Below are 115343 nucleotides of genomic sequence, written 5' to 3' on the forward strand. Positions count from 1 at the left end.
TTGGCATGAACAATCAAGCGATGTGTAGGATCTACTAATGGGTCACACGTAATTAAAGTAAGAATTTTATCCTTGTTATTCCCGTCAAGAACAGACACATCACTAGGAAGTACAACGGAAATATCATAAACCTCGTAATTATAAGTCTGATCGCTAGTCTTTACCGTAATCGTATCCCCAATCACAACCTCATTCAACCTGTTAAACAATCTCCCCGTAGTTCTAGCCCTATGTGCTGCTATTGCGGCGTTTCCTATTTCTCCAATTGGCGTCGTTTCTTTCATATGGGCCGCGGCATGCTTCATATTCGCTTTAGTAGCCCCTTCTAATACAGGCAGCTTTAGATCGATCTTATCGATCTCAATTAATGCGATAACTTTGCCACCCACTTCAATTTCCGGTTCCGGCTTTTCTGTTTCTTGCGGCTGTGCTTGTGCATCTAGAGCTGATTCCTCCGCTAGTAGCTGAGTGACCTCGGCATATCTGCTCTTCAGATCAGGTGGTGGAGTATTTTCACTGGTGCTCAGTTCAGCTGATTCTAATAGCTTATCCTGCTGCCAGTCGTTATACCATTCGTTAGCTTTTGGATAGAGCATGATAAGGATCCCAGCCAGTATAAGCACATACGAGAATTTACGTATGATTTTCACCTCCGTAGATTGTTCTACTGAACTTTAGAATACCCATTTACGACTTCCGAAGAAGTTAATGATCACCGTCACAAACGTTACTAATACCTTAGAGATCAACACTTGAATGCCTAGTTTGTCCGTCAACAGATGCATTAGCAACAGCGATATTCCGAGTACTACCAGATTCAGTACGATAAACTTCAGCAACTGCGTCTTATCAAAACCCTCTTTATTGCCACGATCACGATCCTTGAAGGTTACTTTTTTATTCAAAATAAAGCTGTTCGCTGTCCCTGCACTATAAGAAATCACCTGTGCCAACGCATATACCATCCCAAGTGAGTTCAGTAATGTGAAGATTACGAAATCAATGAGGGTATTTACCAGACCTACAGCATTAAATTTGAGAAACTGTATGAAAGCAGTCCGAAAGTTCTTATCTGACATCTTTGTAATCCTTCCGGCGATCCACTTCTTCTTCGTTACGATATCCTATGGTCTCACTGACAATATACAACGGTCTATCCTTAGACTCGTCATAAATCCGTCCAATATACTCACCGATTACACCTAGCAGCATCAGAACGATACCGTTAAAGAGCAAATTGACCCCTACAATGGAAGCCCAACCTGGAACCGTCCATGAGGTGAAAAAGATTCTTTGAAACAATACGAAGAATAAATAGAGAAAGCTGGTGAAGGAAAGAAAGAATCCGACATACGTAGCAATCTTAAGTGGCTTATGCGAAAAGGAAGTGATCCCATCCAGCGCAAAACGAATCATTTTCTTAAGAGGATACTTAGTTTCTCCTGCAAATCGTTCTTCCCGCTCATATTCCACCATTGTCTGCTTGAAGCCGACCCAGCTCACTAAACCTCTGACATACCGATTTTTTTCCTTGAGACCTCGCAAGACATCACATACCTTACGATCAATAAGACGAAAATCACCTGTGTCCGTGGGAATGTCTACACTTGTCATGCTGCTGAGTAATCGATAAAAGATCTTAGCCGTTACCTTCTTGAACATCGTTTCTCCACGGCGCTTCAGCCGCTTCGCATACACAACGTCATAGCCCTCTTTCCACTTCTCGATCATTTGCAAAATGACCTCCGGTGGATCTTGAAGGTCAGCGTCAATAACAACAACCGCTTGACCTTCGGCATAGTCCATACCAGCTGTAATCGCTACCTGATGTCCGAAATTACGCGAGAAGTCAATTAGCTTGACGCATTCATCCCGATCACTGATCTCCCGAATCATCTGGGCCGAACGATCACGACTTCCGTCATTAACGAAGACTAGCTCATAAGTATCGCCGCATTCGTCCATTACTTTTTTCAAACGTTCGTAAGTAACGCTAATTACTTGCTCCTCATTGAACATGGGTACAATTACACTATATCTGGCTTTCACCTTTATTCCTCCTAAAAGCTTTATGGAGCGTTACATCTTTCTGTACTTCATAATAACGCTGTAAGCATAAACTTATTGTTATAAATATTTTTAAAAAATCTTAGAAAACCCAAGATGGGAACCAACGCAACATATTCTTCACATAATCTCCGCTTACCTGCATCCCTGACAGGACAGGGTAGAACGCGACAAAGAGTAGTAAAGCAACAGCCACATAGACATAACTAACATAACGAGCCTCAGGATATTTGCTATCTAGCAACTTCATTATATATACAATACCAAGAATCATAAAAGGCACCATAGCAAAATAATGGTAGATAAAGGTTTCCCTTGGGACAAGCATCCACGGAACATATTGTGAGAAAAAGGCGATCCAGATCATATAAAGGGTCTTATCTTTGCGTTTCAGTGTAATCCACAGCGTTGCCAGCATTGCGAAAATACCCGTCCACCAGATAAGCGGATTCCCCATAGTCACTATACTGCTGACCTGACCTTGCGGCAAACCCTCACTGCCACTGAAGAACCAGACGGGTCTCTTCATAAACGGCCATTGCCACCAGGAGGACGCAAAAGGATGTGTAGCTACAAGCTGACTGTGATAGTTGTACATGTTCTTTTGGGAATCAATCAAGCCTTTTATAGTAAAGCCCTCTGCGGATGCAGATAAACCCGGAACAAAAGATAAACTATAAATAATGACCGGTATGATTACGAAGAATGCAACACAACTAGCTAGCGTAATAATGGTATTCTTCCAGAACGAATTTACGGCTTCGCGACAGGTACCCAGCAGTCCCTTATCTTTGATCTTCCCTTCCGCGAGCAACCGTCCCGATGCTTGGTATTCTCTGTAGCGCTCGAAGAGCGAGATCGCTAGCATAATGGCCAGCCCAGCTCCTCCGTACAATACAATCCACTTGGAGGCGACACCAATCCCGAAGAATAGCCCGGACCAGAACAACGGAATTAGCGTTTTTCTTAAGGGCTGCCTGAAGAAATTCATAGTGTAATATCGCTGCATGAAATAAAACATTAACATGATGAAGAATACTCCGTATACATCGATCGTAGAGATTCTTGTTTGTGTGAAATGCATGAAATCCAGCGCGAACAATCCAGCTGCAAGTGCTGCGTATTTGCTCTTTTTAAAGAGACGTAGTGCCATTACATAAATGAGAGGCAGCATGGCAATCCCGAACAATGTTCCGATAATACGCCAGCCGAAAGGATTGACTCCGAACAGTTCCATCCCTACTGCGATCAATAGCTTCCCTAGTGGTGGATGGGTGTTCTCATAAGGCACAATCCCGTGTGTATATTCATAAGCTGTCCGTGCATGGTAGATCTCGTCAAAATAAGTGCTATTCATAAAGTTAGAATATTCAGGGATGAGTGACTGCTCGTCAAAAAGATTGGCAGGTTCTCCTCTTTTAGCGACTGCAGTAGCATCCGGTGTAACACCGGCAATAGGAAGAGGTACTCTTTCGCCTCCCTGCTCATAGAAGGCCATTTCATTTAAAGTGAACCCTGGAGATGTAACTGTAAACTTCACGTATCTTGCTGCAACGTTCAGAGGTTGGCTTTTCCAGATGAAGACATTCCCAACATCCTCGCTTACATCCAGCGGACTACTCCACACATCAGGGGATTCACTGAATTCGAGTTTAAACTTCCCGGTACCTACGCCACCGAAGATATTCACGCGTTCCAATTGTTTACTCTGTCCTAGATCTACATAGAAGCTTTCACCGCTGGCAGCTGGCTCCCACAAGGTCTCTGGAGATTTAGTAGAACCTAAATTATATAAAGCAATTGCCGCGTATACGGCAGTAATGGCAAGAATACATATCCAATCTATACGCTTAAACTTCATCGCTTAAGTCTCCCTCCCTTCTGGTGCGGTCTTATTTGCTCGACGACTTTAAGGTCTTCTTCATATTTTTCTTCAGGTGTTGGTGGTGCTGGAAGAGGTTTTACTCCCCCACGAACATACACGTCGTAACCAATGTAGAGCATGTATAGCAATAATGACAGGTTAGCAATAGAAGTGACCAAAACAATTCCATCTGCACCTGGATTTACACCTGCATTTAGATGAGTTAACGTATAAGCCACATTGATATACTGCGTTAAGCTGAATCCAAGGAATAGGGATAAAAACCTACGATCCCGACTTGCTATATAAGTGAACATACAGAGAATCACAGCAGGGAACATATAGCGTTCATGCATTTTGGTTCCAAGCACAAAGACTACTACAATGAGCGCCATACCGATAAAGTAGGATTTGGATAGATCCAAGCGATCTTTTTTGAAAGAATAAAAGGTTGCTATGGCTACTGCCACTAAAATAAATATGAAGCCCCATACACGGTAAGTAATACCTAACCAAGTTAGGTCAAGAGATGACCACATCGGGTCAGTCAGTGCATATAGATTAAATGCATTCACAGAAGAATAGGGATAGGAAGATAACGTACTCTTATACAGATTAATAAGACCAACTAAACCACCATTATTCCAGAAAAATGGTGCTGCTAGCAATCCGAATATCCCTAATCCATACAAAGCTCCAAATCCAAGCTGCTTCCAAGCACGGTGATGATAGAAAGCAAACAATAATACCGGTGTGAATATTAACGCTTGTGGTTTAATTAATGTTGCTAATGCAAACAATATCGCGGATTGAACAAACTTTTTGTTCGCAGCACCCTGAATACTGAGCAACAGGAAAATCAAAAAGAACGAATCCGCTTGTCCCCAAGCCGCTGAATTAACAAGCACCGCCGGATTAAACAGAAATAATAGCGTTAAGCCAAAAGCGATCCCTGAGCCGAGTTTTTTGCGGGACATTTGATATATGAAGTAACCCAATACCAAATCAGAAATAATCGCTGGCAGTTTGAATAGCAGATTCTCTCCACCCGAACCATGCGCAAAGCCAAATACACCGCGAATAAGACTAAGCATGTACAAAATGTACAAATAACCAGGAGGATAATCGGCAAAATACCCTTCTTCATAAAACTTGCCTGGACCTAAATCAACCATACGCTGGCCCCAAGCTATAAAGGTATTCATATCGTTCTGATAGCCTTGAGCAGTCAGACCAATCCAGACCCTTAGGATAAAAGCAACCCCGATGGCAATGCTCAGCCATTTGGAATAGACATTCTCAGGTTGCTTCATAAGCTTCTCACTGCGGAATGCCTTTGTATAAAGCACTGCAAAAAATACACTGAAAAGCGCTGAGATCAGCAGCATCTTGGTTGGAGATACCTTATGTGGGGTATCCGCTTTTTTGCCACCAGCATCCTGACTAACTGCAGCACTATCCAGCGAAATGACGTTGGCCCCTTCGGGAGCAGCGTCTAATTTTTCTACAGACAAATCATCAAAATAAGCTTTACCTTGAATCAAGCTGGAGTAACCTCCCAAACTTGCACCTATGCCGAATTCTTTCTGCTTAGGTCCTGTCTGGCCTATGTATTCAAGATACTGCCACTCTCCTGCTGTATCGGTTACACTGGGATAACCCCCGCCTACTCCAACGGCAAGTATATTGGCGCCCATTCCCTCGCCTGCGGTACTTACTACTTTGATCCATCCAGAGATTTTATAATAGCTGTCCGGCGTTGCCTTAATCGTCTGCACCCATTTCAAATGATTGGGCTCGAAATTCTCAATGACTGCTGCTTTACTACCGGAGTGAACCTCGTCCGATTGGATTGAAAGTATGCCCGAGTTGTCTCCAGAAATCCACATATCCTTAGTCCAGTTAGAAGGAGCATCTTCTCCTCCCTCCTCAAATCCAGGGTTCTGCAATAGATTTCCGTCTGCATAAATGCTTGTTACAGGAAGCAAAAACAATAACAGCATCAATACAGTCATTGCGGCCGTACGTGTACTCTTGATCATCGTTCCAACCTCACCTCGTCTATATTAATCCAGCCTTTACCGCCTTTAATAAAAATTTCAGTTTGCTCATTCTCACCGATAGATACCATTGGAAGTGTAAGCTCTTGATAAACCTCACTAGCAGGTATTTCAGCCTCCGCCCGCACTACGCCATTAACTCGGATGCCAACCCTTCCTTCTTCTCCACCGGCACTAACCATTATACCAAGCTTATATTCTCCAGGTTCTGCTATTCTGATAGATTGTGTAATCGTTTTGTCAAATCCCGGATCAAGATAGGCCAGATAACTTCCATTATAGGGATTATTGGTCGCCACACCCGCACCGGATGAGAAGCTCCAGCCTGATATCCCCTCTTCAAATCCTCCATTTATAAATTCCGGGATTCCCTCTACTACCCCAGTCTTAGCGGTCACAACAGTATAGTTGGCAAAGCGTTTAACCGAATAATTATCGCTTTCAGCAGGAATGGGATCACCATTCCACAAGATATATGCCGCTGTCTCTCCCGGAGCTATGCTTGAATGTCCAAATCTATATCTCCCAAAGGAAGACACCTGCTGAAATGCACCTCCAGGATTAGAGTAATTAACGGTTGCTAAGAAATCATGGGGATTGATCTGCTCATAAAAAAGCATATAAATATAAGGCATATTAACTTTATCAGTCACGTAGATGTTCCCAGCACTCTCTTCAGAAGCATATTGTATAGCCTCACCGAAAGATTCATAGAAAGCTGGTCCTATCTCTTTAGGATAATCACGGAAATAAACTGTAGTGAATAGTACAAAAAATAAGCTAAAGGTTACAGCCGACAAAATTCCTAATACTTTTACTTTCTTGCTTAACCACATAAACCCTGCAACAATCAGCAAAATGATTGGATAGAAAATCACATTCATCCGATTAATGTTTACGTTCGTAACAAAGGTCATCAGAACGGACACAAACAGCCAAAGTAAAATAACGAGCAGTCCCGTCCGTTCACGACCACGGTTCCGTATTGTCGTTAACATAAATATAAGTCCTATAAGTACAAAGGGTAACGCAACAGGATACGCGTATCCATATGGTGAAATCGAATTCCAAGGCAAACCATCAGATCCGCTAATGAATATCTTCAAAAATTCCCGGAAATTGCTTAATGCTGTATGTAATAGTTGCCCTCCGAATAAAGAAGTTACCTGTTCCACACGCGGCGTTGTCAATCTCGGAATTGAGAACAATGGGGTCGAAATCCCCTCTAGCGACAATCGATTGATCATAATAAATAGGAAGATTGGGAGTGCCATTAATATAAACAGAGCACAGTTCCATAGAATGGTCCGAAGCTTTAGCGCTCTTGTATAGAATAGAAGAATTCCAGCACCTAAAGCAAATATCGGCACAAAAAAATAGGATGTTCCATAAGCATAAAGTGAAAGGGCAAGCATAATTGTAAAGCCATAAGACCACTTCGGAATTTGAAATGATTTAAGTAACATATAAACGGAGAACAGAATCAGGGTGGGGAATAAATTAGATTCCAGTGCCCATCTTGACATCATAATATGCCAAGGATTAATTGCGATAAAAAACATCGCCACAATACCAGCAGTTCTGGAAGTAAATAGCTCTTTGGAAAGAAGATAGAACACGAGCATACCCAGTAGACCCATGATTAAGCTAACCGCACGTACAGACATTGGTGTGAGTCCGAACAATAATATGAAAGGCATTGATAAGTAAGCATAAAGTGCATTCTGTCCGCTTCCCCATGCAATGAGGTGAATAGGTAAATGAATACCATTGCGGTCTATTCCATAATGAAGAATAGCGTAAGCATCATAACCTATAGATGCCTCATCCTGATTCAAGCCACCTGGAATCGAACCAAAGTATAAAATGCGAATCACAGCCCCCAGCAAAAACAATAAGAGAGGCCAAGGATTACTTTTAAAATAAGAAGACCAATTGCTAAATCTTGTGGACAACATTCATCACCTCTTCAACAATATAATCTAAATATTGGATGATGGAAAGGAAGAACATCCAACAAGTTAAATAGGAGAATACATAATCGAAAATAAAAAAAACGGCCCCTTCATTAATGAAGGAGCCCGAGATGAATTTCAGAAATACTGTATATATGTTAGCCCTCGCTACCAAGGAATACATAACGGAGAACGATCAGAATCGCAAGTACCCACATCATCCAGTGAATATCGTATTTCTTCTTACCCGCAAGGTTAGCAACAGAAGCAAGGATTACATAAGTTACGATACCAAAGGAAATACCGTTAGCGATATTATAAGTGAAAGGCATGATTACAAGTGTTAGGAACGCTGGAATCGCAACAACCATATCTTGAAAATCGATTTGACGGATTGATTGTGCCATCAGCACACCTACGACGATCAATGCTGCGGCTGTAGCAGATCCAGGAATAAGAGCAACCACTGGAGCAAGGAACAATGCAAGCAAGAAACATACACCAGTTGTTACAGCTGTAAGACCTGTACGTCCACCTTCAGCAACACCTGCCGCGCTTTCTACAAAAGCAGTAGTAGTCGAAGTACCCAGTGCCGCACCACCTGCTACAGCAACTGCATCGACAAACATTGCATTACCTACACGTCTATTACCTTCTTCAGGGTTATCCATAATACCTGCGCGTTGAGCCGTACCTACAAGTGTACCAAATGTATCAAACAACTCTACAAATGTGAAAGTTGCAATCGCTGAAACAATACCTGTGTGCAGGATACCATCCCAGTCAAATTGGAAGAAGTTCAATTGTGTGAAATCAGGAACCCAAGGCGTTGCCGGACTGGACAATGCACTGAAATCAACTACGCCCATCAGCATACCAGCGACAGTTGTTCCCAAGATACCGAATAAAATCGCACCTTTAACGTTCAATACCATCAGGATAGAGATTAGAAGAAGTCCGATAATTACCAATTGGACATTGGAATTCTCTAGGCTACCCATGTGAATGATCGTTTCAAAGGAAAGGACATCTGTGAAAGTGTTAGCAGGAATGTCTTTACCGGCTTCAACACCAATCGTCATGAGTCCACTGTTCTTAAGACCAAGGATCGTAATGAACATCCCGATACCTACTGTAATCGCATGTTTCAAGCTGTCAGGAATTGCAGTTAGTAAGATCTGTCGCACTCGAGTTACAGTCAGCAAGATAAAGATCAAACCGGAAATAAATACGGCTGTCAGACCCATTTGCCAAGTGAATGGATGCTCTGATGTGGCGGAAGATAGAATTACAGAAGCAAAATATGCGTTAAGTCCCATACCAGGTGCCAATGCCACTGGAAAGTTTATGAACACGCCCATTGCGATGGTGAAAATACCTGCTGCCAGCGCAGTCGCTAGAAATACAGAATACCAGCCCATATCAATACGGCCAAATGCTGTTAAAGTACTCGGATTAACCGACAAGATGTAAGCCATTGCCATGAACGTGGTCAAGCCCGCCATGATCTCTGTACGAACTGTGGTGCCGTTCTCTTTCAACTTGAAAAACCGATTCAAATTGTTCTCCCCCTAAGGTATGTTGTGTGTCTGACAGCAACAAAAAGCCGGTATCTGTTAGACACCGGCTCGAAAAAAAGAGTAGTCCCCCATGACCATAGTCCTAATTAAGGACAATGCGAGGTTGCTCTGCTCTTCTTAATCGTAGCCAGGTCATTACGGTGACCTCGTAGAAACTTCCAGGCCAATTCCCGGAAATATACGAAAGAATTATGTTGTTGTGCTCTATCATTTTAGGTGGACATCATATAAGTTGTCAATGATAAAAAGCGAACATTTTCGACTTTATTTTTTCCAATGTTCGTAAATCATGCATTTTCATGCTTTTATCTATCTTCAAACTCGTTCTATCAATGCAGCTTATTAACTATCCAACCACTTTTTAAATGGGTATATTTTACTATGCTTCTAATTATTTATTTCTGGTGTACTGATAACTATGCCAAGAGTTGGCTAAATGTCCTATCGCTAAACAAACTACTGCAATACTCAGCCAAATGGATTTGCCCCAAATCGCTGCCAATCCGAATGCACATACTGGGAGAACTGCCATCGGGATCGGAATAATTCCTAAAGGGTCCCATAACAATTTAAATTGCCTCCCCTTAACGATATATCGAATCCAAAGACCATAATAAATAGCAATAAACAAGACAATAAAGACAGTCATTACACCAAACTTTACCTGTTGAAAGTTATCTCGTGAGATCGCAAGAATACCTATACAACCCAACTGGCCTACTCTCTCCAAAATTGTAAAGACCGGTCCTGCATCTCGAACACCGGCAGGTGCATTCTCAGGTGGAAACTTAATCATTAACAAACTAGGTGCAAGGATAATTAAGGCCATTAGTGTGCCGAGAAGAGAAAACCCCATGTTAATTTCTCCCTATGATAGATTTTTCCCATTTTATCACATTCATATAGAGCAGCTATATAGCGTCTATCACATTTTTTTGAATACAAAACACCTGCAACCCCTTGTTCAATAAGGAGTTGCAGGTGTTTGATTAGACTCTATTGCAAAAAAATCCTATGGGATCAACTTAGCGATGACCTCTAGAGGGTGGTGATGAATTCTGTTGCATAAGGGAATCTTGACTTTTTTATCATGATTATTTTCTTATCCTGAGACCAGACCTGCTGATCTCCAGAAAAGAAGCAAAGAATAAGGATAAAGCAGATAAATTTCCTATATTTTTCACTATCCTTCTTTTATTATAATGGGGCTATCTGATGTAAGGAGGATTTCCATGATGACAGCAAAAAATTTCGTATGTTCCTCAGCAGAACCCATTGTACAGACTAAAGCCGGAAAAATGAGAGGCTTTCAGGTCAACGGTACTTATACCTTTCACGGGATAAAGTACGCAGATGCCAAGCGTTTCCAGATGCCCACAGAGGTAGCGCCTTGGGAGGGAATTAAGGATGCACTCGCTTACGGTTATGTGTCTCCCATGTTAACCCAGGATCAGCCCGTCATGGAAGTGCTGGTTCCTCACCGTTACTGGCCTATGGATGAGAATTGTCAGTATCTGAACATCTGGAGCCAGAGCCTTGAACCGCAGGCCAAAAAACCTGTTATGGTATGGCTGCACGGGGGCGGTTTCGCAGCTGGCTCTTCTATTGAACAGGTAGCTTATGAAGGAGACAAGCTTAGTGAGTTCGGCGATGTGGTCGTAGTAACCTTAAATCACCGATTGAATATTCTGGGATACATGAACCTGTCTGCTTTTGGAGATAAGTACGTCAATTCCGCTAATGCCGGAAATGCCGATATGGTAGCAGCTTTAAAATGGATCCAGGAAAACATTACAGCTTTCGGCGGCGACCCGGACAATGTGACCATCTTCGGACAGTCTGGTGGCGGTATGAAGGTATGGACACTAATGAATACTCCGGCAGCAGACGGCCTGTTCCATAAGGGCGTTATCCAGAGCGGATTAATTGATGGTTTTTTGGACACCCGCAAGACCGATAGCACCGCCATTGTAAAGTCACTGTTGGCAGAGCTTAATTTTAGCGAGGACGAAGTAGAAAAAATGGAGGCGGTTCCTTATCCTCAGTTAGCTGCAGCTTATAATAAAGTTGCACCGGCGCTCGCAATGCAAGGGGAATACATTGGCGGCAATCCTATGCCTAATGAATTCTATGTAGGCGACCCTAGAGAGGTGGGCTTTACCGAGCATGCGAAGACCATTTCGGTATTGATTGGTAGCGTATTTGGTGAGTTCGCTTTTGGTCCCGGTGTTCCTAACAAGCAGGACGTGTCTGAGGATGCCACCATGGAGATGCTGACTCAAAAGTATGGCAATCATACGGAGAAGCTGGTCACACAATTTAGGGAAGCGTATCCTGATAAACACTTGTCCGACCTGCTATTCTTAGATACCTTCTTCCGTGTTCCAACCCAGGACTTTATTGAGAAGAAATCCGTACACAAGGAAGCTCCTACCTACTCCTACTTGTTTACTTATGAATTTCCTTTTGAGGGCGGCAAGACAGCATGGCACTGCGCTGAGATCCCTTTCGTATTCCATAATACGGAACGTGTTCCCGTGTGCCTCATTCCGGGAGTTTCCGATCGGATGGAGGAACGCATCTGTGGTGCCTGGGTCAGCTTTGCACGCTATGGCAATCCTAACATCCCTTCCCTCCCCCAGTGGCCGGCATGTAAACCGGGAGATGAGGCAACCATGATTTTTGACCGCAACTGTGCAGTAAAACATAATTTTGATCATGCTTTGATGGATACTTTATTAAAAACGAACCCGAAGCTGCCTTTCCTGCCAAGCAATGAAGCCGAAGAAGAAGGATTTATTTTGCATTAAGCAATCCCCCCTCGAGAAACTCTTTGATTCGGGTCAAAAAAACTCCCTTCTGTCTGCTAAATATCACAGATAAAAGGGAGTTTTTCTAATCTATTATTATTGGTTAGCCTTTAGACAAAATTAATTTTAAATTTGAGAACTGCTGTGGAATATAAAATTTATTATACATTAACGGATAATCTGGCTCTGTTTTGTCGTAAAGGGTTTCTAATAGTAAAAAGCACTCGTTCCGTCCCATTAATTTATCCTTCCGATCAGCTAAGTTAACGGTATGCGTATATTTTATTTCAATATTCCCATGGTTAGCATCTACATAAGCCTGATTCTCTAGAAAATCCAGCATTTTCTCTCTATTATCAAGATCCAAAGATAACCTCTCTACTGTTTGCATAGACATAAAAGTAAAAGCGTAAGCATGTAGCTCTCCTCCTGCTCTATACAAACGTTCCAAAGCTACAACTGTAGCTGAATCTCTTCTTAATACTTGTTTGGTATGTTCCGTTTGCGGGTCCAGCCGATAATGTAGATCTACTTGGTCAAATGCGCTTATATGACATTTATGCATGGGGTTGCTCAGTTTCTCTAATTGAGTATCCTCTTGTTTAAAAGAAGATTCAAGTACAAAGTTCCCCTTACCACGAACATTTCTTACTAATCCATCATCTTGCAAAAGAACTAAAGCTTGCCGTAAAGTAGCGCGACTAACCCCTAGTTTTTTGGCTAAATCCGGTTCTGAAGGAAGCTGGCTACCTACGAGGTATTCTCCTTTGTTAATCTGAAGAAGAAGCTCATCATATACATTGATATAAAGCGGCCGTTTCAATTTATCTAGTTTATGCGTGTTCATTCATCTGATGTCCTTTTCTCCCCATTATGACACATCATTTTTCAAGCGACAAGGAATGTCATCCTCTGCTTCAACCGCAACGTGAAAACCTCCAAAAAGAAACTTTGGAGGTTTTTATGCGATATCAATTATTTAAGAAATGGCAGGAAAGACTCACCGTTGTCTGGCATATCAACATCAAAGTTATCTGCTATAGTCGCACCGATATCAGCAAAGGTATCATGCTCAGGTAATGCGCCACTGTCCTTTAATTGCTTGGAATAGACTAGGACAGGAATAAACTCACGCGTATGGTCTGTACCAGGGAAGGTTGGGTCATTTCCATGGTCAGCCGTAATGATTAACAAATCATCTTCTCGGATGGAATCGAATACCTCATCTAATCGTTTATCGAATTCCTCTAATGCTCTTCCATATCCTTCTGGATCACGACGATGACCGTATAAAGCATCGAAATCGACTAAATTCAAAAAGCTCATTCCAGTGAAATCTTTCTTAATTACATCAAGCAGTTTATCCATACCATCCATATTGTCTTTTGTACGAATGGATTCTGTAACGCCTTCACCATCGAAAATATCATTGATTTTACCAATGGCGATGACATCATAACCTCCGTCTTGCAAGCTATTCATAACGGTTTTATGAAATGGTTTTAAGGCATAATCATGACGATTGGAGGTTCTCGTAAATTTCCCGGGTTGGCCTACATAAGGTCTGGCAATAATACGACCAATTAAATAGGCAGGGTCTTTTGTGATTTCCCGAACCTTTTCACAAATATCATATAACTCTTCTAATGGGATGATTTCTTCATGAGCTGCAATTTGCAGAACCGGGTCAGCAGAGGTATAAACGATTAGATCCCCTGTTTTCATTTGATGCTCGCCATATTCATCAAGGATAGCTGTTCCACTCGCAGGCTTATTCGCTACTACCTTTCGGCCAGTTATGTCCTCGATCTGTTTAATTAATTCACCCGGAAATCCATTTGGATACACATTAAAGGGTTGATCAATATTTAAACCCATGATCTCCCAATGACCTGTCATTGTATCTTTCCCGACTGATTTTTCCTGTAATTTAGTATAATAAGCAAGTGGTTTCTCTGCTTTTGGAACACCCAAAATTTCTTCAATATTGGACAGACCCAATTTGGCCAGGTTGGGCAGATTTAATCCGTTCATATGTTCTGCAATGTGTAAAAGAGTATGGGAGCCAACATCGTTAAATTGATCCGCGTCTTTTCCTTCTCCAATGCCTACTGAATCCATGACGATCAAATGTACACGTTTAAATTTCTTCATTCTACTCTCATCCCTTATCTAGTAATTAAAAGTAATATAACCGGAACGACTTTACTTAAGCTTACGATCGGTTTATTTCCAACGGTTTGATTCATAATAGGCTTCCATTATCTCATGCTGTATAAAATTTATATCGTTTACATTAGTTTCACACAGAAGGAAAGCATTTACGCTAGCTCTAATGCGATCTCCATCATTTTAGTAAATGCAGTTTGGCGTTCCTCCGAAGTGGTCTGTGCTCCTGTAATAAGATGATCACTCACTGTTAGAATGCACAGCGCATTTACACGTGCTTGGATAGCGTTCCAATAGAGGGCTACAGATTCCATTTCAACGCCCAAAATCCCTACATCCTGCCACTTTTTATTAGCTGCCCGATCCGCATTATAAAATATTTCACTGGATAAAATATTACCAATATGAACCTTTTGTCCTTTATCATCTGCTATTTTCTTAGCTTTCTCCAAAAGCTCAAAAGAAGCCGTTAGTGGATATTGTCCAGGTAAATTATATTGATGACCATAATTGGAATCCGTTGCAGCTCCCATACCGAAAATTACATCGTATAGCTCAATGTTTTCTTGCATTGCACCACAGGTACCAATTCTGATTAAATTCTTAACTCCAAATACATTGATTAATTCCCAAGAATAAATCCCCATGCTCGCTGGACCCATTCCCGTACCCATAACAGAGATTTTCTTCCCTTTGTAAGTACCGGTATATCCTAACATTCCTCTTACCTCGTTAAAGCACTGGTAATCTTCTAAAAAAGTTTCCGCAATGAACTTAGCTCTTAAAGGATCACCAGGCAACAGAATCGATTCAGCGATCTCTACCCCGTTCGGTTTAATATGAGGTGTCTCTTTGGTAATAGTCATCAATTTGATTGGCTCCTTTAGTAGAAAATGCACTCGTTTATCTTGTCTATTTTTTAGACAAGTACAATTTATCATAACTTTTCTAGGGTAGCAAGCCCTTTCAACAAATCGTATTCATGAAAGATTTGTGAAAAAAGGGATCACCAGCACAACCCTTTACTTGAGAAATAAAAAAACTCCCCTTTATTTGCTGTATAACGCAAATAAAAGAGAGTTTTTTTGAAATCTATAGTTACAACGGTCCTATTCCCACTCGATTGTTGCTGGTGGTTTCGAAGTGATGTCATACACTACGCGGTTTACGTTCTCAACTTCGTTGACGATACGTACCGAGATTTTCTCAAGAATATCCCATGGGATACGCGCCCAGTCAGCCGTCATGCCGTCGATGGAAGTTACTGCGCGCACACCTACTGTGTAGGAATAAGTACGAGCATCTCCCATAACACCAACACTCTTCATGTTAGGCAGGGCAGTGAAGTATTGCCAAATTTCACGGTCTAATCCCGCTTTAGCAATTTCCTCTTGCAGAATGTAGTCAGAGTCGCGAACGATAGTAAGCTTGTCCTCTGTTACTTCACCCAAGACACGGATAGCAAGACCTGGACCAGGGAAAGGTTGACGCCAAACGATAGCACGTGGCATTCCCAGTTCTTCACCAAGTTTACGAACCTCATCCTTAAACAAGGTGTTTAACGGCTCGATCAAGCTGAATTTCATATCTTCTGGCAGACCGCCCACGTTGTGGTGAGATTTAATTGTTTGAGCTGTAGCTGTTCCGCTCTCAACGATATCCGTATACAGTGTACCTTGTGCAAGGAATGCGAAATCTCCGAGCTTAGCCGACTCTTCGTCGAAGCAGTAGATAAACTCGTTACCGATGATTTTACGTTTTTGTTCAGGATCTTCAACACCTGCAAGCTTGCTCATGAAGCGCTCGCGTGCATCGATTTTCACGACATGAATATCGAATTTACCTACGAAGGTCTCCATAACACTTTCAGCTTCACCTTTACGCAAAAGACCGTGATCAATAAACATACAAGTCAATTGGTCACCGATTGCACGGTGAATAAGCATTGCAACTACGGAAGAATCTACGCCACCGCTAAGTGCGCAAAGTACTTTTTTGTCTCCAACTTGGTTACGAATATCTTGAATAGCTTCATCAATAAACGATTCCATTGTCCATTTGCCGTCGCAGCCGCAAATTTGATACAAGAAGTTCGAGATCATCTCATTACCATGTACAGAGTGACGTACTTCTGGGTGGAATTGAACCGCGAACAATTTACGCTCATCATTGCTCATTGCCGCGATTGGAGCACTTTCAGTTCCTGCCTCCAGCTTGAATCCTGTTGGAAGTTCAACTACATGGTCACCATGGCTCATCCATACCGTCTGACGGCTCTCTAGCCCAGCAACTAGTGCAGTACCTTCTTCAAAATCAATATCGGCTTTACCATATTCACGTTTAGCGGAGCGTTCCACTTTACCGTCAAGTTGGTGAGCCATTAGCTGCATACCATAGCAAATACCGAAGATCGGTACTCCTAAATCATAGATCGCTGGATCTACATGTGGAGCATCTTCAGCATATACACTGCTAGGGCCACCAGAGAAGACAATCCCTTTTGGTGCAAGTGCTTTGATCTTGTCTACTGGCGTATTGTACGGCAAAAGTTCGCTGTATACTCCCAGGTCCCGAATTCTGCGCGCGATAAGTTGGTTGTATTGTCCCCCAAAATCGAGAACGACGATAATTTCATTTGGCTTATTCATTACGAGCCTCCCTTGATTATTGGATTCATTATACTCATGGTTAATTCTCATCGTCAAGGAAAGGAGAACACACTTCTCATAATAGGAGAGAGTTAAACTTCATGAAGAACATTCCTTTCCATGGAAGGAATTGTATAGCAGCATCAGCTGTTCTGACCGATTAAGTTAACCGGAAGGTGATGATCAGGCATTCACGAATAAACGCGGACGCATCATGAGTAGTAAGCTCGCTGATCTCTGCGGGTGATGCTGGCGCCGCAGACATTACAGGGATTGCAGATATCATCGACCTTGCTGACATTCTAGACGATGCAGACATTGTAGGCATTTCGTTCACGGGATCGGCCGCGACGAAGGCTGAAGGCGCGGGCGCGTACGCCAGGGTCTCCCACTGGCGTACGAACTGCCGGACGGCTTCGCTTAGTCCGGCATCGTAAATCTGCAGGGAGTCCACATACTCCCTGCCAGTGACACCGGGCGGCGGCGGTCCATACCGCTCCGCCAGCCCGTGCCAAGCTAGAGAGGCCGCGCGCAGCTGCCTCTCGCGGCTCATGCTGCTGGCGCTGCACGCGGCCAGCAGCAGAGCCAGGCTACGCCGCCAGCGCCAAGCGGCGGCGGGAAGCAGCGCCGCGGCAGCGAGCGGCGCGGCAGAGGTCCCGCCCGCCAGCGGCAGGGCGGGCAGGCCCGCGCTTCGCGCAGCTTGCGGCGCGAGCGAGGCTGCCGCAGGCAGTGCCGGCGCGGCGAAGCCGGCGGCAAGGACGGGGCCAGGCGTTGGGTCGAATGGGACCCAACCCGCGCCGGCAAAATAGACCTCCACCCAAGCATGGGCATCGCCCTGGGTGACTAAATACTTCGCCGGCATAGTATCGTCCTGCAAGGTTCCAGGCCCAAAGCCTTGGACATAACGAGCAGGAATTCCTGCACTGCGCAGCAGTACGGTCATAGCTGTTGCAAAATGAACACAGTAGCCTTGTTTTGTCTCAAATAAAAAGTGATCCACAAAATCAGAGCCGGATGGTGGAACCGTTGTGTTCAACGTATAGGAATATCCATGTTGTAAGTATTCCTTAATGGCAGTTACGGAGTCATAGCGGTTACCTGAAGAAGCTGTAATCATCTCCCCCAGATCTCTCACTCGTACGGGTAACAAATCTGGCAATTGCAAATACTTACCCATAATTTCCTGGGGGTCGTTACTGCTTAAACCACGAAGCAGTACTGGATCGCTCTCAGGAAGTAAGGACTCCACTGAATATTCTGTAATCCGTGCAGAGCCTATTGAATCAGGCAGACGAAAACTCTCTCTGTCTATGTTAGACAGCACATATCCCAATTTACTTCCGCCCAAGAGTTCAACCGACTCAACATCAGTTATTATTCCCGCATTGAATAAAGGAATTCCTCCGGAAGAAGGGGTGGCAAATTGTATCCGCTGCTGAAGTGTTCGTTTCCTAGTTTCACCGCTTAGCATCAATGAAGGATTCTTTGGAATACCGGACAGATTAAGCGGCATAAACTCTTCGCCCCCCCTGATCCATCGGCGGCCATCATAGTAAGCAATGCTCTCACCTCGCCAGTAAGTACGCTCGCTAGTTATAGCTGTAAAGACTGGTTCAGTATTGCGGGATAACGGGGCACCGAGTTCACCGTCATTCGAACTATACCCTGTTGTTCCTGAAGCATTAGACGCCTTATCATCTGGCAAATGGCCTGAAGCCCAAGTCTGCAGCTTCTGAAATGTCGATTGCAACGTAAGCTCGCTCGTTGGTCTTGCCCCGAGCAGCTGCCCACCGAACCATGCTGTTGCCACCACGACAATGGCTGTCGCCAAAGTCAGCCCTCCCCAACGCGCATAAGGCAGTGTAGTAACTCCCTCACATTCTCGAAGACGCAGAAGGCCACTCATCGCGTGCATCCAAAAGATAAGACCCATTGATATCACAATATCCATTGTGGTATTAACATCAAACCCCATATCCAAGACCAGCAAGTAAATGATTGTAACTGCTGTGAATAGCACTGTACTCCCTCGGAAGAGTGCTAGCTGCTGTACTGAGGATACCAATAGCCCCCAACCAACAATCAAAATCAAAAGCCTGCTGATCTCGCTTAACTGAGAGACATGTCCAGAGAGAAGCAGAATGAGATCATTCGGAATTTCTTCCACATAAATCCCTAGCCACCCTATACCTTCGCCTCCACTGCATAAGTAAAACCACGCTGAAACAGTAATAAGAAATTGAATACTTAGCAGTAACCACCCCGGAATCTGAAATATCCCCCATAACAGCAACACTGCCGCCAATACCATTAGAACTTGTAGCATCTTGGAGGTATCTTCTAATAAAGCAGACCTATATAAAGGGAGTAACCATTCAATAAATAGCCCCATAATGGCCAAAGAGAACAGCAAACGATAGTACAGAGGCACTTTTCTCTGCTTACCCGCATGTCTGTTCTCTATTTGCCCCAAATTGAACTGAAAGCCGTTCATAGCCAGTTCTGTATCACCCGATTTCCCCTTACCGTAGTGTTGGTTTTCCGGATGATTCATGGAACTCTACCTCCCTGAATCTGAATGCTGGCAATGCATCATCCAGACAAAACATTCGTGCTCCAAGACGAGCCAAACTATCTCCGACAGTTCCCCTTCCAGGCTGACGGGCCTCCCCTGACTTCGGTGCTGATTGGTCCCAAGCATAATAAAGCTCCACCTTCACACCTTGCATCAAGAACTTGGCAATCACCTTGGCAGATTCCTCTTCTAGTCGTCCCGTGATAATGGCTACTGTCATCCCCGGAATCCAGCCTCGGGAAGCATCATCAAGCAGCAGCGACAGGTTTCTAGTGCCATCCAGAGAAATTTCAGTCAAAATATCCAGCACTCTCCCTGGGATTTTACCCAGACCTTCATGTCTTGCCATACCTTCTGGCCAACCGCCGCTAAACAACTGAATATAAGCCCCTGAACGCTCAGCGAAGAGCATCAGCCCCATCGCTGTCGACACCGCTTTCTCAAATGCCGGAGGTGAATCGTCACGGCTTCCACGAGGTTTAAGCGCAGCTGTAGGAACCTCGTAGCTGGGCGGGTCATTAGCCAATACGATACAGGTCATTCTTGCCTTTTCCCGTTCTGGAACTTTGCTCTGCAGCGCTCCCGTTCTTGCACTATTCTTCCAATGAATTCGGCTAAGTGGATCACCAGGCTCATAATCCCTGGATTCCAAAGCCTCATCACTGATGCTTCTTCCCCGTCGGGAATACAAGGTGTCACCCGTCATAAAACCGCTATCCGGTACAGCTCCCCCAAAATATAAAGGCGCTGGCAGTACTTTAAAACTCTGACCTCCATCCGGTTCAGATCTTCCCGTGAACCAACCCGGAAAATCTCCCCAAGTTACTCTACAGCCCAGCAGATGATGATTGCCGCGAGATAAATTTTCAATCGTGTATGTGTATGAAAAAGAACGTTTGAATCCAGGAAATAGCAGCTTCTGATGATGGCTATCGCCCCAATAATCGGCAATGGTCATCCAAGGGAGAGGCAACCGAGAAGAGAAGCTCAGCTGTACCTTCACATGAAGTGTATTTCCAGACATCGGTCTCGTAGGAGTAATTGTACGAACTAGCTTAATCGTCCGTGGACCAGAGAGCTGAACCATAAGTCCACCGAGCATAATAACTCCAACAACGATCAGGAGAAACAGCAAAGACGGACCTCCTCGCCAAACATATAAAGCACCTATAATTCCAGCCACAGTTAGCATCCTTAACCATTCCACCAGAGCACTTCGGCTACGCGGATAAGAGAAGCTTTTGACACTTCCGACATCTTTCTTCAATTGATCAATTAGTGATGAAGAGGACAATGGGACACCCATCCTTTGGTCATAGACTTGTTCCCAGCTCAGGAACTTATTACTATCTATTCTTCCCATGAAAAAGGGTGCCCAGACATTTGTTTTTTCTTTTTACTAGACAGCCTCAGCTCTTCTTTCAGAATGTTTTTACTCGGCGTTCTACTTCAGTAACGCTTATATTAAGCGGAGGATGACCTGTTGTCTCCAGCAGTTCTCGTAGCGATACCCAGATCGATCCACCAATCATTTCTACCCTCGCATCGATTGTCTTTTGACCGTTATCAGGATGGTTTAGAATCAATTGTTTATTCATTACATCGGCAATGATCGCTTTCCCGTTCCAATCTATTTCTCCACTTCGGCTATTCACATCCCAGCTAACTCGCCCTCCAAGCCGTTCAATTACAGCACGAAGCGGAACCATATACTGTCCATTTCGCACGGAATATTCCCCCGGATTCAGCTTCGTCTCCAGCTTTCCGACCTCCAGAATCAATGGCTTTCCAGGCGCAAAGAGCTCCGCATTCGGTGTGATATTTAAGGCGACCCAAGCTTCTGAAGGCTTTTTCCGCCCCAAATTAGTGGCTTTTGAAGAGACTCTAAATTGTACAGGTTCTACCGTTTCATCCAATAGGCCAAAGTCATATCCAGCCGCCTTATAGCGTGCAATAATGTCCGGCAGCGCTTTGACGCTCTCTTGATGACCGCCACCATCATGTAGCAGCAAAATAACCTGGGAAGACTTCATATCCATTGTGGATTCCTTCAAAATTTCTGAGGCTGGCACGCCTTTCCGTTTAGAATCGCCGCTATCCACCGTCCAATCCATCACCTTATAACCTGCTTGCTTCAATAAATTGAAATAGGTATTATCAAAATGATCATAGGTTCCACCTGGGGCGCGGATAAGCTGTGGCCGAACCCCTGTAATTCCCTGAACAATCTCTTCAGTCTGTTTAATTTGATTCCAAAATTCCGTGAATCCACTATATAAATCATGGTAATTATGATTATAGGTATGATTGCCAATCGCATGGCCCTGTTCCCATATGGAGTCGATGAGCTCAGGATGGCTTTTCGCTTGATTACCAAGAACAAAAAAGGTTGCCTTCACACCTTCCTGATGTAAAATTTCAAGTACATTGAAGGTGTTATCGCTAGGTCCGTCGTCAAATGTAATATAGACTGTTTTTTTAGATTTTTTGGCTGCTGTGATTGCAGAACTCGTTGTCGAAACCTTGGATATTTTCTCTACCCCATTAGCTTGAGGGAGTTGGGTCACAGTAAGGGCCGTACTTGAAGAGGAGTGAACTTCCGGAGATGCAGAAGCGATTGGTTCTACTGCGGATGGCAAATCTTGCATCGTCGCTGCGGTAAGCTTATTCTTAACAGATACAGACTCCGCGCTAGCGGGCTGCAAGGATTGGAGCTCCCATGAATTCAAGTTTTCCCCTATACTCCATCCGAGCATTACGATGAATATTACAATCATAACGAGCAATCCGCTTATCAACTTTCGGCGGCTGTGTGCGCTTTTATTACCCTTCATCTTCTCTACCTCCAGCATTCTATTGGCTTAAAAGCCATTTGGTAGATTGTATGAAGACAAGCTGTAAAATAGAATAAGGCAACTGCCTCTTGGAGAGTGACAATCTTATGGAAATGCTGAGTTTTATACAAGAATTATTCACCAAATATGGATATAGCGTATTATTCTTTGGATTACTTCTTGAGTTCGTTGCCTTGCCCTTTCCCGGAGAGACCACTATGGCGTTTGCCGGTTTCCTTTCCTATACTGGGAGGCTTGATTTCTTTACGCTAATTGTAGTTGCTTTTGCAGGCACCACAGCTGGGATGACCCTCACCTATTTTGTCGGATTAAAAGCCGGTATGCCCTTTATCCAGCGATATGGCAAATGGTTTCTATTCTCACCTGCTAAGCTAGAGAAAACACAGAAATGGTTTGAGAAATACGGAAGCTTTCTTATTTTTATCGGTTATTTCATTCCAGGGGTACGTCACTTTACTGGTTACTTCGCTGGTATTATCGCGCTTCCCTTCCGTAAATTCGCCCTATATGCTTATAGTGGCGCCGTATTCTGGGTAGTGCTGTTTCTTAGTATCGGAAAGGTGTTTGGTCCACAGTGGATGGGTATCTTCCATTTGTTCGAGTCATATGCGCTTTGGATTATTTCAGGTGGTGCAGTAATAGCAGCTCTTGTGATCATTTACCGTTATCGCAAAAACATCGGTGCCCGCCTCTTCCCTGGCAAAGCTGCCACTCGGATTCAGGCCCAGATTAAAAAACCTTCCAAGGAGCGGTGAATTCACCGCTCTTTTTACTACGTATCAACGCATACCCTGCCAACAGTATAGCAATTATAGAAAACCCTGCTCCCCCAGCAACACCCAGCGCCCGAGGCTCCATCCATTCTAATAACCACCCCGCGAGCAGCATGGATAACCCAAGCAGCGTATTTCCTACTGCCGACAAGAGTCCAAAAATAACAGGTTGCATAGCGGAAGGCGTCTCTCGCATAACCAGTGTATCCAGGCAAGCATTCCCCGTCCCTCCAGCAAAAAAGCTGAGACTAAGCCCGATTCCGAGCGCTGCATAAAAAGCCCCTACTCCTATATCTCCCGCTTCAAATTCCTGTACTGCATATACACTAATCAGAACATTATCCAGACCATTCAGCATCGGAACAAGCAGCTCATACCCGACAATAACCTGTAACGTGATACTCCCGCTGATTAAAATCCACAGCGCACGCATTTTACTTGTCTTTTGCTGACGGTCTACTTTAGTTTTGAGTTTATCCGGAGAATCTATCTTTCTCTTATCCTCATTTACCCTATTAGTATTTTGTGGAATATCGATACCGTAGATTAAGAGCGCTGCGACCAGAAAGGATATTGCATTCATCACGAATGCTGCCTCTGGGCCGAACCACATCGAAACTACACCCCCACTTAATGCACCCAATATAAGTACACAGCCATCCCTGCCCCCGTTAATTGCAGCACCAATGCCAGCACGGCAACACTAGTAAAACGATCACCGATTCCATTGATTAGTCCGGCTGTGAACAGACGTGAATATCCCTTTTGAGCTTTAAAAATTGCAATAGCTGGTTGGTTACTCATTATCGTAAACCTCGCTTCATCTATTTACATAAACATCTAATTAGATGTTAATCGAATTATTATTTTATGACAATGCTTTATTTTCAAGAATTTGCTAAGATGTAGTACATCATTACATAACGAATTTATCCAAAAAGGAGGGCTCTACCTTTTGAAAATTGATCGATTGCTCTCTATCGTCATTCTACTAATGAACCGGCGTCTCATTCAGGCGAAGGAGCTCGCCGACATGTTCGAAGTGTCCGTGCGTACCATTTACCGTGATATTGAAAGTATTAATGGGGCTGGAATTCCTATCGTCACCTATCAGGGATCGGGTGGTGGAATCGGCCTTATGGAAGGCTACCGGTTAGACCGCAATGTATTGACGGAGCGCGAGCTGGCAGATATTTTCTCTGCTCTGCAAAGCGTCTCCTCTTATGGCGGAACTGAACACACTCTGCTCATGGAGAAGATCAGTAGCGTAATCCCGCCCTCTCAGACCGCTGCTTTCCGAAGCAAAACGACCCAGCTTATCATCGATTTCTCTCCTTGGGGTCTTCAGCCTATCTTAGAAGAGAAGATTGCAACTCTAAAAGAGGCGCTGGAAGAAAACAGAACTGTGGCCTTTGATTATGTCAATGCGGAGGGGCAGTCCAGTCAGCGTTCTGTCGAGCCCTATACTTTAGTCTTAAAAGGACAAGCATGGTACTTGTATGGTTACTGTCTGCAACGCCAGGATTTCAGATTATTCAAGCTGCACCGTATGAAAGGACTCGTTAAAGAAAAACGGGAGTTCATTAGAGAAGATAGAGACATGCATGAGCTGCCCTGGAGCACTGATTATCAGCGAGTGACTTCTGCCTCAGTAGTGCCGCCAATCCTTCTGCACTTCACAGCTGAAGGCAGACATCTAGCGGAAGATCGCTTTGACTCCACTGAACTTCAACCGGACGGACATGGTGGATATAACGTGTCCATCCATTATCCCGAGGACGGATGGCTCTATGGTTTCTTGCTCAGCTTCGGAACGGCTTTAGAAGTGCTAGAGCCGGAACATATTCGTCAGAAGCTTGGAGAGTTGGCTCTTGGGGTTGTCAAAAAATATGCAACCTCGCTTTAAACCTGACGGTATGTCGTCAGATTCATAGTTCTATAATGTACTTAAAGCGAGTGCTCATAAGCTTCGCATACTTTTAAAAGGAGTGCTGTATATGAATCAAGAGCATGCAGGGCAAATGCAAGGCGAACCGAAATTTTGTCAAAGCTGTGGGATGCCTATGCCTACGGAAGATTTACTTGGAACGAACAAGGAAGGGCAAAAGATCGAGGATTATTGTGTATACTGCTACGAAGATGGAGCATTTAAACAGCCTGATATCACGCTGCAAGAAATGTCTGACATTTGTACAGGCTACTTGGTTCAAGAAGGAATGGATGAGGCTGTCGCCCGCAAATTACTCGCCGAACAGCTGCCTCATCTGAAACGGTGGAGAGGCGTAGCCAGCTCTCCTTCAACAAACTAATAATCAGCACAAAAAAGCGGATCAAGTGAATTCTTGGTCCGCTTTTTATAGGCACTTCGTCTAATGTTACCTTTTTAAGCTCAGGTCAAACTGTAGGAGCCTTCAAGTAAGGTCTGCTGCAGCGGTTTAAGTGATGGTTCTAAATCAGACACAGCATTCCCTTCCTGACTGCTAGCAATCGACATCATCAGCTTGATTCGATTCGCTTGGTTAACTACACTAACTCCAGCATCATAATCAATGGCGACGATATTCGCACCTGGATACAACTCCTTAAGGCCCTTAATCATCCCACGCCCGGTAATATGATTGGGCAAGCAGGCGAACGGTTGAATACAAGCAATATTATTCACACCATTATCCAGCAGATCCATCATTTCTGCAGTCAGGAACCATCCCTCACCCATCTGATTTCCTACGGATACCAGTCGGCTGGCCTTCTCAGCAAGACCATATATATTTTCCCGTCCTTTAGCCAGTCCAGCATCCTCAAGAGCTACCTTTATCGGCTTGCGATAAATCTCCAGATAGGAGATCAACATCGGATTAATATATCCTAGCCGTTTACTTTTGCCGAATTGCTCGGCTTTGTAGATCGGATTATACACGCAATAAAAGATGAAATCTAAGAAGTCTGGCATTACCGCTTCTCCGCCCTCCGCCTCGATCATCTCGATGATGCGGTTGTTGGCGTCCGGGTGAAATTTAATCAGGATCTCTCCAACAATGCCTACTCTTGGTTTAGTAGCACCTGTAACGGGCAGCTTACAGAAATCGGCTACAATTTCACGAATCAGACGTTTATATTCTCGGAACGAGAAGTTGACTAGGCTGACCTTACAGCGCTCCATCCCCTTACGGAATAAACGCTCAGCACTCCCTGGAACGAACTCATACGGCCTAAAATGATTTAGCAACCTCATCATTAGATCACCATAGCAAGCCGCAGCGATTAGCCGATTTGCCAGCTTAAGACTGATTCGGAAGCCTGGCTGGTTCTCCATTCCAGAAGCATTCAGCGAAATCACAGGAATCTGTTCGAGGTCTGAATCCTTTAAGGCTTTGCGGAGCAAAGAAATATAATTCGTCGCCCGGCAGCCACCGCCCGTCTGTGACATGATTACAGCGGTACGATTCGGATCATAGTCCCCACTCTTCAGTGCCGACAGAATCTGCCCTATCGTTACAATAGCGGGATAACATGCATCATTGTTAACGTATCTCAGGCCCTCCTCCGTCTCTTCAGGTCCAGTGGTTTCAAGGATCTTGAGACGGTATCCCGCATCGCGGAAGACCTGTTCAAACAATTCAAAATGAATGGGCGACATCTGTGGCGCAAGGATCGTGTACGTTTCTTTCATTTCCTTCGTGAATGCTACATTAGCCTGTATTTTAGGCGGCTTCTGTGGCAGCACCTTTCCTTTTTCCCGTTCGCGCATCGCTGCCAGCAGTGAACGCAGCCGAATTCGCGCAGCGCCAAGGTTGCTAATCTCATCGATTTTTATCAGCGTATATACTTTGTTATGCCTTTCCATAATGTCTTGTACGGCATCACAGGTGATCGCATCAATCCCACAACCGAAGGAAGTCAATTGAACAAGCTCCAGGTCGGTTCGGACTGCTGCAAGACGGGCTGCGCGGTACATTCGGGCATGATAAGTCCACTGATTAACTACCGCCACATCCCCTTCACTTCGGTCCAGATGGCAGACAGAATCTTCTGTCAGCACGGCGAGTCCCATACCGGTAATCATATCTGCAATGCCGTGATTAATTTCAGGATCCGCATGATAAGGGTGACCACAGAGAAGTATTCCCTTGTTCCCAGTACTGGCAAGATACGCAAGCGTCTCTTCACCTTTGGTGCGCACATCACTTTTGGCGCGATCAGCTTCAGCAAGTCCTGCCTGCACAGCATTCGCAATCTCTTCTCTCGGAATCCCTGTAAATGTCTTCACGAGTCCCTTAGTCAGCGCAGATCTATCGTCGAAGGTCAGAAACGGGCTGACCAGCGTGATTCCATTCTCCTTTAGGCCATCCATATTGTTGCGAATAACCTCAGGGTAAGAGGCGACCACCGGACAATTGAAATGATTATCCGCTGCTTCATCTTCCTTCTTCTCATACACTACGGCAGGATAAAAAATAAAATCGACGCCTTTACCGATCAAGCTCTGCACATGTCCGTGCGCCATCTTTGCAGGATAGCAGATCGATTCTGAAGGAATCGTATCCATCCCACTTTCATAGAGCTTCTTGCTTGATTTAGGAGAGAGAATTACCCGGTAGCCAAGTTTGGTGAAAAAAGTGTACCAGAACGGGTAATTCTCGAACATATTCATCGTACGTGGAATACCGACAGTGCCCCGTGCTGCACCTGCCTCCGGTAATGCTTCATAGTCAAAGAAACGTTCATACTTATACTGCATCAAATTTGGCAGTACATTCTTCTCTTTCCTGCCTCCTGCACCACGCTCACAGCGATTGCCTGTAACGTAGAAGCTCTTGTCCGGGAACCGACTGATCGTTAACGCACAGTTATTTCCACAGCGGCCACAGCGACCTGAAGATACCTCGTACTTAAAGCCTGCTATTTCCTCCGGTCCAAGCAGTGTACTTTTTCCGTCATCCCCTGCTTGCTCACGGGCAATCAGTGCACAACCGTACGCTCCCATAACGCCAGCAATATCCGGTCTGACTACCGTTCTCCCCGTTAGGCGCTCAAAGGCCCGCAATACGGCTTCGTTATAGAAGGTGCCGCCCTGAACAATAATATTCCGCCCTAAATCCTCAGGGTTGCGAATTTTAATTACTTTTTGCAGGGCATTCTTAATCACGGAATAGGCAAGACCTGCCGAAAGATCAGCCAGCGACGCACCTTCCTTCTGAACCTGCTTCACTTTAGAATTCATGAATACCGTACAGCGGGAACCCAAATTAACAGGTTTGACCGCTTCCAGCGCTGACTTGGCAAACTCCTCGATACCTAATCCGAGCGCAGAAGCAAAGCTCTCCAGAAAAGAGCCGCAGCCTGCCGAACAGGCTTCATTGAGCATTAGACTGTCGATAGCACCGCTGCGAATCTTGATGCATTTCATGTCCTGTCCGCCGATATCCAGAATAAAGTCTACCTCCGGCATGAACTTAGATGCGGCCTTGTAATGAGCAACCGTCTCCACTTCACCGCCGTCCGCCCATAAGGCGGCTTTTATTAACCCCTCTCCATAACCTGTTACATAAGAACCTGCAATATAACAGCCTTCCGGTAGAACCCGATACATTTCCTTCAGTGCCTTACTGACAGAATACAAGGGATTCCCCTTGTTGCTGCCATAAAAGGTATGTAGAATTTGGTCAGCAGAGCCGGTCAATACGAGTTTGGTTGTTGTTGACCCTGCATCGATCCCCAGATAACAAGGGCCACGATACACAGCCAGGTCTGATCTGGCAGCAGAAGCTTTACCATGACGCTGACGGAACGCAGCAAGCTCTTCGGGGTTCTCAAACAGCGGTGGTAATTCAGCATCCGCTGCCCGATCCGCTGTAAAATCCACAGCCGCTATTCGTGCGATCCAGCCTGAAAGCGGCAAAATAGTAGGATCCGCTTCAGAGAGTGCTGATCCAATCGCTACGAAATACTGCGACCGCTCGGGGAAAAGAATATCTGACTCCGCAAGTTCAAGCGTCTCCGCAAAACGCTGACGCAGGGCTGGCAGGAAGGTTAGCGGTCCGCCAAGGAAAGCCACCCGTCCGCGAATCGGACGTCCGCAAGCGAGACCACTGATCGTTTGATTAACAATACTCTGAAAGATTGAAGCCGCCACATCCTCCCGGCGGGCCCCCTCGTTTAATAGCGGCTGCACATCGCTTTTGGCGAATACACCGCAGCGTGAAGCGATAGGATAGATTCGCTCATGCTTCTCTGCCAATGCGTTTAAGCCCGCTGGGTCGGTCTGTAGCAGCGATGCCATTTGATCAATAAATGCTCCCGTTCCTCCCGCGCAAGCCGTATTCATACGCTGCTCAATGCCGCCTCGGAGATAGATGATCTTGGCGTCCTCACCCCCCAGTTCAATCGCCGTATCGCATTCTGGAATCAGCTCGCCAATCGCCTTTGTACAGGCGATCACCTCCTGAACGAACGGTACGCCTCCCAGTTTGGATAATGATAAGCCCGAGGAACCGCTTACAGTAAGGGCTGCGCCTCTCTCAGGAAATCTACTCTGTACATCAGATAGAAGAGAGAGGGCTGCTTTTTTTATATCGCTATAATGTCTTACATAGTCCTGATAAACAATAGTGTTACGCTCTATAACAACCACTTTCGCAGTAGTTGATCCGATATCAAGGCCAATACGCAGCATTATCACTACACCACCTCGTCTTGCTCCAAATTTGAAGCAATTATGAGGAAACTATATCATGACAACACCTTATGAAAGCTGTTAAAAATGTAACAGACTTTCACAAAAAGTTATTAACAAACTTTATGATTTGGAAATTCCTGCTATGGCAGATGCTACATGACCTTTCACTCGTACTTTCCGCCATTCTTCCACTAAGATCCCCTGCTCATTGATCAGAAAAGTAGAACGTACAATGCCCATGAATTCTCTACCATAGAGCTTCTTAAGCTGCCATACACCGAACATTTCACTGACCTTATGATCCTCATCAGACAATAGTGGAAAGGGTAGACTGTTCTTCTCCGTAAATCGGATATGAGAGGCCAAGGGATCTGGACTGATGCCTAAAACAACCGCACCAAGCGTAGTAATCTGATCATGGGCGTCCCGGAATTCGCAGGCCTCCTGCGTACAGGCTGGTGTCATATTTTTAGGATAAAAATATAAAATGACCTTTCGGCCCAGGTAATCACTTAAACTAACCTCTTGCCCGCTGGAAGACGGAAGGGTGAAATTCGGTACTTTTTGTCCAATTGCTACTACGTTCAAGTTATATCCACTCCTTCTTGATATTGGAGGATCGAGCATGAATTGCGCGTATCCCCAAAAGAAATTATAATGTAGAGAATGTGAATGCGAAAGGAAGAACGAGAAATGCCACCTAGAAAGAAAAGGCACGCAAAGACTAATAAGTCAAAAAAGAAACCGCTGCTTTGGATACTGGCCATTATACTCCTACTTATTATCGGTGGGGCCACTTACTACTTCACTTCCATTGTCAATGAGCTTGGCAGCATGTCGAACACCGAGAATTCACCATTCAAGAATGCTGAAACCGTTGATGTCGACACGCCAGAACCTCCAAAATGGGAAGGTACAGAGCCTGTTAATATACTGCTAATGGGCGTAGATGCCCGCGGTGTCAAGAAGGGAGAAATTCCTCGTTCTGATACAATGCTTGTCGCCTCACTTGATCCCGTGAAGAAGAAAATCAGCGTATTCTCGATTCTTAGAGACACTTACGTTCCGATTCCAGATCACGGCGAAAAACGTATTAATTCAGCTATCATTTATGGACCTAACACGGCGATGCAGACTGTAAGCGATCTGCTCGGCATCCCGATTCAATATTATGTCTACACGGACTTCCAAGGATTCATCAAGCTAGTAGATGCCGTTGGTGGTGTAGATTATGAAGTAGAGAAAGATATGGTGTACAAGACCATTGCAGATGGTCCCGAGTATGACATTGATCTTAAAAAAGGATATCAGCATCTCGACGGTAATAAAGCTCTGCAATATGTACGTTTTCGACATGACGCTACCTCCGACTTCACTCGGACCGAGCGCCAGCGTGCTTTTCTCAAGGTTGTGGCTGACAAGCTGATCAAGACCACATCCATAATCAAGCTACCGAATATCCTGTCTCAAGTTACGCCTTATATCGAAACCAATCTGACAGTAAATGATATGTGGAAGCTTGCAACCGTTGGGTACGATAGTACCATGGGCGGTAGTGAGCAAATTCCGCCCATGGATCTGCTCAAAGAGGAAACTACAAGTGACGGATCGCAGGTTATAGGCATTCGCAGTGAGAAAAAATTAAAGGAATTTGTTCAGGATACCTTAAATGGCCCTGAGCCAACGCCTACACCTTCAAGTTCACCAGAGACTACTTCAAATAGTAACACTAGCGGAACCCAATAAAGATCTGACAAGCAACGTTCACAAGTAGACACTACAGGCAATGGTATAATACGGGCGGACAGCGGAAACACCGTTGTTCGCCCGTTGCCATGAGCACCAACAATCGAAAGGATGATCACATTATGAATCGTTCCACATCTGAGCAACTTTATCACGAAGCCCTTCAACATATCGTTGGAGGTGTAAATAGCCCTTCCCGCTCTTTTAAAGCCGTTGGAGGCGGAGCACCTGTATTTATGAAACGTGCCAGCGGATCTCACTTCTGGGATGTAGATGGCAATGAATATATCGACTATCTCCAAGCCTATGGACCGATCATTACCGGCCATGCTCACCCACATATAACGAAGGCAATTACCACTGCAGCTGAGAATGGTGTTCTTTACGGAACCCCAACAGAGCTCGAAATTAAGCTTGCTAAAATGCTTAAAGAAGCTATTCCGTCTATGGATAAAGTCCGGTTTGTCAATTCCGGCACAGAAGCGGTTATGACTACCATTCGTGTCGCTCGTGCTTATACAAAGCGTAGCAAAATCGTAAAATTCGCTGGCTGTTATCACGGCCACTCTGATCTAGTGCTCGTAGCAGCAGGATCCGGGCCTTCTACGCTTGGCATTCCAGATAGCGCCGGCGTTCCTAGCAGTATTGCACAGGAAGTAATCACTGTTCCTTTTAATGATCTGGAAAGCCTGCAAGAGGCACTGGAAAAATGGGGCGAAGATGTCGCCGCTGTAATGGTTGAACCGATTGTCGGTAATTTCGGTATGGTGATGCCGAAGCCGGGATTCCTCGAAGGGCTTTGCAAGCTGGCTCATGATAACGGCTCACTCGTTATTTATGACGAAGTCATTACGGCCTTCCGCTTCCACTATGGTTCCACACAGACATATGCAGGACTGGATAATCATGAAGACATTACTCCTGACCTTACAGCACTCGGTAAAATCATTGGTGGCGGCTTACCGATCGGCGCGTACGGCGGACGTAAGCATGTGATGGAACAAGTAGCCCCACTAGGACCGGCATACCAAGCGGGAACAATGGCGGGAAATCCTGCTTCCATTTCCGCAGGTATCGCCTGTTTGGAAGTGCTGAGCGCAGAAGGCGTATACGATGAGATGGAACGTCTTGCGATCCGTCTAGTCGACGGACTGCAGGAATCTGCTGACCGTCATGGCATTCCACTGACGATTAACCGCATCCGTGGTTCATTCTCTACTCATTTCTGTAATCATCCAGTTACAAATTACGATGAAGCGCAGGATACCGACGGCGAAATGTTCGCCAGCTTCTTCCGTCACATGTTAAACCGCGGGATTAACCTTGCCCCTTCAAAATATGAAGCTTGGTTCCTAACGACAGCACATACCGTTACGGATATCGAAGCTACGCTAATTGCAGCAGAAGCGTCATTCCGTGCTATGGCGGCTGAGAAATAAGACGTTATTTACGGCCACTAAACATACTAAAACCTACCACCAAGCTTCTGAAGTGCACCCCTTAGAATAGACATTGGAAAAAACCCCTGGTTTATCCGATGAAATTCTAGGGGGTGCATTTTTATGGCGATTAAAGGACAGAAGTTTAAAAATTACTCAGATGAGATTAAAAAAGAGGCCATTCGTTTACATGTGGAGGAAAGATGGACTTATCGGAAAATTACGGAGCATTTTGAGATACAAGATCAAGGACGGGTAAAGAGATGGATGAAGAAATACCGAGAGCTAGGGGAATTTGGGCTACTAGATCAACGGGGGCGTCGTATTGAATATATCGATCAAGATAGGTATGTTCAAAAGCTCAAACGGGAAAATGAAATGCTAAAAAAGTGTTTGGAAATCTGGATGCAGGAGGTGAAACGCACAAATATAGAGTCATTGAGAACGCTGCAAAAGAGTATGCCGTTAGCAACCTGTGTAAACTCTTTAGGGTCTCTAGAAGTGGATACTACGCTTTCCTGAAGCGCAAAGGAACAGATCGGGATCAGGAAGCAAAGGCGCTCATTCAGAAGGTCTATGAAAGGTATGAAGGAGTCTACGGTTATCGCCAAATTCAATTGTTCTTGCTACAAGACCACGGGGTTTGGATGAATCATAAGAAGGTACTCAGAATTATGCAGGATTTAGGCATTCGTTCGAGGATCCGCCGAAAACATCGTTGTAATTATGCTACTTCTGAAGGAGACCGTGTGGCGAAAAATATTTTGAAACGGGATTTCAAAGCGGATGCTCCCAACCAAAAATGGGTGACAGACATTACGCAATATCGTGTAGGCGAAAAGTGGCTCTATCTTTCTGCGATTAAAGATTTATTCAATAACGAAATTATCGCTTATCAAATGAGCGCTAGGAACGACAACGAACTGGTTCTCCGGACCTTTGAGCAGGCGTGGAGTCAGCAAAAAGACGTGACTGGACTGATCGTTCACAGCGATCAGGGATTCCAATACACGTCTCATGCATACCACGACATGCTGCCAAAGGTTGGGGCCCGAATCAGCATGTCTCGCCGAGGCAATTGTTATGACAACGCCTCTATGGAGAGCTTCTTCTCGCATCTCAAAACGGAAGGACTCTATCCTTATGATATCCGAAATATGGATGAGGCACAAAGGAAAATTGAAGATTACATTCGATTTTATAACCAACATCGGCCACAACGAAGGTTAAATAAGCTGCCTCCGGTAGAGTACCGGAAACAGCTTATTGCCTAGGGTCTTTTTTCAGTGTCTATAAAATGGGGGCTTGACCACTTCTGGTGGTAGGTTTTTTTGCATAAGCACTATTCGAAATCGACTTGCTTGTCCAATATAATCTCCGTCATTGAAGGCCCAAACATTCTGTCTTCACCAGGTATTAAGGAAAATTGAACCGTATCCAGATCCGTTGGCAGCGGTGGCCAAACCAAGAATTTCATTTGTGTATGTGCGCCCCCTCCATGGCCTCCATGCGGTTGGATTTCATAGGCTGCCTCACTCATAATTTCCAATGTTAGGGCGGCTCTAAGATGAACGTGCTCCACTGTTTCTTTTAAATACTTAATTTCCACAGTAACGATGCTGAGAGCTTCATATTGCATAGCATGTGTAAGTGTATATTCGCAATCTTCGAGGACTATCCGCTTCACGATTGGAAGTACGCCGAGCAGTAAACCCGGCTCTTCCCAATATTTCCGTCTGGGTACAGCCTCATTCAGACTGTGTATATACTGTACAATCTGTGAAGGGTCCATCTCGAATCTAGTTGACCATTCCTCAAGGAGTTCACTTTCAGGGGAGAAGCGTTTTTTGCCTGTTATAGCTTTACGTTCCTGAATCAGAGTCAAAATCTGCTCATCAATCTTCTTAACCTCATCATTATATTCGTTAACAACGCCTCTTATTGGCATTCTACCCCAACCCATTTAATAACCTCCTTCTGATAATAAAGTTACTTTCTACCCATTAGCTATATGGTACCTCCTGTGGATTAATTTGTAAAATATTTGAAATCATTCAGTCTTGCAGATAGCAAAAAAAAAAGCATGTGCCCCTCAGCTTTATGCTGCAAGACCACATGCTTTCCTATTCAGAGATTTTCTTTTACTCGTACAAGTTCCGAATCTCCACTCCCTGAGGAAGCTTGAATGGATTCTCCTTGTTGATTCGGTCGTAGAACATGATCCCATCGAGATGATCAATCTCATGCTGGATGATGATGGCTTGGTAGCCTTTAAATTTAAGGACAACCTCCTTACCCTCAAGATCATATCCCTTTACCTTTACAGATTCATAACGAGGTACAAATCCATGCACCGGCCGATCAACAGACAGACATCCTTCACTCTCCGGTAAGTACACCATGGTTAGTGAGTGACTGATGATCTTAGGGTTAACCCAAGCATGCTCTACAATTCTTCCTCTCTCGTCCGTAGAATACATCACGAACATACGCTTCGTAAGTCCGATTTGATTCGCCGACAGACCTACACCAGAGCGCAAATTATATTCTTCGGAAATCTCCGGGTCCTGACTGTTCTTCAGAAACTGAAGCATACATTGCAGAGTCTCACGATCCTCCTCCTGTAAAGGAAGCTCTACTGTTTGTGCTACGGTACGAAGCACGGGATGACCTTCCCGTACAATATCATCCATAGTGATGATATATTCAGCACTAAATTTTGAACTAGACAATATTCCATCCACCTTTGCCTTACGGGCTTAATTTAAAGTACTTATGATATAATATGCAGATTTATGGATTTATGAAAGCAGTACGCAGTTTGCTACTATAATTCACATCGAATCCAAGTCCGGTCGCCAATGCGGCAAGGGGAAGATAAGTTTTATCTTCTTTGCCTACCTTTTGCAGAAAAGCAGGGGTATCAATGGCTACATTCTGTCCATTCACCTTAATAAATTTGCTACCGATCGTGATTACAACCGTCCGGCCACCGTATTCAATAGTAGCACTGGAGGTCTTATTATCCCACTTTCCGTTAGCGCCTACGGCATTTAGAATATCTTTAAGCGCCAAGAAGTTCTGACCATTCTTAAGGATGGGCTTATTCGGCGTATTTAACTCTACACCCTTTACAACAATCGACATCGGTACAGTATCCGTAGCCATCGCCGCTACAGTGGGAATGCGGTAATCCCCCCATTGTAATTCAGCAAATACTTTTGCAATGGTCTCGTATCCGAGCTGCGTTGGGTGAAAATCCGCTTGTCCTGCCCCGATAATATGCGTGAGTGATCCCTCTGAGCCGGCAAACTTTGCCGCTACATGAGCTACTACTACCTTTGCTCCCTCTTGATTCATACTTGCAGCCACACGATCTGCCGAATCCGTAAATTTCGCTGCTGCGGTCATCAATTTAGTGTACATCGCACCAAGAGCGATCTTAGGAGCAGGCTGATATTGGTCAGCCAGTATAATTGTTGCTTGAGGATTTATCGCACGAATATTCTCAAGACTGGCCTTCACATTCGTATTATAATCCGCTAGCTTCTGCTCCAGCTGAGATTCGAAATCTGTATCTGTCAGCTCCTTAACCTGTAAGAAAAGACGGCTTACATCATTCCCGCCAATTGTAATCGTAATCAGATCGGCTTCCTTCAGCTCTGATGCGATCTGTGGGGTTAACTTTACGAACTGGTCTATCCGCGGATCTGGGAGACCTGACTGAATACCTTCAGCAGTAATCACAGAGCCGACCTTGATGGCTCCTGTGTAATTACGTAATCCAGCAGTGGTCAATCCAAGAATACCATAATTGGTAAGCTCGCTCCGGCCATGATACCACCCCTGCTCCAGTAGTCGCTCCGCATAACCGTAAGGCTTGGTATTCACATCCGTCATTCCCGGCTCGTATCCGGCAGTAATCGAATCGCCAAGAGCTACGATGCGAAAGACATCCTGACTTGCATCTTGTGTTGTAGGCGTGTCAGCTGCATTTGCCGATCCGGCACCTACGCCAATCAGCACAGATAACAAAAGCATACTGCTTGTGCTAGCTGCTAAAATTCTTCTCCACTTGCTTAGCATCGTATCCCTCCCAAAATGTTCTAATTCTCATTCTACCATCCCTGATAGCAACGCAAAAGAGCGGCCTCCCATATTCGGGAAACCGCTCTGAAAATCACAATTATTATCACAGCTAGACACGAATGTCTTATTCTTTATTTGAATCCTCTTGTGAATTCAAATTTTTCCCGGCACGTTCCAGATATTTATCATAACGATCGTCTAGTTCATGTCCAATCTTACGATACCGCAGCGTCTCCACCACAATAGGATCCATTGTGGTCTGGATACGAATTTCATACTTCGGAGAGATCTCACGGATTTCTTTAGCTATACGGTCACCCTGTTCCATCTCACCATCAACCAACATTTCGCTTAGCTTGCGTTCCAGATCATCCTTCTCGCTCATGATGCATCGTCCTCCCTAAAGCTTATATCCTGTTGCTTCAGCATTCTTCAGCGACGAAACCAAATATTCGTGAATATGACCATTACTTGCTACTATATGACGAGTGCCAATATCGTATGGACGCCCAAGCGTATCCGTAATTCTGCCCCCTGATTCAAGCACTAGCAGTACTCCTGCTGCACAATCCCAAGGGCTTAGGCCTACTTCCCAGTATCCATCTACCCGACCTGCTGCTACATAAGCCAAGTGTAGAGCAGCTGAACCTCCTGCGCGAATACCACGAATCTGCGGAAGAATGCTCTTCAGTCCTGCCATATTCACAGGTTGCGCAAATTCACGGTCCGGCGGAAAGCCCATAGCAATCAAGCTGTCTCCAAAAACGTCCTCCTTAGAGACTGCGGTAGGAACACCATGCATGTAGGCTCCCTTACCTTTTTCAGCAACGAACATTTCATCACGAATTGGATCGTAAATTACCCCCACCGTTAATTCTCCACGAATCACTAAAGCAATGGAGACACAGTAAAAAGGAAATCCGTGTACAAAATTAGTCGTACCATCTACAGGATCTACAATCCACAGATATTCATGCTCACGAGCTTCTTCCAATGCAGCGGTTGCTGCTGCTGCTCCCGGGGAAACGCCTTCCTCACCGAGGATCGCATGATCTGGATAATGTGTCAGGATCAACCTGCGGATCATCTGTTCAACGCCTTTATCTACTTCCGTGACCAGATCCTGTGCCGATGTCTTTGTATTAAGTTCCTTCACCAGACCCTGTCTGCTTTTTATCCATTCTCCTGCTTTGGCAGCAGCATTAATGGCTACCGCCGTATGTCCCTTGCTCGTTACTACATAGGGTTCACGTTCTTTCTTACCCTCTGGTTTTAAAGGACTCATATCTTCACTCCGCTTCCTTGAACATAATCGCCATTGGCATGAAATTTAAAGCAATCCTATTCACAATACCGTTCAATACGCCAAAACGTTCTCAAAGTTCCGCCATAAGGGATACCCATTTCTATGTTCCCTTGAATGTTAATCGTAATAAAGTTTCATTCAACGTACCCTATTTCAAGTTACATATCAAGTCATGATAGGGCCCGTATTCGGGACCTATCGCCTTATTTTCATTGTTTAAGGTTCGATATTCACACTTGCCCCATTTAATACAGAAATTCCGTTACCGGCATCAGCCAGCTCCTTCATCGCTTCCATCAATCCAAATAACGCACCATCTTTTAGTTTTGCCTCAATCATAACATCTATAGCAGGGGTATCTGCAGCTATCCGCTTTAAAAAAGCTACTAATGGCGCAGGCTCCACACCATCTGCATGGCTGCGTGGATCAGACGGACTGCGCGGACTAGATACATGAATCTTAGGCGAGAAAAGCTCTCCAGACGGAACATCCTTCTGTGCAAGCTCGCTCCGCCATGTCTGCTGAATATCAGGCCACAGCTCCCAAGGGAGCTCTCCTTCATTATTCACCCATTGATGGTGAATATCCAGCACCATCGGCAGGCCTACGTTCTGGCAGACTGCCAGTGTCTCCGGGGCTGTGAAGGTCTTATCATCATTCTCCAGCGTAATACGTGCCTGCAGCGCTGCTGGTAGCTCGCGGAAATGCTTCTCAAACCGCTTGGCTGCCACCGGCTTGTCCCCATAGGCTCCGCCAATATGAATATTGTTCTTCGCCATGGCAGGAAGTCCCATGGCATTCAGCATGTCCGTGTGGTGCTGCAAATCCCGGATGGAACTTACTAGCACCTCAGGACGGGGTGTACTAAGCACTGTAAAGTGATCTGGATGAAAAGACACCCGCATCCCATGCTTTTTCACATATTGCCCCACTTCCGCAAATTCCTCAGCGAGCGCAGCAAACGGATTCCAATCCTGTAAATCAGGATGCGTCGCCAGAGGAATCAGCTTGGAAGTGAGACGGTACACGAAGATGTCCGAACCCACATTATGCTTCATTAGTCGCAGCGTATTGTGCAGATTCATCCGAGCGAGGTTCTCCAAACGCCGAAGTGCCGCTTCACGGTCATCCAGCTTTTTGAAGGAGGCCATCGTCATAGTCTTGGATGGTGAGCAGTCTTTGATAACGGTGGACATCGCTACATATCCAAAACGGACAATCATCCCTGCGCTCCAAAAAACATTTCATCTGCTAGTGCGGTTTGCACTTTCGATTCTTCTTCATTCAATTTACGCACGAGTTCCATTTCGACCGCTGTAACCTCATGCCCCTGAAAATTAATCTCTGCGATCGAGGCTGAGATTTTGACGATCGCTACAGCTACATTCTCAGGTGTGTAGGCAATCACCTTCTGACCCGTCGGGTACACACGAAAGCCCTGCTTCACCATTTTGGTACGCCCATACTCCAGCAGCTCGTACAGCTCTTGTTCATTCTTGAACTTACAGACGGAATTGAATTCAGTTTGAAAACCCATATTTCTTGGCCCCTTTCCAGTCGGGATGAACCCGCTAGTAGCTTCAATTACTCGTTGTCATACTTAAGACCTTGTTTGAAATTATAGCGCTCTAAGGCTAACTCAATCATACGGTCTAACAGAGCTCTATAGGATACACCTGTCTCACGCCACAATAGCGGATACATGCTGTACGGAGTGAAGCCAGGCATCGTATTCACTTCGTTAATTAGAATTTTACCATCCGATCTCCGCAGGAAGAAGTCCGCCCGGGTAATCCCGCTACCCTCAATCGCTCTAAAAGCGGTTATCGCGGACTCCCGCAAACGATCAGCAACTTCAGAATCTACTGGCGCAGGAATCATCATTTGCGATTTACCGTCCGTATATTTAGCTGCGTAGTCATAATATTCTCCAGAAGAAACGATTTCACCCGGAACAGAAGCCTCTGGCTCATCATTTCCGAGCACACCGACCTCTACCTCACGAGCATCCACGAATTCCTCAATAATGACTTTAGTGTCATAACGGAAGGCGAAATCTATAGCTTTTACAAGACTTTCCTTATCGGAAGCCTTAGAAATACCTACACTTGAGCCCAGATTAGCAGGCTTTACGAATGCTGGATATCCCAGTTTATCCTCTACACCCACAATCAACTCATGGCTTTTTCTTTTCCAAGCGCTGATGTTAAAATAACAATATTCACACTGATCCAGACCTGCATCAGCGAATAGCTTCTTCATAACAACCTTATCCATCCCTGCCGAAGAGGCAAGAACACCAGCCCCAATGTAAGGAATATTCGCCATTTCGAACAACCCTTGAATTGTTCCGTCCTCGCCATACGTGCCGTGCAGCAGTGGGAACATAACGTCCACCGCTTTATCCGCACCAGATAGTCCACTAAATACTACATTCAGGGCTGAGCCCATATCTTCCGTTGCATCTGAAAGCTTGAGCTGCTCTACCTCACTATAAGGTACCGATAACGTCTCTCCGACTTTCCACAAGCCCTGTTTTGAAATATAGAAAGGGATAATCTCATATTTATCGTAATCAAATGAGTTCATCACGGCAAAAGCCGTCTGTAGCGATACCTCATGTTCTCCGGATTTGCCCCCGTACACCAGCCCTACGGTTAGTTTTGCGTTCCCCATACCTTTATAACCTCTTTCTGTCTTATAAATAGTCGTTAATATGAAAAAAACGGTATTTCGTTTGATCCGTCCATGCGTAAGAATCACGATAGTCCCAGAAGCGATGACGACTGCTGACTGTACGTGCATTCACAAGCGGCATGCCACCAGCATCAAAGGCTGTGACGATCGTGCTGTGCTGATATTGCCCGTTACCATCCCAGTCATATTGAATGATATCGCCCAGCATCAATTGCTCCGGCCGCTCCATGACTTCCGCACGTAACCCACTGCTCCGGCTAACGCTCAAATAGCGCTGCAGACTGTCTGATACAGCCCAGCTATAACTCCACCATTCCTGTTTTCCTTGGTAGCCTTTGTACCACCAACCCGTTTCTCTTTTACCAGTATAGTTGATAGGCGCGCCCCCTGCAAAGAGGCATTGGGAGACATAATTCGTACAATCTACCTCAAATGTTTCGAACTCCGGATTCCCGTCTTTCCACCAACGATCGGCATAAGCCACCGCTTCTTCACGGTTGTAGCGAACCTCTCTTGAGCCCGAGATCTCACCAAGTATATTCCGGTTTAGAAGGGGCTGTGATGGCAGCGGAGCAGGCAAAGCTTCCCCCCATTTGGACAACCTGCCTGATAGCTCCACCTCAGCTCTATGAACTGTATTCCTTTCGGGAATGGTTCGTTCTATAGCAGCGATTTCCCAACCCCCTCCGTCCCGCACAAAGGTCAACCGCTCCAGCTCAACCCTATCCTCACGGTGGTTAACGCCTCCTTTTTCATAATAGAGTGCACTATGCAGCGTAACCTCTGCTACCACCTCTGTCGGAGTCTGCCGGACGGTCCGTAAAGTCTTTACACCTGTTTCCCCACGCAGCGGAGTGATCCCACGAGCGGTATACCATTCAGCGATACGGCGTGAACGTTCCCCTTGCTCCACCAGAAAATGTGGATCTTTAACGGATACGGAAACTGTTTGCGATGAGGACTTAGGTTCCACCCTGGCCTTATTCACTTGATCTACATATACATATAGACTCTGCTTCCACTGTTGTTCCATTATACTCGCACCCCTTCATTCCCTTTTAACTACTGCTCTATGTATATGAAAGGAAACAGGCCGCTATACAGATCGCTTCAATTTACATGGTAGGGCATAAGCTTTGCTTATAGCTTACGTTTTAGAGGTAACTCTAGATGGTTTCTGAGATGCGATATTCGGGCTTTATATATAGGAAAAAAAACTTTACTCCCCTCTTTGTAACCGTTATAATTAAATAACATGCAATGTGAAATTGAGTTTCAATAGATGAAACAAGGAGGCGCACATATGCCAAGCAAGGATCATTTCTCGTTGGCCCGCACCCTGGAATCAGGTGGCAAATCTTATCGCTATTATGATCTTAACTCCCTTGAGGAACAAGGATTGGGCTCTATCTCTTCCCTTCCTTTCTCGATCAAAGTATTACTTGAGGCGGCTGTTCGTCAATTTGACGGACGGGCGATTACAGAAGAACATGTGAAACAATTGGCTGATTGGTCAGGCGACATTGATCGCAATAAAGAAATTCCGTTTATCCCTGCTCGTATCGTACTTCAGGACTTTACCGGTGTTCCGGTAGTCGTAGATCTGGCAGCTATGCGTGACACCGTAAAGAAAGCCGGCGGAGATCCTAAACAGATCAACCCGCTCGTTCCCGTTGACCTTGTAATTGACCACTCTGTTATGGTTGATGCTTTCGGTACGGCAGACGCTTTGGAATATAATATGAACGTGGAGTTTGAGCGCAACGAGGAACGTTACCGTTTCCTTCGCTGGGCACAGACCGCTTTCAATAACTTCCGTGCAGTTCCTCCAGCTACCGGTATCGTGCATCAGGTGAATTTGGAGTATTTGGCTTCCGTAGCCACTACTAAAACTATCGACGGTGAAACTGTCGTTTATCCAGATTCCCTTGTTGGAACGGACTCCCACACTACGATGATCAATGGACTTGGTGTTGTGGGCTGGGGTGTAGGCGGTATTGAAGCTGAAGCAGGTATGCTCGGACAACCGCTCTATTTTGTTACACCAGATGTAGTGGGCTTCAAGCTTACAGGCAGCCTTATCGAAGGGGCTACAGCAACAGACTTGGCACTGACAGTTACTGAAATGTTGCGTAAAAAAGGCGTAGTCGGCAAATTCGTCGAATTCTACGGTCCTGGTCTTGCTAACATCAGTCTTGCTGACCGGGCAACGGTTGCTAACATGGCGCCAGAATACGGAGCAACGATCGGTTTCTTCCCTGTAGATGAAGAGACCCTTGCTTATCTTCGCAGCACAGGTCGTCCAGATGATCTGGTAGAGCTCGTTGAATCTTATTACAAAGCACAAGGCATGTTCCGCACTTCGAATACGCCAGATCCTGAGTTCAGTGATGTAATTGAACTTGACCTAGCTTCTGTAGTTCCAAGTTTGGCTGGACCAAAACGTCCGCAAGACCGGATCGAACTTACGCATATGAAAGAAAATTTCGAAGGTATTATCCGTACACCTGTAGACAAAGGCGGTTACGGTCTCAGCGATGAGAAAATCGCCCAAGTTGTAGAAATAGAACATAAAAATGGCACCAAAAGCAAACTAAGCACAGGCGCGGTCGTGATCGCAGCAATTACAAGCTGTACGAATACTTCCAACCCTAGCGTCATGCTTGGTGCAGGTCTTTTGGCGAAAAAAGCTGTGGAACGTGGTCTGACCAAACCAGCATACGTTAAGAGCAGCTTGACTCCAGGATCATTGGTAGTTACTGAATATTTGGAAAAAGCAGACCTGCTGAAGCCGCTTGAAGCACTGGGCTTCTACTTGGCTGGCTATGGCTGTGCTACCTGTATCGGTAACTCTGGTCCTTTGCCAGAAGAAGTAAGTCAAGCTATTACTGACAACGATATGACTGTTGCCGCAGTAATCTCAGGTAACCGTAACTTTGAAGGCCGCGTACATGCTCAGGTCAAAGCCAACTATTTGGCTTCACCGCCGCTCGTAGTTGCTTACGCACTGGCTGGCACTGTAAATATCGATTTGCAGACTGAACCGCTCGGATTTGATCCACAAGGTGAGCCAGTATTCCTGAAGGATATTTGGCCAACTACTGCTGAAATTCGTGAAGCTATCGGTCTCTCCCTTAGTCCGGAGATGTTCCGTCGTAAATACGAGAATGTATTCACTGCTAATGAACGTTGGAATTCTATCCCTGTTCCACAAGGTGAGCTGTATGAGTGGGATGATAATTCCACGTATATTCAGAATCCGCCATTCTTTGAGCATCTGGCAGACGGTCTGGGAGACATCAAGGATATCAAGGATGCACGCGTTCTGGCGTTGCTTGCTGACTCCGTAACGACCGACCACATCTCACCTGCGGGTAATATCTCTACCTCTGGTCCTGCTGGCGAATATTTACGCGATCATGGTGTAGAACGTGCGGACTTCAACTCCTACGGCTCACGCCGCGGAAATCATGAAGTTATGATGCGTGGTACATTCGCTAATATTCGGATTCGTAATGCAGTAGCTCCAGGTACAGAAGGCGGAGTTACAACCTTCCTGCCAAGCGATGAAGTCATGTCCATCTATGACGCTTCCATGCTGTATCAGGACGCTGGACAGAATCTCATCGTTATCGCCGGTAAAGAATACGGCACAGGAAGCTCACGTGACTGGGCTGCCAAGGGCACGCTTCTGTTGGGTGTTAAAGCTGTTATCGCTGAGAGCTTTGAGCGGATTCACCGCAGCAATCTGGTTGGTATGGGTGTGCTTCCACTGCAATTCCAGGAAGGACACGGCTGGAGCAGCTTGGGACTGACCGGACGCGAGACCTTCAACATTACCGGTCTCGATAACGAGGTGACGCCAAGCCAAGATCTAACTGTTACCGCTACCCGTGAAGACGGTACTCAGTTCGATTTCCCTGTCACAGCACGCCTCGACAGTACGGTTGATATTGATTACTATCGCAATGGTGGTATTCTACAAACTGTACTTCGTCAAATGCTGGCGGATGCCACAGATTCTTCGGCTGTATCGGTAGAATAGATTTAACGCAAGACGCACAAGGGAGTGCCCTCTGGCCATTAAGGCTAGAGGCACTCCCTTGTCTTATTATATTTGGACATTAAACGGCCAGCCTCCGATCATCCGGAGACTGGCCGTTTTTCTCATGTTGGGCTATGGAATCATCATGCCCATTTCACTTGCTGCTTCCTTCAAGATAGCGGCATACTCCACTAACGTATCCCTAGACAGACGGCTGACCGGCCCTGACAGCGATAACGCCGCAATCACATTTCCACTACGGCCTGTGACAGGTACCGCCACAGCGGCCGCACCAGACTCACGTTCTTCGAAACTCGTGGCATACCCCAGCCTGATGATCTCATTAAGCTGATCTTTGTATACACTCTTCTCAACGTAATCCGGCCACTCCGAACTCTCCAGCAGCTCTCTCAACACCTCAGGTGGTGCATACGCTGCTAACACCTTACTCGACGCCCCTACGGATAATGGCAGCCTCGCACCGATCTGTGCGACTCTACGGATCGCCTGCTGGCTCTGTACCGCCTGAATACGTACGCGTTCAATACCATCCCTTAAGTAAAGACTTACCGTCTCACCGAGTCGATCTCTCAGCCGTTCCATAGATGGCAGCAATACCGCTGCCGACTCGTCAAAAGCAGGCAGATGCGTAGTCAACTCCCAGATTCGTATACCCAACCTATATTTTTCTGTCGCCGGATTGCGAATAAGAAAGCCCTTTTCCTCTAGTGTTGCCAGTAATCTGTGGACTGTACTCTTATGTAAGTCAATCTTTGATGCGATCTCCGTTAACCCTAAATCACTGTCCTGCGTAAAACAAAGTAATATGTCGAGCGCACGTTCTACCGCGCGTACCGTTAGCTTTCGGTCCTCCACAGTAATCCCCCCTCGTGTTTCATCAAATGAAACGCGGTTACATTATAACTAACTCTATCTTAGTGCAAAACTCTACGGAAAGTCCAGTATATTCACTGAGCCGAAAAAGACTGGTCCGCACTTTACAGTTACATTACAAAACGGTTCAATTCATTGACTTTGTAAGTGCTTCAACTTACGATAAACATATTAAATATACTAATGCTTTAGTATCATTTTCGACAAATTATCCTAGGCACTAGTACTCACATCATACTTAGGAGGGGACCTTATGGATCTGACAACCAGCCGAGCCGGCACGTCAGTCTCCCGTCGTCCTAAACTACCTAAACAGGGCAGTTCATCACGACTATCGCTGCGGATGATCCGTGTTAAGCATATTATCGTTGCATTGCTATTATCTATATTTTTCTTTTTAGCATTTTGTTTTGTCTCGCTCCATGGCTACATCGCTTGGGTACTATCCAATCCAACCGTCGCGCCACTGTACTCCAATCCTATGATGGCCAAAGGCCTCGCCTACGAGGATGTAACCTTCCCAGCTAAGGATGGCAGTCGCATGATGAACGGCTGGTATATTCCAGCCAAGGACGCCACTAAGACTATCGTGTTCAGTCATGGCTATGGTGCCAACCGCGAAGAGTCTTGGGTACCTATGTACGATCTCGCGCACTATGCACACAGTCTGAATTTCAATGTCGTAATGTTTGATTACGGATTTGCTGCCCAAGGTAATAAGGATATTGCAACCGGCGGCAAAAAAGAATCCCAGCAGCTTCTAGGCGCCATTGATTTCGCAAAGGAACGCGGGGCTAAAGAGCTCGTTGTTTGGGGCTTCTCCATGGGTGCTGGCACAGCACTGCAGGCAGGTTTAGTATCTGAGGACATCGACGCGATGATTCTGGACAGCACCTTTTTGTTAGAACCAGACACGCTGTATCATAATATTAAGCAGAATATCGATCTGCCGCGCCAGCCTTCCCTGGCGATCATGGAAATGCTGTTCCCGGTACTGAACGGTACGGGACTAGATCAAATTCCTTATGCAAAGGTTAAATCCAAAGACTATCCTTTCCCTATCCTATTCATGCATGGAACCAAAGACGATAAAGCACCCTATCCTATTGCCGAAGAACTGGCAGCAAATCAGAACAATGTGTTCTCAGATTCCTGGATCATTGAGGGTAGTCATCATGAGCTGTTGTTCCGCGAGCATCCCCGTGAATATTTGCGGCGGGTCTCCGCTTTCTTAGGGAATGTCCATCTGGCCAAAAATAATAATGGTGATCAGCCAGCGATGGCAAGTAATTAACTCAGTACTAATAACCATACGAACAGCCTCTTCAGGGACAGAAAGAAACGTGCCCTAGGAAGAGGCTGTTTTCATCCCCAAGGAAGAGAGAAGCCAAAGTGGCACTCTTAGTTTATGTTCTTCATAACCTTCCAAGACCGTTCATATAATGGACTGATAAAGACATATCACGGGAGGTTTTCTTGGCATGCTATATGTATACGGGCCGATGCTGCCAGTACGTATTCTGGAAGAAATCGTATTTTGGAAAACACAAGAGAAAGAGCATACCGAAGTCATCAAAGCGATCGTACCTAAATTAGAGGACCCTTATGTGAAACTCCTCGATGAATGGGCCGTTGTTTTTGGTGCAACTGAGCAGGCGGCACAGCAGCTATTGAATGCTGCCCTTTCCGCTTCTCCTCCGCCACAGGCAGAACTCACTGCGGAAACGGAGAAACTGCTACATATCTCCTGTAATCAATCCCAAGAGTTCGTCCGGCAGCTCTTTGCCATCATGGAGAGTAGCGCAGCGGTCAAAGCCGTCCCCCTTGCAACCACTGTGATTCTGCATATTATTCGCGAATCAGAATACTTCCTAGCCGTACTGCAGACACTCAGCTCGCCCGGAAAGCTTTCACAAGTCATGCGCGATTACACAGAGGATTATGTCGTAAACATCGATACAGACGATACCATGCGGAATGATGGATTCTCTACTTTTACTGACACTGTTCCTGATATCCGTGATAAAAACGACGCGGTACCCATTGGCGGCCATACGCTACCTCCCTTGCCTTACGCCTATAATGCACTAGAACCTTATATTGACGAAAAGACGATGAGAATTCATCACGATAAGCACCATCAAAGTTATGTAGATGGATTAAACAAGGCTGAAGTTAAATTAGCGGATTCCCGTAAGAACGGCGACTTCGATCTCGTTAAACATTGGGAGAGAGAATTAGCCTTTAATGGTGCAGGCCACTATCTTCACACGATCTTTTGGAACGTGATGTCTCCGCAAGGTGGGGGCCGCCCAACAGGTGCTTTACTAGAAGCTATAGAACAAAGTTTTGGAAGCTATGACAGCTTCAAGAAACAGTTCACCGAAGCTGCGAATAAAGTAGAAGGTGGCGGATGGGCCATTCTCGTCTGGAGCCCACGCAGCCATAGACTAGAAATTCTCACTGCGGAAAAACATCAAAATTTATCGCAATGGGACGTTGTTCCGCTCTTGGCCTTGGATGTATGGGAACATGCCTACTATCTGAAACATCAGAATAATCGTGCGGATTATATCAACGATTGGTGGAAGGTCGTCAACTGGCCATATGTGTCAGAGCGTTATGCCGCTGCCAGTAAACTGGCATGGAAGCCTTACTGATCACTTTCCACTTCGTAGAAGACATCACTTCTATTCGCTTATATTGACCCAAAAGGACCCATCGTTCACAAAAAGTGAATGATAGGTCCTTCTAATTTCGAGGCATAGACACCTCTATATACTATTCTTTAATCAAGCTCAGAAACTCCGCACGAGCGGCGGCATCCTCCCGGAAGACTCCTCTAGTAGACATGGTTACCGTCTTACTTCCTGGCTTCTTCACTCCACGTGCGCACATACAAAGATGTTCACCTTCCACAACGACCATAACGCCGTGAGGGCTTAGTACCTCCGTCATAATATCCGCAATTTGCGTCGTAATGCGCTCTTGAACCTGCAAACGCCGACTCACTGCTTCAACTAGGCGAGCTAGTTTGCTGAGTCCAGCAATCCGTCCGCTCGGAATATATCCAATATGCACTTTACCGAAGAATGGAGCCATGTGATGCTCACATTGGCTGTAATAGACGATATCCTTCACGATCACTAGCTCTTCATGAGACTCATCAAAAGTAACACCGAGCGCCTCGCGGGGATCTATCGAATAACCGCCGAATATCTCCTCGTACATCCGCGTAACACGTGCTGGTGTTTCAAGCAGTCCCTCGCGGCCGGTATCTTCACCGATTAATTCTAATATTTTCTCAACGTGATACTCGATTTGCTCACGGTTCTCTGATACTTTACCGTTCACGTATTCATTGATGTTCCCCATGATGTCTCCCCCTTCCGCACCCGTATAATTTCTATCCGGACCCGGTTACTTACTTCTACGTTTATTCCCTTTAGCTGCTCCTGGTCGGGCGCCTGTCTGGTTCTGATTCTTCATCATCTGTTGGGCACGTTGCATTTGTTTCCCATTCAGGTTATAACCCATTTGTTTCGCAACCTTTTGCAGCATTTCAGGATCATTCTGCATAGTTGTCATTTGTCTGCGCAGATAATACACACCGATAAAAAATCCACCGATGAGACCTACGACCAATGTAATAATAGGTAATGCGATATTCATCTAAAGCCCACCTCTACACTCTATTGTCTGCATCGCCATATGGCGCGCGAATCTATCATAGCATTTCGAGAACTGGACAGCAATTGGGAATATGCAACCCGTCTATGATCTTTTTCCTTCATTAAACATCGCTGTCCTCTCGTGCCTGCTTCGCAGTGAGGAGCACATCCTGTGCCCGGCTCAGCATTTCTTTTACCGTATCATGCTCTTCGCGCTCTAAAGCCGATTCAACAGCAGCTAGAGCCTTCCCACCACCGATGCGTCCCAGCGCCCAAGCAGCAGTGCCTCGCATCTCAGGCCGCGGCTCTTTCAGAACAATTTCTGTTAGCTTTGGCACCGCTTCTACTTCCTTGAAATTACCGAGAGCGATGATCGCATTTCGTTGCATCGGCTTTTTGCCTCTCCAGGCAGCAGAGCTATTTCCGAATCTCTCTTTAAATTCACGATTGCTAAGATCCAGGATTGGCATTAACAATGGCTTCACGATTTCAGGATCAGGCAGCATCTGAGGGCGATGATTCCAGTTCTTCCCTCGATTCTTGGGACATACAATCTGGCAGGTGTCACACCCGTATAGACGGTTGCCAATTTTGGTCATGTATTCGTCACTCAGAAATCCTTTGGTCTGCGTCAGAAAAGAAATACAAGCCTGCGCATTGAGTTGACCTGGACCCACCAGCGCTCCGGTTGGGCAGGCATCAATACACTTGGTACATTCCCCGCAGCCTTCTTCAACAGGCTCATCCGGAGCAAATGGAATGTTCGTAACCATCTCCCCTAGATAAATCCAAGATCCCCATTTGGGTGAGATGATAGAACAATTTTTGCCGCTGAAGCCTATTCCTGCTCTTTCCGCAACCGCTCTATCTACCAGCACACCGGTATCGACCATACTTTCCAGCACAGCCTCCGGCACACGCTCATGAATAAAGTCCTCTAACTTACTTAAAGCCTCCCTCAGCACATGATGATAATCCCTGCCCCATGATGCTCGGGCGAGAATGCCTCTTCGTGCACCTGGCTCAGACTTCGGGGGATCCTCCATTTTGGAGGGATAGGCCACAGCAATCGAAATAATTGATAAGGGCTTGTCCCCAGAGCTCAGTGCGGGGATTGTCCTTTTATCCAGATCCGGTTCCTCGAAACCAGATTCATATCCTTTGTCTCGGTGGTTTTGCAAAATATTTTTTAAATATAAAAATGGTTCTGCTGTAGTAAACCCGATATCATCAATACCAAGTGACGTCGCTGCCTCCTGAATCTCCGCTTTAAGCTGTGCCCACTTTGAAGGCGGGGGTGCATACGGTGACTGAAATGTATTGTTCATTTCCGCCTTCTCCTTTTCATGTTATAGATAAAATTGTTATAACCCTTTCAGTTTAGACAGCGGCCACCAGATATAATCCGCTCTGCCTACAATCATGTCCTGAGGAATCGGGCCGAAATAACGGCTATCTTTGCTTGCCGAAGCATGACGGTTATCTCCCATGACAAAATAGTTTCCGCTCTCCACAGTTAACGCCGCGAAATCCGGATCTTCAATCTCGGTATCTATATACGGCTCATTCACTATTTTTCCATTCACATATAACTGGTGATCCTTCACTTCTATGATATCTCCAGGTATGCCAATGACACGTTTCACTAAAAAGTCCTTCCGGCTAGGCCCCGTGCTAGGATCATGAAGAATGACGACATCTCCGTGTTTTGGGTTTACAAACATCAATGAAAGCTTATTAATAAAGAGCCTCTCACCTTCCACAAGCGTTGGCTGCATAGACTGACCTTTAACCGTTGATATATTGAACACAAAAATATTAAGAACCGACATTACCGCAAAAACAACTACCGCTGTAAGCAACCAATCCTTCAATTCCGCGGCCAAACGACCACCAAAGCCTTTCTTTGATCTGGAGGATCTATGTCTTTGCTTCCGATTACGCATGAACTCTACTTGGGACTCCTGACTCAATATGTCACCTCTTATTCTCGATTATTGATGTCTATACTTGCAGATATTATAACAATAAAAAAGCATATCTCCCAGCCATTAGTAATGGACTTCTGGAAAATACGCTTGAGTATGAATGAAACAGACTATATCATCAACTATAGTTCTTTATTTAGTAAATGTTTCCGCTTACGCAGCTGAGTAATCAAAATTACCCAACAATGCTCAGCTTCCGGACAGATTTGAAAATTTGATTCTCGCTATATCCCATAGCTTCATACAATGGCAGTGCAAAAGAATTATGCTCATCGACAGCTACGTAGATACCACTGACCTTACGAGCTTGAAACCTGGATTCCATAGCCGATACCAGACTTCTACCGACTCCTCTGCGGCGATAATCAGGATGTACAGCAATCCGGAAATAACAACCGTGGTTTTTCTCAATCGTACCAATCAGTGCTCCAACAATTTCTTCTTCATCTTCCGCAACTACAATGAGATCTGAATCCCATGAAAGCTGCCTGGAGAAAGGCTCGATAGTGTTCTCGAAACATTCTTCCGATAATGCTGTTTGCAGCAAATCAGTCACAGGGCTAACGTCGCTTAATTGAAAGGAACGAACGTGCATTCTTTAAAATCTCCCTTGTCTATGGCTTATGAATTTAACAAAAAGAAGGGGTTCCCTTAACATTGAGAAAATAAAAAAAAGCATCAAATACCGAGGAATACCTGCTTTTAAATCTATTAAAGCACACTTTTCTCGTGATATCATCATTTTTCTTTTGAAAGCGCTTAATATCAAGCGTTTACATTTTGGATAAGATTCATTGTTTCATTATAAGGGTAATTATAAAGAGTTATGTCTATGGGGTGAAGGCACTTTCTTTTTACATTTTAAATACAATTGATGATCCTGTTTACACTCCCATCATACTTTATAAACATTTATGTTTGTTTAGTGTTGCATTATTGATCCAGATACTGTTTAATTAAAGTATCCTATTGGGAGATACCCTATAGTACATATCAACAATAAAGAATTTTGACGATAAACCGCCGAAGTTCTTTATCTATACAAATTCTAATATACTCAGGAGGGATTTTTCCATGGCATTTCAATTACCAGCACTTCCTTATGCAAACAACGCACTCGAACCACACATCGACGCTTTGACGATGGAAATTCACCATGATAGACACCATAACACATATGTGACTAATCTGAACGCAGCTTTGGAAAAGGCACCTGAATTGCAAAGCAAAAGCATCGAAGAACTTCTTACAGATCTGAACGCTGTACCAGAAGCTATCCGTACTGCTGTTCGTAACAATGGTGGCGGACACGCTAACCACACCTTGTTCTGGGAAGTTATCGGACCAAACGGCGGCGGCGCACCAACTGGTGCACTTGCAGCAGCTATTGAAAGCGAACTGGGCGGATTCGAAAAATTCAAAGAAGATTTCGCAACAGCAGCAACTACTCGTTTCGGCAGTGGCTGGGCTTGGCTAGTTGTTAAAGATGGCAAACTGGCAGTAACAAGCACACCTAACCAAGACAACCCAATCAGCGAAGGCGCTACTCCAATCCTCGGACTGGATGTATGGGAGCACGCTTACTACCTGAACTACCAAAACAAACGCCCTGATTACATCAAAGCGTTCTGGAACGTAGTAAATTGGGAAGAAGTTGGAAAACGTTACGAAAGCGCGAAATAAGGAATTAAATTACGGATAAAGTCATAGCCCTCAAGGTTGTGGATTTACCGTTTAACTAAGTATAAACAAAGAAGGTATCTCCGAGCCGTTATGGCTAAGGGATACCTTCTTTGTGTTTGGGTCGTTTATTTGGGTGGGGTGTGTGAGAGTTTGTTTGAGACTAATTTCGTTTAGAAGCAGATTTGTTAAAAACAAGGTTCGTTAGAAACAAATAGAGTAGATCATTATCCTAGGATATTGCTTTTTTACGCCGCTTGAATGCAGATCAATGAGTGTGGAACGAGACTGCCCTTTATCGTACCGCTGTTGGAAAGACGCCTAAATGAGGCATTCTGTTTCTTATTAGGGAATAACTCCCTCTAATTCTGCTCATAAACACTTAAATACGAGTAATTAGGGAAATACTCCCTCTAAATCATCCATATCGGAGCATAATTCAGGTATTCACCCAAATTAAAGGGAGTTTTTCCCTAAAAAGATCAAAACAGGTCCCCACAGCCAGTTTATAGGGAGGAATTCCCTTTAAACTGACCACGGGGATGAGGTAAGTGATCATGTTTAGATGCGTACACCACTCTCTCTTCACACACAACTTATATATTCAACACATCAAACTACATCGACGCATTTAACACATCAAACTGCATCAAGACAATCAACTCACTTAGCAATCGACGCATTTAACACATTTCCTACTCCAAAGACTTTGGATGCGTTTCTTACTCATCGACTTCAGCGTACTTTACTTACTTCAGACACTTCTCATATATCTGCTGCTTCTCTTACAACTCACTCTTTTGTAACATCGGATAATCTGCTACTTCCCCGACTTCGCCAGCTCTTCCTGCTCATCGAAATAAAGATTCAGCAGCTTCAAGAAGACATTAGGAAACGCATAATTAGCCATGTCCTCACGGCTGATCCAGCGAACAGCTCCGCCATCCTCTGGACTAGCATTACCATCCTCAAATTTCTCGATGGGTACGCTGCTGTTCATCTCTGGGAACAGGCCTGCATCCGCGGTGTAGGCTGCCCGTCCTTCTGCCGCTATTGGCAGCGGAAGGGCGTCCTCCTCCCTGCAGCGATACACCTGCAGGGTCCACACAATATGGCTGAAGATATGCTCAGCAGCCATCCAGTGCTCCTCAGGCCGGGCGGAGATCCCGGCCTGCCGCAGTGACCGGCGCAGCCGGTCCAGCGCCGCGGCCTCCGGCAGCCGCGCGCTCTTGGCGCCGCCTTCCGCTGGCGGCGCCTGCCAGTGCGGCAGCTCCCACATGCGGGCTAACAGCCCGCTTTGTGGCCGCTGCCTGATGAGCACTTGGCCCGCGTGGGCACCGCGGCCCTCGATTAAGGCCGCCAGCCGCTCCTCTGGGCGCGGCGGCTTGGCCTTGGTCTTGACGGGCAGCGAAGTCTCGCAGCCCGCCAGGCGCGCAGCGCAATGCTCCATCACCGGGCAGGTTAAGCAGCTCGGTGATTTCGGGGTGCATACGAGCGCCCCGAGCTCCATAAGCGCCTGATTAAAAGAGGCAGCTTCCCCCTCCGGGATCAGCTCAGCCGCCAGGCGCTCCATTTTCACGCGGGTGGGTCCCTTAGCGATATCATCCTCGATGAGGAAGTATCGGGACAACACCCGCATTACATTACCATCTACCGCTGGCTCTGGCCGATTAAACGCGATGCTTAGAATAGCCCCTGCTGTGTAAGGACCCACTCCCTTTAAGCTGAACACCGCCTCACGGTCGTTCGGTACCTGTCCACCATAAAGCTCCTTTACCTGCTTGGCTGCATGCTGTATATTACGTGCGCGGGAATAATACCCTAAGCCTTCCCAACACTTAAGCACGTCTTCTTCAGGGGCGTCAGCGAGTGACTCCACCGTTGGAAAGCGTTCAATAAAACGATTAAAATAAGGGATTACCGTATCTACCCTTGTCTGCTGCAGCATGATTTCAGAAATCCAAATATAATAAGGATTGCGATGCCTGCGCCAAGGCAAATCCCGCTTCTGCCCTTGATACCACTCCAGCAAATGATAACTGAAATATTGCTTGGCTTCTCGTAGCTCCTGATCTTGTTTATCTTGACCTTCTTTTAAATCCACCTGTTTTTGTCGTTCATCTTGATCTTGCAAATCTTGTCCTTCTCGTCCTTCTTCTCGTTCCTGCAAATCCTGTCGTTCTTGTTGTTTCATTGTAACTCTCCTTGCCCTTCTATAATCACGGTTCAATTCATGAACCTAGCTCCTCCACCACCGCAAAAGCTGAAGCCAAATCACGGCCATGTGTTATCGTAAGATGAATGGTATACTTCTGTCCTTCAAGTAGATCCAGTCTGCTCCAGGCTTCGCATGATAAGGTTACTTCTGGCTTACCCTTATGATCAGGTAATATCTCAATATCCTGAAAGCCAACCACATTACCGATACCACAACCTAAAGCCTTCACAACGGCTTCCTTGGCAGCAAAGCGCCCGGCTACGAACTCAGCCAACCTTCCACCTCGTTGCTCAGCAAGCTGGTACTCTTGCTCCGTTAGGATGCGCTGGTTGAATTTCTTGCCCTGTCCCCTACGTATCACCTCTGAGATACGCTCAATTTCTAACACATCATGTCCGATTCCGTAAATCAAAATTTCACGCTCCTTATGGACGTGTATCCTATACTACTTCAATAATGGTAAAATCATTATACTGATTATTCATTTCAATTTTAAATTATAGTCCTATAAGATTCTTTCTGCTATCTTAAAAGAAAATGCTTTGGAAGTCTATCTGGGCACCTTCGTGATGGACTTGCTATTTTACTTCATTTATATATAGAAAGAGGGGATTACCCTATGCAGCATCGTAATTTCGAAATACCCGCCGGTGAAGACGCTGTTCTCCGCTGCTCACACTTTCCTGCCCAAGAAGCACCAAAGAGCCTTATCGTTATTGCACACGGTTACAAGGGCTTCAAAGATTGGGGGATGTTTCCTTACATAGCCACTGCTCTCAGCCAAGATCATGAAGTGATCACCTTCAACTTCTCTCATGCTGGAATCGGAGAGGATCTACTGCATTTTACCGAGCTTGAGAAATTCGCCCGTAACACCTTTCGTCGCGAGCTGAAGGACATGGAAATACTGTTGTCCTACCTTAGCCAGCACCCGAAATTCGGCAGCTTGCCCTTATTCCTTCTAGGACATAGTCTTGGAGGGGGAATTTGTCTGGTCTACACGCTTGACCATCCCAGTGAAGTTAGCGGGGTCATCTCCTGGAACGGGGTTACGAAGCTCGATTTGTTGACGGAAGAACAAAAGCAGGAGATGAAGCAAACAGGACGAACCCACGTCCTTAATGCACGCACAGGCCAACAAATGCCGCTGGATGCTGTTATTTTAGAAGATATGGAGAACCAACAAGAACGTTATAACATCCTTGAACGCATGAAGACAGCGTCCTTCCCAGTTGTTCTTATTCAAGGCAGTCTGGATGGAGTGCACCTCCGGCAAGGATCTGAGCAGCTCACTGAACTCCGACCCGATATAAACTGGGTTCATATTCCTGAGGGTAATCATACCTTCGGTACTGTGCATCCTTTTGCCGGCACTACCCCACAATTGGAGCTTGCGATTGCTTCGACCACTCATTTTATCGATCAAACGCTGGCTAACTAAGAACCTTTTAGCTTATCCATCTCATAAAAAACCGCCACGAGAGCTGCTACAACGCAGACCTGTGGCGGTTTCTACTTCTACCTATTCTAAATTCCAGGAATGACATTGCGCTTATGCGCCGTTCTCCGGTAATAATTCTCGAGTTTCTCCGCTACCTCAGGGTTAACCTGCTTGCCTTCCAAATAATCGCTATTATCGTCATAAGTAATGCCCAGCTCGGTTTCATCCGTCTGCCCCGGCCATAAGCCTGCCGTAGGTGCTTTAGTAACAATATCCGCAGGCACACCAATATGAGCCGCTAATTGACGAACCTGACGTTTGTTAAGTGTGGATAGAGGTGTAATATCTACAGCGCCATCCCCCCACTTGGTGTAGAAACCCGTAATGGCTTCTGAAGCATGATCCGTTCCTACTACAATCAGATTGTTCTCAAAAGAGAGCGCATATTGCATAACCATACGTGTTCTCGCTTTAACATTCCCCTTGCCTTGATGGGTCATATGACGATGTTGGCCCAAGGACTTCAGACTATGCTCAACTTCAAGCGCAATCTCATTCACAGCTTCCTCAATGTTTGTCTCCACGGTATGGGTCAGATTAAAGGCTTTAGCGACATCATAACTGTGCTGGATATCCTCTTGAACACCATATGGCTGGTATACGCCAAGCGTAATATACTCTGTGCCTTCTTGAGCCGACAGCTCGTCCGTAGCCTGCTTACATAGACCCGCAGCTACCGCGCTGTCCACCCCGCCGCTAATAGCGATCAATAATCCTTTGGCACCTGCCTTCAGCACGTACGACTTTAAGAAATCAACCCGTTTGCGTACCTCTGCTTCTACATCAATCGTTGGCTTCACACCAAGATCAGCAATAATTTCTTCCTGTAAACTCACAAACCACACCCCGTTCCATCAGAAATGGTTCCATATCCATCAAAATATCCATACCAAGTGAAGCTCTATGCTTCTAAGTATATTCTATCCCATTATCGCTCTTATATTTTGAAAAATCCCGCAACAGCCGAATTACCGACTAATGCGAGATTATATGGAATAACTTTTTTACTTGCAAAAACGATCAAAAACTTCTTTCAATTCAGCAGCAATTTCAGCAGCCGAACGATTCTCAACACTATGGCGTTCAATAAAATGAACGAGCTCTCCATCCTTCATCAATGCGATGGAAGGGGAAGATGGCGGATAAGGAGCAAAATATTCACGCGCTTTAGCAGTAGCTTCTTTCTCTTGACCTGCAAACACTGTGAACAAGTGATCCGGAGCGATCTCATTTTGCAATGCCTGAGCTACACCAGGACGGCATTGTCCAGCGGCACAACCACAGACCGAATTCACGACTACAAGCGCCGTACCTTTTGCGGTAGGAAGAGTGGCTTCCACCTCTTCTGGAGTCATAAGCTCCTGAAACCCAATGCTTGTAAGGTCATCACGCATAGGCTGAATTGAATCTCTCATATATTGATTAAAAGACATGGACATTTCTCTGCACTCTCCTTCACTGATTACTGTTTTGTCAGATAACATTACAGCAGTACTTACTAACTTTATTATACATTCATACTCTGTGAAAGCAAGAGATGCTAAAGTAACCTGATTCAATCCGCAAGCATGGCTTCGCTATATTCTTCCTTTACTAAAGGGAATGAGATGGTAAATACTGTACCCTCTCCTTCTACAGAATCTACAGTTATTTTACCATTATGCCGTTCCACAATACTGAGACACAAGGATAACCCTAGACCCGTTCCCTCCCTTTTTGTTGTGAAAAAAGGCGAAAACAACTTCTCTCGTTGACTGTCCGACATACCGATTCCTCTATCCCTTACAATCAGCTCCACTTGATCCTGAGTACTATGTGTTTCCAGTGTCAGAATCCCCTTGGATCCCATAGCCTCCATGCCGTTTCGGCCTAAATTAAGGATAAGCTGCTTGATTTCCCGAACGTTTAACTCCAATTCATGGATGGATGCGTTCAGCTTTAGCTCAACACTTTGACCACGAAGATTAGCATCCGCCCACAGCAGCGGACTGACTTCTTCTATAACTCGGTGTAATAGCACTTTCTCCTTATCAGATATCCGGCTTTGCGCCAGCGATAGGAAATCATTAATAATGCTATTCGCCCGATCCAGCTCCTCTAATACGATCTGATAATAAGAATCCAAGTCATCCGAGCTCTTTTCTCTCATTAGCTGTAAAAATCCGCGAACTACCGCCATAGGATTACGAATCTCATGGGTAATTCCGGCTGCCATCTGCCCTACTAAGCTCAAACGTTCCACATGATCCAGCTCTGAGCGCAGTTTCACTTCATCCGTAATATCCTGTGCAATGAGTACCACTCCACTCGTTAATCCTGAGTTCTTATGCATTAGTGGTGCTGAATAAATTTGATAGATCCGCGTTCCATGAATCATTCGCTCATGGGAACGCCGTTTATGCTGAATGTTATCCCGTACCCTCGTATACGCATCAACATCCGTTGAACCATTAAAAAATTCCCTAACCGGCTTGCCAATAATATCTTCCCTTTTCAAATTGGGATAATGAATTCGTGCCATTCCCAACATACAATCATTGAGGTCGGTCACAACTCCGTGATCATTCAGGGACATAATACTCAGAGGTACTACATTTGTAATCTGCTGCAGCTTCTCAGACTCCCACTGGAAATTATCACTTATGCTTTCCATATGTATCTTAGCCCGCCAACTACTCCAGACCATTTCAACAAAATAAACAAAAATACCGCCTAGTGCGATGCTGAAAAATAGATACAAAGTAATCAAAAGTGACTCGCCAGAATGAGCCTCATATATATTTTTTCCACCTATAATAGGCACAAGTGCAATGAACAACATATTCGGACAAAGAACCATCCATAACATACCTATCTTCTCTACCACTGTGCCTTTCTTAAAAGGCTTAGCCAGCCCAAACAGCAACGGATATAATAATATTCCTGAATTTAATATCATATTACTTATTCCTGCTGGCTCTGCAATGAATATATTACAGACAAGCAAAAAGATGGACAGTAGAATGCCTGAACGTACAGTTCCATATAAAATACCGATATAAGCAGGAATCATACCTAAATTCAAATAAGCAATACCGAATAAAGTCGTCGAAAGAAGAGAGCATAGCATAAGACTTAACGCACACGCCAAAACCAAAAAAGTTTGATTATCCGGGAAACTACCTTTTTTTCGAGCCACAAGCCCTCGGTCCACCCACCACTGAATCAGAAAAAGAAAGGAGCATGCTGCCGATATTTGCAATAATATATCCTTAATTGCGCCAATAATTACAATCACACCCCAAAATGGACAAATTCCCCTACATGACTAGATTAAAGCACAGGATTACTCTCCTGACAACGATTATAACCAAGTGAGCAGACAAGACTGGTTACATGACAGTCAGAATGGTATGATTCCGTTAGGAAAACACGAAGTAATACCCGTGTCTTAACATGTAAAGGAGTAAAATTTCATGAGCAACTTCGATGTGATCGTCATAGGTGGCGGCCCTTCGGGATTAATGGCAAGCGTGGCCGCAGCAGAACACGGGGCATCCGTACTACTGATCGACAAGGGAGCTAAGCTAGGACGAAAGCTCGGGATATCTGGTGGCGGACGCTGCAATGTAACGAACGTCAAGGAGAGAGATGAGTTAATCTCCCATATCCCGGGAAACGGGCGGTTTTTGTATAGCGCCTTCGACCATTTTAATAATCAAGATATCATTGCCTTTTTTGAAGGCTTAGGCATTGCATTAAAGGAAGAAGACAACGGACGGATGTTTCCCGTCTCCGATAAGGCCGCAAGCGTCGTCTCCGCCTTAATCAACAAAGTACGGGATCTAGGTGTGCAGATTATGACGGACAGTCCTGTTTCACGTGTAATATATGGAGAAGGGGCTGTTAAAGGCGTTCAGCTAGGCTCGGGCAAAACGATTTCCAGTGCTGCCGTAATCATCGCCACCGGAGGAAAGTCAGTTCCTCAGACCGGCTCTACTGGAGATGGGTACCCATGGGCTGAAGCCGCAGGCCACACCATTACTGAGCTATTTCCGACAGAGGTACCGATTATTTCACGGGAAGAGTGGATTAAATCCGGTGAGCTGCAAGGATTGTCGCTACGCGATGTGGCACTTACTGTATGGAATCCAAAAGGAAAGAAGGTCATTTCTCATCGTGGAGATATGATCTTCACCCATTTTGGATTATCCGGGCCAATTGCCCTGCGCTGCAGCCAATTTCTGAGACAGGTCCAGCGTAAATCAGGGAATGACACGGTTGAGATGTCCATCGATCTCTTCCCTGATCTGAACTTGCAAGAAGTGGAATCATCGCTGCAGGACAAGCTGGACCAGGAGCCAAAGAAAGCGATCCGCAATTCGCTAAAGGGGCTGCTGCCAGAACGTCTCATTCCCCTCTTGTTAGCTAAAGCTGACCTGGATGGAGATATTACGGGTCATCATGTATCCAAGAATGGATTGCTTGCGCTAGCAGGTATCTTGAAAAGGATGCCAGTTAATGTTCATGGTACCCGCTCGCTGTCCGAAGCCTTTGTTACGGGTGGCGGTGTAAATCTGAAAGAGATCGACCCCAAAAGAATGGAATCTAAGCTTATGCAAGGGTTATTCTTCTGTGGAGAGGTACTCGATATCCATGGCTATACTGGTGGCTACAATATAACAGCAGCGTTCTCTACTGGATATACAGCAGGCAAACATGCCGCTGACCTTCACCTTAGTTAATGCGTTGCAACTAAAAACAGCGTGACTTGAGAGATTTCTCAAGTCACGCTGTTTTTTTTATCTATCTATCAATCTTTGCCCAATCGGAACGTACCAAATATTCTGCTGATAAAGAGTCCAACCATGTATCCAACCGGTACGAACAAGATGATCCCCCACCATCCATATAAAGAGAGACAGATTAGTGCGGAGGTAATCATTGTAAAGGGAAGTAATAAAATAGGGACCGCATGCATACCCGCTTCAGCCTTTTGTTCTTTCGTAAATGGAAGTATCCCAATGTAATCATCTCCAACAAACAAAGACCAGAACGAAAACAGCCAAAAAGTCATAAGCGATGTTAATACTACAAATCCTAGCCATTTAAATCCCGATGGAATGATAAGGATCGCTACCGCGGACACGGCAGTGAAAGCCAAGTAAAGCTTTAAATGGGCCGGATTCCGTATGAGTGCCTTAATCGCTGCCGCAGAGAAACGGCTCTCGGCAGTCTTTGATTTAAGCAAAGGCTGCGACTTCCGGAAAATCCATGGCTTATGGCGAGTCGGGCGAGGTTTATCCAGAACATGGCGGAGCAGTATGGCCGCTATCTTCATTCGCTGCTTGTAGTCCTCGCGCACATCGTTCATAAATGTCCCACGCATCAATAAGCGCCACCGGAAAGCAAATATTGCAACGACTGTGAATACAATTGCACTCAGCAATATGATGAGCGGGCGATCATTCCAAAGGCTAGCTACTCTGAAATAAATAGCGTTCGGGACGGAGATCGCCAGAAATAGCCATAACCAGCGACGCCAACCTTGCTTCTGTACTTTTACAAGATGTCCAAGTAACTTAACACACCAACTGCACGCCAAGGTCAGAGCGAACAGCGCCCATACCTCCGATGACGTCATCTCAAATCCCCGAATCAGAAAAGGCAGTAACAGTGCAAAAGCTACACAGAACTTCAGCGAGGTTACAATCAGGCTGTAGAGCAACCCGCGAAATAGGATCGTATTCATCCATCGTTGCCGTTGTCTAAGAAATAATAGATCGCCTTCCTGCAATAACAGTACCAAGCCCCCGTTGCAGATCAAAAGCACTAATAATGAAGGAATGAGCATAAACGGCAAGTTCACACTCCAAGCCGGTAGCGCCTCATTCCAGAACCCATAATACAAACGCCCTCCCAATAATCCCCCGGGAATAAGAATATATAAAAGAACGGTCCAATCAGCCGCCGTACGGATAATAGCGGATTGCTCACGCCAATGAGAGAATAGCCGCCGTCTGAATAGTTGTTTAGCGTTAGAAAAAGCAAACGCCCGCTGTCCCTGCTTACTCATGTTAATTCGTCGAAGCAATCAAACAACGACGCCTCCGGCAGTCCAGCATAATCACGTATATCTTCGAGTGTTCCTGAGGCGGCAACCTTTCCCCCGGAGATCAATACGAAATCATCGCATATCTTCTCTGCTGTATCCAGTACATGCGTAGACATTAATACACCAGCTCCGCGCTTCCGCTCCGCTTCTAGCAACCGCAGGAAATCTTTAGTGGCGCGGGGGTCTAAACCAATAAATGGCTCGTCCACAATATAAACATCCGGCTGTACCAAGAAGCCAAGCATTAGCATCATTTTTTGTTTCATGCCCTTAGAGAATCCAGCTGGAAGATCATTGCGCACATGGCCCATACCAAACTGCTTCAACAGTCTTTCTGCAGTTTCTTCGAACTGTTCGTACTTCAGTCCATAGGCAGCGGCCGCTAAATCCAAGTGCTCCCACAATGTCAAATCCTCATAAAACACAGGTTGCTCCGGAACATAAGCGTAAGATTTATTAACTCCACTAAAAGACACTTTAGCCTTGGTATTCTTCAACAAACCAAGCAGGGTCTTAATGGTTGTACTTTTTCCAGCACCATTAGGTCCTATCAGTCCGAGCAGTTGACCTCGCTTCACTTGAAAAGAAATATCGAATATGCAAGGATCTCCCGCTTCATAGCCAGCTTCATCGATCTCAACATCGAGCACAATGTCGTCATAGCTCTCGGTATCCACTGTAGTTTCTTCTTTTTCCATACTCTCCATCTCCTAGTACTTCTAATAAATACTATTATAAATTGCATTCCCTATTGCGTATATGAATGATATTCAAATGATCAACAGAGGCAATCGCAACTTATCTAATCGTACTATATATTTTTCCTGAAAATAATCAAGCTGCTTTTTTCACAATAATAACTTAAGCCCTGCGTAATAGCGAATAAAAGAAACCTCCCATCAAAGGGAGGTCTGTCCTACAAGGTCCATGTTATTCGTAGCAGCTATTCCTTCCTGCTTCTTGATCGCAGCTTCATCCCTGCGCTCGATTTTACTACGCAGCATTAACAGCCCTAGTCCTAGCAATCCTGTAAGCAAACCAGATAGAATAAAGGCAGATACCGGCCCCGATGCTGTCACTAAGGCTCCACCGGCTACAGGTCCTAGAATAACAGCTGCGCTTGTCAGGCTGCCTATGGTTCCAAATACACGACCCGTGTATTCCGCAGGTGTCCGCTGCTGGAGCATTGAATTGAAGGGGATAAACGCTAGTCCTGCACCCACACCAGCAAACATGAAGGACCCAAACAAAGCAATGTTCATCCAGATTCCAGCTTGACCATGAGCAGTTACGACCCCTGCACTCGAGAAGACAACGCCCATGATTACAGCCCCTAATCCCATAAAAATAAGCGGATGCTTACCACTGCCTAATCGGCTTACAAGCAGCGCAGATAGCAAGGTTCCAAAGCCACTGGCTGCTACACACCACCCCAGCAGATCTCCGTTCACACCTGGAATCTCCCGGAATAACGTTACAATCTGAGAGTCTCCGATCTGAAGCATTAGCAGCACCAGTACCAGCATAACAATGCCACACAGCACTACAGGCATTCCTGCAATCACATGAAGACCTGCCGACATTTCTTGGCGGAAGGATTTACGCACCTCCGTATCCCCCCTGCTTGTTTCCGTATCTTTCTTCTTAATCGCAGCTGTACGCGGTAATCCAAGCAAAATAATCGCCGATAAAACGAACGTAGCAGAATCGATCATATAACAAACAGAAATGCCGAAGGCTGCAACTAGCAATCCACCAAGCGCTGGACCCACAATTTTAGTTATCTGCTCTATAGATGAGCTAAGCGCCATTGCTTTATCCATCTGAGCCGCAGGAACAAGTTCCTTAATCTTTCCGCTTTTGGCCGGAGAGAACAACACATCCATACATCCCTTAGCCAGCAGCAGCACATAAACCTGCCACAGCGAGCCTGCAAATACCAAGCAAATAACAACCGCTGCACGGGCTATATCCGAACCAATCATTAGTGCCTTGCGGTTAAACCGATCACTTAAGTAACCTGCAAACGGTCCTCCTAAGAGCAAAGGCACTGCCATACATAAAGATATAGCCGTAATTTCCCACGGTGTGGCATTCCATTTAAACCCTACCATTGTCAGTAGCGCTAGTATATGCAACCAGTCTCCTACATTCGATACAAGCTGTGCCGCAATAAGCAGCATGAATGGTTTATTTGCGGTTAGCTTACTTTCTTTTAAATCATCAATATGATGTTCCTCCATCCTTCCTTCACTCCCCGTTACTATTTCTCAATGAAATAATAGTAAAATATTGGGGATTGTCATTCATCCGTCTGGAGGCGTAAATAACACTGAACCGGGGGATGAAATTGATATCCTTTCAGAGACTGAAGTAAAAAAACATTCAATTTCAGCATCTTCAAAAAATTGTTTGATTTTTAATAATTAAAAGTTGCTCATTGTGACAAATCACATGTTCTTCATTCGATCTTTCACGTATTCTATTGTTATCTCAAAGTTCGTTGCACAGGTAAACCGTGCACTAATTAATATGATTACAGACGTGCGACGAGTTCACATGATTAACGATAGAGGGTGGAGAAGCATGATACAATCTTATGAACGTGATACACAATTAACACTACATTTGTACCGGGTATTTGCCAAATCATTCAAGAGTATTAATGAGCATGCTGTTACCGGCAGCAAAATTGAAGGTTTTAACCCTACTGCCTTTGCCGTCATGGAAGTATTGTACTATAAGGGACCACAGCCCATTCAACAAATTGGTGCCAAACTACTGCTACAGAGCGGCAACGTGACTTACGTTATCGACAAGCTCGAAGAACGCGGCTATTTGCAACGCAAGCCTTGTCCAAGTGATCGTCGTGTGATTTTCGCAGAGTTGACCGCGGAAGGCGAACGTCTCATGAATGAGATGTATCCGAAATACTCAGAGCGTCTTCATCTTGCTTTCAGCGGACTGAATGATGAAGAGAAGGAACAAATGATCACTCTGCTCAAGAAGATGGGTCTGCAAGCTGAGAAGCTTTCCCCTCTTCCCCGTAAGTAGAGCTAGAGGCTAGGCTGCTTTTTACTTCATATGTGTTAGACAAGCTGTTATTGCACGAAGAAGCCCGACCGGTAAATACCCGGTCGGGCTTCTTTATGTGATTTAGAGAATGAGTTATGCCTTTTTCAAAGACGACGTAGCATCCTCTACCGAAGGTACACCCTTTCGCAAACCCCAAGATATAACTAGTGACAAGACTGCGAAAACTGCCATCACAATAAATAGTGAATGAAGTCCCCCTTCTAGTGCACCACGTAAACTGTTTGATACTTCGCCGGAGAGGTTGGTGCCTGTATGCGAGCCTAGCAGCTTATTAATATCATCACCTGTAACGTTTGAATCCGGTTGTTTTCGCAACAGCTGATCAATATTCAAGTTCAGCCAGGAACCGAAAATAGCCACCCCAATGGTCTGACCTAGGGACCTTGTAAATGCATTAAGTGCTGTGGACGCACCGCGTTGATCATACGCAACCGACGACTGAGCGATAATCGTGAAGACCGTAGAGGAGTATCCGAAGCCTACCCCACAGACCAGCATCAAGCATAAGAGGATTATCTGTGAAGACTCTCCAGTCAAGAAAACCAGACCAATAGCTCCGGCAGCAATCATCATTAATCCAAGCATTGCCGTTCGGCGAGAACCCGCTCGCAGAATCATCCGTCCGCCTGCGATTGACCCAAACATCCAGCCTACAGACATTGGCGCAAGCAGCAAGCCTGAGATCGCAGCGCTTTTTCCAGAAACGCCCTGAACCCATAAAGGGATATACGTAGAAAGTCCAATAATTAATGTGCTTACAAGCAGGTTAGCACCTGTTGATACTGCGATATTACGATTCGAGAATAGGTTCAGCGGAAGCATAGGCTCTGGTGCACGGCGCTCCACAAACAAAAATAGGATTAGCAGGATAACCGCTGCACCCAGTGTTGCGAGTAATAACGGAGAGGTCCATGCCAGGTTCTGCCCTCCCGTGGAGAGTCCAAAGAGTAGAGCACCCATGCCTGCTGCAAACAGAAGAACGCCTGGCACATCGATCTGTGTCTTCCGACGCAACTTTTCTTCCTTCAGGTAGCGCGCAATAAATACCATTGCTAACACGCCAAATGGCAGATTGAATACAAATACCCAGCGCCAGCTTAAGTAATCTACCACATAGCCACCAAGCAGTGGCCCTACCAAAGAGGAAATCCCCCATACAGAGCTTAGCAACCCTTGTGTCTTTGCTCTTTCTTCAATGCTGTAAATATCACCGATAATGGTAAAGGTCATTGGAATAAGTGCACCCGCACCGATCCCCTGTATCGCGCGAAACAGGATCAGCTGTTCCATACTTTGAGATATGCCGCATAATAATGAGCCTAGTAAAAAAACACCCGCTCCCCACATGAATACAGGCTTGCGTCCGAACAGATCACTGATTTTGCCGAAAATAGGTGTAGTAATAGCCATTGCAAGCAAATATGAAGTAAATATCCAGCTCAGCCACTGCATTCCCTGAAAGTCGCCTACAATCGCCGGCCCGGCTGGTCCTGTTACAGTCCCCTCAATAGCCGCCAGAAACGTGGCCAGCAGTACCCCTGTTAATATTAGTTTACGTTCTAAATCCCCTGTTGACTTCAATGTTCCAAACCCTCTCTTTATGTATTAAGTAGATTGCCACTCCTCGCGCAGTAGAGCATAGAGAGCAGTATCCTGAAAGCCGGAAGCGATCTGCCTGTATTGACGCAATACGCCTTCCTTCTGAAATCCAAGCGTATGAACCAGCCTCTCCGCACGGATATTATCAGGATGACAGAGCGCTTCAATCCGATTCAAGCCCATAATATTGAAACCAAAATCGAGTACAAGCCCAAGCGCTTCTTTCATATATCCAAGCCCCCAAAAGGCAGGCGACAGATCACAGCCTATTTCACCACGGTAAGCTCCCTGAAGCTGCCAATGGTTATATCCACAGCTACCTATGACTTCCTCCCCAGGTCCAATAATACTCCAACGTAAGCTCTCCTCTTCCTGAGCCATCTGTGATAGAAGGTCGATAAGCTGCTTCGTCTCTTCTATAGAGGATAATGCCGGTGCACCCAGCCAGAGAGAAACTTCCGGATGAGACCAAACCTGAAATAACGCTGAAGCATGCTCAGTAGTCATAGCACATAATTTTAATCTTCTACCGATCAGTGTAGGTGTCACTCCATTGCATAGATACAATTCTCCGCTCCCCCTTTAACTTATCAATTATACATCATTCAAGAGTATATCCTTAAGCTAAAGGTTCTAATTTCTTTAACTTTGAAAAGAACAAATTGTATCCTCTCACGTAAAAAGCGCCTGCATCAGAAGGGTAATTCTCCCTTGATACAGACACTTTTATGGAACTTTACTTTAAATGATTTCATTCTGCTCCCAGAATAACTTCACTACACAGCACCTGAAGTTTGGCTCGAATATCCTTGAACTCTTCAATACCCGTGCCAGTAATACTGTACCCTTCACTATGTGCAGTCAGAAAGTTGTCCAGCGTCAGCTTTTCCAATTCCTGTTTCACTTCGCGTTCTCCTACACGATACCCCATGTCTTCCAGTCCGAGCAGCATCTCCGAGATCGTCACATCTTTATCATGAGCACAATAAAGCATGTGAATTCCTATGAACAAGTTCTGTACATCAGCGCGCATATTCCACTCCTTCTGGCAACAAAGCCTTAGGTATTTACTCTTGCATTACCCTATGACAGTTCATTGGAAACAACATCACAAGGGTTCAGTGCTACAGAAGGATCATAGCCCATCCTAAATTATTACAAAACAATGTTGTGTCTTGACGTACCCCTCATAGCTGTACTATGTTGTTAGTTACAGTTATGGTTTCATATTGAATTTAAAGTACAGGAAGGTGATGCTTCATGTTTCAAGCTATGCCATATGATGGAACGCGCAGCGAGCAGTTTGAAGCCGTTCTAATCCAACTCGAAGCATTGATAAAGGACGAACCAAGTGCTACAGCCAATCTGGCTAATGCTTCGGCACTACTTAAACACGCTCTACCGGATACGAATTGGGCCGGTTTTTATTTATTTGATGGCAAGGAGCTAGTACTTGGACCTTTTCAAGGCCTCCCTGCATGCATTCGAATTCCGCTATCTCGCGGGGTGTGCGGAACGGCAGCCGCCGAGCGGCGCACACTTGTAGTAGGCGATGTGCATGCATTCCCAGGTCATATCGCCTGTGATGCAGCCTCCAACAGCGAGATTGTTGTTCCTTTAATAAAGGATGATCGCTTGCTTGGCGTACTTGATATCGACAGTCCGCTCAAGGATCGCTTTGATGATGAAGAACGCCGATTTCTGGAGCGGTTCGCAGCTTTAGTATCGGAAGCTATCTAAAAATTTCTTCGTTTTATATCCCATAAGAAAAAGGCTGTCTTATTTGTAGGGGTTACCTACTTATAAGACAGCCTTTTTATGTTGATCCTACAGTCGAACTGGACTAATGTTCCAAATCTCAGCTGCATAGCGACTAATTGTGTTATCGCTGGAGAATTTACCGGAATGACCAATATTAATAATGGACTTCTTCAGCCATTCTTGCCGGTTGCGATATGCCCGATCAATTTCGACATGCGTCTCAACGTAACTAGCGAAATCCTTCAGGACAAAAAACTCATCGTTATTATCCAGAAGAGAGTGGAAAATGCTCTCAAACTCCGTAGCGTGACAACATATAGGTCCTGGTTTGATTAACTGATCCAGCACTTCTTTCACACGACTATCCCCGTTGTAAATATCACGCGCATGATAACCGCCATGCTGGTAGTAATCCATGACCTGCTCAGCACGAAGTCCGAACAGGAACATATTGTTGTCTCCCACCATTTCATGCATTTCTACATTTGCGCCATCCATCGTTCCTACCGTCAATGCACCGTTCATCATAAACTTCATATTCCCGGTACCGGATGCTTCTTTGCTGGCTGTAGAAATCTGCTCACTGATGTCCGCTGCAGGAATGATCTTTTCTGCTAGGGATACCGAATAATTTTCAAGGAAAAAGATACGAATCTTCCCTTTAACATCCGGATCTTTATTGACTACCTCCGCAACTGTATTAATCAGTTTGATAATCCGCTTCGCCAGATGATAACTTGGCGCTGCCTTTGCTCCGAATATAAACGTGCGTGGAACCATATCCATCGAAGGATTATCTTTGATTTGATTGTACAAATGCAGAATATGCAAAATATTAAGCAACTGGCGCTTGTAGGCATGTAGACGTTTCACCTGTACATCAAAGATAGAGTCAGGATCGACATGTACTGAATGCTTACTGTAGATGTACTCTGCAAGACGCAGCTTATTCTGGCGCTTAATACTGGCTACTTGTTCCTGGAAGGAAGCATCCTCACAATATTTAATCAAGCCAATCATTTCTTGAGGATGGCTCACCCAACGGGTCCCTATCGATTGATTGATTAAATTAGCCAGATCTGGATTGGCATGCAGTAACCATCGCCGATGGGTAATTCCGTTCGTCTTATTATTGAAACGGTGTGGATACATTTCATTAAAAAGTCGCATCTCGCGCTTCATTAATATTTCTGTATGCAGCGCCGCTACTCCATTGACACTATGGCTCGCTACAATCGCCAGATGAGCCATTCGAACCTGATCATCATGAATAATTGCCATCTGTTCAATTCGATCCTGATCCCCCGGATAACGACTCATAAGCTCGCCACAGAAACGCGCATTGATCTCTTCAATGATAAGAAAAATACGTGGCAGTAGCTCCCTAACCATTTGAATAGGCCACTTCTCAAGCGCTTCGCTCAGAATAGTGTGATTAGTATAAGAGACCATACGCGTCGTGATACTCCATGCCTCATCCCATCCTAAACCATGTACATCCATCAGAATCCTCATCAACTCAGGAATCACCAACGTTGGATGTGTATCATTAATATGAAGAGCAACCTTGTCTGGCAGGGATTCTATAGGAATCCCAAGCTTGGCATAGGTACGCAGAATACTTTGCAGCCCCGCGCTACAGAGGAAATACTGTTGCTTCAGGCGAAGCAGCTTACCTTCGTATTGAGAGTCATCTGGGTAAAGGAACTCCGAAATGGATTCTACAGAACGCTTATACTCCAGAAACTTATGATAGTCCGTCCCGGCAAAAGAACCAAAGGTTCTAGAGGGCTGGGTGATGGATTCTGCACTCCAGTTACGTAGTGTATTCACATGCCGGCGATCAGCACCAATGATAGGGACATCGTAAGGCACTGCTCGAACAGCCTCATATTGCGTATGATCGAATACGAGTCGTCCGTTCTCTTCGCGGGTCTCAATAGTCCCCCAGAACCTAACTTCAACCTGCTTGTCTTCGCGGCGCACTTCCCATACATTATCATTCTGCAGCCAGTAATCAGGAAGTTCCACTTGATACCCATCAACGATCTTCTGCTCGAACAGGCCATATTTATACCGTATACCACAGCCATGTCCCGCATATTGCAGGGAAGCAAGTGAGTCCAGGAAGCAGGCGGCCAAACGACCGAGACCTCCATTCCCTAACCCAGCGTCCGATTCTTCCTCCTCTATATCCTCCAAACAAAAGCCAAGTTCCTCTAAACCTTCACGTACTACTTCCAGTACACCCATATTCAACAGATTGTTCCCCAGAAGCCTACCGATCAAGAACTCCATTGAAAAATAGTAAACCTGCTTATCTTTATCGAGCTTATATTTCTGGTTCGTTTCCGCCCAATTTTTCCCGGCGTTCTCACGAATCATGTTGCCCAGTATTTTATAGACATCGGCATTCGAGGCTTCCTCAAGCGGTTTACCTAATTTACCAATGAGGGTCTCACGGAATACCTGTTTGAAAGATTCTTTATCGTTAAACAACAGTAGGTCCTCCTGACAAATGCTTTTATTAGAAGTGCAGCAGACTGTGCCATTAGATCAGATAGGTTAATACTGCTTAGTTCATCTAATCCCATCGTTAGATCTTGCTCCTCTTGGCGATGACGAATGGACGTTTGCTATCTCCAACGAGAATTCGATTCTTACTCAAATGTACGTCTTTATCCATAATTACATTCTCAATAACTGCATTCTCTTCGATGACGCACTTTTGCATAATTACTGAGTTGATGATCTTCGCTCCCTTACGTACCTGAACCCCCCGAAAAATCACGCTATTCTCTACCGTTCCAGCTATAATGCAGCCATTAGCCACCAACGAATTACTGACATTAGCACTCTCCAAGTACCTTGTTGGAGCCTCATATTTAATCTTCGTCTGTACCGGGCTTTCTTTGAACAAACTGAAGTAATTCTCCTGCTGGAGCAGTTCCAAACTGTTCTTATAATAACTCTCTAATGAATTAATTACGGCATGATAGCCATGATATTCGTATGCAGCGATATTGAATTTGTGTCGGTTCTTCTGAATTACATCACGGAAAAAATAACTCTCTCCATGCGCAATGCAATGCTCCACCTGCTCCAAGAACAGCTTTTTCTCCATAATGAAGATATCCAGATATAAATTAGGATGGTCTTTCTCATGATGGATATTAGTCACCTTACTCTCTTCGTCTACTTCAATACGCTGGCATAGATCATGTTCTGGCTGCAGTTCCTCAATCTTTTTATACACTACTGTAACGTCGGCACCCTTCTCCAGATGGTAACTGTACAAATCCTGAAGATCGATCGTATTGATATGCTGGCTGCCGGAAAACACGATATATTTAGCAGATCCCCGTTTAAAAAGATCCAGATTGTTATGATAATGCTGTAAGTCCCCGAGAGAAGTATCCGTTGGATCGTTCCAGTCTGGAGGCAAAATGAATAACCCCCCATGCTTGCGGTTCATATCCCAGGATTTGCCGTCACCTAAATGGTCCATTAGCGAACGGTATTTACGGCGGACGAACAGGCCTACGCTCTCCAGGTCTGCACGCATCATATTAGAAAGCACGAAATCAATCAACCGATAACGACTGGCAAAAGGTACGGCTGCACCACAGCGGAAATAAGTGAGTTCATTTAGTTTGTCGAGTTCATGATCCAGATTAATTACACCCATGAGTTGCTTCATCGGAATCCACCGTCCTCTTATAATTTATAAGAAAGTATAAGTTTCACAATATACTTTATCCTTATAAATCTCGCATAAACGCTTACCGTCCCTAGAAAGACGCCGAAGGCGTTTTAGCTTGATTATATGGTTTTGGCCACAGCTGATTTACGTTTTTTGCTTTTATTGTCGATCAGCAGAATTTCGTTATCGTTCTCCCGTTCGATGCCTATTTCCATATAATCGTCGATTACCGTATTCTCACTAATAATTGCTTTATGAATGCGTACGTTCTTGCCAATCTTGACCTTAGGCATAATCACGGAGTCCGTAATTACACTTCCTTCACCCACTTCTACACCATAAAAGAGAACCGAATGATTCACTTCTCCGTGCACAATGCAGCCTTCATTAATAATGCAGCCTGACACTTTCGCCCCAGGGGCGACATATTGGGCGGGTTGATTTGGATTACGCGTAAAAATGCGCCAGCTGGGATCATTTAGATTAAGTGGCGGAGTATCGCTCAGCAAATCCATATTAGCTTCCCATAGACTGGTTATAGTGCCTACATCTCTCCAATACCCTTCAAAAGGGTACGCAAATAAGGAGTTTCCGTCCTCCAGCATTAAAGGAATGATATCCTTGCCGAAATCGTGGGATGATCCTACATTCTCCCCATCCTCTAGTAAATGCTTGCGGAGAACCTCCCATTTGAAGATATACACACCCATAGAAGCTAATGTGCTTTTTGGCTGAGCGGGCTTTTCCTCAAATTCGTAAATTTTTAGATCGTCCTCCGTATTCAAAATTCCAAATCGGCTTGCTTCCTCCAGCGGAACGTCAATGACAGAAATTGTGCAGTCAGCGTTTCTTTCCTTGTGGTATTGAAGCATAGCGTAATAATCCATTTTATAAATGTGATCACCGGACAGAATAAGAACATGCTCTGGATCAAACTGATCCACAAACTTAAGATTCCGATAAATTGCATCGGCTGTTCCCCGGTACCAGCTGCTTCCATTCTCACGTTCATGCGGTGGCAACACGAATACCCCACCGTTCTTACGGTTCAAATCCCAATCGCTGCCTACTCCGATGTAAGAATGCAGTATGAGTGGCTCATATTGAGTCAGCACACCAACTGTATCAATACCTGAATTGGAGCAGTTACTTAAAGGAAAGTCGATGATCCGATAGGTCCCTCCAAAATAAACAGCGGGCTTGGCAAGCGATTTGGTTAAACCTTTCAATCTTTTGCCTTGGCCTCCAGCCAATAGCATGGCTACCATTTCCTTTTTCTTCATGGAAAAGCCTCCCTTGACTTATGGGTAATATGAAGTTCAGCAAGCACAGGTTGAATGAACAGAAGTTCCAAAAAGAAATGAGCCTTGATAGGAAGATGGACAAAGATGAGAAAAACGTGGAAGGAAATGTAACACGGTCAAATATTCTTTCCTAAAATGGGTAACTTTCACCAAAATCAGGAGATTATCCTTATTGTAAAGTGTTCTATATCCGCCGTCAAAACCCTTTATCACATTTTCGAAAATCCGAATTTTTTAACCTTATTTGTTATTAAACACATTAATATTACTTATAACTAAATTACCCCCTTTAAATCATCACGAAATAAAAAAAGGCTCCTTTAATCGTAAAGCAAAGGGACTCATCTTCAGCAAACATTCAACCGAATATGTCATAATGTAGCTATCTATCACTGATTTGGAGGTACCTATGATGAAAGCAGCTCAAGGCGTTCGACTACTGCTCGTAGATGATGAGCCTCATATATTACAATTTCTAGAACTGGGTCTCCTTAACGAAGGATTTGAAGTCAGAACCGCACCCGACGGAATCACAGCCATCTCGGTCGCTGCTGAGTTCAAACCACATGTAGCCATCCTAGATGTCATGATGCCTGGCATGGATGGATTCGAGTTATGTCATTACCTTCGCTCGGAAGAGACGGAACTAGCCGTTATTATGCTAACTGCAAAGGATGAAGTGGACGATCGAGTCAAGGGTCTCACTATTGGTGCTGACGATTATATGGTCAAGCCCTTCAGCTTCGACGAATTGCTTGCCCGAATTCAAGCGCGGCTACGCAATCAGTTTCCAGGTCTGCTCGGCGAGGTACGCTGCGGTCCATTCCGAATTGATAGCCGTAGAAAAGAAATTTGCTTCAAGGAAGAAGTCCTTGAACTCTCCCCCACAGAATACGAGTTATTACAGTATCTCGTTATTAATCACGGCCTTGTACTAAGTAAAGCCATGATTCTTGATAAAGTGTGGGGCTATGACTTTGGTGGTGAGGAGAATATTGTTGAGGTCTATATCCGTTCGCTTCGCGAGAAGCTCGGGGATAAGGAGCACCGAATTATCCGTACCCTGCGGGGAGCAGGCTACCGGGTAGATCTATGAGTACGCGCATCTCTAAATGGTTTCGTAAGCTGCCTGCACCACGTTCTCTGCGTAAGCAGCTGCTAGCCATTTCGCTGCTCATTCTATCAGGCTTGCTGCTGCTAATCGGAGTATTACAATATATACTCATGCGGGATTTCATATATAGCAATAGAGCAGAGTCTATGGAAGCGCAAATACGTTCTGTTCCCCGTGAGATGTTTTTCAACTTTTTCAATTCCTATGACGAGGACACCACAACTCCGAATGAGGGAAACACCGAGTATAACGGCAATTTGCCGGGGGAAAGAAACGGCGAGAATAAAATTCCAAATGGTCAAAGAACTGGTGAGAATAGGCGTCCACTCCTGCTGGATGCCCATACAACCCTCGCTATTTATAGCTCAGACGGCACCTTCAGGGACTTACAGCAAATGACTTTATCTGATTCAGCCGCGCCTAGATTAACGAATGAACAATACAATAGTCTGCTCGTTCATAACACGGATAGAGCAACAGGAAATTACAAGCTTATAGAGGCCGATGACGGCACTGAACATCTGGCTATATTCGTGAATCTCTATAGACCTGGAAATACCCGATTATTACTCCAAATGAGTGTGAATACCGGACCTCTTACGGATGTAATCTTACAGCAATTGATGATCTACGCAGGTTTGTCAGTGATTGCTTTATTGGCTGGCTTCTTCCTATACTTGCCTGCCCTTCGAAAGACGCTGGTCCCTCTTTCAAATATGGGAGAGTCCGCCGAGATCATTGATGCCGGTAATCTGGATATCCGATTTCCAATTAACCAAGGCCAGACTGAAATCGACAAGCTGGCTCATTCATTCAATGGTATGCTCGAGCGTCTCGAAATATCCTTTCATAATGAACGGGAAGCCAAGGAACAGATGCGCCGCTTCGCTGCCGATGCTTCTCACGAGCTGCGAACGCCGCTGACCTCGATCCACGGTTTTCTGGAGGTCTTACTGCGAGGCGCTGCGGACAACAAAGAACAATTATACAATTCATTGCGAAGCATGCATGGCGAATCGAAACGGATCAATAAGCTGGTGGAGGATTTGCTGCTGCTCGCTCGGATGGACGGCGCCCCTCAACTGCGGATGACGGATCTGCTGCTCGGTGAGGTCGTTTCCGAAATGAAGCCGCATCTGCTCTTGTTAGCGGATCAGCGCAAGGCTACTTTTGATATCTCGTATGGCATCTATGGTAAATATGAACCCAATAAAATCAAACAGGTGATTCTGAATCTGTTCCACAATGCAGTTCAGCATACGGATACAGAATCTGGCACCATTCATCTCTCTTTACATGCTAGAGGAAATGAGGCCATTCTAACAGTGCAAGACAACGGCTGCGGGATTTCTCCAGAGCATATCCCGCATATCTTCGATCGCTTCTACCGCAGCGATTCCTCTCGCACACGAAAATATGGTGGATCTGGACTCGGCCTTTCTATTACCAAGTCTATCGTGGAGGCACATCACGGGAAGATAAGTGTAAGCAGCACCCTCGGTGAGGGAACAACGTTCAGGGTTACCCTTCCTTGCGAGGAAGGATTAGCCAAGATAGAGTAATAACCGTTATAATAGATGATAGACTTAAGCCTATGTCTACGATGCGAGTTTTGCTTCACAAAACTTAAGCGTATGCTTACGATGCCAGTTTTGCTATGTTGTCCATTCTAAGGAGCCACGCTCCGCAAAACTTAAGCGTATGCTTACGATGCGAGTTTTGCTTCACAAAACTTTTAGGAGGTCAAAAAATGTACGAAATCGCCGTAATTGGAGCCGGTCCTGCCGGTGCAAGCGCAGCCCTGTTCGCCGCCAAGGCAGGCAAAAAAACGCTGCTGATCGACAATGATAAAGGCATGACCCGTAGAGGATGGTTTGAGAACTTTTATGGAATTTCCGAAGTAGGCGGTCCTGATCTCGTAGAAACCGGACATAAGCAAGCCGTCAAATTCGGCGCTGAGCTGGTAGCAGAACAAGCTATTAACCTCACTTCCAGCGGCAACGGATTCGTCATCGAGACCGAGGATGGAATCATTTATGAAGCCAAACATGTTATTCTTGCAACAGGCGCCCTTACCGATCTAGCCGCCAAAGCAGGCGTGGAAACAATGGATGGTACAGAGCCAAGAATCAAAACAGTTGTCGCTGTTAATCCAGAAGGCAAAACAAATATTGAAGGCATTTGGGCTGCAGGTACCGTTGCCGGAGTAAGTGTACATGCCATTATTACGGCAGGCGATGGCGCGAAGGTAGCCATTAATGTGATTAGCGAGTTAAATGGTACGCGTTACGTGGATCATGATGTACTAAAGGCTTAATCAATGACTGAAAATATAGATCCGGAGACGATTCTTAGGAATCTGTCCTCCGGATTTTTTATATCGCAAAAAATAACTGTACTTGTTGCAGTTATTTCATACTTTAGCCCCTCTATGACTTTTTTTAAGTGTAGTTTATGCAACTAAAAACAGATGGAAAGAGTAAAGTACACTTATTTGTTCATCCCCAACTGCCCTGTAAACGCCTCGCGCGCAAAAAAACTGCCCCAAACATCATCCCACCACCGCCGAAGACGATGTTAGGATCGTTTGGAACAGTCTCCTTCAATCACTAGCGTGTACCCCAAGGTAACGCCCCCACTTCTTCACTTTCCTTCAGACTAGCAGCCAGCTTTTGCAAATACGGAACCAGTAATGGACGCAACTCCTCCCGCATCAATCCGACCTCCAGCGTAGCCTGAATGTAGCCGAATTTATCACCAATATCATAACGTTTGCCGATCAAATCCAGGGCCAGCAAACCTCCTGCCGTGGTACCTGCTGAACACCGACGATGGTCTTCTCCTCTTGTTCATACAATCGCATCTTACATTTATTGGCGATGTAGAACTTGCTGTTCACGAACATCCTGCTGTTTCTTATCTTCATAGAACTCTTGAACAATATAGAGCGGACGTCCCTTGGTCTCATCATAAATCCGACCGACATACTCACCCAGAATCCCTAACATAATGAGCACAAAGCCATTAAAGGTCAGTGTGATTCCGATCATCGATGCCCAGCCCTTAACGACTGAATCCGTAAAGATCACCAGATATAGCACATACATCAGATATAGAAAACCAGAGGCCGACAGCAGTGCGCCAAGGTATCCTGCCAGCTTCAGCGGCTTATAAGAGAAGGAAGTAATTCCATCCAGAGAGAGCTTGATCATCCGTTTCAGCGGATATTTAGTTTCTCCAGCCAGACGTTCATCGCGTTCATATTCAATGGCTTTTTGCCGAAAACCGACCCAGCTGACAAGCCCGCGTACGAACCGATTTTTCTCCGGCAGGCGTTTGAGCTCCTCACAGACTTTACGATCGATAAGGCGGAAATCCCCCGTATCTACAGGTATTGAAATATCGGTTGAATAACGAAGTACTCTATAAAAGAGACTGGCCGTCCACTTTTTGAATAAGGATTCTCCGTTTCGCTTTATCCTTTTGGCATATACAACTTCATACCCCTGCTTCCATTCCGCAATCATGTCCAGAATCAGTTCCGGCGGATCTTGCAAATCCGCATCAATAATGACAACTGCATCCCCTAAGGCATAATCCATTCCGGCAGTAATAGCGATCTGATGTCCAAAGTTACGAGACAAGTCGATCAGCTTCACACTCTCATCCCAGTAACTATATTCCTCAATCATCTGGGCGCAATTATCTGTACTGCCGTCATTCACAAAGATCAGCTCATACACTTCATTAGTTAAACCCATTACTTTTTTGATACGTCGATACGTCTCTTGAATGACCGCCTCTTCGTTAAACATCGGTATAATAATGGAATAGCGCACGTTGGTACTCATGAGCAGCTCCTCCTTAAATTTGAATAATGAAGCGTGCCTGATCTATCTCATAACACGCCTCATAGGATTAAAATTAGCCTAGTTTACAGTAACTTTGTATAATGTCCCGCTCTTTCCTCCATCGCTTCCAGCCCAATCGGCTGCTGGAACTTCTGTACCATTCTCTGTGATCCAAGTCGTCAACTCGGAGCTTCCCCCGCGTCCACCACCCATACCACCGCTATTGATCAGGAAGTACTTCACCTTTCCACTCTCTACAAACGCCTTTAGGGTATCTGGGGTATACACGGTGTCTGAGTTAGAAAATCCGTTCAAAATAACAACCGATGCACCCTTGTCAACGATATAAGGAGCTGCTGTGCCATAATCCAATGTAGCAAAAAGATAAGGCTCCCCATTATTGTTCTCCTCCAAATAGGACAACAGACTATCATTCGCACTTGCGGCGCTATTACGTCCAAAATTGCTTGGACTGCCTCCCATTCCACCTCTACCCTCACTACTAGTCGGGCCTGCCTCAGGGGTTTGACTGTTCAAGCCATAAGTAATGGGAGTAGCTGCCCAGTAGAGCGGTCCAATTAACAATACTAATACGGCTGCAATACCTGTCGTATAAATAAAGGATTTCTTCATGCCTTTAAGAACTACCAGTACCAGCGAAACCACTATTCCTGCAACTAAAATCCCAATGGACCACCCACTGCCAATCGTATCGTTATAAGGATGAACAATGTACCACTGGAAACCTGCTGTAACCAGCGTTGCGGCTGGCAATAACCAAGACAGCCAACCAGAGTGCTCGCGAAATAGCGTCCACAGCTTTGACCATCCTGCACCGACTAACGCTGCAACTGGCGGAGCCATCATCACCAGATAATATTGATGGAAGAACCCTGCGATACTGAAGAATCCCATAACGGGCACCAGCCACGCTAACCAGAAGAGAGCTTCTTTATGAGCCTGGGTAAAGTTCTTTAACCGCAGATTGGCGAATAATCCAATGATGCCTAGCAATACGAAAGGCAGCATCCAGCTAGCTTGACCTGACAGCTCTGATTGGAACAGGCGCAGTGGGCCTGCTGTTCCTGTATTGAACATTCCGCCTCCGCTTCCAACGCCATTCATGCCGCCGCGATTTCCTCGCCCGCCGTCGTCGCCACCAAATTGCCGACCTTGACTGTCTGTTCCACTAGGAGGCTGACCTGGTGCACCTCCATCATCGTCACCAGTCTGGCTATTCGAGGTCGAATTTGTGCCTTGCCGGCCCGAAAATGCTGCACGTCCACCATTAGTGCCACTATTACTGCCTGACCCATTCATAGCTGGCATCTCGCCGTTCATGTTCGGCATCTCACCATTCATAGCTGGCATTTCACCGTTCATGTTTGGCATCTCACCGCCATTCATTCCTGGCATTCCACCGCCACCACCACCTGCCCCGCGATCCCCCGTTAATCGGGCAACGCCATTGTACCCAAAAGCAAGATTCAGCACTGAATTGGACCCACTGCTGCCGATATAAGGCCGTTTGCTGGCGGGAATCGAATCCACGATCACTGCCCAGGATAAGGAGACTACAAGCAATATTGCTGTGGAGGCTGCCAATACTCCCGTCTTCCGCTTCCAGCTCACTTTGGCAGCTAAGACATAAAAGAAATAAAAAGCCGGCAGAACCATGTACGCCTGCAGCATCTTCTCGTTAAACCCAACACCGATTAACGCAAATGTGGTAAGAAGGCTACCCATCTTGTTGCTCTTCGTCCCTTTAAATAGAAACCATGCCGCGAGCAGAAGGGTGAATACAAGCAGCGCATCAATATTGTTCGTCCGGCTGACTGCCGCTGCTACCGGAGTAGTCGCCATGACTAGAGCTGCTATACGTGCTGCCGCTCTGCCAAAGGTAGGCTTCACCAGCAGGTATACAAGTAACACGGAGCCCACGCCGCCGAGTGCCTGTGGCAAAATCACACTCCAACCATGTAACCCGAAAATAAGCGCGCTAAGTGTCTGAATCCAAAAGGTAACTGGTGGTTTATCCACCGTTACTGAACCCGCGGAATCCAGTGAAGCGAAGAAGAAATTATGAAAGTTCTGCAGCATACTTCCCACCGCAGTGGTGTAGTATGTATTCACATAGTGGTCATTCCAAACTCCATAACCATACAAAAAAGCGGCAAGTAATAAAATGAGCCAAAGTATAAGATCCAAGCTTATTTTTTTGAACCTACTCATCTCCATCCACTCCTATCCTTTGATCGTCTATAATTCCGGCAGTTCTGTGCCCCCGGTTCAAACTTTCTGTAGGTGTATTATTTCACCCTTACCTTAACTCTCAATGAGTCCAAGCTGAATGTTTGCTGAATATACAAGGCCGCCAGAACGCAAAAAAAGCCCCCCAATTATGGAGGCTTTCTGTTCAAATCCCAACCCAAGCAAATATTTTAAAATAGACTATTCCATCCTGCCCATAATAACGAGCTTATTCACCGTATTCCAATTACGTGCTGTAATCGTCATACCCAATATTCTATCAAAAGGAACCTTGAAAAGCGGCGACTGGCTCACACTGACCTCATATAATATATATATCTCTCTGCCGACAAAACGCACTTTATCCGGTCCATTCTCGTAGGTGCGCAGTTTATCCAATGCTTCCGCTGAAGGCTCGGCTGGTAAAAAAGTAACATACCATCTTTTGAATTCCTCTGGCTCGGAGAGCTGAAAGGGATCGTTAGCGATCACGTTCTCCATTTCTGCTAAGGTACGGATAATAACAGAGACCTCGAATCCAAAAACCTCATGAATCTTACGTTCAATGACTCCAGTAAGCAGACTCTCCGAACCTTCATCACTCTCAAATACAACATTTCCGCTCTGAATATACGTTCGTACATTTTCAAATCCAAGAGTCTGAAACATCGCCTTCAGGTCCAACATTTTAATAATTTTGTTGCCACCGACGTTAATGCCACGCAGCAGCGCAATATAGGTAGTCATGGAATACGCTCCGTTTCTTGTTATGATCAAGTTAGTCCCACGGTTAAGGTCTGCAGACGTTTACGCACTTCTTTTACTAGAAGCTCCTTCTCCGGTGGCGGAAGTCCTTCCACCAGACGCGCGGCAGCGATTGGCAAAATCCAGCGGTCTACATCCTCATAGGTGAGACCTGATAAATGGAGATACTCCCGAATGTATCCCTTGGTTAATTTCTTTCTAATAAAACCTATCATCATTCTTGATAAGGCAGAGGCTCCAGGGGGCATGGCTCCCATACTGAACATCACTACAGATCGCGCAGCATCGGCCGCTGGTTCTCCCACCACACCTGTCATCCAGTCGATTACCCAGAGCTGATCATCCATAAGTACATTGTCAGGATGGAAATCTCCATGACATAAATAGGTTCCTTGTGGTAACTTCTCCAGATAGCTCAGGATGGCTGACTTCTCATCTTCACGAAGCATTGGAGCCCCCATGATATTCCACTTCAACATATCCTTCTGCTGTCCAATTTCCTCAGTAATTTCAAGCTTATGCAAATCGTAGTGAAGCCTAGCCATCATTCTGGCATACTTACTAACTTTCCAAGGCTTCTCACCCATCACCTTTAGCAGGGAGGGACCTTTAATTTGTTGAAATACAATACCTTGTCTTGATTGTTCAGAAATAAGTTCAAATGGCTGTGGTGTCCGGACGCCCTGCGAGTGCACAAACTGACTGGTCTTATATTCTCGGCTAATATTCTGCTCTGAAACATCCTCTAGGTACAATTTAAGAATTCTCTGATCATCATGCTGCCAAATCTCCGCTGTTCTGCCTTTCCCAACAAGCTTCGCCTTCATTCGGCAGCCTCCATTTAGTCCAGATTAATGCGGGTAAAATGCTCAACAACCGGAAATGGGTCGTAGTAATGGTGAAGTAGCGCCTTCCATTCCTGATACTGGCTGGATTCTCTGAATCCTATGGTGTGATCTTCAAGTGTTCTCCATTTCACAAGCAGCAGATACTTATGATCATCCTCCAAGCAATGTTGCAATTCATGCCCAATGTAGCCTTCGATCGAAGAAATTAAGCTTGATGCCTCCTTGAAGCTTTTTTCAAATTCAGTAGTTAAACCAGGCTTCACTTGCAGCATCGCAGCTTCCAAAATCATAATCAGCATCCTCCAAAGGTTATGTATTTAAAGCATCACGGAAAAATTCATGATAAAAATTAATAATAACAAGCAGAATGGCTAGTGACTCGTTGACCTGCTCTACCTCAAGGCTATGATTAGCATCATCGATTCTATACACTTTTAAATGATGAAGCCCACTAATTTCACTAGAAAGCTGTTCGCTAAATAAAGGGTCGCTTCCCCCATAAATTACAGTCCCACGACTCTGCTGTATCAAAGGGATCGCCTCAGGTAATGGGGTTATATATAAATGAGACGTCTTTTTCTGTATTTCCAGCTCTTCTGCAATTCTCCCTGCTAGGACCGAACCCACGCTTTTGCTAATGAATAGAATCTTTTTGTATTCAGGAAGAGATGCAATGGCCGCCTTACATTCCTGAATGAGAATAATCATTTCATCACGCTTAAAACCTACTCTAGCACTCTGGTAGCCATATTCAAGCAGCAGGACATCGCAATGATGTTCCCGAGCTGCTTTGGCTGCATAATCTAGCAGGGGGCGTTCAGCCGAGTAGTTTTTACCTGGAAAAATAACAGCCAATGCCTTAGATCCTTGAGTAATATATTTATGTCTAACCTCTCTACCCCAATAAGAGGACATAATGATGTTGCTGACGTTCATACCTGTTTCCCTCTTTTCTAAAACAACCATTCTATATATATCTATCATTATAGCTAACTTATGTTTAGTTTTAAAATCAAAGAATCCCCAATCTTTACTAGAGATCAGGAATGTTCGAAAGTAGGTCTATTGCTGGGATGCCACCTGCTTATTTTTACTTTTACTAACCTTAATTTCAGCACAAACCCACAGTATCAACGGAATGATCACCTGAAATGGAAGCGCATATATTGGATAAATAGTATAGGCAAAATGCTGCATCTCCATAATATCCTTAAAGATAAATAGAGAGAAATAAACCATAATCAATCCCAGCTGAAGCACAACGGAACGGTAGCTCTTCAGTTTAAATAATTTAGCGACTCCAACACTAGCCACATATAAACATAAGCTAGCCTTTATGAATATCGTGATTACAAATCCAAGTGCTGATGATGCCTCCATCCGGGTCAAAAAATCCCCTATATTAATCCGACTAACCGCTACATAAGAGGGGAAGTATAAACTTTGAACAATATCAGGATTGAGAATCAGTAAATTCCGCAGAGAAACGAGCAAAATCACCCCACCAGAAATCAGCAACCCGCTTAGCAGTATCTTTTTAGCTGATTCTTTTGCCGGTAAATGACTAAACACTCCCATAAAAAGAACAATTTCAGCAAAAGGAAAAGTAAATGATCCAAATGTATCTGCAAATATTGGTGACCATCCACTGTCAAGAAAAGGCTTTAAATAATGATAATTGAGCTTGGGAATGGCTAAGATTTCAATAAACAAAATCTCAGCTAAAAGAAGCAGCAGAAATAGCTTAGCACATCTCCCAATCACCTCAATTCCTGCCTTAACCACCCAAATACATAACAAGCCCACGCATAACATGGGTGCAATCATAGGCGTCTCTGTCAAGGCAACCGTTTTACTAAATTCCCCAAAATTCCGTAGAACGAGGGCCCCCATATGCAGCGCGTACCATATATACATACAAGAAACTACTCTCCCAAAGATAGATCCAAATACGATGGTCAATATATCAAATAGATTCTTACCCGGAAAAAGCACATGAAATCTGGCGTATATAAACAGCAGGGGAACCGTTAACGATATGGCAAAAAGCAGAGCAATCCAGCTGCTGTTGCCCGATTTCCCCGGCAGTCCCATGAATAGTGAAGTCCCAATAATAAATAGAACAACAATACTTATAGAATGCCCTGTAGGTATGATCTCTTTTTTCATGCTTAAATCTCCTCTTAGACTTGTAACTAAAATAACTTGCTGATCCAGCTTACAATTAAAGGTGATGGACTAGGAAGCTGCCATTTCATGGCCAATGCAAAAGCAATACAGAAAGAAAACAGACATAGTGTACAACTCACATAAAAATCCCGTTTCATCCCTTGCTTTAACAATCCGTAAGGATCCATCAATACAACAAAAAAGTAGATCAACACAACGATAACAGCCAATTTAATCACCTATTCTTGATGGATCTGGATAGATCTTGAGTTTTGAGCACTGCTCTCAATAATTACTGTTGAATTTACAACCACATCTAGATTAGAGAATTCCCGCTCCCAATCTTTATCTAACTCGGTCCAGGTCTTAGGCATATTCTCAAAGATAATCTCACCGAATCCAAAAATATCGGAATGATATTCCTGCTGCACCTTTTTAATTACAGAGAGAATATTCTTCTGTAATTCCTTAGCGGCACGCTTCTCTATAACATTCTTACTATTCAGACTAGTGAATCCTTCAGTAGTCATTACCTCATCAAGCCCGGTATGTGTGACCATATTTATCTGTAATTGGAGCTTACCGTTTACCCAAACAGGCCTTACTTTTGTTTTATTGGAAAAAATTTCAAGCGTGTAATCAGGGGCTCCCTTTTCGTTATTCACGGTTAACACCCCACCCTTTATATCATCTTTAATAAACAACATGGACTTGGTCTCTTCGCCACTCAATTTGCCAACCATCTTGTCCATTTTGAATATAGCAGTTCCACTAACACGTGGATTCTTCTGCCCGTTTTTTTCGTGAATATAAATAAGAGGAGCTATCGCACAATCCCCGGGCGTCTCCAGCTTTTCAATGAAGTCCCAAATCTCCACAACCGGGGCCGTACTTACATTTTGTTCAATTGCCATCTGCTGAGCAAGACCATAAGACATAATAGTTTCTGTTGAGCTATTTAAATTAATTACTTCCTGAGCCGTCTTCTCCTTAGAAATAAACACGTATACATCCGATCGAGTTTCTGTATCTCTGTTGTACCAATCAATCACCTTTACAACCCCTTCCTTCGCTACCTCCTCACTGATAATGATCGCCTTGGAATGGCTCCAAAATAATTTCTTTCCCGTGATTGAAATCATACTTCGCACAATTTCAAACAACGTTTTACCTGAAAGACTAACCATCTTATATCCCGCTTGACTAGACTTCATCCCCTCTTTCGTATCCACGATTTCGACCGTTGCTAATAGCTTCCCGTCAGAATCTTTATCGATGCCAATGCCTGCTACAACCGCCCTATCTTCAATTTCAGTGTAATCCCAACAGCCCAAGATACTGACCAGAAGTAATAGCGATATACAAGCTAGCAACCCTTTTTTGATTTTTTTCATGACCGATTCCTTACTTTATTTGTCGCTTTTCTCTTTCGGTTACGCGCCCCAATCATCGCTGGACGTAAATACATATGCCACCACGGCGCCCTTATAGCTGTATCCTTAATGTCCTGCGGGCGAATAGAACCAACTCCAAGCATGTACTGAACCCCAAAGGAACGTAAACTCATCAAATGAATAATTAAACCGATCACACCTAAGAAATACCCGTATAATCCCAAAAAAAAGGTTGCAAACAGCAGTAGCGACCTTACTACAATTAAAGGGCCCGTCAGCCTAGGGTTAAGCAAAGCCATAATTCCGGTTAAACCCACAACAATAATCATAGGTGCGCTAACTATTCTCGCTTCCACAGCCGCCTGACCCAGCACTAGCGCACCTACGATGCTAATCGCCTGACCAATGTAGGTCGGTATTCGTTCTCCTGCCTCTCGCAGAATTTCAAATATCGTTAGCATGAACAAGACCTCCACCACAGTCGGAAAGGGGACGGCTACTCTCGATGTTGAAATACTAAGCAACAACATGGTAGGCAACATCTCCTGGCTATAAGTAACCAAAGCTACGTACAAAGCAGGAATACTAATAGACAAAAAAGCTCCAAGTACCCTTATCATTCGGTTAAATGAACCAAAGTAATAGTTAATATAATAATCAGCACTGGCCTGAAAATTCTCTACAAACAAATAGGGCACTGTCATTGCATAAGGACTGCCTTCCATTAATAAGGCAACTCTACCCTCCATAATTTTGCTCACTACAGAATCAGGTCGCTCTGTGCTCCCCGTCATCTCAAAGGGTGAAAAGGGTTCATCCCGAATAAGCTCTGAAAGAACAGACGTATCCAATACAACATCTATGTCCACCTGCTGAACTCGGTTCTGCAGCTCTTTAATAACATCTGGTGAGGCCAAACCTTCGATATAACAAATACAAGTTTGTGTTTTGGAGCGAGTCCCGACTTGACCATAAATAATCTTTAAGTCCGGACTTTGCACTCTTCGGCGAATGAGCGTCAAGTTTACAAGCAGAGACTCTGTAAATCCTTCTCGCGGACCCTTTACACTTTTTTCCGTCACAGGCTCCGCGATGGCCTTCGTTTCCCACCCCTGCGCACTAATGTTAAGCGCACCCGCAAAGCCATCCATCAGAAACAATGTTTTTCCAGCTACGACCGCGCTAACCATCTCATCCAAACTCGTAGAGCAAACCACATCGCTAATGTTAATAACCAGCGTCCGAATTTTCTCCATCATTTCAGCTGTATTCCCGCTATCCATCGCCGTAAAATCAAAATCCATAAGAGGCTTTATCACCCCGTACTGGATCATTTCCCTGTCTACCATTCCGTCTACATAGACCAATCCGCAGCGGATGCCGTCACTATGGATATTATTTATCACTCTTATTCTAAGTGTTCCATCATCCTTGAATATTTGCCGAAACAGATTCATCATTTCATCTAGTGACGTACTGGGAGTCTGCCCAGACTTATCGTTATTTTGAGAGTTGTTACTGATCCCCTGTGCTGATTGTTTCTCCACAGTAGTCACTCCTGTCACAATAGGTTTCCTAGAAATTATCCCCCGTCTCACTAAATACTATCCGCCAAAATTATACTGTAAAGGGATCAACTTCTTCACAAAGGAGAATAAGTTCCATCCGTTAAAATAAAAAAAACCGCTTTAGCAGCGGTTTTGTTGATTGTTTATGATTGCAGTGATCATCTGGTATAATTTGATGAAAATAAGAGATAGGAGCTCCCTATGACACCATTTACAGAACAAGTGATTCGTATCATACAATCTATACCTGAAGGTAAAGTAATGACTTACGGAGGCGTTGCCCGCGCGGCAGGAAGCCCAAGAGGCGCTAGGCAGGTAGTTCGTATCCTTCACTCCATGAGTAGAAAATATAAACTTCCCTGGCATCGGGTTATCAACGCCAAAGGAATGATCGCCTTGACTGAAGATGAATCTAACTCCCTCCAGAAGCTTTATTTGCAGGAAGAAGGGATTATTTTTAATGAAAAAGGTGTGGTAGACCTGAAGCAATACCAATTTGATCCCGAATTTATGGATTAACCACGTATGCGCTTAGCGCCCCTTCCTCTTTCACTGGTTCCTAGACCATTCAGCAAACAGTACATCGTAGCGTAGATAACCAGCAATACAAACGCTATGAACAAGCTAAAAAATACCGACTGTCGATTCAAGCTGTCTATAACCAGTTGGTACAACTGATGCCGGTCCGTCAGTACGTCCCAGCTATTCAGCCTGTAGACTCGGCCAAGCAGGACACCATACCCCCCAAGTACACATGCTGCGAGTACGAATATCCAAGAGAACAGCAGGCTGCTCTTGCGATAAACAACCGTCTGAAACTGGTATAAAGAGAAGAACCCGGTCAACCAGCCGCTCCAAGTGAACAATAAGAGAGTAACCAAATCATACCAATACCGATTCTGAATGGTGCCATCCACGATATATCTGCTTTTTCTTATCGTCAGATGCACCAGATCCGTCATGAGATAAGGCGCGTTCGGAAAGAACAGCAGCCAAGCGACGCCTAGCGGAACAAGCAGCAATCCGCCTATCTTCCTTTTATCCAGTTCATAAGCAGCCATCGAGAACAGGAACGGAATCCAAGCCAGGAATAAATTCCAGAGTAAAAATGCATAAAACGAATCCGTCTGTAGTGACACTACACGATATACGGCCAATGTCGCCACAGACAGACCTGCCAAGAGCATAAACACCTTCGGATAATGCAATTCCTTCATGAGCCTATATTCTCCTTATCGAGATAGTTTACATTTAACTTATACCCAATTGTACAAATTTGGCATTCCCAAGTCCAATCTCAAGTATAAACGCCTTTGTCGTCCTTATTAGGACGATAAGCGTTTAAGCGAGAAATAAAAGGAGAATGTATAGTGTGAAACTTATACTTCTTATATCTGAACCAAAAACCCGGACGCAGAAACGTCCGGGCTGACTCTTATCTATTTCACTCAAAGACCACTATTTAGTTCAGGTGCAATTACAGGTTTCTTACGCCCTTTAAGACCGCGCACACTTCCCGCCTCTTCCAGACAGGAGAATGCTGTACACTCCCTAAAAGCAGCATGGCTACATCCAATACACTTGTTGTAATCGATGCTGATAAGTGCGTCATTAATGGCTTCCCCGGTGTGCGGATAAAACTGAGCCTCACCTATGGTACTATACAGTCCAGTTCTCTTGAGTAGCTCAAGCGGCTGTGGCTGAATACCTGAGATCATAAGTTTCCCTCCAACGGCTTGTAAATGCCGCACCAGCTCTGCTAAATTGGATTCTCCGGTAGTATCCATGAAGGGTACTTTCCCCATCCGCATTAATATAATTCTAGGTTGATCTGAGCCATAGCTTGGCATAGTGTCATCGAATCGATAAGCAGCGCCAAAAAACAGCGGACCTTCCACCGTGTAAATTCCAATTTGCGGACAGTCATGACTCTCCGTAACCATATGTGCCTCTACCTTAACAGACTTCGGATCAGGCAGCACTTTGGCTACCAAATGAACCTCTCCCATTCGTTTCACAAACAGAATAACCGCAAGAATTAATCCTACCTCTACTGCCAGCGTTAAATCTGCAAATATCGTTAACAAGAAGGTGATGAATAACACCAAGGAATCGCCGGTCTTGATCTTAAGCAGATGGAGGAACTCTTTGCGCTCACTCATATTCCAAGCTACTACCATTAAGATCGGTGCCATCGCAGCTAAAGGAATACTGGAAGCATAGGGTGCGAACAACAGGAGAATTAGAAATACCACAACACCATGAACGATCCCCGAGATCGGAGAAACAGCGCCACTCTTGATGTTCGTCGCTGTTCTAGCAATTGCTCCTGTCGCTGGTATGCCCCCGAACAATGGAGCAGCAATATTTGCGATCCCCTGACCGATCAGCTCTCGGTTACTATTATGGCGGCTGCCTGTCATTCCATCCGCTACAACAGCGGATAACAATGACTCTATAGCACCTAGCATTGCAATGATAAATGCCGGACGAATTAGCAGGGTAATTCGTTCCCAAGTAATGTCCGGAAATCGAAAGCTCGGTAAGGTATTTGGGATTTCTCCGTAAGCAGAGCCAATCGTAGTCACTTTGCCGCTAAAGAATAACACAGCAATCACAGTCGCGCACAGAAGACCTATCAATGATCCAGGCACCTTCGGGGCGAATCGAATTGCTAGGATAACGACGGCAAGACAAATCACGGCGGTCAGAATACTGTATCCATTCATCGTCGATAGATGAAGCCCTATTTCTTTCATATTATTTACAAAGCTCTCATGCCGTTCTATATTCCTTAGTCCAAGGAAATTAGCAATCTGCCCGGTGAAGATAATGACTGCTATTCCTGCTGTGAAACCAATCGTTACTGGCCTTGGAATAAACTTAATCAATACACCCAGCTTTAATAACCCCATGAGAACTAGAATAACCCCTGCCATCATTCCAGCGATAAGCAAGTTCTCATAGCCATACTCCATCGCAATGGCAAACAAGATAGGAATAAAAGCACCTGTTGGCCCACCAATTTGAAATTTTGATCCTCCGAACAATGAAATACATATTCCGGCAACGATTGTCGTGTAAATGCCATACTCCGGTTTTACACCAGATGCAATAGCAAATGCCATCCCCAAAGGAATGGCAATAACACCAACGATTGTTCCCGAAATCAAATCCTTGCGAAATGCATTCATGTTGTAGCCTTTATATCGGCCCCACCCTGTCATGATCAAACCTTCTTTTCTTTAAATATCTGATTATTTGAATATAAGAAAAACATTACTCTAGGACGCAACTGTTGTCAACGCCAAAATAATGTTATTCCTTTATTCTCCGCGCATACCTTCGAGCAATGAAATGGTATTCACCAGATGGTTATCAAATATTTGTTTAGCTACGACCAGAAGATCTTTAATTAGAGGATCACGTAACGAATAGATCACAGTGGTACCTTCTTTTACACTGGCTACTACATTCTTAGCGCGTAAAACAGCTAACTGCTGGGATACAGCAGAACCTTCTGATCCTAGAATGGCTTGTAGCTCATTCACATTCTTCTCACCTTCGCTGAGCAGTTCCAGTATACGAATTCGCATTGGATGAGCCAGCGCCTTGAAGAATTCGGTCTTAAATTGCTGAATTTCGGTGTTCATAGACTTCTACTCCTCATAGCTTACTTCTGATTCTAATGTCATCTTTGTATGTTATCTTAGTCCCTGATAAGCGTCAAATACTCAAGGGGTAGATGCTCACATTACGAACCTGTACTTCTACAAACACACCAAGCGCCATAGGCTCACCGAGACACTCGAACATCACTAAACTTTCACCTATTCGCAAAAATCCTGTTCCGTCCTCTTCAATATTCTCCAGCACACCGGTAAAAACAACCTTATCTCCCTCTAACCTTGTATTGAACTCACTAGTAGGTACAGGCAGAATATCCACCCATCTCATCAGCAGCTCCGAAAGCTCGAATTCCACATCTGTTTCCGTATCTGGCTCCACAGGAGCTCCGCACCAGATCCCCCGACCCTCGCCAAACTCTGTGCGAAAGAATACCTCATCCTTTTTCATACCACTCTTTGTAATTTTGATTTTCATAGCTATTATTCCACCTTGATAATTTATAACGATCATTATACATGACAATGAACCGATATTATCAAGTGTAATTCTGAGTAACCTTGTTCAGATACATACTAGGATGCAGCCAAGGATGCTTAAAGAACTCACTTTTCTTCGTAATTCTCCGTGAGACACCCAGATCATAATCGATCATAGACTTTATCCGCGCTGCGAAGGCCTCCCCTTTCACCAGCATTCCCAGCTCGAAATCGTGGCAGGCGCTTCTCTCATTGATGTTGTAGGAGCCATGAAATACCGCCCGTGATCTGTGGTCATAGGCTATTTTCCAATGTGAAAAACGACCTGTGAAGCTGTAATCATAAAAGGAAACCCCATTGAGAAACGGCTTATACATATTGCCTCGTACCGCCGCAGTATTGGTAGGATGATCATTAACCTTCAGCGGATTGCAGATGCTCAGATGACAGGAACAGTCTGGCCCCAGCTCCCCTAGCCGATCCCAAAACTCTTGATCAATCAAATAAGGATTTACAATCACCGTCTCCTCAGTCGCATAGGTAATTAAGTTCAAATAGTATTGCTGAATTAAGTTAACTGGATTACCCGGAAAGCTTGCAAACAGTGTACATTCTTCCTCCCCAAAATGATAATTTACATTCGGATGGTAGAAGGCATCATCCACGTCAAAATGATCACCTCCCAGAAGTAACCAACGGGAATGAAACTTAGCATTTAAAGGCTGCGCCGCCGCGCCACGGATCCGGAAGCAGCCATCATGCCACTCCTCTTTTTTACTAGGAATCCCCTGTAGATGTCCATCTATACTGATCGAGGAAGATGCCTGAACAGGCGTCACGTACGTGTATTGATCTCCAATATTCAGGCTGCCAATAATAGAGGTTACCCCATCAATGACCATAAACTTCCGGTGATCAATGACATTCAGCCTAGTGATTTCAACGTCCTCTTGTACTTTATCCTGTAAGAACAGGATACTTTCCGGTACGCCTTGTTGCTTCAGCGCCTTCCGCTTCATACGCCATTCTACGGCTGTATAATAAGAATTGAAGGTATTCAACAGCTTAGCTCCTGCATCCTCGAGCCTTTCAGAAATCTTGGAAAATTGACCAAACGCCAGATTATTCTCATACCCTAAAGCTGTCAGCGTGTAATTGACCATGATCCGTACCTTCACCCCACGTTTAAGGGCGTGAAATAATTCATCTGCAACCAGATTGCCTGAACGGTCATTAAAGAAGAGCATCACGGACAGGTGAATATAATGCTGTGCCTTCTTTATTTCTTCTAGTATCATCCCTAGGCACTCGGGTCCATTCACGTAAGGATCTACTTGGTTATTCCATGTGGTTTGTGGGGCCAGAGCTTTTAGCTTGTCTGAATCTAATCTGTCTAATACTTCAGTAAGTTGCCCCAGCAATCTTGGGCTAAAGCCAGGAACCTGAAATAGCTGCTGCCCCTCCGTAATGACTCCGCCAATGGACTGTCGGTATGCTCTAGCCGCCTCCAGATCGATCCCCATTAGTCTGCGCTCCGCCTCTTCTCCTGCTTCGCCCATAATGCAGACAAGTGAACCTCCTGATAAATAATAGTTCACCATATCGATCATATTTTTCTGTATTTCCATATGTAAGATCCCCTATCTTTATTGTGAGTGCACATGTATCAAGGTAAGGATAGATACCCTTGAACTCCTCCATATAAACGGGGAACATAAAAAAACAGGAATGCCCCTCAGCCATTATGGCTATGGAACATCCCTGTTTAAGATCAACCAGGATTCACTAAGAATCGAGATAATTTATTTCACTTGCTCTGCGCTAAATACTTTTACGTCTAGTGGCGCAGCCAAGAATTCACCAGCTTTAGCTGAGAACGCGGTAAAATGAGCGCTCGTATTGTGGCTGGATACGGCTTCAGCGTCACGCCAAGTCTCCACCATAATAAATGAGTTCGCTTCTCCGGCATTCTCATACAGCTCGTAAGAGAGATTTCCTTCTTCAGCGTGAGTAGCTGTGAGAAGTGTTTTGGACTCCGCCAAAAACTGCTCGCGACGTTCTGGATTCACTTTAAGTACTGCATGGATAATGATCATTGTATTTTCCTCCTAAGGTATAAAGTATTATTTCCACTCAGCAATCTTATCGATAGGCAAACGGACAGATGGGTAACCTGCATCAACAGCCTTACCGATGGAAAGCAACATTACAGGAACATAACGATCTTTTTCCATGCCAAATGCTTCTGCGATTTGATCTTTTTCATAACCGCCAATTGGGTTTGTATCGTATCCATGTGCACGGGCAACCAGCATCAATTGCATTGCAACAAGAGCACCATCAATAAGCACAGTATCTTTGTTAACTTCACGTGGCAAGGTAGCAAAGTGAGCAGTTAATCTAGTTAATTGGTTTTCTTTTACTTCAGCAGGCATTAGTCCACGTTCAACAGCTGTACCATAAATCTCCTCAGCGTAGTCGAAATTGTTCAAATCACCGAAGATGGCAATCATAGCTGCAGAGGTTTCAACTTGTACGCCATTAAAGCGAGCAAGAGGAGCTAAAGTAGCTTTTGCTTCGTCACTTTCAATAACAAGAAACCGCCAAGGCTGCATATTTACAGAAGAAGGTGCAAGAGTCGCTTCCGTAAGAATCTGAGTCATCTCTTCTTTGCTGATCTTAACGGATGGATCATATTTGCGGATAGAGCGGCGACCCGTAATAATTTCTTTAAAATCATTGGTTTGTGTTTGTGTAGCGTTCATATGTGTATTTCTCCTTTGAGTGTGTGATTTTGGTAGTTACAACAGATTGATATTAGATTGCAGACGATTAAGCATATCTATGAGCACTTTTCGCTCCTGATCGTTAAATCCAGTAAGCAGAGTAGCGACAAATCGTCTCTTCTCTTCGCCATATTGAATCATTCTTTCCCGCCCTTGATCCGTTAATGAGACCAATGTAACCCTGTTATCTGCGGGGTTGTTGCGGCGAGTGATCGTACCACTCTCTTCCATCCCTTTCAAGTGCCGAGTGACGGCGGCCGCATCTATGTCCATGCCCTTTTGCAGTGTAATTTGGCTGACTTCATCCACCTGGAATAGTTCATACAGGAGGCGAAGCCGTGTGGGACTAATCCCAGCACATCGTTCGAATTTCGGAGAGATTCCCTTGTTTAATGCCTGAAGCAGTTCAAATATGCGGTCTTCCTCAGGATAGTGCTCCGTCAAAATATACCTCCTTTATAAAATTAATTGCGTGCAATTATTTTGTATAAAATTATATTAACTGATATTCATTGACCCGTCAACTAATATATCAAATCATTTCTTAAAAATCAACATTGCTTATCCTCTTATGGTGCTATAGTCTTGAACAAAAAGGAGGAATCCTATGAGAATCTCCCTGATTCAGCTGGATATAGCATTTGGCAATCCCGATATGAATTATGCTACTGTAGCAAATAAAATTTGTGAAGCTGCCGCTACAGCCCCCGACTGTCTTATTCTCCCTGAGCTTTGGACCACTGGCTATGATCTGACCCGACTAGAAGATATTGGCGATCCAGAAGGAGAAGTTACCAAGGAATTCATCTCCAGCTTATCCAGACAATACAACATCAATATCGTCGCTGGTTCAGTCGCTAGCAGGAACGCCTCCGGTGTAACTAATCGTATGTTTGTATTTAATCGAACTGGAGAACTCGTTGGTGAATACAGTAAGCTACATTTGTTTCAGCTAATGGATGAACATCTATATTTGCAGCCTGGAGAAGGCAAAGGCCTCTTCACATTGGAGGGCACGTTATGTGCCGGATTAATCTGTTATGATATTCGATTTCCAGAATGGGTTCGTGCCCATACCGTACAAGGTGCAGAAATCTTGTTTATCAGTGCAGAATGGCCATTATCCAGGCTATCTCATTGGCGTGCACTACTGATCAGCCGAGCGATCGAGAACCAATGTTATGTAGTAGCCTGCAACCGTGCAGGAAGCGATCCTAACAATACCTTTGCTGGGCATTCTATGATCATTGATCCTTGGGGAGATGTTTTATGTGAAGCTTCTGAAGGGGAAGAAATCCTAACGGGGGATATCGATTTACATATGGTGCGTGAAATTCGAGCACAAATCCCGATTTTTGCAGACAGACGTCCGGACTTATATGCTTAAAAAGGACGTAACAGAGTCTGGCCTCTCGCCAGATTTCTGTTACGTCCTTCTTAACGATGCTCAAAATCCATTTATCCTTGGGCATAACGTTCATGCAGAACTCGCGCAGCATCCAGAACACGCGGATCTTCATAGTCTAGGAAATATCCGGTCTCCTGCTGTAGCCTGTCAGAGGATTTAAGCACCACTCCACGATGGGCTAATGCTTGTCTAATACCTTCGGCAAATACTTCAGTCGCATTCGGTCCACCTAGTTCGCCAAGCCCAGCGATCGTCTCTGGACGAACCCGTGGATAAGCTAATGCTGAGTCTCCTCCAGAGGCTTGCTCATAGAATTTATGAATGAGTTCACCACGTCCCTGTCCTGAACCCGAAACCACTACAAATGCATGTACGAAATAGGCATTATTTTGTCTGCGCTGAGCAATGCCGCAAAATTTCCGCCCACCGATCGCCAAATCGAAGTCCCCCGGGCAGTAAGAACCAACAATTTCACCAGCCTCAATTTGAGCCGCAGCCTGTGGATGACTCATAGCAACTGCCTCAGTGATCAGTGAAGCCAGAAGCCTAAAGTCATCGTGAAAGTCCAGCTTTCCACGTCCTTTGGGGAGAACTAGCGAAACATTAACAATTCCATCATCCAGAGGCACCGCAGCACCACCGGAATGTCTCACCGCTGTACGAATGCCTTGCTGCTCCAACTTAGCCATCGCCTGGGCCGCGTACGGAAGCTTGCTGTCCCGTAGGCCGAGCACAACACCCCCAGAATGAATCCATAGGTGCAGACTAGGAGGAACAAGTCCCGCTCCGACATCCCTACAAAGGGTCTCTTCAAAGGCGAACGGGATCAACATCTCCCCGAAGCCCTTTGCTTCCGCATCTATCCTGTCATCCTTTAAGATTAGATGCTGGAAAAGTCCCATTTCCGCAGGAAGTCCGATGACTTCTTTACTTCTATTAACAGATCCATTGATTATTGCATCGTACTCCCGAGTATCCACCGATTCCCCTCTTTCCCGTATTATCCGTATTATTGTAATCGATCTGCTTCGCTAGTGCGAAATCAGAATTGAAATGAGGTTATGATAACGCTATCCTTATAGTATACGAACATGCCCCAGCTCGAATAGGGGGGAACCTTAGGTTCATGCTATACACAACGTTAAGGAGTGATGCCGCATGACAGTGGAAGTGATGAAGGAACGACAGGTAACCAAGACAAGACAATGGGAACAGGCACTTAACCTGCTGTATATTGATTTCTGGGATTACTGCCATGATGTACTTAGCAAATTCGATGACGAGGACATTCACCAGGCAAGAGTGAACTGCCGCAAGCTGTTAACACTGCTATCCATTCTCGACCCTGGTCATACTCTAGGGCTATACCCCCTATTTGAAAAAGCCCAAAAGAGATTAGGCAAGGTCAGAGATGCAGATGTTCTGATTGAATCGTTCAGGGCTAAACGTAAACACGCCAAGGAAAACGGCGATACAAAGACAGCAGAACTGTTGAAGGCTGTGATCGACCATCAAAAGGACAAGCGCAAAACTTATCGTAAGAAGCTGGCCGATGAGCTGCCTAAGCTAATCAATGAAGATCTGGATGAGAAGTGGAAAGCTTTCTTAAGTGAACAGCTAGAGGCCCTGTTAGCGAAAAAAGATGCCAACGTTGTCATGCGCGAACTTGAGGTAGCTTACGAGCAGAAGAAAAAAGCTTGCAAGGCTATATTTCGTGGACAAGATGCCGAATCAGAAGCAGCCTTCGACTCACTGCATGAGCTGAGGATGGCTGCTAAGGAACTGCGATATACCGCTAGTGCAGCCTCTTTTGCGTTAAATCAAAAATTTCATGCCCATGAGGAAATATATAAGCAGATCCAAGATCAGCTCGGGCTGATAAACGATAAACACCTTTGGCTGGAAACACTAAATTCTATTGGGCGAGAAGAGCTGAATACGAGCAAAAAAACATGGAATACCTTTACTGAACAATTAAAAACCGAAGTACTCGATGCGCTGCACCAAAATGATGTCATACCGCTCACACATCAAAAGAAGTAACTCTGAATCTTTTACAATCTTTCTATTCAGCGGTTGTATCTGATGCGCCGTATTCCTCAATATTCAGGTTTATTTCATAAGTAATTGGAATTTTGCTGAAGGTTTCGTCCCAGTTATCCTTGACGCTCCGCCATACGGCTGGATGCTGATTATGTAGACTGGTGCCGAAACCGGCAGCTTCGGTATGCAGTTCCTTCTGCATCTTTGTAACAGTAGTTTGCACCATTTCTAGGACACGCTTCTGCAGCAAGGCTTTATCCTTCTTTACAATTCCGTCGTGTAATTTCTTTGATTTCTCGGCAAAGACCTCAGCATATCTACCTGTAGATGTTATTTTCACGTTAAAAGAGATCTGACCATTATTCACATTGGCTTTGATCTTGCTATTCATGGTTTTAACCTCATAGGTTAAGAGGTCATGGTTATCCGGATTATACGTCTTAAGCACTCCCCCTAGCCCCTTTCCGGTCAGCCAAGCCATCCCTTTCAGTTCCGACTCGTCCAAAAAACCAACAAGCTTCCCCGTTTCCCCGTTGATTACACCTGCTCCCGATAGCTTTGTCTCCTGATCAATAGCGATAACATTTTGCAATAAGAAGCTTTTCTTTCCTTGCAACGGGCCAGCAACTTTTGCCAAAGTTACCGGCTCCCATATCCCCATGTTACGGTCTCTGTTATTGAATATCCCTTCAAGTACAAACGCAGGAGTCTGACCCGGCAGTGCATTTTCCAATACATCCTTGGCCATTCCCTTGCTGACAAATAACATAACACTCGGACGGATATCATTATCCCGAGTAAAGAAATCTATTAGTTTAGTAAGATTATTGGAACGCGCGAGTTTTTCACTAATCACAATGACCTTTAGGTGATGGCCTATCGGAGTGCGTCTAGTACGCAGTGAAAGCTGCCGTAGCGCTTCAAAGATAGAATCGCTAGTTTCACTCATATTATAGTAATTCTTAAAGGAGGAGGAAGAGGAACTGGCAGAAGACTTCATAACAGCTCCTCCCGACCCCTGCGGAATCGTAAATTGATAGGTACTGATTATTTTTGTAGGCTTTGCATTCCCACCTTCCGGATTAGCTACTTCTTCGCCTCCTGACTCCTCCGCACTGTCCAGTGCAACACCAATCTGCATGTTTAATTCCTCGATCGGTGTGCTGCTCCAGCAGCCTGATAACAGAGAACATAGTACAGAGAGCACGATCCACAACCGCCATTTTTTCATGAAGCAGCCCTCCGGAAATATGTGATAATTAACAATGGCAATGGAAGCAATCCGAATAGAATAAGCATAGAATCACCGATACCTGTCCCTAAAGCAAACAGAGCATTCACATTTGGTGGAATTCTAGAAACTACATAAACAAATGGAAGAGTAGCCAACAAACAGCTTTTGAAGTTTTTATGGATCACTTGGGACAATCCTAAAGCCGCTGCATAAATTGCAATACAAAAGGTACAAAAAATCTGCATAATCCATATCACTAACAACAACGACTCAAATCTTTCAAAGATGAGATAGTTCACCTCAAAACTTCGTACAAGATCGAGAAACGGCCAGGTTCTTGTGAGAACTCCATCTATAGAAAAGGCCCCTAAGGTTGCTACAACAGCCAGGACATAAAATATCGTCGATATACAGGTTCCGGCTATAATTACCTTTACTGCTTTTTGGGGCTTGTCCATAAAAGCAACAACGAATAGCATTGCTTCTCCAGCTGTAAAGGTTAGGATGGTTGGTCTGATCCCTTTCCACACGGGTTCCAAACCATCTCCAAGTACTGGAAGTAAATTATTGAGGTCGAAAACTTCGAAACTAAGCAGACAAACCCCCAGAAACACTGTCCAGGTAATCGGAACAATGAGTCTGCACATGCTAGCGATCGCATTAATTCCTCCCCTGCATAAATAGAAGGCGATCCATATAAAAGCAGCCATAATAGCCCAAGGAGGTGTGCCTTCCAGTAGAAAGAAAGAGGTCACCTCCTGCACCGAACGTATCTCAAAGCCGGCGATACTGAGAAAATACCCAATGACTCCTATTGACAGAACCATTCCGAGTGGCTTGCCGATGATCTTCCCGATATACTGAAAGAAAGTTTGGCCTGGAAACTGTTGACTAAGCTTCACTATGATCAATCCGAACAGAAAGGAGATTACTCCCCCTAAAAAAATACTTATCCACACATCTGGACTACCACTGGCCTCTACAATGGTCCGAGGAAGCGTAAGTACCCCTGCCGCAATCGTATAATTGGCTAGAATGATCGTCGCTTGAACAGCAGTAATTCGGTCCTTTACATCGGCGCTCATGTTCTCTTCCTCCTTTACCTAGACTTCTCACCCTTTACGCAAGGGGTCCTTTGGTTTCAAAAACGTAGGTCGCCTGGTTAGAAATTGAAAAGGCATACGGAATATAAAATCCTTCCAATTCACCATCTTATTTGGGACTGCCAGACCAAGATAAGGAATACCAAAACTCTTCAGCTTAATTAAATGACTACTAAGCAAGAGAAAAAACAGTACAACTCCGTATAATCCGAAAATGGCTGCAAAAAACATGGCTGCAAAACGGAGCATACGAAGCGTCATCCCAGCACTATACATGGGCATAGAGAAGGAAGAAACAGCCGTAACTGATACTACAATGACTAAAATCGGACTCACAATTCCAGCCTCTACCGCGGCTTGACCGATGATCAGACCGCCGACAATTCCCATCGCCGGACCGATAGGTTTAGGCAAGCGAAGCCCAGCCTCTCGTAATATTTCAATCGAGACCTCCATAATCAAGGCTTCGATTAATACAGTAAAGGGGACTCCTTGCCGGGAGGCGATAATAGAAATGGCTAGCTTAGTTGGAATCAAGCCTGGCTGGAACGAAAGGAAGGAAATATATAGTGCCGGAGCAAACAGGGATATCAATGCCGCAAAAAAACGCAAAAGACGTAGCATCGATCCTACCATCCAGCGATCGTTATAATCCTCTGGCGATTGCAGTAACATCCCGAAGGTTACCGGCATAATCAATGCAAAGGGTGTACCGTCAAGTAAAATAGCTACTCTTCCTTCCAAAAGTGCTGCCATTACACGGTCCGGCCTTTCCGTATTCTGAATCTGTTGGAAAGGACTATAGCCATTATCTTCGATCAATTGCTCAACATAACCAGATTCTTGAACATCATCTAAATCTATCGTTCTAATTCTTCGTTTGACCTCTTCTACAAGTTCATCATTCGCAATATCCTTGATATAGGCTAGGATCAATTCCTTCTGCATTCTCTTTCCTACAGTAAAAGAAATCATAGCTAGTTCTGTACTCTGTCCGTGTCTACGCAGCATCGCTGTGTTATCACTTAATGTCTCGTTAAATCCGCTTCGCGAGCCCCGCAAGACTCCTTCAGATTCTGGCTCCTGAATCCCTCTTGTATTCCCCTTCGGACTACTGAGTACAAAAGCCTTAGATATCCCCTCCACGAGCAGCACGGCAGATCCAAATAACACCTTCTGAAGAGAGAGGTATGCATTATCCGTAAGCTCAACTTCCGATATGAGGAGGATCTCATGTATGAGAATATCTTGTAGATCTTTCGCAGCCGGTACGGAATTCATATCCTTAAAAGGCTGATATGCATTCATTAACGGCTTCAATATATTCTGATCCATTTTGTCTTTGTCCGTTAGCCCGTCTACGTAGAAAAGTGCCGCTCTTGTCTTTATGCTTCCGATTCGCAACTCCCTTACATTTACATCATGCATATCGGCACTGATCTCACTGAATTTCTGCAAATCATCCTCAAAATGGCCACTATAAGTTATTCTTGTACCATCATTCTTTGTAACCTCAGCCGAGCTATGCTGCTCAGGCCTTTTTGCGATACTTGTTTCTCCAGATGCTTCTCCGTAAGGAACACCTCCACCTTTGCTGCCAGTAGCTTTTTCCGCTCTAGTCGTTATCTTGTCTTCTTTAGCTTTGGCCCAGCTTATTGTACGAAGTAGGAAAAAAGGGACACAGAAAATCATAATCCCTTGGAAAACCACACCCCAACTTGGAATTAATTCTATTACCTCATTCCACACCCCTAACACCTCCTTTATAGCTGTGACCGTATTTTTTACCGAAGATGGATAATTCATGCATACAAAAAAGACCCCACAGTATGGGATCTCCCTAAGTTAAACTTCATATGTTCTTATATCTCTATTGTATCTGTAAAGTTTCGGATGCTAGCCTTGGACGTTCGGCTGACGTAATTAAAGTTTATTGCGGCATCATGCGAGTGGTGATCGCGATGCGATTCCATGCATTGATTGTAACAATTGCCATGATGATCTCGCCAAGTCGCTTAGTATCGAAATGGCGCTCCGCTTCCGAATAGACATCGTCCGGTACATGTCCTTGCGTCACGAGTGTAACCGATTCGGTCAGCGCAAGCACTGCGCGCTCCTCGTCGCTGTAGAACGGCGCTTCACGCCATGCGTTCAGCATGTAGATGCGCTGTTCCGACTCGCCTGCCTTGCGGGCATCCTTCGTATGCATATCGATGCAGAAGGCGCAGCCATTAATTTGTGACGCTCTGATTTTGATTAACTCCAATAACGACTTTTCCATGCCTGTCGATTGTACGAACGCTTCAAGACCCATCATCGCTTTGTATGCGGCTGGAATTTCACCGGCCAGATCCATTCTTTGTTCCATGGGGATAGCTCCTCTCCGGCTGTAGACCGGTTATCTTTTGATTGTTTCACTAATAAGACAATACAAAAGCTCCGTTTGTGACAGGTTACCCCATTCGTTGTAATTTATCGGGATTGAGTACGATATAAATATGCTCGATCCGCTCCCCGGCCGCATCAAGCTGGAAGCTGATCGCCTTAAGCGGCCGGCCATCCCGATAAATGACGATGCCCAGCTGGCCGTTAAGTAGCACCATCCTTTGCGAATCTCCGAGGAAGCCCTTCGTAATGACGCCTCCAATGAAAGCTTGAACACGATCTCTGCCCGTAATGGTGAAAATCGCTGCGCGAACTTTACCGCCGCCGTCCGACGTAAGCAGCGCGTCCTCAGTCAGCAGGCTGACAAGCGCATCGACGTTGCCGCCTCGCGCAGCTGCGAGGAATGCTGTCGCAAGAGGTGTTGCCTGAGCCGTGTTGCCTGGCAGAACTGGCGATTGTTGATGCAGCTTATCATTAGCGCGGCTAAATATTTTTCGACAGTTGGCTTCTGATTTTCCTAACACATCAGCAAGTTCGCTATATTCGAAAGCGAAGGATTGGCGCAAGATAAAGACGGCTCTCTCGACAGCCGACAAATGTTCCAGCATGACGAGCAGGGCGTAGGATACATTTTCATCGTGATCGAAGAGATCAGCAGGATTATCGCCTCCTCCATTCGTAAAGCTGACGAGCGGCTCCGGCAGCCATGTGCCGACATATTGCTCTCTCCTTATACGGGCGGATTGCATATAGTTGATGCAACGATTTGTTGTCATACGGATTAAGTAAGCTTTCGGATGGGTGATATCTATTGTTTGTAGCTTGCTGTACTCAATGAATACGTCTTGAACGAGGTCCTCTGCATCTGCTATAGAGCCGGTCATACGGTAAGCAATTACTTTCAGCAGAGAGTGATAGTTGGTATATGCGACCTGAAAATCCATACGTGCTAGACTCCTTCCAAAGCTGTGCCTTTCATACCGTCACGGCTCACCGCGGCGTCTACATCGTTCAGCGGATGATCAACAATGTAGACGCTCTCCTAGGGCTTCATGTCTAGCCTATTTAGTGCACGCAGGAAAATATCCGGATGAGGCTTCTTAATGCCTTCTCAGCTTGAGATTAATATAGCATCAAAATACAACTAAATTCCAATTCCCTATGCTAGAATAACCTTGTTCAATATCCCTTGATAGGCTGCTATCGGACGTAAGCCAACCAACTTTTCCATTGGCTGCCCATCTTTATATACAATGACTGTAGGCATCCCCATAACACCAGCTTCCCCAGCCAGATCCGGCAATTCGTCACAATTCACCTTCACAATAGAGACATCATCTCCATATTCCTGATGAAGATCTTCCAAAAGAGGCAACAGCACCTTGCAAGGGGGACACCATGGCGCACCGTAATCTACCAAAACCGTTCCACCACCGCGAATCTCTGCTCGTACCCAATCAGCGCTATCTGCATTTGTAATAGCCATTTGTCATTCCTCCTCATAATTTTCAACTCCAGCAGTACCTACTCCAAACTCTCCAGTGTACATGCCTCTAGACTACTCTCGTTCTGCTCTTGCAAGATAGAGGCCATTCTTTCTTCCAAATTGTGTTTAATCTGATTCAGTTCTACAAGCTGACGTTCAATATCTTCAAGCTTGCTACGGTATAGTGGCATCACTTCTGCGCAGAAAGCTTCTTTGTTCTTCAAAACACAATGTAGAAAGCCCGCGATCTGCTCTGTGGACAGACCCAGGTTCAAATATAATTTTATCGTTTCTACCGTCTCCACAGCGAGCGGAGAGTACTCCCGATATCCGTTGGCCTGACGGATCGGCGAAATTAATCCCTGACTCTCATAATAACGAATTGAACGGACGCTTACGCCCGTCAGTTTAGCAAGCTCACCTATTTTCATAGCAATCTCCTCGGGGTTCATGAGAATTGTTCTACACCAGTATAAACCCTGACATCAATGTAAGAGTCAACAAAAAAATCCAACCGTAGTTATCCCACAGTTGGACTCATTTATAATTTTACAACAAGTATATCCGCCGCTTATATTCTACAATAATCCTGCTGCCCAAAGCCCACCTCTACGAATCATTTCGCGGAAGGGTTCTACTGAGAATGAAGGTAAATGATGCCCTGGCATTAAATAAACAACCCGGCCCAAGCCAAATTCGTGACACCAAGCCGCTTGGCGCATAGCTCCCTCATGAGAATATTCAGCGAGCACTGTCGTTTCGAAATAAGGATGCATCTCAAAATAATACGGCTCATCCTCAATTACAAATTCTTCAATTCCCTGCATAATGGGATGCTCTCGTGCGGGTATGGACATCTGCAGCGAAGTATACTCTGGATGATGGGTGAAATGTGCGCCCAGCATAGCGCCAAGCTCCTGATTGCGCTGTAAGGAAATTCCGTTATGTACCACTAGTAGTCCGCCCCCGCCAGCCACATAAGCTAGCAAAGCACCACTTTGTTCCGCGGGGATTTTGTCATCAGAAAATTCAGTGTAGGAGATTACCAGCTTGTAGTCAGACAACGTTTCTTTATTGAGAAGTGCATAATCCTCTGAAGAGAAAACCTGTAAGTCATTCGCAAGGATTTGTTGGATCTCCTGGTCCACGCCAGCAAAGGGGTGATATTTAACCTCCGAGTAGCTTCCTAGTGCGAGTGCTTTTAGTGTAGACATGTTATCAGCGCCTTTCTTCTTATCTATTTTGAAATATCCGTTCTACCACGGCCATAAGCTGCCATCCGTGTCCAGATAGGCCGGTTCCTCGCCCATATATTTTTTATAATCCAGAACAAGGTCGATAATCTGCTCCGCGGACTGTTCAGGAGTCATTTCCGCTTGCTCATCCTTCTTACCATGCATATAAGTCTGCAGCCAGCCAGGATGGAACACCATTACTTGACCGCCAAGCGTTTTCAGATGATTATGCATCAAGGAGGACTGCATATTCAGTGCTGCCTTCGACATACAATAGCCATACATGTTGATACGCTTATTTCGGGTAATACTGCCTGCCTCTGATGAAATATTGACGATTAATTTATCCTCACTTTGCAGCAGCAGTCCCATCAGTGCATTGCTGACTCTTAACGCGCCAAGCGTATTTACATTATATATTTCTGCCATGCCTTCATCATCCAGCTCCACCAGCACAGTAGCATTATCAGCAGAACGAATAATACCTGCATTATTAATAATCATATCGACATATCCAGTTTTACTGGCTATCACTCTTGCAGCCTGCTTTACACTATCTTTATTGCTGACATCTAGGGGGATAAGCTCCAACTGTTCAGGATATTGCTCTTTAAGCGCTTTCAAATCTTCCGATTCTTTTAAATACTGTCCTGCAAATACTGAGAACTGTTTGGCCAGCAACGAACGTACAAGCGACAGTCCGAGCCCACGATCAGCTCCAGTTACACATGCAACTCTCTTCATTCTTCTGAACACTCCTATCTTGTAGCGATATGGTTAGGCATGTTGCTTCTTTTCACCTTAGCATGCTGTACTCTTTTTTTCAACGCGATTGGTTTCAGGTATATCGCCTCTTGTGCAAGCCTTTTAGAATCCTTTTTGTTTTAATTTTGATATATGTTACAATCATGATTACAGGTTGTTAACAACACAATTGTTAGCAAGCAATAACGCCTTCGGCGTCCTTTTAGGACGGTAAGCGTTTATGCGAGAAATATAAGGATAATGTATAACGTGAAGCTTATACTCTCTTATATTTCAAAATAACGATCCCAGGAGGGTGATATCTATGTCAATTCAACAACTCCATACGCTGGAGGATCTTGAGCAATATGTAGCTAAGCCTGGCAAGAAGCTGCTGTTCAAACACAGCACGACCTGCCCGATTAGTGCTAAAGCTAATGAAGAGTTTCAGGCTTATCTGAAGGATGCGGATACTGCCGCTGCAGTGGTCTTAGTCATCGAGGATCGTCCCGTTTCCAATCAAATTGCTGAGGATTTTGGCATCAAACATGAATCTCCACAACTCTTCCTGCTTGAGGACAATGAGGTTCGCTGGAACACTTCCCACTGGAAAATCACAAGAGATGCTATCAAAGAGGCTGTGAACCAATGAGTGAGCCAGTGATTGTCTATTCAACCGCAGGGTGCAGTGACTGTAATTTGGTTAAAAATTATCTTACGGAGCAGGGTGTCCCTTTTGAAGTAAGAGATGTTATGACCAGCACAGTCTATCAAGAGGAAGTTGAGAAGCTTGGATTCATGGGTGTTCCTGTCACTGTAGCAGGGGATCAAGCGATCAAGGGATTTAATCTTCCTGCGCTCAAAGCCCTCATCGAAGCTGCCCAATAATTAAGCCATTAAACTATTCAGTACATGATGTAATTCATAGCTGCAAAAAAGGGTATCCTCATAGCCAATCGGCTTGAAGATACCCTTTTTCAAAATATAAGAATCTATAATTTTTACGCTATACATTATCCTTATATTTCTCGCATAAACGCTTACCGTCCTTTAGGGACGCCGAAGGCGTTTTTACTTGTTAGTCTTAGTCTATGCTTCCTCACGTATGAGATCTGCCACGACCAGCACATCCACGTTTCTGGCAGAACGCAGAATCTGCTTGGTAACATCGCCGCGAATACTTTTTCGCAGCCATGAGCGTTGTGATTGACCGATAATAATCTGAGTGCTCTGCAAAGCTTGAGATCTTTCAAGCAGCAAGGACGCCACTCGGGCGGGGAGCCCGCTCTCAATCATCTTAAACGTTCCACCCAGTCGTTCCGTCAATTCCTTTAAATCTTTTATACGTTTATCATATACGGGTCCATTTTGTTTAAATTCCTGCACATACGTAACATACCAGCAAGCTTTTAGACGATATGCAATCCGAAAACCACGCCGAATTAAACGCTCCGCATGATCCCCCAAGGTGATACACACATATATAACTTCCTGACGCCGCCAAGGTCCCCGTAACGAACCAACACGTTCCCAAGATTCTAGCCTTTCATCAACATCATCAGCAATTTCCCGCAATGCCAGCTCCCGAAGGGCTATTAAATTTCCGATTTTGAAAAAAGCCCCCAGCGCCTGATCCACCTTGGCCATGGCATATATTTTTCCATCCTTCATTCGCTCTTGAAGCGTCTTGGGTGATACATCGATAAGCTCTACCTCATTTGCCCGCTGTAGAATGCTGTCCGGAAAAGTCTCCCTTACTCTAACTCCTGTAATTTGCTCTACGGCGTCATTCAGACTTTCTAAATGCTGCACATTCACGGTAGAAATCACAGATATTCCCGCATCCAGCAGCTCCATAACATCCATATACCGCTTCTTATGTTTGCTGCCTGGCATATTGGTATGAGCGAGTTCATCCACTAGCACGACTTCTGGATTACGCTTAATAATTGCTGCCGTATCCATCTCCTCAAGGATAGTCCCGCGGTACTCCATACGTAGACGCGGAAGGGTCTCCAATTCGCCGATTTGTTCAAGGGTTTCTTTGCGGCCATGTGTCTCCAGGAGCCCTATCACGACATCGATCCCTCTCTTCAAGAGATCGTTCCCTTCACGCAGCATCTTGTAAGTCTTGCCCACACCGGGAGCAGCCCCAATGTATACCTTAAAGGTTCCTCCGCGAATCGCATCGATTTTATCCTTTACTTCCTGACTGCTTAACCTGTGATAGGCATCCGCTTTCCGTTCATTACGACTCTGCCGGGTTGGAAGTACACGCTCTCCTTCGCGATCTGCACGATCCGCCACGAAGAACACATCCACACCTCGGATTTGCTTCAGTAACGAATTGGCGATCGAGCCTTTCCATAACTCCTGCCAAGCGGTCTGCTTGGAGTGTCCCATAACGATCCGGGTAATATTGTGCCGGGTTGCGTATTTTACTAACAGACGAGGGATCTCCCGCTTCGAGCGAAAGGTGATTTCCTCCATAGAAGCACCAATCTTCTCGGTCAGCTTCCAGAGGGAACGCTTAAAGGTAGCTGCTTCCTTAGAAAGGGTGAGGCCCTGCTTCCAGAATGACACCACTGACAGTTCCCCATTTAGCCGCTTGGCGATCTGCTGTCCACGCCTTATATGGATCGAGCCATTCCAATAATACTGTGCGGAGACCAGCACCTTCTCTGCGATCCCCGAAGCTCCCTGCAGCCCTTGTTCTTCCCGGTGTTTCTCCAGCGAGTCATTAACATCCTCAGCGACCATCCGAAGTGCCAGCTCCCGCAGCTTGCTTAAATTCCCCTTATTAAAAAGCGATCTCTGCTGGCGCTTACCTAAATGGCCATCGGACAAGCGCTGAAGTATTTTTTCAGGGGTCACATCAATTAGAACGATATCATCGGCAAGGGTAAGCACCTCAGCGGGAAGAGAATGCTCTACCTCAATCCCGGTCCATTTCCGTGCCAGATCCGCAGCACCTTCTAGTTCGTATACATTTACAGTTGTGATGACACTAATCCCATTGCTCAATAAGTATTTGATATCGTCCAGTCTTCCAGATCTCTCCGCACCCTCGCGATTCTGGTGGGCCAAGCCATCGGTTAGCACAACTTCTGGATTACGTGCCACAATAGCTTCTACATCAAGATCCTTCTTCTCTATATCTTTCTGAAACCAATGAATACTTGGTATGCGTTCCAAATCGCCCAGCTGATCCTTAGTTTCTGGACTCTGATTCGTCGAAACCGCACAGATCACAACATCGATTCCCTGCGCTTTTAGCGCCTGGCCCTCACGCAGCATCTGATACGTTTTGCCCGACCCACTGACCGGACCGATATAGATCTTCAGACGTCCCCGATGCAGCTCATAGATAGAGAGCAGCAGCTCCTCCGGCGTCTTCCTCCGGTATGTTCCCATCAAGACCACTCCTTATTAACCCCGATCATGCACTAGAAAGCAAGATATCCCTGCCCGATTCTAGTAATCTGGCAGGGACATTTACTATATTTATTTGTTCGATAGTTTCAGTAGATCCATGTTCAGCTTCAACACATTGACCCGTTCTTCACCAAACAACCCTAAGTCACGACCCTCGATATGCTTATTTACAAGCTCTTCCAGCTGCGACGCAGGAATACCAGTTAAATTGCTAATCCGAGGAATCTGCACCATAGCTGAAGCTGGTGTGATATGCGGATCAAGCCCCGAACCCGAGTTGGTGACCAAATCAACTGGCAATTTGTTCACGGGCACATCCGGATTATCGAGCTTCCACTGCGTAATGAAATCCTTTGTCCGCTGCAGCATATCCGGATTGGATGGAGCGTAGTTATTGGAACCTGAAGCTTCTGCTTTATACTCAATACTAGACACACGACCATGAAATAAAGCTGGATTGGTAAAGTTCTGCCCGATGAGTTCCGAGCCTACAACTACTCCAGCATCATTCTTAAGCAAGCTGCCGTTCGCCTGCGACGGCATTAGAACCTGGGCAAGCGCTGTAGTTGTCAGAGGATAGATCACTCCGCAGAGAACAATAAATATTAGACTTAGTCGTACAATAATGAAGAAATAAGCACCTTTCGATGATGATAACTGCTCTTCAGTGTCCTCCATGGCGTTTCCGTTATTCACGATGCTCTCACCCTTTCAATGATTAGTCAACACGTCGTTAAATCCATACACTTACGATCATATCAATGAGCTTGATGCCAGCAAATGGAACAACCACTCCGCCTAGCCCATAGATAAATATATTGCGTCCAAGCAGCTTCGTAGAGCTCATAGCTTTATACGATACACCCTTCATAGCCAGTGGGATGAGCAGGGGAATAATAATCGCATTAAATATTAAGGCGGATATTATAGCCGAGCTTGGCGAGCCTAGTCCCATTACATTCAGGGCTTCCATTTCAGGAATGGCGAGCATGAACATCGCCGGAATAATGGCGAAATACTTCGCGATATCATTCGCGATACTAAAGGTTGTTAACGCACCCCGCGTCATCAGCAGCTGTTTACCAATCGCCACGACCTCAATAATCTTCGAAGGGTCAGAGTCCAAATCGACCATATTTGCTGCTTCCTTAGCAGCTGTAGTACCGCTATTCATGGCTAAGCCCACATCAGCTTGTGCAAGGGCAGGGGCATCATTTGTACCATCCCCGGTCATGGCAACCAGCTTACCCTCGTTCTGTTCGCGGCGAATGACTGCTATTTTATCCTCAGGTGTACTTTCAGCGATGAAATCATCTACACCGGCTTCACGGGCAATCGTAGCTGCGGTGAGCGGATTGTCACCCGTACACATGATGGTCTTGATCCCCATTTTCCGCAGCTCATCAAACCGCTCTTTCATGCCTGGCTTAACGGTATCCTTCAAGTAAATAAGTCCATAGATCCGATTGTCTACTGCAACCGCTAATGGGGTCCCCCCCATCCGGGCGATAGCATCAGAATTACTGTCGAGGTTCGCGGGAATGACTCCGCCTTTCGACTGTACCCATTTCTTCACGGAGTCTACCGCACCTTTGCGTACGCAGCGTCCATCTTGCAGGTCAATACCACTCATCCGAGTTTCGGCCTTAAACTCTACGAATTCGCCACCTTCAGCAAGCTTGCTGTCATAGCTGCGTTCCAGCTTTTTGGCCAGCTCAATTACAGAACGTCCCTCAGGCGTCTCATCCTTTAGGGAACTGATGGCCGCCCATGCCGTAAGCTCCGCTTCGGATTCATTTCCGACAGGTACAAATTCACTAGCCATCCGGTTCCCAAAGGTAATCGTACCGGTCTTATCTAGGATCATCGTATTAATATCACCAGCAGCCTCAACGGCCTTACCCGACATCGCGAGTACATTAAACTGGGTCACCCGGTCCATACCCGCTATTCCGATTGCGGATAGTAGTCCCCCGATAGTTGTCGGGATCAGACAGACCAACAAGGCGATCATAACCGGAATATCAAGATCAACGCCTAGATAAGTTGCAATCGGCCGCAAGGTCACTACTACAATTAGGAAAATCAGCGTCAGACTGATCAAAAGCGTATTAAGTGCGATTTCATTCGGTGTCTTCTGACGTTTCGCCCCTTCCACAAGGGAGATCATTCGATCTAGAAACGACTCACCAGGATCACTTGTAATTCTGACTTTAATCTCATCACTGACGACCCGTGTACCGCCTGTAACGGAGCCAAAGTCCCCACCAGCCTCCTTGATTACAGGTGCAGATTCACCTGTAATCGCTGATTCATCTACGGAAGCCAGCCCTTCAATCACTTCACCGTCACCAGGAATGAGTTCTCCCTGACTGACGATGACGATATCCCCTTTACGCAGTTCGGAGGAGGAGACTGTCTTCACCGTCCCTCCAACCAGTTTGTTGGCAGTGATATCTTGTTTCGTTTTCTTAAGCGAATCAGCTTGGGCTTTACCGCGGCCTTCCGCCAGTGCTTCAGCGAAGTTCGCAAACAGCACTGTAAATAGCAGAATGAACAACACTGTGATATTGAATCCTATCGATTGCTCAGCATTAAAATATCCAGGAGCCAGCACCATGAGGAGTACAATGATCGTACCGACCTCTACCACGAACATGACTGGATTTTTGATTAGCGTTACTGGGTTAAGCTTTATAAAGCTATCCTTTACAGCGCTTAGGAGTATGGGTCCCGTCAGCAGCTTTTTTCTTTTTACAGTACTCATCTTATTCTCCCTCTTCCTACCGTAAGGTTAGATATTCTGCAATGGGGCCGAGTACAATGACCGGCAGGAATGTCAGCGCACCGATAATCACTACTGTACCGATCAGAATTCCCGTAAACAGTCCATTGTCTGTGCGGAATGTGCCAATTGTCTCAGAAACCGGCTTCTTCTGAAGCAGAGAACCTGCTACCGCCAGCATTGCGATAATAGAAACATAACGACCTAGCAGCATGACAATCCCGGTTGTGACATTCCAAAAAGTTGTATTGTCTGCAAGACCTTCAAATCCTGAGCCATTGTTCGCGGCAGAAGAGACATATTCATATAACACTTGGCTGAGTCCATGGAATCCAGTATTCGTAATCGCCCCTTGCCCCAAATCGGTCAGGAACGCAGCTGCAGTTGGCACAAGAATAATGAACGGATGCACAAGGATCGCAATGGCAATCAGCTTCATCTCCTTGGCCTCTATCTTCCGTCCGAGGAACTCCGGTGTCCTGCCGACCATCAAACCGCACAGGAAGACACCCAGAATCGCGTACATCAGCATATTAATCAGTCCGACACCTTTACCACCGAAGACATTGTTGAGCATCATCAATGCTAGAGGCGTAATGCCTCCCAGCGGTGTCAGCGTATCATGCATATTGTTAACACTACCTGTCGTAGCTGCGGTTGTTACTGAAGTAAACAAGGAAGACTGCGGTATGCCGAAACGCACCTCTTTACCTTCCATGCTTCCTTGTGAAGATTCGATTCCTAGTGCATTGATCGCCGGATTACCTTTTGATTCAGCATAGAAGTTTAGGCTTAATAGCAGAACAAACAAGGTCATCATTGCGGTAAAAATTACCCAGCCCTGACGTTTGTTCTTGGCAAACAATCCGTACATATAAGGGAGCGAAGCTGGCAGCATCCACATAGAGAGAATCTCCAGAACGTTCGTAAGTGGATTAGGGTTCTCAAAAGGATGGGATGAATTGGCCCCGAAGAAGCCGCCACCATTCGTGCCCAGATGTTTGATCGATTCCAAAGAAGCTACTGGACCGATAGCAATTTGTTGTGTTTGGCCCTCTAATGTAGTGACTTCAAGTGATGGCTTGAGCGTTTGTGGCACATGCAGTCCTACCAGCACCAATGAAACTAACAAAGCTAGCGGAATGAACACACGAATATGTGCTTTGACGAAATCCTCGAAGAAGTTCCCGACTGATTTCCGTCCCGTGATTCCTCTGACAAAGGCAACTGCAACAGAAAATCCGCTCGCTGCAGATGTGAACATCATCATCGTGATGACAGCCATTTGTGAAAAATACGAAAGCCCCGTCTCCCCGCTATAATGCTGCAGGTTCGTATTGGTCATAAAGCTGATCACTGTATTGAATGAAAGCGTCTGTTCCATATCCGTAATTCCATTTGGGTTTAACGGCAATCCCCGCTGCAATCTAAGAACAATGTAACTGAAAGTGACCAATACGATATTTGTTAACACAAAGCTGAGCGCATACTTCTTCCAAGACATTCCGTCCCGTTTTTTCAGGCCGATCAGCTTATAAATTCCTTTTTCCATACCTCCAAACCATCGATCCGTACGGTTCGGTTCATTAGAAAATACATAATATAAATACGTGCCCATCGGCTTAACCAGCAAGATAAGAATTACGATTACAGCAACTATTTGCAAAATGCCCATGAATGCCCCTCCTTAAAATTTCTCCGGATGAATCAATGCGTAAACCAGATATACAAACAACAGTAGGGTAACAGCGATTACTAGAATCACAACTT

At 45.1% G+C, this 115343-nt stretch carries 104 protein-coding genes, 1 pseudogene and 1 riboswitch; of the genes and pseudogenes, 24 read left to right on the forward strand and 81 right to left on the reverse strand.

What is annotated here, in order from left to right; all coding sequences use genetic code 11:
- From ACWNM1_RS04555 to ACWNM1_RS04590, 8 genes are all read right to left on the reverse strand, one after another.
- Positions 1-596, reverse strand: a 596-nt coding sequence (locus ACWNM1_RS04555) for a class D sortase (RefSeq protein WP_449600083.1), incomplete at its 3' end; no start/stop codon positions are given.
- A 78-nt stretch (positions 597-674) separates the two neighbouring features.
- Positions 675-1079 carry a GtrA family protein gene (locus ACWNM1_RS04560; RefSeq protein WP_042184722.1) on the reverse strand — a complete coding sequence of 135 codons (405 nt, stop codon included), beginning with the start codon at positions 1077-1079 and terminating at the stop codon, positions 675-677.
- Positions 1069-2049, reverse strand: a complete 981-nt coding sequence (locus ACWNM1_RS04565; RefSeq protein ID WP_449600084.1) for a glycosyltransferase family 2 protein — start codon at positions 2047-2049, stop codon at positions 1069-1071. Before ACWNM1_RS04565 ends, ACWNM1_RS04560 begins: the two co-directional genes overlap by 11 nt.
- Before the next feature lie 100 nt (positions 2050-2149).
- Positions 2150-3928 carry a phospholipid carrier-dependent glycosyltransferase gene (locus ACWNM1_RS04570; RefSeq protein WP_449600085.1) on the reverse strand — a complete coding sequence of 593 codons (1779 nt, stop codon included), beginning with the start codon at positions 3926-3928 and terminating at the stop codon, positions 2150-2152.
- Positions 3925-5973, reverse strand: a complete 2049-nt coding sequence (locus ACWNM1_RS04575; protein ID WP_449600086.1) for a glycosyltransferase 87 family protein — start codon at positions 5971-5973, stop codon at positions 3925-3927. The genes ACWNM1_RS04570 and ACWNM1_RS04575 overlap by 4 nt, the downstream gene beginning before the upstream one ends.
- Positions 5970-7949 carry a hypothetical protein gene (locus ACWNM1_RS04580; RefSeq protein ID WP_449600087.1) on the reverse strand — a complete coding sequence of 660 codons (1980 nt, stop codon included), beginning with the start codon at positions 7947-7949 and terminating at the stop codon, positions 5970-5972. The genes ACWNM1_RS04575 and ACWNM1_RS04580 overlap by 4 nt, the downstream gene beginning before the upstream one ends.
- A gap of 155 nt (positions 7950-8104) precedes the next feature.
- Positions 8105-9505 (reverse strand): NCS2 family permease, encoded by a 1401-nt coding sequence (locus tag ACWNM1_RS04585; RefSeq protein ID WP_042184716.1) that lies wholly within the window; start codon positions 9503-9505, stop codon positions 8105-8107.
- 125 nt (positions 9506-9630) lie between these two features.
- Positions 9631-9730: riboswitch (purine riboswitch) on the reverse strand.
- A gap of 187 nt (positions 9731-9917) precedes the next feature.
- Positions 9918-10382, reverse strand: coding sequence for a hypothetical protein (locus tag ACWNM1_RS04590; RefSeq protein WP_449600088.1), 465 nt, complete (start codon positions 10380-10382; stop codon positions 9918-9920).
- Positions 10383-10758: 376 nt separating this feature from the next.
- On the opposite strand from ACWNM1_RS04590, the gene ACWNM1_RS04595 reads away from it, so the two are divergent.
- The gene (locus tag ACWNM1_RS04595; protein ID WP_449600089.1) at positions 10759-12336 is read left to right on the forward strand and encodes a carboxylesterase/lipase family protein; all 1578 of its coding nucleotides are present in this window, start codon (positions 10759-10761) and stop codon (positions 12334-12336) included.
- Between the two features lie 103 nt (positions 12337-12439).
- On the opposite strand, the gene ACWNM1_RS04600 is transcribed toward ACWNM1_RS04595, so the two are convergent.
- The 7 genes from ACWNM1_RS04600 to ACWNM1_RS04630 form a co-directional block, all read right to left on the reverse strand.
- Positions 12440-13183, reverse strand: coding sequence for a GntR family transcriptional regulator (locus ACWNM1_RS04600; RefSeq protein ID WP_449600090.1), 744 nt, complete (start codon positions 13181-13183; stop codon positions 12440-12442).
- 128 nt (positions 13184-13311) lie between these two features.
- The gene (gene deoB, locus ACWNM1_RS04605) at positions 13312-14490 is read right to left on the reverse strand and encodes a phosphopentomutase (RefSeq protein WP_449600091.1); all 1179 of its coding nucleotides are present in this window, start codon (positions 14488-14490) and stop codon (positions 13312-13314) included.
- 167 nt (positions 14491-14657) lie between these two features.
- Complete coding sequence (deoD, locus tag ACWNM1_RS04610) at positions 14658-15371, reverse strand: purine-nucleoside phosphorylase (protein WP_449600092.1); 714 nt, start codon at positions 15369-15371, stop codon at positions 14658-14660.
- 243 nt (positions 15372-15614) lie between these two features.
- Entirely contained in the window at positions 15615-17153 is a 1539-nt protein-coding gene (gene guaA / locus ACWNM1_RS04615; protein ID WP_042184695.1) for a glutamine-hydrolyzing GMP synthase, read from the reverse strand.
- 160 nt (positions 17154-17313) lie between these two features.
- Positions 17314-19707: a DUF4129 domain-containing transglutaminase family protein gene (locus tag ACWNM1_RS04620; protein WP_449600093.1), complete on the reverse strand. Its 2394-nt coding sequence runs from the start codon at positions 19705-19707 to the stop codon at positions 17314-17316.
- Positions 19676-21022, reverse strand: a complete 1347-nt coding sequence (locus ACWNM1_RS04625; protein ID WP_449600094.1) for a DUF58 domain-containing protein — start codon at positions 21020-21022, stop codon at positions 19676-19678. Before ACWNM1_RS04625 ends, ACWNM1_RS04620 begins: the two co-directional genes overlap by 32 nt.
- 127 nt (positions 21023-21149) lie before the next feature.
- Positions 21150-22562 (reverse strand): polysaccharide deacetylase family protein, encoded by a 1413-nt coding sequence (locus tag ACWNM1_RS04630; RefSeq protein WP_449600095.1) that lies wholly within the window; start codon positions 22560-22562, stop codon positions 21150-21152.
- Between the two features lie 107 nt (positions 22563-22669).
- On the opposite strand from ACWNM1_RS04630, the gene ACWNM1_RS04635 reads away from it, so the two are divergent.
- Positions 22670-23338 carry a DedA family protein gene (locus tag ACWNM1_RS04635; protein WP_449600096.1) on the forward strand — a complete coding sequence of 223 codons (669 nt, stop codon included), beginning with the start codon at positions 22670-22672 and terminating at the stop codon, positions 23336-23338.
- On the opposite strand, the gene ACWNM1_RS04640 is transcribed toward ACWNM1_RS04635, so the two are convergent.
- Together ACWNM1_RS04640 and ACWNM1_RS04645 are read right to left on the reverse strand one after the other, a co-directional pair.
- On the reverse strand, positions 23313-23969 hold the full coding sequence (locus tag ACWNM1_RS04640) for a hypothetical protein (protein ID WP_449600097.1): 657 nt from the start codon (positions 23967-23969) through the stop codon (positions 23313-23315). The two genes, ACWNM1_RS04635 and ACWNM1_RS04640, sit on opposite strands and share 26 nt — an antisense overlap.
- A 17-nt stretch (positions 23970-23986) precedes the next feature.
- Positions 23987-24160: a hypothetical protein gene (locus ACWNM1_RS04645; RefSeq protein WP_449600098.1), complete on the reverse strand. Its 174-nt coding sequence runs from the start codon at positions 24158-24160 to the stop codon at positions 23987-23989.
- Positions 24161-24311: 151 nt separating this feature from the next.
- On the opposite strand from ACWNM1_RS04645, the gene ACWNM1_RS04650 reads away from it, so the two are divergent.
- Positions 24312-25262, forward strand: coding sequence for a helix-turn-helix transcriptional regulator (locus tag ACWNM1_RS04650; protein ID WP_449600099.1), 951 nt, complete (start codon positions 24312-24314; stop codon positions 25260-25262).
- A gap of 91 nt (positions 25263-25353) precedes the next feature.
- The gene (locus ACWNM1_RS04655; RefSeq protein ID WP_449600100.1) at positions 25354-25665 is read left to right on the forward strand and encodes a zinc ribbon domain-containing protein; all 312 of its coding nucleotides are present in this window, start codon (positions 25354-25356) and stop codon (positions 25663-25665) included.
- An 80-nt stretch (positions 25666-25745) separates the two neighbouring features.
- Here the strand turns inward: ACWNM1_RS04655 and ACWNM1_RS04660 are convergent, their stop codons facing one another.
- Positions 25746-30029: an acyl-CoA dehydratase activase-related protein gene (locus ACWNM1_RS04660; RefSeq protein WP_449600101.1), complete on the reverse strand. Its 4284-nt coding sequence runs from the start codon at positions 30027-30029 to the stop codon at positions 25746-25748.
- Between the two features lie 123 nt (positions 30030-30152).
- On the reverse strand, positions 30153-30620 hold the full coding sequence (gene bcp, locus ACWNM1_RS04665) for a thioredoxin-dependent thiol peroxidase (RefSeq protein WP_449600102.1): 468 nt from the start codon (positions 30618-30620) through the stop codon (positions 30153-30155).
- A 105-nt stretch (positions 30621-30725) separates the two neighbouring features.
- Between bcp and ACWNM1_RS04670 the strand changes: the two genes are divergently transcribed.
- The 4 genes from ACWNM1_RS04670 (at position 30726) to ACWNM1_RS04685 (ending at position 34491) form a co-directional block, all read left to right on the forward strand.
- Positions 30726-31778 carry an LCP family protein gene (locus ACWNM1_RS04670; protein ID WP_449600103.1) on the forward strand — a complete coding sequence of 351 codons (1053 nt, stop codon included), beginning with the start codon at positions 30726-30728 and terminating at the stop codon, positions 31776-31778.
- A gap of 122 nt (positions 31779-31900) precedes the next feature.
- Positions 31901-33217: a glutamate-1-semialdehyde 2,1-aminomutase gene (locus ACWNM1_RS04675; RefSeq protein ID WP_449600104.1), complete on the forward strand. Its 1317-nt coding sequence runs from the start codon at positions 31901-31903 to the stop codon at positions 33215-33217.
- 123 nt (positions 33218-33340) lie between these two features.
- Positions 33341-33739 (forward strand): helix-turn-helix domain-containing protein, encoded by a 399-nt coding sequence (locus ACWNM1_RS04680; protein ID WP_042123336.1) that lies wholly within the window; start codon positions 33341-33343, stop codon positions 33737-33739.
- Positions 33691-34491, forward strand: coding sequence for an IS3 family transposase (locus ACWNM1_RS04685; protein ID WP_231574208.1), 801 nt, complete (start codon positions 33691-33693; stop codon positions 34489-34491). Before ACWNM1_RS04680 ends, ACWNM1_RS04685 begins: the two co-directional genes overlap by 49 nt.
- A gap of 68 nt (positions 34492-34559) precedes the next feature.
- On the opposite strand, the gene ACWNM1_RS04690 is transcribed toward ACWNM1_RS04685, so the two are convergent.
- The 9 genes from ACWNM1_RS04690 to ACWNM1_RS04730 all read right to left on the reverse strand — a co-directional run bounded on the left by ACWNM1_RS04690 (position 34560) and on the right by ACWNM1_RS04730 (position 42346).
- The gene (locus tag ACWNM1_RS04690) at positions 34560-35180 is read right to left on the reverse strand and encodes a hypothetical protein (protein ID WP_449600105.1); all 621 of its coding nucleotides are present in this window, start codon (positions 35178-35180) and stop codon (positions 34560-34562) included.
- A 178-nt stretch (positions 35181-35358) separates the two neighbouring features.
- Complete coding sequence (gene def, locus ACWNM1_RS04695) at positions 35359-35910, reverse strand: peptide deformylase (RefSeq protein WP_449600173.1); 552 nt, start codon at positions 35908-35910, stop codon at positions 35359-35361.
- A 100-nt stretch (positions 35911-36010) separates the two neighbouring features.
- Entirely contained in the window at positions 36011-37303 is a 1293-nt protein-coding gene (locus tag ACWNM1_RS04700; RefSeq protein ID WP_449600106.1) for a stalk domain-containing protein, read from the reverse strand.
- 127 nt (positions 37304-37430) lie between these two features.
- Positions 37431-37691, reverse strand: coding sequence for a hypothetical protein (locus tag ACWNM1_RS04705; RefSeq protein WP_449600107.1), 261 nt, complete (start codon positions 37689-37691; stop codon positions 37431-37433).
- A gap of 15 nt (positions 37692-37706) precedes the next feature.
- Positions 37707-38591 carry an inositol monophosphatase family protein gene (locus tag ACWNM1_RS04710; RefSeq protein WP_449600108.1) on the reverse strand — a complete coding sequence of 295 codons (885 nt, stop codon included), beginning with the start codon at positions 38589-38591 and terminating at the stop codon, positions 37707-37709.
- A 237-nt stretch (positions 38592-38828) separates the two neighbouring features.
- On the reverse strand, positions 38829-39836 hold the full coding sequence (gene uvsE / locus ACWNM1_RS04715) for a UV DNA damage repair endonuclease UvsE (protein WP_449600109.1): 1008 nt from the start codon (positions 39834-39836) through the stop codon (positions 38829-38831).
- Complete coding sequence (locus ACWNM1_RS04720; protein ID WP_042123954.1) at positions 39833-40150, reverse strand: hypothetical protein; 318 nt, start codon at positions 40148-40150, stop codon at positions 39833-39835. Before ACWNM1_RS04720 ends, uvsE begins: the two co-directional genes overlap by 4 nt.
- Before the next feature lie 47 nt (positions 40151-40197).
- Positions 40198-41289: a D-alanine--D-alanine ligase gene (locus tag ACWNM1_RS04725; protein WP_449600110.1), complete on the reverse strand. Its 1092-nt coding sequence runs from the start codon at positions 41287-41289 to the stop codon at positions 40198-40200.
- Between the two features lie 22 nt (positions 41290-41311).
- Complete coding sequence (locus ACWNM1_RS04730; RefSeq protein ID WP_449600174.1) at positions 41312-42346, reverse strand: amidase domain-containing protein; 1035 nt, start codon at positions 42344-42346, stop codon at positions 41312-41314.
- A gap of 267 nt (positions 42347-42613) precedes the next feature.
- Between ACWNM1_RS04730 and acnA the strand changes: the two genes are divergently transcribed.
- On the forward strand, positions 42614-45355 hold the full coding sequence (acnA, locus tag ACWNM1_RS04735) for an aconitate hydratase AcnA (protein WP_076285875.1): 2742 nt from the start codon (positions 42614-42616) through the stop codon (positions 45353-45355).
- Between the two features lie 132 nt (positions 45356-45487).
- On the opposite strand, the gene ACWNM1_RS04740 is transcribed toward acnA, so the two are convergent.
- A complete protein-coding gene (locus ACWNM1_RS04740; protein WP_449600111.1) occupies positions 45488-46231 on the reverse strand; it encodes an IclR family transcriptional regulator in 744 nt (247 codons plus the stop codon).
- 271 nt (positions 46232-46502) lie between these two features.
- Here ACWNM1_RS04740 and ACWNM1_RS04745 point away from each other — a divergent pair, with 271 nt between their 5' ends.
- Both ACWNM1_RS04745 and ACWNM1_RS04750 read left to right on the forward strand, forming a co-directional pair.
- Positions 46503-47543 (forward strand): alpha/beta hydrolase, encoded by a 1041-nt coding sequence (locus ACWNM1_RS04745; protein ID WP_449600112.1) that lies wholly within the window; start codon positions 46503-46505, stop codon positions 47541-47543.
- 187 nt (positions 47544-47730) lie between these two features.
- Positions 47731-48909, forward strand: coding sequence for a Fe-Mn family superoxide dismutase (locus tag ACWNM1_RS04750; RefSeq protein ID WP_094877189.1), 1179 nt, complete (start codon positions 47731-47733; stop codon positions 48907-48909).
- Between the two features lie 121 nt (positions 48910-49030).
- Here ACWNM1_RS04750 and folE read toward each other — a convergent pair whose 3' ends face one another.
- The 5 genes and pseudogenes from folE to ACWNM1_RS04775 form a co-directional block, all read right to left on the reverse strand.
- On the reverse strand, positions 49031-49624 hold the full coding sequence (folE, locus tag ACWNM1_RS04755; protein WP_042123940.1) for a GTP cyclohydrolase I FolE: 594 nt from the start codon (positions 49622-49624) through the stop codon (positions 49031-49033).
- 45 nt (positions 49625-49669) lie between these two features.
- Positions 49670-49921, reverse strand: coding sequence for a YneF family protein (locus ACWNM1_RS04760; protein WP_042123938.1), 252 nt, complete (start codon positions 49919-49921; stop codon positions 49670-49672).
- Positions 49922-50051: 130 nt separating this feature from the next.
- Positions 50052-51248, reverse strand: a pseudogene (gene queG / locus ACWNM1_RS04765) (tRNA epoxyqueuosine(34) reductase QueG); the annotation flags it as partial.
- A 36-nt stretch (positions 51249-51284) separates the two neighbouring features.
- Positions 51285-51893, reverse strand: coding sequence for a signal peptidase I (gene lepB, locus ACWNM1_RS04770; protein WP_449600113.1), 609 nt, complete (start codon positions 51891-51893; stop codon positions 51285-51287).
- Between the two features lie 190 nt (positions 51894-52083).
- Positions 52084-52503: a GNAT family N-acetyltransferase gene (locus ACWNM1_RS04775; RefSeq protein ID WP_036676822.1), complete on the reverse strand. Its 420-nt coding sequence runs from the start codon at positions 52501-52503 to the stop codon at positions 52084-52086.
- Between the two features lie 479 nt (positions 52504-52982).
- Here ACWNM1_RS04775 and ACWNM1_RS04780 point away from each other — a divergent pair, with 479 nt between their 5' ends.
- Positions 52983-53591, forward strand: coding sequence for a superoxide dismutase (locus tag ACWNM1_RS04780; protein ID WP_449600114.1), 609 nt, complete (start codon positions 52983-52985; stop codon positions 53589-53591).
- Between the two features lie 817 nt (positions 53592-54408).
- Here ACWNM1_RS04780 and mutY read toward each other — a convergent pair.
- Positions 54409-55782 carry an A/G-specific adenine glycosylase gene (mutY, locus tag ACWNM1_RS04785; protein ID WP_449600115.1) on the reverse strand — a complete coding sequence of 458 codons (1374 nt, stop codon included), beginning with the start codon at positions 55780-55782 and terminating at the stop codon, positions 54409-54411.
- Positions 55783-55819: 37 nt separating this feature from the next.
- Entirely contained in the window at positions 55820-56218 is a 399-nt protein-coding gene (acpS, locus tag ACWNM1_RS04790) for a holo-ACP synthase (RefSeq protein ID WP_449600116.1), read from the reverse strand.
- A 207-nt stretch (positions 56219-56425) separates the two neighbouring features.
- On the opposite strand from acpS, the gene ACWNM1_RS04795 reads away from it, so the two are divergent.
- Positions 56426-57247, forward strand: a complete 822-nt coding sequence (locus ACWNM1_RS04795; protein ID WP_449600117.1) for an alpha/beta hydrolase — start codon at positions 56426-56428, stop codon at positions 57245-57247.
- A gap of 86 nt (positions 57248-57333) precedes the next feature.
- Here the strand turns inward: ACWNM1_RS04795 and nadE are convergent, their stop codons facing one another.
- The 3 genes from nadE to ACWNM1_RS04810 form a co-directional block, all read right to left on the reverse strand.
- Positions 57334-58143 carry an ammonia-dependent NAD(+) synthetase gene (nadE, locus tag ACWNM1_RS04800; RefSeq protein WP_042184646.1) on the reverse strand — a complete coding sequence of 270 codons (810 nt, stop codon included), beginning with the start codon at positions 58141-58143 and terminating at the stop codon, positions 57334-57336.
- Positions 58144-58311: 168 nt separating this feature from the next.
- Entirely contained in the window at positions 58312-58746 is a 435-nt protein-coding gene (locus ACWNM1_RS04805; RefSeq protein WP_042184644.1) for a BrxA/BrxB family bacilliredoxin, read from the reverse strand.
- A 116-nt stretch (positions 58747-58862) separates the two neighbouring features.
- Positions 58863-60485, reverse strand: a complete 1623-nt coding sequence (locus ACWNM1_RS04810) for a two-component system sensor histidine kinase NtrB (RefSeq protein ID WP_449600118.1) — start codon at positions 60483-60485, stop codon at positions 58863-58865.
- 277 nt (positions 60486-60762) lie between these two features.
- Here ACWNM1_RS04810 and ACWNM1_RS04815 point away from each other — a divergent pair, with 277 nt between their 5' ends.
- Positions 60763-62031 carry an NAD(P)/FAD-dependent oxidoreductase gene (locus ACWNM1_RS04815; protein ID WP_449600119.1) on the forward strand — a complete coding sequence of 423 codons (1269 nt, stop codon included), beginning with the start codon at positions 60763-60765 and terminating at the stop codon, positions 62029-62031.
- 68 nt (positions 62032-62099) lie between these two features.
- On the opposite strand, the gene ACWNM1_RS04820 is transcribed toward ACWNM1_RS04815, so the two are convergent.
- The 3 genes from ACWNM1_RS04820 to ACWNM1_RS04830 all read right to left on the reverse strand — a co-directional run bounded on the left by ACWNM1_RS04820 (position 62100) and on the right by ACWNM1_RS04830 (position 65644).
- The gene (locus tag ACWNM1_RS04820) at positions 62100-63362 is read right to left on the reverse strand and encodes an ABC transporter permease (protein WP_339268577.1); all 1263 of its coding nucleotides are present in this window, start codon (positions 63360-63362) and stop codon (positions 62100-62102) included.
- Positions 63359-64099, reverse strand: a complete 741-nt coding sequence (locus tag ACWNM1_RS04825) for an ABC transporter ATP-binding protein (RefSeq protein ID WP_042184638.1) — start codon at positions 64097-64099, stop codon at positions 63359-63361. The genes ACWNM1_RS04820 and ACWNM1_RS04825 overlap by 4 nt, the downstream gene beginning before the upstream one ends.
- 201 nt (positions 64100-64300) lie before the next feature.
- On the reverse strand, positions 64301-65644 hold the full coding sequence (locus tag ACWNM1_RS04830; protein ID WP_449600120.1) for an MFS transporter: 1344 nt from the start codon (positions 65642-65644) through the stop codon (positions 64301-64303).
- 343 nt (positions 65645-65987) lie between these two features.
- Between ACWNM1_RS04830 and ACWNM1_RS04835 the strand changes: the two genes are divergently transcribed.
- Positions 65988-66455: a MarR family winged helix-turn-helix transcriptional regulator gene (locus ACWNM1_RS04835; protein WP_042123913.1), complete on the forward strand. Its 468-nt coding sequence runs from the start codon at positions 65988-65990 to the stop codon at positions 66453-66455.
- A gap of 114 nt (positions 66456-66569) precedes the next feature.
- Here ACWNM1_RS04835 and ACWNM1_RS04840 read toward each other — a convergent pair whose 3' ends face one another.
- The 3 genes from ACWNM1_RS04840 to ACWNM1_RS04850 all read right to left on the reverse strand — a co-directional run bounded on the left by ACWNM1_RS04840 (position 66570) and on the right by ACWNM1_RS04850 (position 69129).
- Positions 66570-68078 carry an MDR family MFS transporter gene (locus ACWNM1_RS04840; RefSeq protein ID WP_449600121.1) on the reverse strand — a complete coding sequence of 503 codons (1509 nt, stop codon included), beginning with the start codon at positions 68076-68078 and terminating at the stop codon, positions 66570-66572.
- A 24-nt stretch (positions 68079-68102) separates the two neighbouring features.
- On the reverse strand, positions 68103-68663 hold the full coding sequence (locus tag ACWNM1_RS04845) for a GNAT family N-acetyltransferase (protein ID WP_449600122.1): 561 nt from the start codon (positions 68661-68663) through the stop codon (positions 68103-68105).
- A 184-nt stretch (positions 68664-68847) separates the two neighbouring features.
- Entirely contained in the window at positions 68848-69129 is a 282-nt protein-coding gene (locus tag ACWNM1_RS04850; RefSeq protein WP_449600123.1) for a hypothetical protein, read from the reverse strand.
- Between the two features lie 227 nt (positions 69130-69356).
- Here ACWNM1_RS04850 and ACWNM1_RS04855 point away from each other — a divergent pair, with 227 nt between their 5' ends.
- On the forward strand, positions 69357-69836 hold the full coding sequence (locus tag ACWNM1_RS04855) for a GAF domain-containing protein (protein ID WP_042184630.1): 480 nt from the start codon (positions 69357-69359) through the stop codon (positions 69834-69836).
- Positions 69837-69923: 87 nt separating this feature from the next.
- Here the strand turns inward: ACWNM1_RS04855 and ACWNM1_RS04860 are convergent, their stop codons facing one another.
- From ACWNM1_RS04860 to ACWNM1_RS04870, 3 genes are all read right to left on the reverse strand, one after another.
- The gene (locus tag ACWNM1_RS04860) at positions 69924-72356 is read right to left on the reverse strand and encodes a glycogen/starch/alpha-glucan phosphorylase (protein WP_449600124.1); all 2433 of its coding nucleotides are present in this window, start codon (positions 72354-72356) and stop codon (positions 69924-69926) included.
- A gap of 97 nt (positions 72357-72453) precedes the next feature.
- Positions 72454-73557, reverse strand: coding sequence for a glucose-1-phosphate adenylyltransferase subunit GlgD (glgD, locus tag ACWNM1_RS04865; RefSeq protein WP_449600125.1), 1104 nt, complete (start codon positions 73555-73557; stop codon positions 72454-72456).
- Between the two features lie 122 nt (positions 73558-73679).
- Positions 73680-74843 carry a glucose-1-phosphate adenylyltransferase gene (locus ACWNM1_RS04870; RefSeq protein ID WP_449600126.1) on the reverse strand — a complete coding sequence of 388 codons (1164 nt, stop codon included), beginning with the start codon at positions 74841-74843 and terminating at the stop codon, positions 73680-73682.
- Between the two features lie 433 nt (positions 74844-75276).
- Between ACWNM1_RS04870 and ACWNM1_RS04875 the strand changes: the two genes are divergently transcribed.
- The 3 genes from ACWNM1_RS04875 to ACWNM1_RS04885 all read left to right on the forward strand — a co-directional run bounded on the left by ACWNM1_RS04875 (position 75277) and on the right by ACWNM1_RS04885 (position 78295).
- Positions 75277-75960: a response regulator transcription factor gene (locus ACWNM1_RS04875; protein ID WP_449600175.1), complete on the forward strand. Its 684-nt coding sequence runs from the start codon at positions 75277-75279 to the stop codon at positions 75958-75960.
- A complete protein-coding gene (locus ACWNM1_RS04880) occupies positions 75957-77540 on the forward strand; it encodes a sensor histidine kinase (protein ID WP_449600127.1) in 1584 nt (527 codons plus the stop codon). The genes ACWNM1_RS04875 and ACWNM1_RS04880 overlap by 4 nt, the downstream gene beginning before the upstream one ends.
- A gap of 188 nt (positions 77541-77728) precedes the next feature.
- On the forward strand, positions 77729-78295 hold the full coding sequence (locus tag ACWNM1_RS04885; RefSeq protein WP_449600128.1) for an FAD-dependent oxidoreductase: 567 nt from the start codon (positions 77729-77731) through the stop codon (positions 78293-78295).
- 292 nt (positions 78296-78587) lie between these two features.
- Here ACWNM1_RS04885 and ACWNM1_RS04890 read toward each other — a convergent pair whose 3' ends face one another.
- The 10 genes from ACWNM1_RS04890 to ACWNM1_RS04935 all read right to left on the reverse strand — a co-directional run bounded on the left by ACWNM1_RS04890 (position 78588) and on the right by ACWNM1_RS04935 (position 88802).
- A complete protein-coding gene (locus ACWNM1_RS04890; RefSeq protein ID WP_449600129.1) occupies positions 78588-78776 on the reverse strand; it encodes a hypothetical protein in 189 nt (62 codons plus the stop codon).
- A 72-nt stretch (positions 78777-78848) separates the two neighbouring features.
- On the reverse strand, positions 78849-79829 hold the full coding sequence (locus ACWNM1_RS04895) for a glycosyltransferase family 2 protein (protein ID WP_449600130.1): 981 nt from the start codon (positions 79827-79829) through the stop codon (positions 78849-78851).
- A 78-nt stretch (positions 79830-79907) separates the two neighbouring features.
- Positions 79908-82061: a glycosyltransferase family 39 protein gene (locus ACWNM1_RS04900; RefSeq protein WP_449600131.1), complete on the reverse strand. Its 2154-nt coding sequence runs from the start codon at positions 82059-82061 to the stop codon at positions 79908-79910.
- A gap of 219 nt (positions 82062-82280) precedes the next feature.
- Positions 82281-82826 (reverse strand): DUF1697 domain-containing protein, encoded by a 546-nt coding sequence (locus ACWNM1_RS04905; protein WP_449600132.1) that lies wholly within the window; start codon positions 82824-82826, stop codon positions 82281-82283.
- Positions 82827-82852: 26 nt separating this feature from the next.
- On the reverse strand, positions 82853-83671 hold the full coding sequence (locus tag ACWNM1_RS04910) for a phosphotransferase family protein (RefSeq protein WP_449600133.1): 819 nt from the start codon (positions 83669-83671) through the stop codon (positions 82853-82855).
- 14 nt (positions 83672-83685) lie between these two features.
- A complete protein-coding gene (locus ACWNM1_RS04915; RefSeq protein WP_042184604.1) occupies positions 83686-83982 on the reverse strand; it encodes an antibiotic biosynthesis monooxygenase family protein in 297 nt (98 codons plus the stop codon).
- Between the two features lie 19 nt (positions 83983-84001).
- Positions 84002-84628 carry a hypothetical protein gene (locus ACWNM1_RS04920; protein WP_449600134.1) on the reverse strand — a complete coding sequence of 209 codons (627 nt, stop codon included), beginning with the start codon at positions 84626-84628 and terminating at the stop codon, positions 84002-84004.
- 126 nt (positions 84629-84754) lie between these two features.
- Complete coding sequence (locus tag ACWNM1_RS04925) at positions 84755-85861, reverse strand: GerAB/ArcD/ProY family transporter (protein WP_449600135.1); 1107 nt, start codon at positions 85859-85861, stop codon at positions 84755-84757.
- Positions 85862-86100: 239 nt separating this feature from the next.
- Positions 86101-87255, reverse strand: a complete 1155-nt coding sequence (locus ACWNM1_RS04930) for a Ger(x)C family spore germination protein (protein ID WP_449600136.1) — start codon at positions 87253-87255, stop codon at positions 86101-86103.
- Positions 87252-88802, reverse strand: a complete 1551-nt coding sequence (locus tag ACWNM1_RS04935) for a spore germination protein (RefSeq protein WP_449600137.1) — start codon at positions 88800-88802, stop codon at positions 87252-87254. The genes ACWNM1_RS04930 and ACWNM1_RS04935 overlap by 4 nt, the downstream gene beginning before the upstream one ends.
- Before the next feature lie 222 nt (positions 88803-89024).
- Here ACWNM1_RS04935 and ACWNM1_RS04940 point away from each other — a divergent pair, with 222 nt between their 5' ends.
- The gene (locus ACWNM1_RS04940; RefSeq protein ID WP_042184593.1) at positions 89025-89342 is read left to right on the forward strand and encodes an MGMT family protein; all 318 of its coding nucleotides are present in this window, start codon (positions 89025-89027) and stop codon (positions 89340-89342) included.
- Here ACWNM1_RS04940 and ACWNM1_RS04945 read toward each other — a convergent pair.
- The 8 genes from ACWNM1_RS04945 to ACWNM1_RS04980 form a co-directional block, all read right to left on the reverse strand.
- A complete protein-coding gene (locus tag ACWNM1_RS04945; protein WP_449600138.1) occupies positions 89339-90040 on the reverse strand; it encodes a DUF1361 domain-containing protein in 702 nt (233 codons plus the stop codon). The genes ACWNM1_RS04940 and ACWNM1_RS04945 overlap by 4 nt on opposite strands.
- A 231-nt stretch (positions 90041-90271) precedes the next feature.
- The gene (locus ACWNM1_RS04950; protein WP_449600139.1) at positions 90272-92050 is read right to left on the reverse strand and encodes a SulP family inorganic anion transporter; all 1779 of its coding nucleotides are present in this window, start codon (positions 92048-92050) and stop codon (positions 90272-90274) included.
- Between the two features lie 99 nt (positions 92051-92149).
- Positions 92150-92476, reverse strand: a complete 327-nt coding sequence (locus ACWNM1_RS04955; protein ID WP_042123860.1) for an ArsR/SmtB family transcription factor — start codon at positions 92474-92476, stop codon at positions 92150-92152.
- A gap of 73 nt (positions 92477-92549) precedes the next feature.
- Positions 92550-92927 carry a hypothetical protein gene (locus tag ACWNM1_RS04960; RefSeq protein ID WP_076300153.1) on the reverse strand — a complete coding sequence of 126 codons (378 nt, stop codon included), beginning with the start codon at positions 92925-92927 and terminating at the stop codon, positions 92550-92552.
- Positions 92928-92988: 61 nt separating this feature from the next.
- Positions 92989-94557, reverse strand: coding sequence for a phospholipase D-like domain-containing protein (locus tag ACWNM1_RS04965; protein ID WP_449600140.1), 1569 nt, complete (start codon positions 94555-94557; stop codon positions 92989-92991).
- 174 nt (positions 94558-94731) lie between these two features.
- Positions 94732-95025 (reverse strand): putative quinol monooxygenase, encoded by a 294-nt coding sequence (locus tag ACWNM1_RS04970; RefSeq protein WP_042184585.1) that lies wholly within the window; start codon positions 95023-95025, stop codon positions 94732-94734.
- A gap of 27 nt (positions 95026-95052) precedes the next feature.
- Positions 95053-95694, reverse strand: a complete 642-nt coding sequence (locus ACWNM1_RS04975) for a nitroreductase family protein (RefSeq protein WP_449600141.1) — start codon at positions 95692-95694, stop codon at positions 95053-95055.
- A 36-nt stretch (positions 95695-95730) separates the two neighbouring features.
- A complete protein-coding gene (locus ACWNM1_RS04980) occupies positions 95731-96159 on the reverse strand; it encodes a MarR family winged helix-turn-helix transcriptional regulator (protein ID WP_449600142.1) in 429 nt (142 codons plus the stop codon).
- Positions 96160-96322: 163 nt separating this feature from the next.
- Here ACWNM1_RS04980 and ACWNM1_RS04985 point away from each other — a divergent pair, with 163 nt between their 5' ends.
- Positions 96323-97102, forward strand: coding sequence for a carbon-nitrogen family hydrolase (locus tag ACWNM1_RS04985; RefSeq protein WP_449600143.1), 780 nt, complete (start codon positions 96323-96325; stop codon positions 97100-97102).
- Positions 97103-97173: 71 nt separating this feature from the next.
- On the opposite strand, the gene ACWNM1_RS04990 is transcribed toward ACWNM1_RS04985, so the two are convergent.
- Complete coding sequence (locus ACWNM1_RS04990; protein WP_449600144.1) at positions 97174-98103, reverse strand: lipoate--protein ligase family protein; 930 nt, start codon at positions 98101-98103, stop codon at positions 97174-97176.
- A gap of 178 nt (positions 98104-98281) precedes the next feature.
- Here ACWNM1_RS04990 and ACWNM1_RS04995 point away from each other — a divergent pair, with 178 nt between their 5' ends.
- On the forward strand, positions 98282-99166 hold the full coding sequence (locus tag ACWNM1_RS04995; protein ID WP_449600145.1) for a CHAD domain-containing protein: 885 nt from the start codon (positions 98282-98284) through the stop codon (positions 99164-99166).
- Between the two features lie 22 nt (positions 99167-99188).
- Here the strand turns inward: ACWNM1_RS04995 and ACWNM1_RS05000 are convergent, their stop codons facing one another.
- The 9 genes from ACWNM1_RS05000 to ACWNM1_RS05040 all read right to left on the reverse strand — a co-directional run bounded on the left by ACWNM1_RS05000 (position 99189) and on the right by ACWNM1_RS05040 (position 107353).
- Complete coding sequence (locus ACWNM1_RS05000; protein ID WP_449600146.1) at positions 99189-100397, reverse strand: Ger(x)C family spore germination protein; 1209 nt, start codon at positions 100395-100397, stop codon at positions 99189-99191.
- On the reverse strand, positions 100394-101485 hold the full coding sequence (locus ACWNM1_RS05005; protein ID WP_449600147.1) for a GerAB/ArcD/ProY family transporter: 1092 nt from the start codon (positions 101483-101485) through the stop codon (positions 100394-100396). Before ACWNM1_RS05005 ends, ACWNM1_RS05000 begins: the two co-directional genes overlap by 4 nt.
- 27 nt (positions 101486-101512) lie before the next feature.
- On the reverse strand, positions 101513-103252 hold the full coding sequence (locus tag ACWNM1_RS05010; RefSeq protein ID WP_449600148.1) for a spore germination protein: 1740 nt from the start codon (positions 103250-103252) through the stop codon (positions 101513-101515).
- 181 nt (positions 103253-103433) lie between these two features.
- Complete coding sequence (locus ACWNM1_RS05015) at positions 103434-103871, reverse strand: carboxymuconolactone decarboxylase family protein (protein ID WP_076285910.1); 438 nt, start codon at positions 103869-103871, stop codon at positions 103434-103436.
- Positions 103872-103956: 85 nt separating this feature from the next.
- Entirely contained in the window at positions 103957-104832 is an 876-nt protein-coding gene (sigJ, locus tag ACWNM1_RS05020) for an RNA polymerase sigma factor SigJ (RefSeq protein WP_449600149.1), read from the reverse strand.
- 215 nt (positions 104833-105047) lie between these two features.
- Positions 105048-105374: a thioredoxin family protein gene (locus ACWNM1_RS05025; protein ID WP_042184566.1), complete on the reverse strand. Its 327-nt coding sequence runs from the start codon at positions 105372-105374 to the stop codon at positions 105048-105050.
- 38 nt (positions 105375-105412) lie between these two features.
- Complete coding sequence (locus ACWNM1_RS05030; RefSeq protein WP_449600150.1) at positions 105413-105805, reverse strand: MerR family transcriptional regulator; 393 nt, start codon at positions 105803-105805, stop codon at positions 105413-105415.
- Positions 105806-105952: 147 nt separating this feature from the next.
- On the reverse strand, positions 105953-106588 hold the full coding sequence (locus tag ACWNM1_RS05035; RefSeq protein ID WP_449600151.1) for a ThuA domain-containing protein: 636 nt from the start codon (positions 106586-106588) through the stop codon (positions 105953-105955).
- 42 nt (positions 106589-106630) lie between these two features.
- A complete protein-coding gene (locus tag ACWNM1_RS05040) occupies positions 106631-107353 on the reverse strand; it encodes an SDR family NAD(P)-dependent oxidoreductase (protein WP_449600152.1) in 723 nt (240 codons plus the stop codon).
- 325 nt (positions 107354-107678) lie between these two features.
- Here ACWNM1_RS05040 and ytxJ point away from each other — a divergent pair, with 325 nt between their 5' ends.
- Both ytxJ and ACWNM1_RS05050 read left to right on the forward strand, forming a co-directional pair.
- Entirely contained in the window at positions 107679-108005 is a 327-nt protein-coding gene (gene ytxJ, locus ACWNM1_RS05045) for a bacillithiol system redox-active protein YtxJ (protein WP_042123836.1), read from the forward strand.
- Entirely contained in the window at positions 108002-108241 is a 240-nt protein-coding gene (locus ACWNM1_RS05050; protein WP_042184561.1) for a glutaredoxin family protein, read from the forward strand. The genes ytxJ and ACWNM1_RS05050 overlap by 4 nt, the downstream gene beginning before the upstream one ends.
- Before the next feature lie 201 nt (positions 108242-108442).
- Here ACWNM1_RS05050 and ACWNM1_RS05055 read toward each other — a convergent pair whose 3' ends face one another.
- The 5 genes from ACWNM1_RS05055 to kdpF form a co-directional block, all read right to left on the reverse strand.
- Complete coding sequence (locus ACWNM1_RS05055; protein ID WP_449600153.1) at positions 108443-110767, reverse strand: histidine kinase; 2325 nt, start codon at positions 110765-110767, stop codon at positions 108443-108445.
- A gap of 90 nt (positions 110768-110857) precedes the next feature.
- Positions 110858-111466 carry a potassium-transporting ATPase subunit KdpC gene (kdpC, locus tag ACWNM1_RS05060; RefSeq protein ID WP_449600176.1) on the reverse strand — a complete coding sequence of 203 codons (609 nt, stop codon included), beginning with the start codon at positions 111464-111466 and terminating at the stop codon, positions 110858-110860.
- 55 nt (positions 111467-111521) lie between these two features.
- On the reverse strand, positions 111522-113555 hold the full coding sequence (gene kdpB / locus ACWNM1_RS05065; RefSeq protein ID WP_449600154.1) for a potassium-transporting ATPase subunit KdpB: 2034 nt from the start codon (positions 113553-113555) through the stop codon (positions 111522-111524).
- Positions 113556-113571: 16 nt separating this feature from the next.
- Entirely contained in the window at positions 113572-115248 is a 1677-nt protein-coding gene (kdpA, locus tag ACWNM1_RS05070; protein ID WP_449600155.1) for a potassium-transporting ATPase subunit KdpA, read from the reverse strand.
- Between the two features lie 12 nt (positions 115249-115260).
- Positions 115261-115338: a K(+)-transporting ATPase subunit F gene (kdpF, locus tag ACWNM1_RS05075; protein WP_076285959.1), complete on the reverse strand. Its 78-nt coding sequence runs from the start codon at positions 115336-115338 to the stop codon at positions 115261-115263.
- Positions 115339-115343: the final 5 nt, after the last annotated feature.

Source organism: Paenibacillus sp. Marseille-Q9583, from assembly GCF_976954365.1.

Excerpts from the sequence above, each read along its gene's own strand:
- ACWNM1_RS04560 (WP_042184722.1), bottom strand. The coding sequence starts at position 1,079 with ATGTCAGATAAGAACTTTCGGACTGCTTTCATACAGTTTCTCAAATTT.
- ACWNM1_RS04570 (WP_449600085.1), bottom strand. The coding sequence starts at position 3,928 with ATGAAGTTTAAGCGTATAGATTGGATATGTATTCTTGCCATTACTGCC.
- ACWNM1_RS04575 (WP_449600086.1), bottom strand. The coding sequence starts at position 5,973 with ATGATCAAGAGTACACGTACGGCCGCAATGACTGTATTGATGCTGTTA.
- ACWNM1_RS04580 (WP_449600087.1), bottom strand. The coding sequence starts at position 7,949 with ATGTTGTCCACAAGATTTAGCAATTGGTCTTCTTATTTTAAAAGTAAT.
- ACWNM1_RS04590 (WP_449600088.1), bottom strand. The coding sequence starts at position 10,382 with ATGGGGTTTTCTCTTCTCGGCACACTAATGGCCTTAATTATCCTTGCA.
- ACWNM1_RS04595 (WP_449600089.1), top strand. The coding sequence starts at position 10,759 with ATGATGACAGCAAAAAATTTCGTATGTTCCTCAGCAGAACCCATTGTA.
- ACWNM1_RS04600 (WP_449600090.1), bottom strand. The coding sequence starts at position 13,183 with ATGAACACGCATAAACTAGATAAATTGAAACGGCCGCTTTATATCAAT.
- deoB (WP_449600091.1), bottom strand. The coding sequence starts at position 14,490 with ATGAAGAAATTTAAACGTGTACATTTGATCGTCATGGATTCAGTAGGC.
- deoD (WP_449600092.1), bottom strand. The coding sequence starts at position 15,371 with ATGACTATTACCAAAGAGACACCTCATATTAAACCGAACGGGGTAGAG.
- guaA (WP_042184695.1), bottom strand. The coding sequence starts at position 17,153 with ATGAATAAGCCAAATGAAATTATCGTCGTTCTCGATTTTGGGGGACAA.
- ACWNM1_RS04620 (WP_449600093.1), bottom strand. The coding sequence starts at position 19,707 with ATGAATCATCCGGAAAACCAACACTACGGTAAGGGGAAATCGGGTGAT.
- ACWNM1_RS04630 (WP_449600095.1), bottom strand. The coding sequence starts at position 22,562 with ATGAAGGGTAATAAAAGCGCACACAGCCGCCGAAAGTTGATAAGCGGA.
- ACWNM1_RS04635 (WP_449600096.1), top strand. The coding sequence starts at position 22,670 with ATGGAAATGCTGAGTTTTATACAAGAATTATTCACCAAATATGGATAT.
- ACWNM1_RS04640 (WP_449600097.1), bottom strand. The coding sequence starts at position 23,969 with ATGTGGTTCGGCCCAGAGGCAGCATTCGTGATGAATGCAATATCCTTT.
- ACWNM1_RS04645 (WP_449600098.1), bottom strand. The coding sequence starts at position 24,160 with ATGAGTAACCAACCAGCTATTGCAATTTTTAAAGCTCAAAAGGGATAT.
- ACWNM1_RS04655 (WP_449600100.1), top strand. The coding sequence starts at position 25,354 with ATGAATCAAGAGCATGCAGGGCAAATGCAAGGCGAACCGAAATTTTGT.
- ACWNM1_RS04660 (WP_449600101.1), bottom strand. The coding sequence starts at position 30,029 with ATGCTGCGTATTGGCCTTGATATCGGATCAACTACTGCGAAAGTGGTT.
- ACWNM1_RS04670 (WP_449600103.1), top strand. The coding sequence starts at position 30,726 with ATGCCACCTAGAAAGAAAAGGCACGCAAAGACTAATAAGTCAAAAAAG.
- ACWNM1_RS04675 (WP_449600104.1), top strand. The coding sequence starts at position 31,901 with ATGAATCGTTCCACATCTGAGCAACTTTATCACGAAGCCCTTCAACAT.
- ACWNM1_RS04680 (WP_042123336.1), top strand. The coding sequence starts at position 33,341 with ATGGCGATTAAAGGACAGAAGTTTAAAAATTACTCAGATGAGATTAAA.
- ACWNM1_RS04690 (WP_449600105.1), bottom strand. The coding sequence starts at position 35,180 with ATGGGTTGGGGTAGAATGCCAATAAGAGGCGTTGTTAACGAATATAAT.
- def (WP_449600173.1), bottom strand. The coding sequence starts at position 35,910 with ATGGATGATATTGTACGGGAAGGTCATCCCGTGCTTCGTACCGTAGCA.
- ACWNM1_RS04700 (WP_449600106.1), bottom strand. The coding sequence starts at position 37,303 with ATGCTAAGCAAGTGGAGAAGAATTTTAGCAGCTAGCACAAGCAGTATG.
- ACWNM1_RS04705 (WP_449600107.1), bottom strand. The coding sequence starts at position 37,691 with ATGAGCGAGAAGGATGATCTGGAACGCAAGCTAAGCGAAATGTTGGTT.
- ACWNM1_RS04710 (WP_449600108.1), bottom strand. The coding sequence starts at position 38,591 with ATGAGTCCTTTAAAACCAGAGGGTAAGAAAGAACGTGAACCCTATGTA.
- uvsE (WP_449600109.1), bottom strand. The coding sequence starts at position 39,836 with ATGATTGTCCGTTTTGGATATGTAGCGATGTCCACCGTTATCAAAGAC.
- ACWNM1_RS04720 (WP_042123954.1), bottom strand. The coding sequence starts at position 40,150 with ATGGGTTTTCAAACTGAATTCAATTCCGTCTGTAAGTTCAAGAATGAA.
- ACWNM1_RS04725 (WP_449600110.1), bottom strand. The coding sequence starts at position 41,289 with ATGGGGAACGCAAAACTAACCGTAGGGCTGGTGTACGGGGGCAAATCC.
- acnA (WP_076285875.1), top strand. The coding sequence starts at position 42,614 with ATGCCAAGCAAGGATCATTTCTCGTTGGCCCGCACCCTGGAATCAGGT.
- ACWNM1_RS04745 (WP_449600112.1), top strand. The coding sequence starts at position 46,503 with ATGGATCTGACAACCAGCCGAGCCGGCACGTCAGTCTCCCGTCGTCCT.
- ACWNM1_RS04750 (WP_094877189.1), top strand. The coding sequence starts at position 47,731 with ATGCTATATGTATACGGGCCGATGCTGCCAGTACGTATTCTGGAAGAA.
- folE (WP_042123940.1), bottom strand. The coding sequence starts at position 49,624 with ATGGGGAACATCAATGAATACGTGAACGGTAAAGTATCAGAGAACCGT.
- ACWNM1_RS04760 (WP_042123938.1), bottom strand. The coding sequence starts at position 49,921 with ATGAATATCGCATTACCTATTATTACATTGGTCGTAGGTCTCATCGGT.
- ACWNM1_RS04775 (WP_036676822.1), bottom strand. The coding sequence starts at position 52,503 with ATGCACGTTCGTTCCTTTCAATTAAGCGACGTTAGCCCTGTGACTGAT.
- ACWNM1_RS04780 (WP_449600114.1), top strand. The coding sequence starts at position 52,983 with ATGGCATTTCAATTACCAGCACTTCCTTATGCAAACAACGCACTCGAA.
- mutY (WP_449600115.1), bottom strand. The coding sequence starts at position 55,782 with ATGAAACAACAAGAACGACAGGATTTGCAGGAACGAGAAGAAGGACGA.
- ACWNM1_RS04795 (WP_449600117.1), top strand. The coding sequence starts at position 56,426 with ATGCAGCATCGTAATTTCGAAATACCCGCCGGTGAAGACGCTGTTCTC.
- ACWNM1_RS04805 (WP_042184644.1), bottom strand. The coding sequence starts at position 58,746 with ATGTCCATGTCTTTTAATCAATATATGAGAGATTCAATTCAGCCTATG.
- ACWNM1_RS04815 (WP_449600119.1), top strand. The coding sequence starts at position 60,763 with ATGAGCAACTTCGATGTGATCGTCATAGGTGGCGGCCCTTCGGGATTA.
- ACWNM1_RS04820 (WP_339268577.1), bottom strand. The coding sequence starts at position 63,362 with ATGAGTAAGCAGGGACAGCGGGCGTTTGCTTTTTCTAACGCTAAACAA.
- ACWNM1_RS04825 (WP_042184638.1), bottom strand. The coding sequence starts at position 64,099 with ATGGAAAAAGAAGAAACTACAGTGGATACCGAGAGCTATGACGACATT.
- ACWNM1_RS04830 (WP_449600120.1), bottom strand. The coding sequence starts at position 65,644 with ATGGAGGAACATCATATTGATGATTTAAAAGAAAGTAAGCTAACCGCA.
- ACWNM1_RS04835 (WP_042123913.1), top strand. The coding sequence starts at position 65,988 with ATGATACAATCTTATGAACGTGATACACAATTAACACTACATTTGTAC.
- ACWNM1_RS04850 (WP_449600123.1), bottom strand. The coding sequence starts at position 69,129 with ATGCGCGCTGATGTACAGAACTTGTTCATAGGAATTCACATGCTTTAT.
- ACWNM1_RS04855 (WP_042184630.1), top strand. The coding sequence starts at position 69,357 with ATGTTTCAAGCTATGCCATATGATGGAACGCGCAGCGAGCAGTTTGAA.
- glgD (WP_449600125.1), bottom strand. The coding sequence starts at position 73,557 with ATGAAGCAACTCATGGGTGTAATTAATCTGGATCATGAACTCGACAAA.
- ACWNM1_RS04870 (WP_449600126.1), bottom strand. The coding sequence starts at position 74,843 with ATGAAGAAAAAGGAAATGGTAGCCATGCTATTGGCTGGAGGCCAAGGC.
- ACWNM1_RS04875 (WP_449600175.1), top strand. The coding sequence starts at position 75,277 with ATGAAAGCAGCTCAAGGCGTTCGACTACTGCTCGTAGATGATGAGCCT.
- ACWNM1_RS04880 (WP_449600127.1), top strand. The coding sequence starts at position 75,957 with ATGAGTACGCGCATCTCTAAATGGTTTCGTAAGCTGCCTGCACCACGT.
- ACWNM1_RS04885 (WP_449600128.1), top strand. The coding sequence starts at position 77,729 with ATGTACGAAATCGCCGTAATTGGAGCCGGTCCTGCCGGTGCAAGCGCA.
- ACWNM1_RS04895 (WP_449600130.1), bottom strand. The coding sequence starts at position 79,829 with ATGAGTACCAACGTGCGCTATTCCATTATTATACCGATGTTTAACGAA.
- ACWNM1_RS04900 (WP_449600131.1), bottom strand. The coding sequence starts at position 82,061 with ATGAGTAGGTTCAAAAAAATAAGCTTGGATCTTATACTTTGGCTCATT.
- ACWNM1_RS04905 (WP_449600132.1), bottom strand. The coding sequence starts at position 82,826 with ATGACTACCTATATTGCGCTGCTGCGTGGCATTAACGTCGGTGGCAAC.
- ACWNM1_RS04910 (WP_449600133.1), bottom strand. The coding sequence starts at position 83,671 with ATGAAGGCGAAGCTTGTTGGGAAAGGCAGAACAGCGGAGATTTGGCAG.
- ACWNM1_RS04915 (WP_042184604.1), bottom strand. The coding sequence starts at position 83,982 with ATGATTTTGGAAGCTGCGATGCTGCAAGTGAAGCCTGGTTTAACTACT.
- ACWNM1_RS04920 (WP_449600134.1), bottom strand. The coding sequence starts at position 84,628 with ATGAACGTCAGCAACATCATTATGTCCTCTTATTGGGGTAGAGAGGTT.
- ACWNM1_RS04925 (WP_449600135.1), bottom strand. The coding sequence starts at position 85,861 with ATGAAAAAAGAGATCATACCTACAGGGCATTCTATAAGTATTGTTGTT.
- ACWNM1_RS04930 (WP_449600136.1), bottom strand. The coding sequence starts at position 87,255 with ATGAAAAAAATCAAAAAAGGGTTGCTAGCTTGTATATCGCTATTACTT.
- ACWNM1_RS04940 (WP_042184593.1), top strand. The coding sequence starts at position 89,025 with ATGACACCATTTACAGAACAAGTGATTCGTATCATACAATCTATACCT.
- ACWNM1_RS04945 (WP_449600138.1), bottom strand. The coding sequence starts at position 90,040 with ATGAAGGAATTGCATTATCCGAAGGTGTTTATGCTCTTGGCAGGTCTG.
- ACWNM1_RS04950 (WP_449600139.1), bottom strand. The coding sequence starts at position 92,050 with ATGACAGGGTGGGGCCGATATAAAGGCTACAACATGAATGCATTTCGC.
- ACWNM1_RS04955 (WP_042123860.1), bottom strand. The coding sequence starts at position 92,476 with ATGAACACCGAAATTCAGCAATTTAAGACCGAATTCTTCAAGGCGCTG.
- ACWNM1_RS04960 (WP_076300153.1), bottom strand. The coding sequence starts at position 92,927 with ATGAAAATCAAAATTACAAAGAGTGGTATGAAAAAGGATGAGGTATTC.
- ACWNM1_RS04965 (WP_449600140.1), bottom strand. The coding sequence starts at position 94,557 with ATGGAAATACAGAAAAATATGATCGATATGGTGAACTATTATTTATCA.
- ACWNM1_RS04970 (WP_042184585.1), bottom strand. The coding sequence starts at position 95,025 with ATGATCATTATCCATGCAGTACTTAAAGTGAATCCAGAACGTCGCGAG.
- ACWNM1_RS04975 (WP_449600141.1), bottom strand. The coding sequence starts at position 95,694 with ATGAACGCTACACAAACACAAACCAATGATTTTAAAGAAATTATTACG.
- ACWNM1_RS04985 (WP_449600143.1), top strand. The coding sequence starts at position 96,323 with ATGAGAATCTCCCTGATTCAGCTGGATATAGCATTTGGCAATCCCGAT.
- ACWNM1_RS04995 (WP_449600145.1), top strand. The coding sequence starts at position 98,282 with ATGACAGTGGAAGTGATGAAGGAACGACAGGTAACCAAGACAAGACAA.
- ACWNM1_RS05000 (WP_449600146.1), bottom strand. The coding sequence starts at position 100,397 with ATGAAAAAATGGCGGTTGTGGATCGTGCTCTCTGTACTATGTTCTCTG.
- ACWNM1_RS05005 (WP_449600147.1), bottom strand. The coding sequence starts at position 101,485 with ATGAGCGCCGATGTAAAGGACCGAATTACTGCTGTTCAAGCGACGATC.
- ACWNM1_RS05015 (WP_076285910.1), bottom strand. The coding sequence starts at position 103,871 with ATGGAACAAAGAATGGATCTGGCCGGTGAAATTCCAGCCGCATACAAA.
- sigJ (WP_449600149.1), bottom strand. The coding sequence starts at position 104,832 with ATGGATTTTCAGGTCGCATATACCAACTATCACTCTCTGCTGAAAGTA.
- ACWNM1_RS05025 (WP_042184566.1), bottom strand. The coding sequence starts at position 105,374 with ATGGCTATTACAAATGCAGATAGCGCTGATTGGGTACGAGCAGAGATT.
- ACWNM1_RS05030 (WP_449600150.1), bottom strand. The coding sequence starts at position 105,805 with ATGAAAATAGGTGAGCTTGCTAAACTGACGGGCGTAAGCGTCCGTTCA.
- ACWNM1_RS05035 (WP_449600151.1), bottom strand. The coding sequence starts at position 106,588 with ATGTCTACACTAAAAGCACTCGCACTAGGAAGCTACTCGGAGGTTAAA.
- ACWNM1_RS05040 (WP_449600152.1), bottom strand. The coding sequence starts at position 107,353 with ATGAAGAGAGTTGCATGTGTAACTGGAGCTGATCGTGGGCTCGGACTG.
- ytxJ (WP_042123836.1), top strand. The coding sequence starts at position 107,679 with ATGTCAATTCAACAACTCCATACGCTGGAGGATCTTGAGCAATATGTA.
- ACWNM1_RS05050 (WP_042184561.1), top strand. The coding sequence starts at position 108,002 with ATGAGTGAGCCAGTGATTGTCTATTCAACCGCAGGGTGCAGTGACTGT.
- ACWNM1_RS05055 (WP_449600153.1), bottom strand. The coding sequence starts at position 110,767 with ATGGGAACATACCGGAGGAAGACGCCGGAGGAGCTGCTGCTCTCTATC.
- kdpC (WP_449600176.1), bottom strand. The coding sequence starts at position 111,466 with ATGGAGGACACTGAAGAGCAGTTATCATCATCGAAAGGTGCTTATTTC.
- kdpB (WP_449600154.1), bottom strand. The coding sequence starts at position 113,555 with ATGAGTACTGTAAAAAGAAAAAAGCTGCTGACGGGACCCATACTCCTA.
- kdpA (WP_449600155.1), bottom strand. The coding sequence starts at position 115,248 with ATGGGCATTTTGCAAATAGTTGCTGTAATCGTAATTCTTATCTTGCTG.